Genomic DNA, 98,825 nt, shown 5'->3' on the forward strand with positions numbered 1-98,825 from the left:
AGTCTGCGGATCGAAGATATTGACGAGGTTATAAAGGCCATGGCCCAGGCCATTGAAGAACTCGGCGACCAAACGCTGGCAAACCGGGTCGCCGGCGTCGTAGCGGTCAAAAATCATTTCACCAGTGACGCTATCCAGCGGCGCGCCAATATGTTCCGCATAGCGATGGCGAAGCACCCGCAGGGTGCAGTTTTCATTCATCGAGTAGCGACGGGGATCGCGTCCGCCAGGACGATCGGTAAGCATATAGCCGAACTCACCGGCGCGAAAACGCGCCCCGTGGATCAACTGATGTTGGCAAAAAATCGCTCCACCGATGCCAGTGCCGATAGTGAGCACCATAAAATTGGCCATTTCCTCCGCTTTGCCCTGCCAGCGCTCAGCCAGCAGCACACAGTTGGCGTCGTTTTCCACCGAGACCGGCAGCCCGGTTCGCGTCTCGAGCCACGATTTCATGGCGAAGTTGTCAAATCGACGGATAGCGCCGCCCATGGTGATAAAGCCGCTGTGCGGATCGACATAGCCCGGCGCGCTGATGGCTATACCTTCGCACGACGGGTGGGCCGCCAGCCACGACAGGATGGTCTGTAAGATATGATCGCCATCGCTGTCATTGATTGACTGCTTCGCGGTTTCCAGCAGCCTGCCGTCGCGGGTCATGACGCCCATCTTTAGCGCGGTGCCGCCGATATCAAATGCCGCAATCTTCATTCATCCCTCCCCTGTCGAGCATAATGCACCGGTGATCCACACGGCGGCCAACCACAGAAACCGGTTTCATTCGTATGATGAGGATTCCCTGGCACTGAGGCAAGCACAAGGCTGTACCCGGTTTCATTTTCGTGAGCAGTATCAAATTTGACCATCCGCCAACGGTTTTACGCCGACTGTAAAGCAGGCTCGCAAACGTTTGCTTTCCCTGTTAGAATTGCGCCGATTTTTCTTGCTTACCGCAAACGCGTGGAGACTTCGCAGTGACCGACAAAACCTCTCTCAGCTATAAAGATGCCGGCGTGGATATTGATGCAGGCAACGCTCTCGTCGACCGTATTAAGGGCGTGGTGAAGAAAACCCGTCGCCCGGAAGTGATGGGTGGACTGGGCGGATTCGGCGCGCTGTGCGCACTGCCGCAGAAATACCGCGAGCCGGTACTGGTCTCCGGCACCGACGGCGTCGGTACCAAGCTGCGTCTGGCAATGGATCTGAAGCGTCACGACACCATCGGCATCGACCTGGTCGCCATGTGCGTGAACGACCTGGTGGTTCAGGGCGCTGAGCCGCTGTTTTTCCTTGATTATTACGCCACCGGTAAACTGGACGTCGATACCGCAGCCAGCGTCATCAACGGCATCGCCGAAGGCTGCCTGCAGTCCGGTTGCGCGCTGGTGGGCGGTGAGACCGCAGAGATGCCGGGGATGTACCACGGCGAAGATTACGACGTGGCGGGTTTTTGCGTCGGGGTGGTGGAAAAATCAGAAATCATCGACGGAAGTAAAGTCGCTGACGGCGACGTGCTGGTGGCGCTGGCCTCCAGTGGCCCGCACTCTAACGGCTATTCGCTGGTGCGTAAGATTATTGAAGTTAGCGGCGTTGACCCGCAGACTACCGACCTTGACGGCAAACCGCTGGCCGACCATCTGCTGGCGCCGACCCGCATCTATGTGAAATCGGTTCTCGACCTGATTGCCAGCGTTGACGTTCACGCCATCGCCCATCTGACCGGCGGCGGCTTCTGGGAAAATATTCCGCGCGTGCTGCCGGACAACACCCAGGCGGTGATTGATGAGTCTTCCTGGCAGTGGCCGTCCGTCTTCAACTGGCTGCAAACCGCCGGTAACGTCAGCCAGCATGAGATGTACCGTACCTTTAACTGCGGCGTGGGGATGGTCATCGCCCTGCCGGCTGCAGAAGCAGACAAGGCCATTGCCCTGCTGAACGAGAAAGGTGAAAACGCGTGGAAAATCGGGTATATCAAAGCCTCCGATTCCGAACAGCGTGTGGTCATTGCATGAAAAACATTGTGGTGCTGATTTCCGGTAGCGGCAGTAATTTGCAGGCGATCATCGACGCCTGCGGCCGGAAACAGATCAACGGCACCCTGCGTGCGGTATTCAGTAACAAGGCCGATGCGTTCGGCCTTGAGCGCGCGCGCGCGGCCGGGATCCCGGCCCACGCGCTGGCGCAAAGTCAGTTTGCCGACCGGGAAGCGTTCGATCGTCAGCTGATGCATGAAATTGACGCCTACGCCCCGGATCTGGTGGTGCTGGCGGGCTATATGCGTATCCTGAGCCCCGCCTTCGTCAGCCACTATCAGGGACGTCTGCTGAACATCCACCCTTCGTTACTGCCGAAGTATCCTGGCCTGCATACCCATCGCCAGGTGCTGGAAAACGGTGACGAGGAGCATGGGACCTCAGTGCACTTCGTCACCGACGAGCTGGACGGCGGTCCGGTTATCCTGCAGGCCAAAGTGCCGGTCTTTGCTGGCGACAGCGAAGAAGAGGTCACGGCGCGGGTTCAGACCCAGGAACATGCCATTTATCCGCTGGTGATAAGCTGGTTCGTCGAGGGACGTCTGCGCATGGAGGGCAACCACGCCTGGCTGGATGAACGACAGCTTCCCCCCCAGGGCTATGCCGCTGAAGAATGAACAACAGCCCCGCCTTTCGCCATCGCGGGGCTTTTTTTTAATTAAAATTGTTTATTAATCAAACATCTCACAGAAATAATTCTTCTTACTGTCATATAGTTGTGACACAGTAAATCGCTATGCAGAAAAATTCGTCATAATAGTCTACGTCCTGTGAGTAAAACGGAGTGTGAGCGGTAATGGGCCAGGAAAAGCTATACATCGAAAAAGAACTCAGCTGGTTGTCTTTTAACGAGCGCGTGCTGCAGGAAGCGGCGGACAAGAGTAACCCACTGATTGAGCGCATGCGCTTCTTAGGGATCTACTCCAACAACCTTGATGAGTTTTACAAAGTGCGCTTCGCTGAGCTTAAGCGCCGGATTATTATCAGTGAAGAACAAGGCAGTACCGCCCATTCTCGCCACCTGTTAGGCAAAATCCAGGCCCGCGTGCTGAAGGCCGATCAGGAATTCGATAGTCTGTATAACGAACTGCTGCTGGAGATGGCGCGCAACCAGATCTTCCTGATCAATGAGCGTCAGCTGTCCGTCAATCAGCAGGCCTGGCTGCGCAACTACTTTAAACAGTATTTGCGCCAGCATATCTCGCCGATCCTGATTAACCGCGAAACGGACCTCGTGCAGTTTCTGAAAGATGATTACACCTATCTGGCGGTGGAGATTATCCGCGGGGAAAACATCAATTATGCCCTGCTGGAAATTCCCTCGGATAAGGTCCCGCGCTTCGTAAACCTGCCGCCGGAAGCGCCTCGTCGCCGTAAGCCAATGATCCTGTTGGATAACATTCTGCGCTATTGCCTGGACGACATCTTTAAAGGCTTCTTTGATTACGATGCGCTGAACGCCTACTCGATGAAAATGACCCGTGACGCCGAGTACGATCTGGTGCATGAGATGGAGTCGAGCCTGATGGAGCTGATGTCCTCCAGCCTGAAACAGCGCCTGACCGCCGAGCCGGTTCGCTTCGTCTACCAGCGCGATATGCCGGACGCGATGGTCGAAATGCTGCGCGATAAGCTCTCCATCTCCAACTATGACTCAATGCTGCCGGGCGGCCGCTATCACAACTTTAAAGACTTTATCGGCTTCCCGAACGTGGGTAAGGCCAATCTGGTCAATAAACCTATGCCGCGCCTGCGTCATCTGTGGTTTGATAAATTCCGCAACGGCTTCGACGCCATTCGCGAACGCGATGTGCTGCTCTACTACCCCTATCATACTTTTGAGCATGTGCTGGAGCTGCTTCGCCAGGCCTCGTTCGACCCCAGCGTACTGGCGATCAAAATCAACATCTACCGCGTGGCCAAGGATTCGCGCATCATCGACGCGATGATCCACGCCGCCCACAACGGTAAAAAAGTCACCGTGGTGGTGGAGCTGCAGGCGCGTTTTGACGAAGAGGCCAACATTCACTGGGCGAAACGCCTGACGGAAGCGGGCGTTCACGTGATCTTCTCCGCGCCGGGCCTGAAGATCCACGCCAAGCTGTTCCTTATCTCGCGTAAAGAAGGCGATGAGGTGGTGCGCTACGCCCACATCGGCACCGGTAACTTCAACGAGAAGACCGCGCGGATCTATACCGACTATTCGCTGTTAACCGCCGATGCGCGCATTACCAATGAAGTCCGCCGGGTGTTTAACTTTATTGAAAACCCCTACCGCCCGGTCAGCTTCGATTACCTGCTGGTGTCGCCGCAGAACTCGCGTCGTCTGCTGTATGAGATGATCGACCGCGAGATCGCCAATGCGCAGAACGGGCAGCCGTCCGGTATTACCCTGAAGCTGAACAACCTGGTGGACAAAGGGCTGGTGGACAGACTGTATGCCGCCTCCAGCTCCGGCGTGCCGGTCAACCTGTTGATCCGCGGCATGTGCTCGCTGATCCCCGGTCTGGAAGGCATCAGCGAAAATATTCGCGTCATCAGCATTGTGGACCGTTTCCTCGAGCACGACCGGGTCTACTGTTTTGAAAACGGTGGCGATAAGCAGGTCTGGCTCTCCTCTGCCGACTGGATGACGCGTAATATCGATTATCGTATCGAAGTTGCCGCCCCGCTGCTCGACCCGCGCCTGAAAGAGCGGGTGCTGGATATTTTTGATATCCTGTTCAACGATACGGTAAAAGCGCGCTATCTTGATAAAGAACTGAGTAATCGCTATGTGCCGCGCGGCAATCGCCGTAAAGTGCGCGCTCAGATGGCGATTTACGATTATCTCAAATCACTCGAACAACCCGACTAACCTATGCCAATAAACGAAAAAACCCCTCGACCGCAGGAGTTCGCTGCGGTTGACCTTGGTTCGAACAGTTTTCATATGGTGATCGCCCGTGTCGTCGACGGCGCCATGCAGATCATCGGACGCCTGAAACAGCGCGTACATCTGGCCGATGGCCTCGATGAAAACTCGGTGTTGAGCGAAGAAGCCATGACCCGCGGGCTGAACTGCCTGTCGCTGTTTGCCGAACGCCTGCAGGGATTTTCTCCCTCCAGCGTCTGCATCGTCGGGACGCATACGCTGCGTCAGGCGACCAATGCGGCGGAGTTTCTTAAACGCGCGGAAAAAGTGATCCCCTACCCGATCGAGATCATCTCCGGTAATGAAGAAGCGCGCCTGATATTTATGGGCGTGGAGCACACGCAGCCGGAGCGCGGCCGTAAGCTGGTGATTGATATCGGCGGCGGTTCGACTGAGCTGGTCATCGGTGAAGATTTTGAGCCCCGCCTGGTGGAAAGCCGCCGCATGGGGTGCGTGAGTTTCTCCCAGGCCTACTTCCCGGGCGGGACGATCAATAAGGAAAATTTTCAGCGCGCTCGCCTGGCGGCGGTGCAAAAGCTGGAAACCCTGGCCTGGCAGTTCCGTATTCAGGGCTGGACCGTGGCGCTGGGCGCCTCCGGCACCATTAAAGCCGCCCAGGAAGTGCTGGTGGCGATGGGCGAGAAGGACGGGTTTATTACGCCGGAACGCCTCGAAATGCTGGTCAGTGAGCTGCTGAAACATAAAAACTTCGACGCGCTCAGCCTGCCCGGCCTCTCGGAAGACCGTAAAGCGGTCTTTGCCCCGGGGCTGGCGATTCTGTGCGGTGTGTTTGACGCGTTAGCCATTAAAGAGCTTCGTCTGTCTGATGGCGCGCTGCGTGAAGGCGTGCTGTACGAAATGGAAGGCCGTTTCCGCCACCAGGATATTCGTAGCCGCACGGCGCAGAGTCTGGCGAATCAGTACAACATCGATCGCGAACAGGCGCGCCGGGTGCTGGAAACCACCACCCTTATGCTGGAGCAGTGGCAGGAGCAGAATCCGAAGCTGGCCAATCCACACCTCGCGGCGCTGTTGAAGTGGGCGGTGATGCTCCATGAGGTGGGCCTGAATATTAACCACAGCGGCATGCACCGCCACTCGGCCTACATTCTGCAGAACAGCGACCTGCCGGGCTTCAACCAGGAGCAGCAGATGCTGATGGCCACGCTGGTGCGCTATCATCGCAAAGCGATAAAACTCGACGACCTGCCGCGCTTTACGCTGTTCAGGAAAAAGCAGTTTCTGCCGCTGATCCAGCTGCTGCGCCTCGGCGTGCTGCTGAATAACCAGCGTCAGGCCACCACCACGCCGCCGACGCTACGGCTGCAGACGGAAGCTCACCACTGGACGCTGACCTTCCCGCACAACTGGTTTAGCCAGAATGCGCTGGTGCTGCTGGATCTGGAAAAAGAGCAGCAGTACTGGGAAGGTGTGCCGGAGTGGCTGCTGAAGATTGCGGAAGAAGAGCCAGACGCCTGATCGCCTCTGTGGATAGCATTCGAGCCGGGCCATCGCGCCCGGCTTTTTACCGCTTCAGGCGCTCATCCCCTCCGCCAGCTGCGCCAGAGGTACCGGAACGCCAATATCATAGCCCTGCATATAATCTATCCCCAGCGCGATGACCGCCTGGCGTATCTCCGGCGACTCGACATATTCGGCCACCACTTGCATGTTCTTCATCCGCGCCAGACGACAGATAGAGTCCACCACCTGGTAATCAAGACTGCTGGCGAGCAGATTGCGAATAAAGCTGCCGTCGATTTTAAGAATATCGACGTCCATCGTTTTTAACCGCGCATAGCTGGCGTAGCCGGTACCAAAATCATCGATCGCCACCCGGCAGCCCAGCGCCCGCAGACGCTCTAATGTCTGGCAAACCAGCTCGGGGTTGCTGAGCGCATAGTTTTCGGTCAGCTCGAAGATAATCTGCCATGGCTCAATGTTATAGGCCTGCAGCAGGTTTTCCACCTCCTCGGGAAACTGACTGCGGCTCAGCGAGACCGGAGAGAGGTTGATCGCCAGCCGCAGACCGGGCAGCGACCGCCGGTTGGCATCCATAAAGGCCAGGGTGTGCTCAATGACCCACTGATCCACGCGCGTGGACAGCCCAAACTCGTGCGCCACCGGCAGGAACTCGTTTGGCCCCGTCAGCTCCCCCGACTCCCCTTTCATCCTCAACAACACTTCATGGTAGTTGTCGCCGCGAATGCCCTGGATAGGTTGTGCCATCAGGACAAAATGGTCTTGCTCCAGCGCCTTGAGGATGCGGTTCATCATCACCACTTTGTCTTTCAGATCCTGCTGGACATGCCCGGCGCCGCGGCGCTGCAAATTCTCCGGATGGCCGCTGGCCAGCGACATGTCGGCAATCGTGTTCAGCTCGCCAAGCAGCAAATACAGATGCTTCACCGGCGAGCGGACGTTGCAATAGCTCATGCCGATCCTCGGCTGCAGGGGGACCCCGTCCCAGTGAAAACGGAACTGTCGCAGGGAGCGCTCAATTAAGTGAATGCGCGCCTGGTGCCCTTCGCTGTTGAGACGAAACACTAAATCGTGACCGGCAAGATGATATACCGCTTCGTTCGGCTGCAGCAGCGCACGCAGGTGATTCGCCAGCATTTGCTTATACTGAATGCGCAACAGCACCCCATAGTGGCGGCCCAGCAGCTCAAGCTCAGGAATACGCAAAAAACAGAGCGTCGACCAGCTCGCGCCGTTCAGCGCCCGGCTCAGCGCCCGCAGATTCGGCATATGTACCACCGGGTCGAGAAAGGCCATCTGTCGGACGCGGGCGTAGATCAGCCGCTGCTGTGTCGCCAGCATCGCCGTATAGGCGACAATAAACGAGAACACCAGATAGCTTGACGAGGTGATCGCCAGCTGAGTGTTATAACTTGGATAAATGGGTAAATAACGGTAATGAAAATGGATCACGGCGATCAGTACCGGCGTCCAGATCAGCGAGATAAAGCGATAGCCAAAACGCATCGCCCCCCACAGCATCACCGGCATCAGTAAGGATAATGTATAATTTGTACTGAATATAGTGCTGCTATCATTAAGCGGCATCAATAATAGCCCCAGCAGCAGGATTAATATCGCCACCCAGCTGATGATTTCAATTTTTTTTATTTTTGGATCAATTTGTAAGCGAACCTGAGAAATAAATCCGCGTAAATAAAAAGGGTTACGAATTACCCGCAGCAGTAAATAACATAAGGGCACGCCGGTCAGGCACCCTACCATCAGCGCCTGAAAGGTGATTAACGACCGTAAACTAAACGGCGAGACGCCGGTCATCTCCGTTGTGCGCGGATGCAGCCCCAGAAACTCGGCGATCTGCGACAGAATCAGAAAAATGACCGATGGGAGCAGCATTTGCCAGAACAAACGATGCGGCATCAGTTTGACGTTACCGTGCGATACCTGTTGCCGTTGAGGAACAAAGATGCGGTATCCGCCCCAGCAGAGTACGCAGGGGATCAGAAAATGGAACAGTACGCCAAAGGCCTGTTCCGGCGTCATGCCCCGGGCCAGCGTAAGCAGCAGGCCAACGATAATACCGGGGATCGCCGCCCAGCCGAAAAACATCATCAGGCTGAGCACCAGCGCCAGGGGAAGATAATAAAGATAAACCATGTGACCATTCAGCACGGTATATGTATTCATCCCTCTGGCAAGGGGTAATAACAGCACAGGCAGGAGAAGCGGTAAGGCCCACCATTTGTCGCGATATTGTTGATAGTATTTTAATAAATTCATAGGTGCTCTACAGAGAGCCTCTGCTCCTGCGAGGCATATTCAGGCAGGCATCCAACCACCCCATGCTGACCGCATAAGTAATTACGATACGGTAACGTCCGCTGATTTTAGTGGCCAAGAGAATGAGGCTGTTGATATAAATCAACAAATGCTGACACCAACATTAATAAAACTTATTTTTTCACCTTTCCCTGGCTAATAAAGTGAGCATGTAAATACGCCGATTATCTTATATAACATTAATTAATGTTTTCACTGCCGCACTTTTACATCTGCATCAATTGACCCCACCTCGTTCCTGTGCCTTAATACCCCCATCGCCCATCTTCGGGTATACTTCAAGGAACCTTTTGTGAGTCAGGCACCCAGTATGCGTAAACGACATCGATTTAACCGTCGCATGACCCGTATCGTACTGCTTATCAGCTTTCTCTTCTTCTTTGGACGCTTTGTCTACTCCTCCATTGGCGCCTGGTACCATCACCAGGATAAAAAAGCGTCGCAGGAGTCAACGCTCACCGTCGAGCCTTCCGCCCGCGAGTAACCCGTTGAGCCCGATGCCGGGTGCGCCCCCAACCGCTGTCAGAGACGCCCGTTTTCGAGACTCTATCCCTGACGAGGCATATGTTGCTGCTGGCGATTTATAAGCGCACGGCCTGTAGCAGACGCAGCATTTCCGCCAGTCCTTTGGTAATCACTTTATCCTGACGCATGACAACCGCCAGTTGACGGTACAGCGACGGGGCCAGAGAATGTACCGTTAAGCCACAGCGATCCTCCGCCTGCTCCACCGCCATGCGGGGCACAATACTGTAGCCCAGCCCGGCCCGCACCATGCGTTTGATCGCCTCGATGCTTCCCAGCTGCATCACCGGCGTAACCGCCAGGCCCGCCGAACGGAACCAGCGGTCAATCAGATTCCGCGTGCCGCTGCCCGCCTCGAAGGCAATGAGCGGCAGCGCCTGCAGCGCTTCAGGGGTGCACACCGCCGGGATCCCCGCCTCGTGGCTGGGATGAATGACCACGAACTCCTCGTCAACCACTGCGGTCACTGCCAGACTGCGCCCCTGCACGGGCAGGGTAACCAGTCCAAGATCGAGCCGGTTTTCCTCCACCGCCCGGACGATATCCAGCGTGTTGCCGGTGGTCACCCCCACCGTCAGCAGCGGGTGCTGCTGACGAAGATGCTGCAGCAGCGGCGGAAGAAGATGAATGCAGGCCGTCGCGCCGGTCCCCAGCGTCAACGAGCCATTAACTTCCTGGCTAAATGCGCTGACCGACTGCACCGCGCTATTCACCGCCCGATCGATCTGCTCGCTGTGGGACAGCAGCGCCATTCCCGCCGCCGTCGCCTTGATCCCACGCCCGGTGCGCTCCAGCAGCCGAGTCTGTAAAAATTGCTCCAGCTGACGCACCTGCAGGCTAACGGCAGGCTGGGAGATCCCCAGCGCGTCGGCGGCGGCGGAGAAGCTGCCGCGCTGTACGACCAGCCGGAAGGTCGCCAGGTTTCCCAGGTTCAGTGTTGTCATGCAAAGTTTCTCTTATACCGCGCATAAGGTGGCCGCTCTGCCAGAACAATAGCCTGCCGGGTATGCTCAGGACAACTGTCTTAACGGAATGAAAAACCATGGAAACACCGGCTATTCCCCGACGCCTCGCCTTCACGGCGGGCGCTCAGCAACTGATCAACTGGGGTATCTCTTTTTATATGCCCGGCACCTTTGCCGGGGCGATGTCGGCAGATACCGGCTGGTCATCCCTACAAATCTACTCAGGCCTGACGCTCGCCATGCTGGTGATGGCCACCCTCTCGCCGTTTGTCGCCCGGCTGCTGTCGCGTGCTGGCGGGCAACGCGTGGTGATGGCAGGCTCCCTGCTGCTCGCCGTCGGTTGTCTGCTTATGGCTGACGCACACTCGCTTGTCGCCTGGTACAGCGCCTGGCTGTTGACCGGCATCGGCATGCGTTTGTCGCTGTATGACGCGCTGTTTGCCGCGCTGGTTAATCTCTACGGCAAGCAGGCGCGACGGACGATCTCCCGCATAACCCTGACGGGTGGGCTGGCCTCGGTGGTGTTCTGGCCGCTGGGGGAGGCTCTGCTCGCGGCCATGAGCTGGCGGGAAGCACTGCTGATCTATGCCCTGTTCGGCTTGCTAAGCGCCGCGTTAACCCTGTCGCTACCCAATAAAACAGGCTTTATCGTCAATAAACCCGCCGCCCCTGCCGCGGTACGGGATCGGCGAAACGGCTGGCTGTACGCCGCGTTTATCGCGCTGATCACCTTTGTCTCTAATGGCACTTCCACCCATCTGCCGGAATTTATCATAAGCGTCGGTCTGCCGGTTGCCGTCGGCATGTTATGGGGCGTTGGACAGACTGGTGCACGGTTTCTGGAGGTGGTGGCCGGGGCGGGGCTCACCCCGCTTCGCCTGACGCTGCTTACCGCGCTGGCTATGCCGGTGTGCTTTATGCTCGGCCTGAGTAGCTCGCTTTTTCTCTGGTCAGCCGCCGGTTTTGTGCTGGGCTACGGGGCGATTAACGGGCTGGTGACCATCGTCAAAGCCACGCTGCCGCTGCAGTTGTTTGCCCCTGAAGCGTACGCCAGACGCACCGGGGTGCTGCTGATCCCGGCCCAGCTGATGGCGGCGGCCTCCCCGCTGGCCTATGCGTGGCTGAACCGGGCTTTAGGGACGATCGGGGCGATGTGGCTGTCGTGGGGGTTAACGCTGCTGATTGCCGTACTGGCGGTGGCTATCGTCAAGGGACAGGCATCGCACCAGGCTGAGGGTATCCCTGCCCTTAGCGACTAGAGCACAAAGCCGCCGTCGATGGTCAGGCTTGTACCCGTCATGTAGCCGGACGATTCACCGGCAAGCCAGGCCGCCAGCGAGGCGATTTCGTCCGGTTCGCCCATACGCTGCAAGGGAATGCGCCCGACGATCTGCTCCGCCATTCCGGCAGTCATATCGGTGGCGATGGGCCCCGGCTGGATGTTGTTAATCGTGATGCGCCGTGGCGCCAGATCCAGCGCAAGGTTCTGCACCATTGAGGCGACAGCCGCTTTACTCATGGCATACACGCTACTGCCCACATGGCCGGTACGCACCGCGGTATTACTGCCGATGGTGATCACACGCCCCCCTTCCGCCATCGGCTTAACCGCCGCCTGAATGGCAAGGAAGACACCACGCACGTTGACGGCCAGGGTGGTATCCAGATCGTCCAGCGAATAGGACTCAAGGGTACCGAGACGCAGCACGCCCGCATTTACCACCGCGACATCCAGCCTGCCGTAGTGCCGTAATGTCTTATCCACCGCGGCCTGGATAGCCCTGGGGTCTGCGCTGTCGGCTTCAATGGCTATCGCCTGACCGCCCCGTTGCTCAATCGTTGAGACCAGCGCCTGCGCCCGATCCGGGCGTGATACCCAGGTGATGGCAACCCGATAGCCCTCGTGCGCCAGTCGCGCCGCAATGGCCGCCCCGATACCGCGCGCGCCGCCGAAAATCAACGCTACCTTTTCGTGATTCATGATGGTCATTCTCCTGTTTGCTGTAGCACCCACCCGGGTGCCTCTGCAGACACCATGCCAGCAGATACAGCCCTTCGCATGCGCGGAATGTATCGCACTGTATCCACGCCGCCCTGCTTACGCAGCCATACAAAAAAGCCGCCCACAGCAAACAGACCCGATACATAAAAATGGTTTTATGAGGCTGTCGCCATTGATGACCCGATGAGGAGATACCCAGATGATACGTCCACATTTACTCTTCACGCTGTTCGCGCTGACATCAGGCTGCGCCTGGGCTGCACCGCTTAGCGGACTCAGCGCCGCGGATGTTAACGGCCCCGCCGCCGTTGCACCGCCCGAACAGCCCCAGCCACCGGCAACACTGATTGTGGATCCGCCGCTGGCGGGCCCGCTGAGTAAAGGTGCGGTCTTTATTCAATACCGCGCCGAGAACATGCGTATTGAACCGGTGTTCGGGCCCGAGGCGCTGAAAGTGGCGCCGCGCATCGGCCATATCCACGTCATCGTGGATGACAACCCCTGGCACTGGGCCGACGCCAGCGGCGAGCCGGTTATTCTGGTGGGCCTGCCTGCCGGTCATCACAAGGTGACCCTTATTCTCGCCGATCCAACCCATAAACCTGTTGATCGCAAGACCGTCGAATTCATCGTACCGCCGCATGCTGCGGTTATGCACTGAACGCCACCAGTCACTTATTTTTGAGGATCTTAACCATGAAAGCATTACTGATTGCTGTTCTGACCTTCTCCGCCGCAATGGCGTCTTCCGCTTTCGCTGCCCGGGAAATTAACCAGCCTCAGGGGCTGCAAAAAATTGGCACCGTTTCCGACAGCAGCGGCGCAACGTCGCTGGCGGATCTGGAGGCGAAACTGCAGGCCAAAGCCGTTAAAGCGGGCGCCGGTGCGTTTCGCATTACCTCCGCCGGGGGGAACAACACCCTGTCGGGCACCGCAGATATTTACCGTTGAGGCGTCACCATGAAAAAACAGTCTCTTCATACCTTCGCGGTGGGCCTGCTGCTGGCCGCCGCCAGCGGTACCGCACTGGCGAGTAGCAATAAAACCGTGGTGCTGGTGCACGGCGCTTTTGCCGACGGCAGCAGCTGGAACCAGGTGATCGACAGACTGCAACGCCAGCATACCGAGGTCATTGCCGTTCAGCTGCCGCTCAACTCGCTGAAAGAGGATGTCGCCGCAACCCAGCGCGCCATCGCCCGGGCCCACGGGGATGTGGTGCTGGTAGGCCACTCCTGGGGCGGGACGGTGATCAGCGAGGCGGGTAACGCTGCGCGGGTCAAATCGCTGGTTTACGTGGCGGCGTTTGCCCCGGACTCGGGCCAGTCGACGGCGGATCTGGCGGGGAGCTACCCTGCCCCACCGGGCAGCGCAGGTATTGCTAAAACCGCAGAGGGTTTTCTCTGGTTACCTGAAAAATCGGTACGCCAGGACTTTGCGCCAGATATTAAGGCTGCTGAGCAAAACAGGCTGATCGCCACCCAGGGCCCGATCCGCGCGGAGGCCTTTACCGAAAAGGTCACGCATGCGGCCTGGCATGATAAGCCGAGCTGGTATGTGGTCAGCAAGAATGACCGGATGATCAATCCGGATCTGGAGCGTTCGATGGCGAAGGCGATTGATGCGAAAACCACTGAGGTGGCGGCAAGCCATGTGTCGATGGTGAGCCAACCGGAGGAGATTGCCCGGGTGATTGAGCAAGCGGTGAAATGAGACAGGCAATAAAAAGCCCGCAGGATGCGGGCTTAAATCAAAAACGATTAACGGGCGGGCGTTATTCCCACTCGATCGTCGCCGGTGGCTTACCGCTGATGTCATACACCACGCGGGAAATACCGTTCACTTCATTGATGATGCGGTTGGAGACGCGGCCGAGGAAATCATACGGCAGGTGCGCCCAGTGCGCGGTCATGAAATCGATGGTTTCCACCGCACGCAGGGAAACAACCCAGTCGTACTTACGGCCATCGCCCATCACGCCGACGGAGCGAACCGGCAGGAACACGGTGAACGCCTGGCTCACTTTGTTGTACAGATCGGCTTTGTGCAGCTCTTCGATGAAGATAGCGTCGGCGCGACGCAGCAGGTCGCAGTACTCTTTCTTCACTTCGCCCAGCACGCGCACGCCGAGGCCCGGACCCGGGAACGGATGACGGTAGAGCATATCGTACGGCAGACCCAGCTCCAGACCGATCTTACGCACTTCGTCTTTGAACAGCTCGCGCAGCGGCTCAACCAGCCCCATCTTCATCTCTTTCGGCAGGCCGCCCACGTTGTGGTGAGATTTGATGACGTGCGCTTTACCGGTAGTGGAAGCGGCAGATTCGATAACGTCAGGGTAGATGGTGCCCTGCGCCAGCCATTTGACGTCGTCCAGCTTCAGCGCTTCTTCGTCGAACACTTCCACGAAGACGCGGCCGATAATCTTACGTTTCGCTTCCGGATCGTTCTCGCCTTTCAGCGCGTCGAGGAAGCGCTGCTCGCCTTCGACGTGAACAATGTTCAGGCCAAAGTGGTCGCCGAACATGTCCATCACCTGCTGGGCTTCGTTCAGACGCAGGAGACCGTTATCCACGAATACGCAGGTCAGGTTTTTGCCGATGGCGCGGTGCAGCAGCATCGCGGTCACCGAAGAGTCCACGCCGCCGGAGAGGCCGAGGATCACTTTGTCATCGCCAACCTGCTGGCGGATACGCTCAACGGCGTCGTCGATGATTTTCGCCGGGGTCCACAGGGCTTCGCACTGGCAGATGTCGCGCACAAAGCGCTCCAGCATACGCATCCCCTGACGGGTATGGGTCACTTCCGGGTGGAACTGCACGCCGTAGAAGCGTTTTTCTTCGTTGGCCATAATGGCGAACGGGCAGTTGTCGGTGCTGGCGACGGTGACGAAGTCAGACGGGATGGCGGTGACTTTGTCGCCGTGGCTCATCCACACGTCCAGCAACGGTTTGCCGTCCGCGGTCAGAGAGTCCTCGATACCGCGCACCAGCGCGCTGTCGTTAACCACTTCAACCTGCGCGTAGCCAAACTCACGCTCGTTAGAGCCTTCTACATGGCCGCCCAACTGCATCGCCATGGTCTGCATACCGTAGCAGACGCCAAATACCGGCACGCCGGCTTCGAACACATACTGCGGCGCGCGCGGGCTGTTCTCTTCGGTGGTGCTTTCCGGGCCGCCGGAAAGAATGATGCCGCTTGGATTAAATTCGCGGATCTGTGCTTCCGTGACATCCCATGCCCACAGCTCACAGTAGACGCCCAGCTCACGCACGCGACGCGCCACCAGCTGAGTATACTGTGACCCGAAGTCGAGAATGAGAATGCGATGTTTATGAATGTTTTCCGTCATTGACGCTAATTCCGAGGCAAGTGAAACAGAGTAAATAAATCGCCCGACGCAAGGTCGGGCGAAGAAATCAGGAGCCCAGACGGTAGTTCGGGGACTCTTTGGTGATGGTCACGTCGTGAACGTGGCTTTCCTGAATGCCCGCACCGCTGATGCGTACGAATTCAGCTTTGGTACGCAGCAGGTCAATGGTACCACAGCCGGTCAGACCCATACAGGAGCGCAGGCCGCCCATCTGCTGGTGAATGATCTCTTTCAGGCGGCCTTTATAGGCCACGCGGCCTTCGATACCTTCCGGCACCAGTTTGTCAGCGGCGTTATCGCTCTGGAAGTAGCGGTCAGAGGAGCCTTTCGACATCGCGCCGAGGGAGCCCATCCCGCGATAGGATTTGTAAGAGCGCCCCTGGTAGAGTTCGATTTCGCCCGGGGATTCTTCGGTACCGGCCAGCATGGAGCCGACCATCACTGCCGCCGCACCGGCCGCGATCGCTTTAGCGATGTCGCCGGAGAAACGGATACCGCCGTCGGCGATAACCGGAATACCGGTGCCTTCCAGCGCTTCCACCGCGTCGGAAACCGCGGTGATCTGCGGCACGCCTACGCCGGTCACGATACGGGTAGTACAGATGGAGCCCGGGCCGATGCCCACTTTCACCGCGCTGCAGCCGGCTTCCGCCAGCGCGCGCGCGCCGGCGCCAGTGGCGACGTTGCCGCCGATGATCTGCAGGTCCGGGTATTTCGCGCGCGTTTCACGAATACGTTGCAGAACGCCTTCGGAGTGGCCGTGAGAGGAGTCGATCAGCAGGACGTCAACGCCCGCAGCCACCAGCGCGTCAACGCGCTCTTCGTTGCCCGCGCCGGCGCCGACCGCAGCGCCTACGCGCAGACGGCCCTGCTCATCTTTACAGGCATTCGGTTTACGTTCCGCTTTCTGGAAGTCTTTTACGGTGATCATCCCGCGCAGGTGGAAGCTCTCATCCACAACCAGCGCCTTCTCAACGCGTTTTTCGTGCATCTTCGCAAAGACTACTTCACGGCTTTCGCCTTCACGAACGGTAACCAGACGCTCTTTCGGGGTCATGTAGACACTGACCGGCTGGTTCAGATCGGTGACGAAACGCACGTCGCGGCCAGTGATGATGCCGACCAGCTCGTTCTCTTCGGTAACCACCGGGTAGCCGGCGAAGCCGTTACGCTCGGTCAGCTCTTTCACTTCACGCAGGGTGGTGGTCGGCAGAACGGTCTGCGGGTCGGTGACCACGCCGGACTCATGTTTCTTCACGCGGCGAACTTCTTCCGCCTGGCGCTCGATGGACATGTTTTTGTGAATAAAGCCGATGCCGCCTTCCTGTGCCAGGGCAATAGCCAGACGCGCTTCCGTTACGGTATCCATGGCTGCGGAGAGCATAGGAATATTCAGACGAATGGTTTTCGTCAGCTGAGTGCTGAGATCGGCTGTATTCGGCAGAACGGTAGAATGAGCGGGAACGAGGAGGACGTCGTCAAACGTCAGGGCTTCTTTAGCGATACGTAGCATGGGCAATATCTCGACCAGGGTGGATAAATATTGCCGTGGCATTATACAGAGCGTAACCGATTGCATCTACCCTTTTTTGCAAATAATACTTGCCATCCCCTCTGAGCGCGTTACTATCGACTGAATAACCTGCTGATTTAAAGTTTGATCTTGCTCACATGTTACCCTCTCAATCCCCCGCAATTTTTACCGTTAGCCGCCTCAATCAGACGGTGCGTCTGCTGCTTGAGCGCGAAATGGGCCAGGTCTGGATCAGCGGCGAGATCTCTAACTTCAGCCAGCCTTCTTCCGGCCACTGGTACTTCACCTTAAAAGACGATAACGCCCAGGTGCGCTGCGCGATGTTCCGCAACAGCAACCGTCGGGTCACGTTTCGCCCGCAGCATGGGCAACAGGTGCTGGTTCGCGCCAACATCACCCTGTATGAGCCGCGCGGCGACTACCAGATTATCGTCGAAAGCATGCAGCCCGCCGGCGAAGGGTTGCTGCAGCAGAAGTATGAGCAGCTGAAAGCGCAGTTAACCGCGGAAGGGCTGTTCGATCAAAAACATAAGCAGGCGCTCCCCTCCCCCGCCCGCTGCGTCGGGGTCATCACCTCGAAAACCGGCGCCGCGCTGCACGATATTCTTCATGTCCTCAGACGCCGCGACCCCGGGCTGCCGGTGATCGTCTACCCGACCGCGGTCCAGGGTGACGATGCCCCCGGGCAGATTGTGCGCGCCATCGCGCTGGCGAACGCGCGTCAGGAGTGTGACGTGCTGATTGTCGGACGCGGCGGCGGTTCGCTGGAGGATCTGTGGAGTTTTAACGATGAGCGGGTGGCGCGCGCTATCTTCGCCAGCCAGATCCCTATCGTCAGCGCCGTCGGCCATGAAACCGACGTCACTATCGCTGATTTTGTTGCCGACCTGCGAGCGCCGACCCCTTCTGCCGCCGCGGAGATCGTCAGCCGTAATCAGCAGGAGCTGCTGCGCCAGCTGCAGGCCGGGCAGCAGCGGCTGGAGATGGCGATGGACTATTTCCTCGCCAGTCGCCAGCGCCGTTTTACCCAGTTGTTCCATCGTCTGCAGCAGCAGCACCCGCAGCTGCGGCTGGCCCGCCAGCAGACCGCACTGGAACGCCTGCGCCAGCGGATGCGCATCGCCATGGAATCGCAGCTTAAACGCGCCGAGCAGCGGCAAAAGCGCACTGTTCAGCGCCTGAATCACTATAACCCGCAGCCGCGTATCCACCGGACGCAATCGCGCGTCCAGCAGCTGGAATACCGGCTGGCGGAAACGATGCGTAGCCGCCTCAGCGAGCGGCGTGAACGGTTTGGTCACGCGGTGACCCATCTGGAGGCGGTGAGTCCCTTAGCCACCCTGGCGCGCGGCTATAGCGTCACTTCGGTGAGCGACGGCACGGTGTTGAAGCAGACAAAACAGGTCAAAACCGGCGATCTGCTCACCACCCGCCTGAAAGACGGCTGGGTCGAAAGCGAAGTGAGGCAGATTGCGCCGGTGAAAAAAACGCGGGCCAGAAAGCCATCGCCGCCTAAACCAGCGGAATAAACTCCACCCGTTTTTTCGAGATCAGGCCGTGCCCGTGCTGGCAAAAGTAATCCACCGCGCCGCACGCCTTCAGCACCTCCAGCGGCTGGTGGCATTCCGGGCAGCGCGCCTCAAGGGCAAATACCCTTTCGCACTGAGCGCAATGCGCGCTGCTGCCTTTGACATCTAACGGCGCGTGGCACAGAGGGCAATCAAGTTCCATAACCATTCCTTTCAACGTTTATCTGCACCTATTTTATCATGTTCCGGGTTTAATGAGGGCCGCGTAATTGCTGCTGCAACCTGAGCAGCCATTCCACTTCCTCAAGCCGACGCCGCGTCAGCCCGGCCACGCTTTCGGGCGCCCGGGTAAACACATTCTCCGCGCCAAGGATCTGCTCATCGAGACAGTGCGCATAGATCGCTCCGGGTCGGGTCCAGCGCTGGATCCGCTCGCCGTCCTGTAGCGTCGCCACCTCGCCATCAGGGGCGCGATCGAGGGCAAGCAGTCGCCCGTCCCGCAGCCCTATCCGCATTCCCTTTTGCCCGCCCGCGGGACCGGCATATTTGTTAAGCCAGATATTCAGCGGGATATCGCCCAGGCGTCCCTGCAGATGCGCCTCTCCCTCGGCAGTGACCGTATCCCCATGAGCAATATCTCGGCCGAGACGGTCTTTCGCCGCCCGAACGGCGAGGTCCAGCGTCACATCGCCTCCGCAGCCGAGCAGCGTTTCCCGCAGCATCGCCAGGACATGGGTACCGATATCGAGGATCACGCCGTCAGGATGACGCAGCCGCCGGGTATCCAGTTCGCCGGTGGCAAAGTTAAGCGCGACCGGTTCTCCGACAGCGTTAAAGCCGCTTGGCTCCTGCAAATAGCCTTCTATCCAGGCGATATCCTGCGCTGAAAGGTGCGGTGGCGGTAGACCGCTGGCCTCCTCTTCCGCCTGCCACGGCGGAGCAAGAGCGTTCAGGGCTAACCCACGCGCCATCCAGTGGTCGAGGGCCAGCACCCGACCGGCCTCCCCCGCCGGCGCCAGCAGCGCCCGCAGCCGCGCGGCCTGCTCAAGGTTGGCGACAATCGGTTTCTCCACCACGATGCGGGGAATGGCGCTGGCTAACGCCCCCTCCAGCACGGGCAGGTGCTGGAGGGATGACGTGGTGATGAAGAGCGTATCCAGGGGTTTGGCCAGCAGCGCCGACAGCGAACTGCAGCGCTGGATCCCCGGCAGCGCTCTGCTGCTGTCCAGGTCATAGCCCTGGCAGCTGTCAATACGGTATCCCAGGCGACGCAGCGCGGGTAAATAGGCGGTTTCCACCACCGCGCCGAGACCGATAAATCCAATTTGCATGTTTAGTCCACCCCTGAGCCGATCTGTTCCCGGCGAAGTATCGCGGGATTATGGCGGATGGTTTTGACATTTACCGGCATGGCGGCCACAAAAAAACCCGCCGAAGCGGGTTTAATGATTATTTGCTTTTCTTGATGTGCTTGATCAGGCGTTTACGTTTCCGCATCTGGTTCGGCGTCAGGGTGTTGCGCTTGTTGGCGAACGGGTTTTCCCCTTCCTTGAACTGGATACGGATTGGCGTACCCATCACGTCCAGGGATTTACGGAAATAGTTCATCAGATAGCGCTTGTAGGAATCCGGCAGATCCTTCACCTGGTTACCGTGGATCACCACGATAGGCGGGTTGTAGCCCCCGGCGTGGGCATATTTCAGCTTCACGCGACGGCCGCGAACCAGCGGTGGCTGATGATCTTCCGCCGCCATGTTCATGATCCGGGTGAGCATCGCGGTGCTTACGCGGCGGGTTGCGCTATCGTAGGCTTCACGTACCGATTCAAACAGGTTGCCGACGCCGCTGCCGTGCAGGGCGGAGATGAAGTGCACCCGGGCAAAGTCGATAAAGCCCAGACGATAGTCGAGGGTCTCTTTCACCTGCTCCTTCACTTCCTGGCTCAGGCCGTCCCATTTGTTGACGACGATCACCAGGGAGCGGCCGCTGTTGAGGATAAAGCCCAGCAGCGACAGATCCTGATCGGAGATGCCTTCGCGGGCATCAATCACCAGCAGCACGACGTTGGCGTCTTCAATCGCCTGCAGCGTCTTGATGACCGAGAATTTCTCCACCACGTCAGTAATTTTGCCGCGCTTGCGCACCCCGGCGGTATCGATGAGCACGTATTCGCGCTCGTCACGCTGCATCGGGATGTAAATGCTGTCGCGGGTGGTGCCCGGCATATCGTAGACCACCACGCGATCTTCGCCGAGGATGCGGTTGGTGAGCGTCGATTTACCGACGTTAGGACGTCCGACAATCGCCAGCTTGATCGGCAGATCCTGCGGATTGAAATCGTCTTCCGGTTCTTCTTCCGCTTCACCATTCTGCTCAGCTTCGAATTTTGCCCAGTATTCGGCGTCTTCATCCACTTCTTCCTGAGGATTAACCTCATCGACCCATGGCAGCAGGGCCTGCTCAAGCAGGCTGGTCACGCCGCGGCCGTGCGAAGCGGCAATAGGATAGATATCGCCCAGGCCGAGCGACCAGAAGTCCGCCATCGCCTGGTCGACGTCGATGCCGTCGGTTTTGTTAGCCACCAGGAAGGTGGGCTTTTCACGAGAGCGCAGGTGTTTAGCGATCGCGATGTCCGCCGGCATCAGGCCCGCGCGCGCATCGACCATAAACAGCACCACATCGGCCTCTTCGATTGCCAGCAGCGACTGCTCCGCCATCCGGGTTTCCACGCCCTCTTCCGTACCATCAATACCACCGGTATCGATACAGATGAATTCGCGGCCTTCGACTTCGGCCCGACCGTACTTACGGTCACGAGTCAGCCCCGGGAAATCCGCAACCAGCGCATCACGAGTGCGCGTCAGGCGGTTAAAGAGCGTGGATTTTCCAACGTTAGGGCGCCCGACAAGCGCGACCACAGGTATCATGTTAAATGCCTCATACAATCACTAAGCAACATCGTCATAACGACGTTTTTAAAAAAGTCAAAACGGCCCCTGTCTGCCAGGGGCCGTTTCTTAATCACTCACGACAGCGGTAATTAACGCGTAATCGCGTACAGCGTACCGTCTTTCGCCTGGATCAGCAGTCGACCATCGGCCACAACCGGGTCGGTCAGGAAACCGGAGCTGTCCACTTTCTGCTGCGCCACAAAATGGCCATCTTCCGGGTTCACCCAGTGCATATAGCCTTCGCTATCGCCGACCACCAGATTGCCATTATACAACACCGGCGCGGTCAGCAAACGGTGCAGCAGATCGCTTTGTGTCCACAGGGTCACGCCGCCATCGGTAGTCAGCGCCAGCAGGCGGTCATTCTGGTCAACCAGATAGATACGGTTGCCATCGACGATGAAATCATTCACCGAACCCAGCTCGCGTTTCCACATAATCTGGCCGCTGCGCAGATCCAGCGCGGTCAGGTTACCGTTGTAAGCCAGCGCATAGACAACGCCGTTGACGATAATCGGCGTGGTGTCGACGTCGCTCAGACGGTCGATTTCCGTCGGCCCGGTGGCCGTGGAAATACGCTGCTGCCAAATCATCTGCCCCTGCTGCATCAATACCGCGCTGACGCGGCCATTGTCGCCGCCCACGATCGCCGCGCCGTAGGCGGTGGCCGGAGCGGATTCGCCGCGCAGGGAGAGCGCAGGCATATCCAGGTTAACCGTCCACTTCACGGCGCCATCGGTCTCATTCAGCGCCTGCAGCTGGCCGTTACTGGTGTGGACCAGCACCATGCCATCGCTCACAACCGGGCGCGACAGCGCTTCGCCGGCGACGCGGGTTTGCCAGGCCACGGTACCATCGCTGGTATTCAGCGCATACAGCTGCGCTTTCTCACTGCCGATATAAACATGGCCGCCCGAGACGGTCACACCGCCGGAAAGCAGCGCCGGGGTGCGCGAGAACCAGCCATCTTTCTCCGCCAGATTCACCGACCACACCTCTTTGCCGTCGTCAGCGCTCAGCGCTTTGACGGTGCCTTTACGGTCAGCGGCATAGACTACGCCGTCGGCGAAGGCCGGATGAAGGTTAGAGTAAAATTCGCCGATACCATCGCCAACCGAGGTGCTCCAGGACGTGGACGGCGTAAACTGGTTTTCTACCGTCGGCAGCGGTGACATTTTCACCACATCTTCTTCGCTATTAAACAGCGAACACCCGCTCAGCAAGGTAACGGAAAGCAGCCCTGGCAAAAGTAATTTACGCAATTGCATCGAGTCCCTCTCAGATGGACAAATTATTCATTTTCATACGCATCATTTCGCTGAGCGCAGGAGAAGCATCGCTTTTCACGCCAGCTTCCCACGCCGCACGGGCCCCTTGCTTATCGCCTTTGCTCAACAGAATTTCGCCGCGCAAATCAGCCACAATCGCGGTCCAACCTTCGCCTTTAATGCTGTCGAGGGTTTTCAGCGCCGCATCAGCCTGCTTCATCTGCAGCTGAACGCGGGCAAGACGCATACTGATAACTGATTTCAGGTTATCATCAGACGCGGCCGCCAGCCCCTGCTGAAGCTGCTTTTCGGCGTTCGGCAGATCGTTCTGTTCAACAAAATGCTGTGCCAGCTCGAGAGAGGCGAAGGCGCCGTAGGTATTTTTATTGTCAGCCGCGAACTTCTCCGCCCCTGACAGCACGTCTGGCGTATTTGATTTCAGCGCGGAAGTCGCCTTTTCGTAAGCCAGCGACGCGTCTCTGGCGGTATCCTGCTGATGGGAGGTCCAGTAGCGCCAGCCAACCAGCGCGCCAATCCCTAAAATCACCCCGACCGCCAGCGCTTTGCCGTTTTCGGCAAAGAAGCGCTTCAGCGCATCGACCTGATCGTTCTCGTTGTTAAAAGTTTCCACGCAGTCCTTCTCCTGACTAATAATTCCCGGGAGATTAACCCAGAAGTGTGCGCAAATGCGCGGCAACGCTCTCCTGCGTTACGGTAGTTTGCTCACCTGAGCGTAAATCCTTCACTACCACGTTTCCGTCAGCGATCTCTGACTCACCCACCACCAGGGCGATACGTGCGCCCCATTTATCGGCACGGGCGAACTGCTTCTTAAAGTTGCCGCCGCCGTGGTTGGTCATCAGTTTCACGCCGGGCAGCGCATCGCGAACCTGCTCAGCCAGACGCATGGCGGCGGACTGAGTATCGGTCCCGGAGGCTACCAGGTATATATCGACAACAGGATCGGCTTTAAATTCCGGATTCACTGCCTGGACCAGTAAAACAAGACGTTCCAGACCCATGGCGAAGCCCACGCCCGGGGTGGCACGACCGCCAAGCTGCTCAACCAGGCCGTCGTAACGGCCGCCGGCGCAGACGGTGCCCTGAGAACCGAGACTGGTGGTCACCCACTCAAACACGGTGCGGTTATAGTAGTCGAGGCCGCGCACCAGGCGCTGGTTGACGGTATAGCGGATCCCGGCATCGTCAAGCAACGCGCACAGGCCGGCAAAGTGGGCTTTCGACTCTTCGTCGAGATAATCGCCGAGCGCCGGCGCGTCGTTCAGCAGCGCCTGCACGTCCGGGTTTTTGGAGTCCAGCACCCGCAGCGGATTGGTATACATCCGGCGTTTGCTGTCTTCATCAAGCTTATCGGTAAACTGCTCGAGATAAGCCACCAGCGCGTCGCGGTAGTTGGCGCGGGCTTCCAGAGAACCGATGGAGTTCAGCTCAAGGCTGACATGATCGGAGATGCCCAGCTCACGCCACCAGCGCGCGGTCAGCATGATCAGCTCCGCATCGATGTCCGGCCCCTGCAGGCCGAAAACTTCGGCGCCGATCTGATGGAACTGGCGGTAACGGCCTTTCTGCGGACGCTCGTGGCGGAACATCGGCCCGACGTACCACAGGCGCTGTTCTTGATTGTACAGCAGACCATGTTCGATGCCGGCTCGTACGCAGCCCGCCGTCCCTTCCGGACGCAGCGTCAGGCTGTCGCCGTTGCGGTCCTCAAAGGTGTACATCTCTTTTTCAACCACGTCGGTCACTTCGCCGATCGCGCGTTTGAATAACGGGGTCTGCTCTACAATCGGCAAACGGATTTCGCTGTAACCGTAGCTACCGAGCACCTGCTTCAGTGAGCCTTCAATGCGCTGCCAGAGAGCGGTTTCGCCCGGCAGATAATCGTTCATGCCACGGATGGCTTGAATGTTCTTTGCCACGTTTATTCTCTTTATATATACAAAAATGAACCCCGGCGCCTCGCGCCCGCAGGTTCAATCATACACGGGAAGCGTATCGCTTCCCAACACGTTATTTTGCTTCAAGCTGTTGAACGTCAATCCGACGGGCTTCATCGAGCATCGAGGCTTTGGCGCGGATCCGCGCTTCCAGCTGGTCGATCATGTCGTTGTTGTCCAGGCGATCTTTACGCACGCCGTCTTCATACAGGCCGCTTTTCTTGTTGCCGCCGGTCACGCCGAGGGTGGAAACCAGCGCTTCGCCCGGGCCGTTCACCACGCAGCCGATGATCGAAACATCCATCGGAGTGATGATATCTTCCAGACGTTGCTCCAGGGCGTTCACCGTCCCGATAACGTCAAACTCCTGACGCGAACAGGTCGGGCAGGCGATGAAGTTAATACCGCGGGAACGAATACGCAGCGATTTGAGGATATCGAAGCCGACCTTGATCTCCTCCACCGGATCCGCCGCCAGCGAGACGCGCAGCGTATCGCCGATCCCTTCGGACAACAGCAGCCCAAGACCGATCGCCGATTTCACCGCGCCGCTGCGCGCGCCGCCCGCTTCGGTGATCCCGAGGTGCAGCGGTTGATCGATCTGTTTCGCCAGCAGGCGATAAGACTCTACCGCCAGGAAGACGTCGGAGGCTTTAACGCTGACTTTAAACTGATCGAAATTGAGGCGATCGAGATGATCGACGTGGCGCATGGCGGATTCGAGCAGCGCCTGCGGCGTCGGCTCGCCATATTTTTCCTGCAGATCCTTTTCCAGCGAGCCGGCGTTAACGCCGATGCGGATCGGGATATTTTTATCGCGCGCGCAATCTACGACCATGCGGATGCGCTCTTCGTTGCCGATGTTGCCCGGGTTGATACGCAGGCAGTCGACGCCGTATTCCGCGACTTTCAGCGCAATACGGTAGTCAAAGTGGATATCGGCGACCAGCGGGACGTTGACCTGCTGTTTGATCAGTTTGAACGCCTCGGCGGCGTCCATCGTCGGAACAGAGACGCGGACAATATCCGCGCCCACGCGCTCTAACGCTTTGATTTGATTTACGGTTGCCGCCACATCAGTGGTGCGCGTATTAGTCATTGACTGAACGGCGATGGGAGCCCCATCGCCAATTGGCACATTACCAACGTAAATACGTTTAGATTTTCTACGTTGAATCGGAGCCTGGTTATGCATGAAAAATCTCCCGCGTTACCCGTCTGTTACTGCGCCGGTGATGATTCGGCATTAAGGGTCAGACGCGCAACCTGGTTAGTTCTGATAAAACGACTTAAATCGACAGGCTTGCCCAGATACTGGATCTCTACCGCAGCCGGGGCGCCAATTTTCAGCTTATACGGCGCCTGACCGCTCAGGTTCAGGTTGCCGCCTTTACGCTGCAGGCCGCTGAACAGTTTTTTGCCGGTGGCATCGCTCACTTCCAGCCAGCAATCGGCGGAAAAGTTCATCACCAGATCCTGCGCCGCCGCCGCCGGGTTCGTCACGTTCGCCTGATCGGTCGGCAATGGCGAGGCCGGGGTAGCCGGCGCCGTCGGCGCCGCGCCTGCGGTATCGACATTGGCCTGGGAAGGCGCGACAACGGCGTTATTGTCCGCCGGCGTCTGGGCCGGGGCGCTGGTGGTCGGGGCGCTGGCGGTATCGGTTGGCGCGCTGTTCGCAGCGCTATCGGCGGTCGGGGCTGCCGGGGCGCTGGTATCCAGCGGCACGCTCTGGCTGCTGGTGTCGCCGCTGTTCAGCTCAGCGGAAGACTGATCGGCCATGGTGGAGATCTCTTCCTGCTGCGCCTTATGGTCTTGCCACCACCAGGCGCCGCTCAGGCCGATAACCACAAACAGCACCAGCCAGGTGAAGCTCATCAGCCAGCCGTCGCGTTTTTTGCGACGTTTACCTAAAGAGAAGCTCTGCATTGGCGCGACTTTCGCCGCGCGGATGGGCGCTTGCTTGGCCATCATCGGCAGCAGCTCGTCTTCCGGGATATGTACGAGGCGAGCATAGGAGCGGATGTACCCGCGCAGGAAGGTGGAAGCGAGGTCGGCAGGCGCCTTATCGTCTTCAATATCACGAACCGTGGACACCTTCAGGCATAAGCGTTCTGCCACCGCTTGCTGGCTAAGTCCGAGTTGTTCGCGGGCGTGACGCAGACGCGCGCCCGTGGTGTTTGCTTCTTGATGATCTTGAGTGGCTTCAGTATTCATTCGCTACAACTACTGGTACGTGAAATTTAAAGTTCAGCGCGGGAAAAAGCCGGCGCCGCGAGACATCTGTGGTACGTCAGCCTCACAGTATAGGACTGTCAGCCTCGCGATCACAGAGACGAATCAAAATTGAATGCTAAGCGGTTGTTGTGCCGCTACATACTGCCTCAAAGTCGACAAAAACGCACCGTAATTATTAACCGAATCAGCGTATTTCGCCTGGCTATTGGTCATAAATATGACCCGTGCCGCCTGCGCTGCACGGGCCATCATTTGTCAGACCGCTTTTACGTCAATCGCTTCGCCCTGCATCCGCTTACGCAGCGTGCGCTTGGTACGGTCGATGACGTCGCCCGCCAGCTGACCGCAGGCGGCATCGATATCGTCGCCGCGCGTTTTACGCACGATGGTCGTAAAGCCGTACTCCATCAGGACTTTGGAGAAACGGTCGATGCGGCTGTTGGAGCTGCGGCCATACGGCGCGCCCGGGAACGGGTTCCATGGGATCAGGTTGATCTTGCACGGCGTATCCTTCAGCAGCGCCGCCAGTTCGTGGGCGTGCTCGGTGCCGTCGTTGACATGATCCAGCATCACGTACTCGATGGTCACCCGGCCCTGGTTGGCGTTGGACTTCGAAATATAGCCGCGCACCGAGTTGAGGAAGGTCTCGATGTTATACTTTTTGTTGATCGGGACGATTTCGTCACGAATGGTGTCGTTCGGCGCGTGCAGGGAGATGGCCAGCGCGACGTCGATCATATCGCCGAGTTTATCCAGCGCCGGCACCACGCCGGAAGTCGACAGGGTGACGCGACGTTTGGAGAGGCCAAAGCCGAAATCGTCGAGCATGATTTCCATTGCCGGAACGACATTGTTGAGGTTCAGCAGCGGCTCGCCCATGCCCATCATCACCACGTTGGTAATCGGACGTACGCCGGTGGTCTTCACCGCGCCGACGATTTTCGCCGCGCGCCAGACCTGGCCGATAATTTCGGAAACCCGCAGGTTGCGGTTAAAGCCCTGCTGGGCGGTGGAGCAGAATTTACACTCCAGCGCGCAGCCTACCTGGGAGGAGACGCACAGGGTGGCGCGGTCTTCTTCCGGGATATAGACGGTCTCGACGCGTTGATCGCCAACGGCAATCGCCCATTTAATGGTCCCGTCGGTTGAGCGTTGCTCTTCAACCACTTCCGGGGCGCGGATCTCCGCCACTTCTTTCAGTTTACTGCGCAGGACTTTGTTGATGTCAGTCATCTCATCAAAGTCGTCGCAGCAGTAGTGATACATCCATTTCATCACCTGATCGGCGCGGAAAGGCTTCTCGCCCATGTTTTTGAAAAACTCGCGCATCTGCTGACGGTTTAAATCCAGCAGGTTGATTTTGGCATCTTTGTTCGGCACCGTCAGAGCGGCGGTATCAGGCGTGACAATTTGTTCAGACATAATGTTTTCCGGCCTCGTTATTACACGTTATGGCCCCAGGTGGGTTGAAAAAGAAACGCCCCGGAGAGCGACAGCTCGTCCAGGGGCGCTATATTCTACAAATTCTGGCGCATGGAAGCCATGCCTGCACGTAGTCAATGATAAAAAAATCGTAACCGTGTGCTTAATCCTCTATGGCTTTTCGATTGTCGCAAGGCGGCAAGCAAGTGAATCCCCGGAAGCATAGATAACTATGTGACCGGGGTGAACGCGCGTGGCCAACGCCGCGACGGTCGAAAAGACGAGGTTCGTATCTCCAAAGTATTTCAGGTCACAGCGAGGCGGCGAGTTCGCTAATCCCCGGGAGCATAGATAACTATGTGACCGGGGTGCGCGAAGGAAGCCAACAATGCTGTGGCGTGAAAGACGCAGGAGATTAGCGAGTGCGCGGGCAAACCTCGCCTTCAGCAAAGAAGAACGCGATTTCGCGTGCAGCGGATTCTACAGAGTCGGAACCGTGGGTGCCGTTCTCGGTGAAGCTGTCAGCGTAGTCAGCGCGCAGGGTACCCGCCAGGGCGTTTGCCGGGTTGGTGGCGCCCAGCAGGTCACGGTGACGCTGAACGGCGTTTTCGCCTTCCAGGACGGAAACCACGATCGGGCCGGAGGTCATGAACTCAACCAGACCGTCGAAGAACGGGCGACCTTCGTGCTCAGCATAGAAACCACGAGCCTGCTCTACGGTCAGGTGCAGCATTTTGGTGCCGACGATTTTGAACCCTGCAGCTTCAAAGCGGGAAAAGATGCTGCCAATAACGTTTTTTGCCACCGCGTTTGGTTTGATGATGGAAAAAGTACGTTCAATAGCCATGATTACCTCTAATTAAATGTTCTGTTGTTGCGCATACGATCGTATGGCCTGGCGCGCATTATAATGAGCATCCCCGCCCCTGCCTACGGCTGAAGGTAACATTTTGTTAAAATAAGATGAGTATTGAAAACACAAACCGCCAACAACAAATTTACCCTGGTTATTGCAGGGTAAAACGCGCGGCCGCCGTTTGTCCTGCCTCATCCATCACCACCAGCTGCCACTCGCCGGGCTTATCCAGAGTTAGCGTGGTTCTCGCGCCGGCGGCATCTATCGGCTGGCCGTTGATAAACCACCAGCGCCGCCCTTCACCACCGCTGGTTTGCAGGGGCAACATCACCCGCGCCTCCCCCGGCAGACGTTTAATCACCGCCCCCTCGCGGACCCCGGAGAGCACCAGCTGCGCGGCATCCTGAGTTTGCAACGGCGGGCATGCCTTCGATGCCGGCCCCAGACGCGCGGAGCGACGTTCCCCCGGCGGTAGCCAGGGATCCAGCGGCAGCGGCCAGACCTCCACCACACTTTCGCGCGCCCCGGGACAATCCGCCGCCACCCGTTCGCCGTGTTCATTGCGCCACACCGGGAAGCGGATCCCGCGCACGCCCTCCTGCCCCGGCAGCAGCAGGGTCGGCGGCTGGCTATCTTCCAGCAGCCAGCTGGCCAGGCGACGACGGCAGTTGCTGTCGCCCGCCGGCAGCGCCTGGCCGCCGGGCCAGCAGAGCGTCCCGCGGCTAACCGTTGCCGGTCGCGGATCGATCGGCAGGCCGCCGCGGCTCATCGCCGGGCGGGCGAGCAGCAGATTATTGACCTGATTGAGCAACGGCACCGCGCTGGCGAAGCCAAACTGCCCCACCACCGGCGTACCGTCCGGACGCCCGGTCCAGATGCCAATCAGATAACGCGCATTGAGGCCCACCGCCCACGCATCGCGATACCCGTAGCTGGTGCCGGTCTTCCAGGCCAGCGGCACCACTTGCGGGAGTGAGGCATCGGGAACCGGCTGCGCTTCGCCGGCCAGGATGCGCCGGACGATCCACGCCGCCCCCGGGGATATCAGCGCCCTTTCCACCAACGGGTCTCCGGGCGTCATGCGCAGCCGCGCCGCCTTCCCGTGGCGGGCAAAGACGCTGTACGCCGCGACGATATCTTCCAGCCTCGCTCCGGCGCCGCCGAGGATCAACGACAGATTCGGCTCGGCGCCGGCGGGCAGCATCAGGGGCAACCCGGCATTGCGCAAATTCGCCGCGAAACGTTTGGGCCCGTAGGCTTCGAGCACCTGGACCGCCGGCAGATTCAGGGAGCGCACCAGCGCGTCGCTGGCGCTCACCGGGCCGTGAAAGCCGCTGTCAAAGTTACCGGGGCGATAATCGCTAAAGCGCCGCGGCACATCCTGCAATAACGACGCCGGATGGATCAGCCCTTCATCCATCGCCAGCGCATAAATAAAGGGTTTCAGCACCGACCCAGGCGAACGGACCGCCGACGCCATATCAATGTGGCCAAAGCGACTGTCGTCCGTAATATCCGCCGACCCCACCCAGCCGCGGACTTTCATATCCGTGTGGTCGACGACAACCATCGCCAGCGAACTGCGCGGCGGCAGGCGCGACTTCCAGTTCAGCGCCAGATCCTCGAGCTGCCGCTGCAGTCCGGCATCGAGGGTCGTCACCACTTTTTCCTCACGACTGGTCGCCAGCGCCCGGCGGGCGAAGAGCGGCGCCAGCTGCGGCATCTGCCGCGGAAACAGCCACACCGGCTCCTCCATCGCCTCCTTTACCGCCAGTCTCGGCCAGACGCCCTGGCTGACCATGCGCGCAAGGACTTTATCCCGCGCCGCCTGGGCCCGCTGCGGCCAGCGGTCCGGACGTAAACGGCTGGGCGCCTGGGGCAGCACCGCCAGCAGCGCCGCCTCGCCGTAGCTGAGCTGCGCGGGCGGCTTGCCGAGATAAGCCCAGCTGGCCGCGCCGATCCCCTGCAGGGTGCCGCCAAAGGGCGCACGATTCAGATACAGGGTCAGGATTTCGCTCTTTGACAGATGCCACTCCAGCTGCAGCGCCCGCCACAGCTGGCGCAGCTTGCCGCCGAAAGTGCGGGGGTGGGGATCGAGCAGGCGCGCCACCTGCATGGTGAGGGTACTGCCGCCGGAAATGACCCGCCCGGAGGTGAGATCCTGCCAGGCGGCGCGCACTACAGCGAAGGGATTGACCCCCGGATGGCGCCAGAACCAGCGGTCCTCATACTGAATAAGCGCCTGCAGATAGCGCGGCGACACGTCGGCGAGAGTCACCGGATAACGCCAGACGCCCTGCGCGTCGGCAAACCGCCACAGGGGGGTCCCGTCCTCCGCCACGACCACCCGGGCAGGCGTGACGTCATGCAGCGGCAGCGGCCACAGGCGATCGGCGGTCAGAACCGCCAGCCACAGCAGAAAAATAAACGCCGCCAGCCAGCGCCAGCGGCGTTTTACCCGATGCACTACGCGCATTTACGGCGTCACGGTGAGCGGACCGCTGGCGGTCCCGGTCGCCCGCCACTGCGGCACATACATCGATTCCACCTGCGGCTGCGGGACCTGGTAGGTGCCCGGCGTGACCGCCCGCGCCAGGTAGACCAGCGTCACCGGCTGACCTTCATTGACCGCGACAGCGGCGACGAAGCGGTCGTCGCGGAACTCGATATGCTGAATATCGGCCTGCTGCATCTGGTTAAGAAGGTTTTGCACCGCTTCGCCATTCTCCTGCAGGCTGGCGCTGCTGTTGGCCAGATTCTGGTTTTCCAGCTCGAGTCCCGCCGGCAGCAGGTCAACCACCAGCGCGTCAGGCACGTTGCGTCTGGCGGTCACCTCCAGCTTGACCAGCACCAGTTCGCCGCTGCGCAGCGACGACAGCGACTTTTGCCGCCCCTGGGTATCGAAAACGGCGCGTTCAATTCCCAGGACGTTGCCGCCCGGCTGCGGCGCGCTTTGCGGATAGCCGCTGCTGTCCAGACGCAGCCACAGCGGTTGACTGCCGGTGTTGCTCACCTGCAACGTCGCCAGCCGATCGCCGTCGAGGTTACGGGTTTGCGCTTTATCGCCGGCCAGCGGCTCGGCCTGCAGCGAGGTTTGCGCCTGCCAGTTGCCCGGCAGGTCGGCCAGCGTGCGCCCGGCAAGGAACAGAGCGTTGGTTTCCTGGGTCGACAGCCAGCGCTGGCCGTAGGCCTCTTCCGACAGCGTGCTCAACAGCGTGTTTTGCGCCTCCGGCAGCAGCTTGTTCTCTTCCAGCAGCGCCAGCTTCAGCGCGTCATCGCGAAGCGGGCTACCGTAATCGCCCAGCCAGCGATTCTCATCATGGCGCGGCGTGGCAACCGCCAGCTTCATGGCCTCATCGCCGCGCGGCGCATCGCCCATGGTTTTCAGCGCAATGCCGAGCTGCAGCAGCGGCAGGCCGGAGCGCGCCTGGTCGTGACGGCTCCAGATTTCACGCAATGCGCCGAGCGGGGCTTTTTGCTGACGCGCCAGCACCAGTGCGGCGTATGCCTGAGCGGCAAAGCGGCTGGCCTGGGCGTCGTCGCTGTAGCGCACGGTCATCAGCCCCGGCTCCTGAAGATAGCGCAGCAGGCGTTCGTTACCTTTATTAATGGCGTTGACCGGTACGCTATAGCCCTGCTCGCCCGCGCGAACAAGGAAATCCATGGCGTAAGCGGTCAGCCAGTACTCTTCCGGCCCCTCTTTATCCCATAGCGCAAAGCCGCCGTTTTCCAGTTGCATCTGCAGCAGGCGCGAGATCCCGACATCGATTGCCGCGCGACGTTTTTCGTCGCTGTCCCCGCTGATGCCCAGCGCTTTTAGCTGCGCCGCGCTGGTATACAGGGACGGGAACAGGCCGCTGGCGGTCTGCTCAAGGCAGCCGTAAGGATAGGCTTTCAGGTCGCGGATATAGCGCGCGAGATTCAGCGGCGGCTTGCCGCTGAGCAGCAGCTGGCCCTGCAGCGTCTGCGGGGCGAAACCTGCCGATTGCGCCGCCGGCGCCTGCCAGCTTTCGCCGGGCTGCAACACGGCGCCGCTGTTGACGGTCTGCGCCGGGAACGCCGGACGAACGCCGATTTTCCACTGCTTCTGCAGCGGGGCGAAGGTTTCCCCCGGCAGGCTCAGGCCGCTGATAGTGGCGCTCACCTGGCCATCGCCAAAGCCCGGCAGCGCGCTCACCGGCACAAACAGCGTGCTGCGCGCCCCCGGCGCCAGCTGCACCGACGGCAGTTGACCCTCGGTCAAGGTCACCAGTCCGCTGGCGGCAAGATGTACCTGCAGAGTTTGCGGTTTATCGGTCAGGTTGCTGAGATCCAGCGCCAGACGGGTGGTGTCGCCGCTGGCGAGGAAGCGCGGGGTATTCAGCTCGGCGATGACCGGGGCGGCCACCACCACTTTGTCTTCGCTGCTGCCGAAGTCATCCGCCGTCCAGGCCTGAGCCATCACCCGCAGCTCGCCGTTAAAATCACCGATCGGCAGCGTCACCGTCCCTTCGCCCTGATCGTTCAGCACCACCGGCTGCGCCTGCTGGGCGATGATGGTCACATGGTTAACCGGCGGTTTACCGCCACGTTTTAACTCGTCGCCATCGCCGCCGAAGCGCAGACTGGCCACACGCCCCTGCCCTTCAATCACCTGGCCGTAAATATCATAAATATCCGCCCCATAACGTTTCTGGCCAAAGAAGGCGTTCCACGGATCCGGGGTGGCGTAATCGGTAATATTCAGCACCCCGCTATCGACAGCAGAGAGCAGAACGTTAACCTGCTTCGGCGCCTCTCCCTCTTTGACGCTGGCTTTCACTTTCACCGTCAGCGGCTGGTTGGGGCGCATTTTATCCGGGGCCTCCAGCGCCAGCGTCAGGCGACGGTTTTCATCGCCCAGCGGCAGATGCAGCAGGCCCACCGCGCGTTTCGGCGTCGCCGAGCGGGATTTATCGCCGGGGCGAACCACCAGCGTGCTGAGGTAGAGGTCGTGGCGATTCCAGGCGTTATCCACCGGGATCGACAGGTCCATCCCCTCGGCGGGTACGTCAATCTCCTGCCACCACAGCGGCCCTTCGCTGGATTCCACCATCGCGTAGCCTTTACCCGCCGCCGGGGCGGCGATGTGCAGCCTGATGGTGTCGCCCGGCTTATAGCTCGGTTTATCCAGCTTCATGGTGACCCGGTCCGGGCGCGCTGCGCCGGTGCCTTCGCTGTTATCCTGCCAGCTGTAGCCCGCCCAGAAGCGCACGCTGCTGACGACATCGTCCGGTCCTTTCACCTCCAGGCGATAGGAGCCCCACTCTACCGGAAAGCTCACTTTACCGATCTGGCCGGCCTGCAGATCCAGCGACTCCTCGCCCTCCTGCAGATCTTTTTGATCGAACTGCGACTGCCAGCCTTCGCTATCGGACCAGTTCCAGTAATAATCCCGGCGCTCGCGGATCAGCCGTACCTGCAGGCCGGAAACGGCTTTTTTCTCGCCTTTGGCGTCGGCATAGACGATATCGAACGCGGCGTTGCTGTTTTCATCCACCACCGGCTGCTTCACCGTGGTGTCGGTGCGGTAGTCGTAAACGTCCTTCAGGGTAAATTGCGGGCGGATCCCCGGCAGCGCCTCGGCAGGCCAGATCGGCTGCTTAACCGTACGGGTGACCGGACGCCCACCGGACTCCAGCAGGCTCGCCTGCAACACCACCTGCAGCGGCGAATGGCTATCCTGCCACTGGCTGGAGGTGGTCACTTCGCCATGGCCTTTTTCATCCAGCGTCAGCTGGACTTCATCAAGGCTGCGGGAGAGATTTTCTTCTGCGATATCGCCGAACTCAAAGCCCGGCAGCGCGGCGACGGCGTCGCGAAGCGGGCGCAGGAACAGTTTGCCCTGCAGCATGTTGCCGCTGGCCGGCGCGCCGTAGAGATAAGCGCCGCTGACATCAAAGGCGACATCGGCATTCGGCGCGACAGGCGCCGCCTGCGGCGTCAGCTTCAGGGCCATGCGTTCCGGCATAAAGTCTTCGACGTGGAAATCCCACTCGCGGGGCTGGTTGTCGCCGGTGCTGGCGCGAATGTGCCACATGCCGGTGGCCGCGCCGCTGTCGAGCGGATAAGTAAACTGGTACAGGCCGTTAACCGGTTTGCTCATCACCGAGCGGATCACCTGGCCGTCCGGCTGGACAACCTCCAGCTTCACCGGCTGTTCCGCCAGCGGCTTGCCATCGCTATCGCGCAGCAGCGCATTGAGGATCACCGTTTCGCCCGGACGATAGAGATCCCGTGGGCCAAACATAAAGAACTGTTTGCTGAAGCCTGGCGCGCCGGCAATGGAGAACTCCGCCAGATCCAGCGCCGGCAGTTTGAGGTCGAGCAGCGTGGTCTGTCCCTCTTTGCGCGCCAGCAGCAGCGCGGCTTCTTTATCGGTTTGCAGGGTGACGTGGCCCTGGCTATCGCTTTTCGCCTGCGCCAGGGTCTGCCCTTTGGCGTTGAGCAGCTGGACATCGATACCAGACTGGGCGGCGCCGTTTTCCAGGCTCTGGGTAAAGACGTCCAGCCGGTTGTGGTAGCGATGCGCCGACACGCCGATGTCGCTAAGGGTAAACAGCGTCGCCGCGTTGCTGTAGCTATAATGACCCGCCGGGTTCATGACCGCCACGTAGACGCCAGGCTGCTGGAGCGGCTTGATGTCGCTCAGCGGCAGCAGCAGCTTTTCGCGGGTATTGCGCGCCGGATTGAGGTCAAAGCGGCCGCTGTATACCAGATCGGCCATCTTCAGCAGCTCGTCGGATTCCCAGTTGCTTAATGAATTGCGGTATTCCCACTGGCTGACGAAGGCCGAGAGCGATTCCGGCTTAATGCGGAAGAAGTTCACGTCGACGTTATCGACGTTCAGCGCCATCACCGGCAGACCGGCGATCACGTTGCCCGGCAGCAGCGAGCCGCGGCTGGCAAATCCGACGCTTGGCGCGATATCGCGGGTAGTCAGGATCTTCTCGAACGGTTTATCGAGCGTCGCCTTGTTCAGGGCGGTCAGCGTCGGGTCGACCGAGACAATCAGCTCGCGCTTTGGCTCAAGATGACGCAGACGCAGCTCTTTCAGGTTCGGCGCCAGCTCCCACGCGCCATCTACCTTACCGCTCTTCTTATCCACCAGGTGCACGCTGCGGGAGAAATCCTGGTCCGGCTGCAGCGGTACGGAAAAGGTCAGCACCAGGGTCGCGGCGCCATCCAGCTGCACCTCCGAGGCGTCGAGCAGCGTCAGCGCTTTGCCCTGGCTTTTTTCCGCCAGCGCCGCCAGCTGGGCGCTGTCCGGTTTTGCCGCCGCGCCAGGGCCGCTATCGGCGGCCGGCGTCGGGGCTGTAGCCTGCGGTGTACCGCTGTCATCACACCCGGTTAATGAAAATGCGGTAAGGAGCGCCAGTGACAGCGCCGCTAAACGAAATGGTTTCATCCTTCTAACCCCTCGGCCGGTGGGCCTGATGCAAATTATCACTTTTTATTATGCGTTAAGGCAGCGCTTCTCAACAGTGATGACGCGGGTTTCTGCCGATTAATCAGAAAAGTGCCGTGACGTCGTCCCCACTCTGGCGTCCTTAACTTGTCAGCACCCGATAAAACGCCGACAATTCAGTCATGAATAGTAAAACGGAGGCACCTATGTCCACCTCGTTTTTTGTCGCCGCCGACTGGCTGGCGGAACATATTGATGATCCGGAGATCCAGATTATCGACGCTCGCATGGCGCCCGCCGGGCAGGAGGCCCTGCGCGATATGGCCGCGGAGTACCGCGCCGGCCACGTGCCGAACGCGCTGTTTTTCGATATCGAGGCGCTGTCCGATCACACCAGCCCGCTGCCGCATATGATGCCGCGCGCCGAGGCGTTTGCCGTGGCCATGCGCGAACTGGGCGTCTGCAGCGATAAGCACCTGGTCGTCTATGACGAAGGCAATCTGTTTTCCGCCCCGCGCGCCTGGTGGATGCTGCGCGCCTTTGGCGTGGAGAAAGTGTCGATTCTGGCCGGTGGACTGGAGGGCTGGCGTCGCGACGAGCTGCCGCTGGAACAAGGGGTGCCGGAGGTGGCCGAAGGAGAATTCGACGTGCGGTTCGATCCTCAGCAAATTAAGCGCCTGACCGACGTGCTGCTGGTCAGCCATGAAGGATCGGCGCAGATTGTCGATGCGCGTCCGGCGGCCCGGTTTAACGGCCAGGCTGACGAACCGCGCCCCGGCCTGCGGCGAGGGCATATCCCCGGCGCGCTGAACGTCCCGTGGACGGAGCTGGTGATTAACGGCGAGCTGAAGACCGTCGACGAGCTGAACGACATCTTTTTGCGTCAGGGCGTCGATTTTGATCGGCCCATTATCGCCAGCTGTGGGTCCGGCGTGACGGCGGCGGTGGTCGTGCTGGCGCTCACCACGCTTGGCGTGAACGGCGTCTGCCTGTACGACGGCTCATGGAGCGAATGGGGGGCGCGCAGCGATCTGCCGATTGAACCGGCTCCTGCCGCTCAGTAAACGCCGCATGGCCGCGGACATCCCGTCCCGCGGCCACTAAATAATTTCTGATTTTCTCCGCCTCATTCTCCTGCAAGTCGCTAAACCAGCTACTCTGTGCGGCCGCAGGGCTTGCGCCTGCCGTGTTGGCTTTATTGCCGCCCACTCTATAAGGAAATTGAATGATGGCTTTTTCATTAGCGGATCTCATGGATGTCGTACACAAGCACAACCGCAATCCCACCCCGAAACCGATGCCCGTAGACGAAGTGGATCGCCTGCGCGTCCGGAAATACCGTGATCCGCAAAATAGCGAAACCGTGGCGCTTCCGGAGAGTCTGAAAGCGCTGCTGGCCTACGATTGCCAGCTGACAAGCCCCTACGGTCAACGGGTGCTGGAATCGGTTCTGAACGCCATTGATGAACATGGCGTCCTGCTTTCCGACTCGCTGGATGAAGAGGCTTATTATATTAATGGCCTTGATATGATCGGGCTGGATTTTGAAGAGCTAATGCCCGTCTGGAACGACGATCCGCGTCTTCCTGCCCTGATTCGCCTCTGCCATCCCGGGGATCAGCAGGTATTTATCTACGTCACCGAGCGTGATGAACAGGGTGAATATCCTGTCGTCCGCTTCGAGGGTAAAGAAAATGAGCTTTGGCTGGCAGAATCGTCGCTGATTGAATATTTGCAGGGGATTTTTACCGGTGGAAAGGAGAGCCACGACGAATGGCAGCATCAACAAGCCCTCAACGAGTCACGCGATGGCGCCTTGCTGGAGCTGGAATATATTCATGAGGATCTTTACGCCAGGCTCGAAGGTTGTCCTGACTAATTCACCATCTCCCACCGATAGCGCGATTACCGCGCGCCGTCGGGGCCAGCGCCAGGATTGAGCGTTTAATCTATAACCTGATGGCACCACAAGGAGTGAAAATGGCATTAGTCTCCAACCCACATTCTGCTTATTCCCCGCGCCTTCCCTGGCTGGGAGGCATAGCTGGCCTGCTGGTCGGCGGCGCAATCCTCTATTTTTGGCCGCAATGGAACCGGACATGGTTAAGCCTGGTTCCTGCGCCCGTTTCCGTTTATACCCGCTTTCTCGGCGTCACTTTGGAAGACGTCCCGCTGATCACCTATGGTCATCAAGCGCTGCTGGGTTTTCTGATGGTGCTGGTCGCCGGGCTGGTAGCAGCGCTACGCTATCTGCTGGGAGAGGAAAGGTGCCGTGCCTTGCGCGGGGATATGGCGCTCTTCAACGGCGTCGTCACGCTGTGCGTGACGGGATTTCTGCTCTATAACATGGCGTCAGCCTATCCGCGGATCGTTGCCGCCCTGCATTAACCTTTGCAATTCCGCTTTTGCATCGAGCTGAAAGCATACCGAAACCGGGGGCAGCCGCCCCCGCTGTCAGATAATGCGGTTTTGTTTGAAATCTCGCAGGAAGCTGCCCCAGCGCTTTTCATAGAACGGCGTGATATGGGCAATCATAAAGTGGCTGATGCCCTTCTCGCCTTCCACCACCTGGCAAATATCGATCGGCTCATCGCCGGGCAGGGTATCGGTGGCCACGCTGCCGGTGGTCTGAATGATGGACTCGATATCCCCTTCCGCTTCAATGCCGATCAGCAGATTAGCGGGCGCGTCGGCGTGCTCTTTGATCGAGCACAGGAACGCCCGCTTGACGGTTTTCAGCGTTTTGAACAGCGTGGTCAGCGAATCCACCATCTGCGCCGGCGGCTCGGCGACTTCAGACAGCAGCAGCGCTTCCCCCCCTTCCAGCACCGTCTGGGTGCTGAGCGGGCTGCCCTCTTCCCCGAGCAGATGGCTGATTTCGCGCGGGGTGAACGCTTTACCGTTCGGCAGCTTCGGGTTGAGGAACAGCGATTCACCGAGAGTCATCGCCATCAGCGTGCGGGCCGGCATCATCACGAAAGCCTGTTCGTCTTCCACCGCCTGCTGCAGGGCCTCAAGCGAAGTGAAGAACGGAATGACCGACGTACCGTCATCTTTTTCCCAGTGCTGCAGATCCAGCGCGCTATCTTCGACAATCTGCTCGCCATCGGCTGCGCGGCCTGGTACCCAGACGGTGGCCTCAAGCAGCGCGCTGAAAAATGCCGGACGATGAGCGGGCTCGGTAGCCGCTTTTTCCAGCAGGGTTTCTAATTCGTTTTTGGTTTCGGACATAGTTTGGCTACTTCAAAAATCGCCCGGCGGCGCTACGTCCGCACGGGCCTGCGGATTTTCCAGGCCGGGTAAGCGTCGCGCCACCCGGCAAGGCCATTACTCAGCCGTCAGCAGATTGGCGATAGTACGTACGCCAAGCCCCGTCGCGCCCGCCGACCACTGCTCAACGGCAGATTTGCGGTAGGTTGCCGAACAGTCGATATGCAGCCAGCCCTGGTGGTAGTTTTCCACGAAATGGGACAGGAAGCCCGCCGCGGTGCTGGCGCCGGCCGGATAGGCGGCGCTGCCGGTATTGTTCAGTTCCGCGAAATTAGACGGCAGCTGATGACGGTGGAATTCGGCCAGCGGCAGACGCCAGAACGCTTCATTTTCCGCCTGAGCGCTCGCCAGCAGGCGATTCGCCAGCGCATCGTCAAAGCTGAACAGCGCGTGGTAGTCGTTGCCGAGCGCGGTTTTCGCCGCGCCGGTCAGGGTGGCGGCATCGATGATCAGCTCCGGCTTCTGCGCCGAAGCGTCAATCAGGCCATCCGCCAGCACCAGACGACCTTCGGCGTCGGTGTTCATGACTTCGACGGTTTTGCCGTTGCGATAATGAATAATATCGCCCAGTTTGAAAGCGTTGCCGCTGATCAGGTTGTCGGCACAGCACAGATAGAGCTTCACGCGCTTGTTCAGCCCGCGGGTAATAGCGAAGGCCAGGGCGCCGGTGATAGTCGCCGCGCCGCCCATATCGGATTTCATTGAATCCATAAAGGCGCTCTGTTTGATGCTGTAGCCGCCGGAATCAAAGGTGATGCCTTTACCTACCAGACAGGCATATACCGGGGCTTCTTTATCGCCGGTCGGGTTATAGTCCAGCGCCAGCAAAACCGGCGGGCGCTCGGAGCCGCGGCCCACCGTGTGCAGGCCGAGATAGCCCTGCTCACGCAGATCTTCGCCTTTGGTGATGCGATAGCTCATCTTCTCGCCCGCCACGCTGCACAGCAGGTCGACGGCGCGCTGCGCCAGCTGTTCCGGGCCCAGCTCTTCCGCCGGCGCATTGATGGTGTCGCGCACCCAGTCAATAATGGTCAGACGGTTATCCAGCTCGCTTTTCTGCGCATCGTCCAGCGTCGGCCATTCAACTTTACGGGTGCCTTTCGGGCCTTTATAACCCGCCCAGAACGCCCACGCGCGGTCGGTGTTCCAGCCTTCGCCGCTTAACGCGACATGTTTGATCCCCATGCCGTCAATTTTACGCGCCGCGCGCTGAATCAAGCCCAGGTCGTCTTTGCCGTTGAGATGCAGGGCGATGCCGTCATGATTAATGCTGTAAGACGCCTTTTCTCCCCAGCGCGCATCGGCTGGCTGAGTGGAAAGCGTAATCTTCATGGCTTCGGTCATTATCATTATCCTTCTTAGCAAACGGGCCACCGTATGGCAGCCCGTAACGTTCTCTCGCTCAATGATTCATCCGACTTTATACCGCCGCATAAATCATGATGCGAAAATTATTCGGCTTCGTCTAACCAGACTAACAGAATCGCCTCGAGAATTTTTTCATTGGATGCGTTCGGGTCATCATCAAACTCTTCCAGATCGCAAATCCACTGATGCATGTCGGTAAAGCGAACGGTTTTTGGGTCGAGGTCAGGGTAAGCGTCATACAGCGCTTCGCCGATTTCACGACTGTCGGTCCATTTCAGTGCCATATTAGTGCTCGCGTGCGTGGTTGATGGTGTAACGCGGGATCTCAACGACCAGATCTTCGTCGGTGACGCGCGCCTGGCAGCTCAGGCGGCTGTCAGGCTCCAGTCCCCAGGCTTTATCCAGCATATCGTCTTCATCTTCGGTACTTTCCGCCAGCGAGTCAAAGCCTTCACGCACGATGCAGTGGCAGGTGGTGCAGGCACAGGATTTTTCGCAGGCGTGTTCAATCTCGATGCCGCTACGCAGCGCCGCATCCAGAATAGTTTCACCGGTCTCAGCTTCCACAACGATGCCATCCGGACACAGGTCCTGGTGGGGCAGAAATACAATTTTTGGCATTTTAAACCTCGTCCACGGATTGGCCTTTCAGCGCGATACGGACCGACTGATCCATACGGCGGGCGGCGAATTCCTGGGTTTGTGTGTCGATATTTTTAATCGCTTCTTTAATGGCGTCGGCGTCGTCGCCTGCCGCGGCGGCGCGTACCTGCTCCGCAGCGGCATCGATAGCCTGACGCTCCGCGGCGCTTAACAGCGTGGCGTCGGCGGCCAGCGCGCTTGTCAGGCTCTCCAGGACGCGTGCGGCTTCCACTTTCTGTTCAGCCAGCATGCGCGCCTGAATATCCTGTTCGGCGTAGCTCATCGAATCTTTAATCATGGTGGCGATTTCGCCATCGGTCAGACCGTAAGACGGTTTCACCTGAATAGAGGCTTCCACGCCGGTCGACTTTTCCATCGCCGTGACGCTCAGCAGGCCATCGGCGTCCACCTGGAAGGTGACGCGAATATGCGCCCCGCCCGCCGGCAGCGCCGGGATACCGCGCAGCGCAAAGCGCGCCAGGGAGCGGCAATCCTGCACCAGCTCACGCTCGCCCTGCATCACATGAATGGACATCGCCGTTTGGCCATCTTTGAAGGTGGTGAACTCCTGGGCGCGGGCCACCGGAATGGTGGTATTACGCGGGATCACTTTCTCCACCAGGCCGCCCATGGTTTCCAGCCCTAACGACAGCGGGATAACGTCGAGCAGCAACAGTTCGCTGTCCGGCTTGTTGCCGACCAGAATATCGGCCTGGATCGCCGCGCCAATGGCGACGACTTTGTCAGGGTCGATGGTGGTCAGCGGGGTGCGACCGAAGAAGTCGCCGACGCGCTCGCGCACCAGCGGCACGCGGGTGGAACCGCCAACCATCACCACTTCCAGCACCTCTTGCGCCTCAACGCCAGCGTCTTTCAGCGCCCGGCGGCAGGCCATTAACGTGCGTTTTACCAGCGGGGCGATGAGATCGTTAAACTGGCTGCGAGTGATATCGCCCTGCCAGCCGCCGACCTCAACGTGCGCCACCTCGGCATCGCTAAGGGCGATTTTCGCCGCGATGGCGGCATCCAGCAGCTCACGCTGCAGGCGGTTGTCGCTACGGTCGCTGAAGCCCGCCTGCTCGCGCAGGTAGTCCGCCAGCAGATGATCGAAATCATCGCCGCCGAGGGCCGAGTCGCCGCCGGTGGCCAGCACTTCAAACACCCCGCGGCTTAAGCGCAGAATAGAAATATCAAAGGTGCCGCCGCCGAGATCGTAGACCGCAATCACCCCTTCCTGGCCGGAATCAAGGCCATAGGCGATAGCCGCCGCGGTCGGTTCATTAAGCAGGCGCAGCACGTGCAGACCCGCCAGGCGCGCCGCGTCTTTGGTCCCCTGACGCTGGGCGTCATCAAAGTAAGCGGGGACGGTGATGACCACGCCGTCGAGCTCGCCGGCCAGCGCTTCAGTGGCCCGGGCGGCCAGCGCTTTCAGGATATCGGCGGAGACGCGAATCGGGTTCAGCAGGCCGCCGGCGGTCTGGATCATCGGCAGGCCGTTTTCACTGGCCTGCAGCTGATACGGCAGATGCGGATAGCGATGTTGGATATCGGCGAGGGAGCGCCCCATCATCCGTTTCACGGAGCTGATGGTATTGGCGGGATCCTGGGCGGCGTTCAGCCGGGCGTCATAGCCGACGGTCAGCCCCGATGCGTGGTAATTCACCACCGACGGCAGCAGATAGCGGCCTTGATGATCGGGCAGAGTCTCGGCCTGGCCGCTACGCACGGTAGCCACCAGAGAATTGGTGGTGCCCAGGTCGATACCGGCCGCCAGACGACGCTGGTGCGGCGCGGCGCTCAGGCCGGGCTCACTAATTTGTAATAAGGCCATAATTGCTTCCGAAAATTAAAAATCGAGCAGTTTTTCTTCGAGTTCTTCAGCACTGCTGCGCAGTTTATCGAGGAAACGGAGCTTACGAACCGTGTCCGCCGCCGCCTCCCAGCTCTCATTATGCAATTGGTCAACCATCAGCTGATGGCGGGTATCAAACAGCGCTTTCACTCGTTTGATAAAGCCTTCCAGCCGCGCTTCGTCTTTCGCCTGGCCGATCTCATCCAGCTCTTCGCGCAGTTCCAGCTGTTCCATCAGGAACGCGGTATCGCGAACGGTATGCTGCTCGCTGGCCAGATCGAAGCCATGCAGCGAGAGGAGGTATTCTGCGCGGGTCAGGGGATGGCGCAGCGTCTGCCAGGCCTGGTTAATGGTGGCGGAATACTGAACCGCCGCAAGCTGTTCCGCAGCGGGCGCGCTGGCAAATTTATCCGGATGGTACTGGCGCTGCAGATCCTGATACCGGACAGCCAGTTGTTCAAGCGAGAGGGTATAGCTGGCTGGTAACCCGAAGAGGGTGAAATAGTCCATAGTAACCTCAGGGTCATGCATCTAAACGAAAACCCCACGCGCGGCGTGACCGCGGTGGGGTTGGGGAGTACCGATTATACGTTAAAGCTTTCGCCGCAGCCGCACTCATCTTTGACGTTAGGGTTAGTGAACTTGAACCCTTCGTTAAGGCCTTCTTTGACGAAGTCCAGCTGCGTGCCGTCGAGGAATTGCAGACTTTTGCCGTCGATCACGACCTTCACGCCTTTGTCTTCAAACACGGTGTCTTCAGCCGCCGGCTCGTCAACAAACTCCAGTACATAGGCCATACCTGAGCAGCCGGAGGTTCTCACGCCCAGGCGCAGACCAAACCCTTTTCCGCGGTTTGCCAGGAAGGCATTGACTCGCGCTGCTGCACTGTCGCTAAGAGTAATCGACATAACAAAACCTCAACTAATTATTTTGCTTCACGTTTGCTTTTGTAATCCGCAATCGCGGCTTTAATCGCGTCTTCCGCCAGAATAGAGCAGTGAATTTTCACCGGCGGCAGCTCCAGTTCATCGGCGATATCGGTGTTCTTGATCGCCTGCGCTTCGTCCAGGGATTTGCCCTTCACCCACTCGGTAACCAGAGAGCTGGAAGCGATAGCGGAACCGCAGCCGTAGGTCTTGAAGCGCGCGTCTTCAATGATACCTTCATTGTTGACTTTAATCTGCAACTTCATCACGTCGCCGCAGGCCGGCGCGCCGACCATGCCGCTGCCGACGTTCTCGTCGCTGTTGTCAAAAGAGCCGACGTTGCGCGGGTTCTCGTAATGATCGATAACTTTTTCGCTGTAAGCCATGATGAATTCTCCTTATTGGTGCCGAATTAGTGATGTGACCATTCAATACTGTTCAGATCCACGCCCTGTTTGAACATTTCCCACAGTGGAGAAAGCTCGCGCAGACGGCCAATGGATTTACGAATCAGGTTGATGGCGTAGTCAATCTCTTCTTCGGTAGTGAAACGACCTAAAGAGAAACGAATAGAACTGTGCGCCAGTTCATCAGTCATGCCTAACGCGCGCAGCACGTAGGATGGCTCAAGGCTCGCGGAAGTACAGGCTGAACCGGAGGAAACCGCCAGGTCTTTCAGCGCCATAATCAGCGACTCGCCTTCAACATAGTTGAAGCTGACGTTAAGAATGTTCGGCGCGCCCTGCTCGAGGTCGCCGTTGAGGTACACTTCTTCCATATCCTTCACGCCGTTCCACAGACGGTTGCGCAGCGTGCGCAGACGCGCCATCTCGCTTTCCATCTCTTCTTTGGCGATACGGTAAGCTTCACCCATGCCGACGATCTGGTGAACAGGCAGAGTACCGGAACGCATACCGCGCTCGTGGCCGCCGCCGTGGATTTGCGCTTCGATACGAATACGCGGCTTACGACGCACGTACAGCGCGCCGATGCCTTTCGGACCGTAGATTTTGTGACCGGAGAAGGACATCAGGTCAACTTTCAGCTGGCTCAGATCGATAGGCAGCTTGCCCACGCTCTGGGTGGCGTCTACGTGGTAAATGATACCGCGGGCGCGACACATCTCGCCGATGGTAGCGATATCCTGCACCACGCCGATTTCGTTATTCACATGCATGATGGAAACCAGGATGGTGTCGTCACGCATCGCCGCTTCCAGCTCTTTCAGATCGATAATCCCGTTGCTCTGCGGCGCCAGGTAGGTCACTTCGAAGCCTTCGCGCTCCAGCTGACGGCAGGTATCCAGAACCGCTTTATGCTCGGTTTTGCTGGTGATGATGTGCTTGCCTTTTTTCTGATAAAAGTTGGCTGCACCCTTGATCGCCAGGTTGTCGGATTCAGTCGCACCAGAGGTAAAGACGATTTCGCGCGGGTCGGCACCGACCAGCTCGGCAATCTGATTGCGGGCGATATCAACCGCCTCTTCAGCCTGCCAGCCAAAACGGTGGGAACGGGAGGCCGGGTTACCAAAGGTCCCGTCCATGGTCAGGAACTGCATCATTTTCTCGGCAACACGCGGGTCCACCGGCGTGGTTGCGGAGTAATCGAGGTAAATCGGTAATTTCATTGCTCTTAAACTCCGTACATCACTCAATGCAAGGAATCAGGCAACCGGCTTGATGTACGACCGAGTACACGGAATGTCGGAGCATCCCGGCCTGATTCTGAAAGCTCTTTATAATCGTTGTCCCGCCGTTTCGCGCTGCCTCGCCCTGTCAGCCGCAGCCCGAAACGGGACGGGTCACTCAGGCGCGCAGCTTAACGTCGATCGCGTCCTGGGTGCGCGCATTGCGCTGGGTTTCGTGCTGATGCTGACGACCGGAAACATCGAGGATCTCCTGGTTATTCACCAGTTCCCCGAGGGTGATATTGTTCAGGAAGCCGGTCAGGCGTTCGCTCAGATCGCGCCACAGCGCGTGAGTCAGGCATTTATCGCCGCCCTGACAGCCGCCCTTGCCCTGGCAACGGGTGGCGTCAACGGATTCGTCCACGGCGCTAATGACTTCGCCGACGGCGATACTGCCGGCATCTTTACCTAACAGATAACCGCCGCCTGGGCCACGAACGCTGGAAACCAGGCCATTTTTACGCAGGCGAGAGAACAGCTGTTCCAGATAGGAAAGCGAAATTCCCTGACGCTCTGAAATATCTGCCAACGGCACCGGGCCCGTTTCAGAGTTGAGCGCAACGTCAAGCATCGCGGTCACGGCATAACGCCCTTTAGATGTCAGTCTCATGTCTTACTTAACCTCAAACTCGCCCCTGGCCGGGCTTTTTATTAATATGGGTATTGCATAGCAGGGCCAAGTCTGACATTCCCGAGTAATTTGGTCAACTATTTACTTGACTGTTTTAGTCAGGTATTTGGCTTTCCGTGCCGTTTTCCTTCCGCGTTGCCGGGCGCCCTCACCCCGGCCCTCTCCCACCAGGAGATAGCAAGGGCCGCGTGATTTGCATGCCGGATAAGCGCAGCGCCATCCGGCATCAACGCGGTTACTTGCCTTTATTCTGCTGGTCAATCGAGGCCAGCATGCCGCGCAGGATGTTCAGCTCCTGGCTTTCCGGGCGCGCACGAGTGAACAGACGACGCAGTTTGTTCATCACCTGCCCCGGATGATTCGGGCGGATAAAGCCCGTCGCCAGCAGCGTCTGCTCAAGATGACCGTAGAAACGCTCCAGGTCATCCACCAGCGGGTACGGCGCTTCTTCGTGCTCAACCCCCGGCTGCGCTTGCTCCTGCGCCGCCAGCCAGGCCATCCGCACTTCGTAGGCGATAACCTGCACCGCCATCGCCAGGTTCAGCGAGCTGTACTCCGGGTTGGCGGCGATGGCCACATGGTAGTGACACTTCTGCAGTTCGTCGTTGGTCAGGCCAACGCGCTCGCGGCCAAACACCAACGCCACCGGCGCATGCTGGCCTTCGGCGATGCTTTTCAGGCCGCATTCGCGGGGATCGAGCATCGGCCACGGCAGCGTGCGGGAGCGCGCGCTGGTGCCAACCACCAGGCTACAGCCCGCCAGCGCTTCATCAAGGGTATCGACGATCTGCGCGTTGCCAATGACGTCGCTGGCGCCCGCGGCCAGCGCAATGGCCTGGGAATCAGGTTTCACCAGCGGATTGACCAGCCACAGGTTGGTTAAGCCCATGGTTTTCATCGCGCGGGCAACGGAGCCCATATTGCCGGTGTGGGAGGTTTCTACCAGTACGATTCGAATATTTTGCAGCATTATGGTTCTTCGGCTAAAGATTATTCGGGCATGCTACCATAAAACGGAGACATAAGCAGAATTCGCTGTTATTATATGCGCCGTTTTTTCCCGTTCTTTAACATCCAGTGAGAGAGACCGATGCATCCGATGCTGAACATCGCCGTGCGCGCCGCGCGCAAGGCGGGTAATTTAATTGCCAAACACTACGAAACGCCAGACACCGTAGAAACCAGCCAGAAAGGCAGCAATGATTTTGTGACCAACGTCGATAAAGCCGCCGAAGCGATTATTATCGAAACCATTCGCAAATCTTACCCGCAGCACACCATTATCACCGAAGAAAGCGGTGAACACGCTGGTGAAGAGCAGGATGTTCAATGGGTTATCGATCCACTGGATGGCACCACCAACTTCGTTAAACGTCTGCCGCACTTCTCTGTTTCCATCGCCGTACGCATCAAAGGCCGTACTGAAGTCGCGGTGGTTTACGATCCGATGCGTAACGAACTGTTCACCGCGACCCGCGGCCAGGGAGCGCAACTGAACGGCTACCGTCTGCGCGGCAGCAACGCTCGCGACCTCGACGGCACCATCATCGCGACCGGTTTCCCGTTCAAGGCGAAGCAGCACGCCACCACTTACATGAATATTCTCGGCAACATGTTCACCGAATGCGCCGATTTCCGCCGCACCGGCTCCGCCGCGCTGGATCTGGCCTACGTTGCCGCCGGCCGCGTTGACGGTTACTTTGAAATTGCCCTGAAACCATGGGATTTCGCCGCAGGCGAGCTGATCGCCCGTGAAGCAGGCGCTATCGTTTGCGACTTCACCGGCGGTCATAACTATATGCTGACGGGCAACATCGTTGCCGGTAACCCGCGTGTGGTGAAAGCGATGCTGGCGAATATGCGCGAGCAGCTGAGCGACGCGCTGAAGCGTTAATCTCTTGCAGATGTAAAAAGGAAGCCGCGGCTTCCTTTTTTTATGTTCTAAAACGGCCGCAAACCGCCACCTGGCGCGATCGCGCTACTCCACATCACGACAGCGGCCACCAGCAGCGCCACGCCGCCGGCCAGCGCCAGCGTCAGCCAGCCCACCTGGCGCCACAGCGGCGGCGCCTGATGCCGACCCAGCTTCACCGCCAGCTGGCGAAAACTATGCACCAGCAGCGCCAGCGCCGTGATAGTCAATGAGGTCCCTGCCGCCATCGCCAGCGCCGCCGCCATCCCCCAGTTGAACACCCCGATCACCTTGCTGAACAGCAGAACCATGATCGCCCCCGAGCAGGGACGCATGCCCATCGACAGGACAATCACGGACCGAGCCCGCCAGTCGTCGCCGGCCTGCAGCTGCTCCGGGGCCGGGAGATGCTGATGCCCGCAGCCGCAATGTTCGTTATGAACATGATGCGGGGTAAACGCGGTAAACGTTGGCCGGCTCAGCAGCAGACGCAGCTTTTTCAGCGCCCGCCAGCAGAGCAGCAGACCTAACGCGCCCACCAGCAAATAGCTCCCCTTCTCCAGCCAGAAACTACTGAGATGCAGCTGGCGCGCCGGCAGCTGCAGCAGCGCCAGCACCACTACCACCAGCGCGATAGCCACCAGCCCCTGCAATAAAGAGGCGGCCAGCGTCAGGTTAATACTCGATTTCAACTTCGAAGGATGGGTGGCAAGCCAGGTGGTAATGACAATTTTGCCGTGGCCGGGCCCTAAGGCATGGAGCACCCCGTAAACGAAGCTGAACCCAAGCAGCGACAGCCCCGCCGCCGCCGGGTTCTCCGCCACCGCCTGCAGCAGGCGGCTGAGCTCCAGATTGAGCGCGCGCTGCCAGACCGCGCTCTGCATCAGCACCTGCGGCCAGGCCTGCCACAGCCAGAAGCCGCCCGTGACGCTCACGGCCAGCAGTAGCGCCAACGGCCACAGCGCTTTCCAGCGCGACGCGCGCGTGCGCGGGGTAAAAATTACTGACATGTCAGGGTCACCTTCTGGGCAAAATAGCTGCCCAGCGCCATATCCTCCGGCGGCGCATCCGCTTTATCCAGCGACTGGGCGTATGAGAGCATTTTGTCATTCGGTTTTGGCGTCATTACCGTTGCCTTACAGTCGGCCTGCAGCCCTGCGGGCAGGGAAAAATCGCTATCTTTGTCATAAAACATGTCGACATAGTAGGTTGGGTCGAAAGTGGAAAAGGTAAATGTCTGTCCGGCAACGGGTTGCGGCGTCGCCAGCGGCAGGGTGAAGGTCAGTACCGCCTGCAGGCCGTCGCGCTCAAGACCGTAGCCGTCGGGGCGATTTTCAAATTTCACCCGCTGGCCGTTGTGCCACAGCTCGCTGAAATAGTGCTGGCCGAGCACGTTGGCCATCACCTCCGCCGCCAGTTTTTTCCATATTTCGCTGCCCGGTTTCGCGTTTCCGGCGTCGTAGAGCAGATCCGATGAGGTGATTTCATCCATCGTCCAGCGCATTTTAAACCCGCTCAGCAGGCCGTCTTTGACCACCGGCTCGCTCTGCAAACTGATGAAGCTATGCGGATGCGCGGCGGCTGTCCATGATAAAACCATGAAAAACGCCGCGCTGGTGCATTGTTTCACTCTGTTCATCTGTTCCTCACGTGAAAAATTCTGTGAACTTCGCCAGCAATCCTGAGCTAAAGCGGGCGCACTTCCCTGCCCCCGCCGCTGTCATTGTCTATTCTTAGCGGAAACCCTAACTGGAACTTACCAGATGATGACCGTCATTGAACCACCATCTGCGCTTTCCAGTCCACAGCGCCGTAGCCAGGTGCTCCTGATGTTTTATCTGCCCGGACAGTCGGTAACGACTGAACGGCTTGGCAGAATCAACCTCGTTGATGAGACCACGGCCCGGCAGGATATTGAGGAGACCGGACGCGAAATTCAGCGTTACCACCGCCTGACCCTTCGGTCGCAGGTGGACGGCAGCTATCGGATTGAAGGCGCCGCGCTCGACCAACGTTTATGCCTGCTGCATGCGCTGCGGCGGGGCCTGCGCCTGTGCCCGCAGTTCGTTAACCATCATTTTACCCCGGCGCTGAAAACGCAGCTTAAACAGGAAGGCATCGCCCGTACTCTGTACGATGATACTAACCTGCAGGCGCTGGTGAACCGCTGCGCGCGAGCGCTCAATCGCCAGTTCGACTGCCGGGACGTTCAGTTTCTGCGCCTGTACCTGCAGTACTGTCTGCTTGAGCATCACCGGGGATATTCACCCGACTTCAATGATGAACAGCAACGCTGGGCGCAGACCGCCGCCGAGTTCACGCTGGCGCAGGAGATTGTCCGCCACTGGCAGCGTCGGGTCGGCGCGACGCCGCATGTCGGAGAGCCTTTTTTCCTCTCGCTGCTGTTTATGATGCTCAAAACCCCCGATCCGCTTCGCGATGGTCACCCGCAGGATCGACGCCTGCGGCTGGCTATTTCCGGCCTGATCCACCGCTTCCAGATGCTCGCCGGCAGGTCGTTCAGTGACGAGCAGGGGCTGAGCGATCAGCTTTATATTCACTTGTCGCAGGCGTTGATCCGCAGCGTGTTTGCTATCGGCATCGATAACACGCTCACAGAGGAAGTGAGTCGGCTCTATCCTCGCTTACTGCGTACCACCCAGGCGGCATTGAGCGAATTCGAAGAGGCCTGGCACGTCCGTTTTAATGAGGAAGAGACCGGCTTAATTGCGGTGATCTTTGGCGCCTGGCTGATGCAGAAAAGCGACCTGCATGAGAAGCAGGTCCTGCTGCTGACCGATGATAATCCGGATATGGAGGCGGCCCTGGAGCAGCAGTTGCGCGAACTGACGCTGCTGCCGCTGAACATCAAATACCAGAGCGTAGAGCGCTTTCAGAAAGAGGGGGCGCCCAAAGGGGTGACGCTTATCGTCACCCCCTATGCGACGGCGCTGCCGCTGTTTTCACCGCCGCTGATCCACGCGGAGAACTGCTTCACTGAACGCCAGCAGCAGCATATCTGCGCGATGCTCGAAGACTAGGCCGCCACCGTTTTTGGCCGGATAGCCAGCGCCGGGATGGTCAGCAGCGCCATCACCCAGAACACGCCCTGGTGCAGGTGCTGGTAGAGGAAGCCGGCGAAGACGGTCATGATGGCAATACTGCCGCCCATCGCCACCGCGGAGTAGACGGCCTGCAGGCGGATCACTTCGCTGCCCTGGCGGGCGGCGATATAGCGCATCGCCGCCAGATGACACACCGTAAAGGTGCCGCAGTGAAGGATCTGCGCGAGGATAAGCCCCGGCAGCGCCGTGGTCCAGCCCATCAGCGTCCAGCGGACCAGCCCGCACAGGGCAGAGAGCAGCAGCAGATCCCGCGCGCTGAAGCGGCGGAACACCTTTTTACTCAGCGCGAAGATCACCACTTCCGCCACCACGCCTAGCGACCACAAATAGCCCACCGCCGAGGCCGAATAGCCTGCCTGCTGCCAGTAAATGGCGCTAAAGCCGTAGTAGGCGGCGTGCGCCCCCTGCAGCAGGCAAACGCAGGCGAGAAAGCGCCAGCTCTGGCGCACCAGCGTCAGCCAGGCCGCCAGCCCGGCCCCCTGCTGCTGGCGCGACGCCCCCTCGGGCATCACCGACGGTTTCAGCAGCATGCCGAGCAGCATCGAGGCGACGCCCAGGCTGAGCATCAGCAGGATCGCCCGGTAATCAAACAGGCTCACCAGCTTGCCGGTCAGCGCCGAACCAATCACAAAGGCGATGGAGCCCCATAGCCGCACCCGGCCATAGTCCATGGTGATTTGCTTTTGCCAGGTATTGGCCAGGGCATCCGTCAGCGGCACCAGCGGCGAAAAGAACAGATTGAAGCCCACAATGATCGCCAGCAGCCATGCGACATGGCTGCCGGCCCAGAAGGCCAGCGCGAAGAGCAAGGTTAACAGCGCCAGCACGCGCAGCGCGGCGATCAGCCGGGAGGGGTCGCTCACCCGCGGGGCGATCAGCAGGCTGCCGAGAAAACGGGCTACCAGACCGGCGCCGAGCAAGATGCCGATGGTTTCCGGGGTCAGTCCGTTACCGGCCAGCCAGACGCTCCAGAAGGGCAGAAAAATACCGTAGCTAAAAAAGTAGGTGAAGTAACTGAGCGCCAGCCAGCGCGTGGAGTGCAAGACCATGATTTCCTCCCGAATGGTGGCGACAGTCTGGCGATAAACCCCGGCGGACGCAAGTCAGGCAGAAAGCGGAAAAAGGCGGTTTATTCACCACGGTGCCTCGTTCTCCGGGCGATGCCCCTGGCGGAAAAAATGGCATTCCGGCGGATACCGCGGCTGAAACGCAGTGCCCGAGGCGTTGGAGTTAGCCATGGCGTAGGATGACAGGCCAGACAGGCTGACAGACATAACCCTGAAAGTTTGCGTTAAAATCGTGAAGTTCATCACAGCTCACGACCGACGTTCAGGCGCCGCCGCCCGTCAGCGGTCCGCTAAAGACAGGAGATTATCCTGCAGCCGCATGCTCTCTGGCCGTGGCGATAAAATCGGCCAGCGCCGGCTTGATGGTGCCTTTTTTCCATGCCATCAGCAGCGCAATGGTCGGGGCATTGCCGGCGATAGGACGAAAAACCACCCGGCCAGTATTAAAATGATTCATATAACCGGGTATCAAAGTCACCCCGAGCCCCATCCCCACCAGATTCATGGTCACCAGAATATTGGTCGCCACCTGGACAATACGCGGCTGGCTTTTTTGCTGTTCGAACCACGCCTGGACGATCGGCGCCAGCGCCCCAGAGTACGCCGGGTCAGTGCTGACAAAATCAACGCCGTCCAGCTGGCTGGCGCTCACCTTCTCTGCTTTCGCCAGCGGATGATCTACCGGCAGCACCACCACCAGCGGTTCGTGGAGCAACTCAAGATAGTCAATTTCCGGACTGTAGATCGGTTGGCGCATCAGTCCGATATCCAGTTCACCGCTGCGAATTTTATCTTCCTGCTCGGTGGTGATAAGACTGACCAGCTCAACCCGGGTATTCGGTTGTTTGCGGCGAAACAAGGGCAGAACGCCGGGCAGCAAATTGACTTCGGCCGACGGAACAAAACCAATCGCCAGGTGGTTATCGTGCTGGACGATTTTTCGCGCGCGCATTTTGGCACTCTCTGCCTGGTCGAGTATCGCCTTCGCATCCTGCAGAAAACACTCCCCCGCCGCCGTCAGCGTCACCTTGCGTTTGTCGCGCTCAAGCAACGACACGCCGACGCACTGTTCCAGATCGCGAATTTGACTGCTCAGCGAAGGCTGCGAGGTATGCAGTTTTTCTGCCGCGCGGGTGAAGTTTAGTTCCTGCGCCACCGCGACGAAATAGCGCAGGTGCCTCAATTCCATCAACCCCTCCTTGTTATCGATAAAACATCTCAGCTGGTAGAAATTAACTATTTCACACATTGATAACCCACAAGCAACATAAGGATGACACAAAAAAGAGAAGGTCAATACCTCTTACCCCACAGGATGAAAAAAATGACCATCAAAATGAAAACCGATGTCTACCAACTGGTCGACCCGCAAAACGGTCGCGTCACCCCACGGATCTATACCGACCCTGAGATCTATCAGCTTGAGCTGGAGCGGATCTTTGGCCGCTGCTGGCTGTTTCTGGCCCATGAAAGCCAGATCCCGCGGGCAGGGGATTTCTTTAACACGTACATGGGTGAAGATGCCGTGGTGGTGGTCCGCCAAAAGGACGGCAGCATTAAAGCCTTTTTAAATCAATGTCGTCACCGCGCGATGCGCGTGAGCTACGCCGACTGCGGCAATACCCGAGCCTTCACCTGCCCCTATCACGGCTGGTCTTATGGCATCGACGGCGAGCTGATCGACGTCCCGCTCGAGCCGCGCGCCTACCCGCAGGGGCTGTGCAAGTCCCACTGGGGGCTCAATGAAGTCCCGTGTGTGGAAAGTTACAAAGGCCTTATTTTCGCCAACTGGGATCCTACAGCCCCCACGCTGCGTGACTATCTGGGCGATATGGCCTGGTATCTTGACGGCGTCCTCGACCGTCGTGAAGGCGGGACCGAGATCGTTGGCGGCGTACAGAAGTGGACCATCGACTGCAACTGGAAATTCCCCGCCGAGCAGTTCGCCAGCGACCAGTATCACGCGCTGTTCAGCCACGCCTCGGCGGTGCAGGTGCTGGGCGCGAAAGATGATGGCAGTGAAAAGCGCCTGGGCGAAGGACAGACCGCCCGTCCGGTGTGGGAGACTGCCAAAGACGCGCTGCAGTTTGGTAAGGAGGGGCACGGCAGCGGCTTTTTCTTCACCGAACAGCCGGACGCTAACGTCTGGGTCGACGGCGAGGTCTCCCGCTATTACCGCGATACCTTTGCCGAAGCCGAGCAGCGGCTGGGCACCGTCCGCGCCCTGCGCCTCGCAGGTCACAATAACATCTTCCCGACCCTCTCGTGGCTAAACGGTACCGCCACGCTGCGCGTCTGGCACCCGCGAGGACCGGATCGGGTTGAGGTCTGGGCATTCTGTCTCACCGATAAAGCCGCCTCCGATGAGGTCAAAGCGGCGTTCGAAAACAGCGCCACGCGCGCCTTTGGTCCGGCTGGTTTCCTCGAGCAGGATGACTCGGAAAACTGGTGTGAAATTCAAAAACTGCTGAAAGGACACCGGGCGCGTCACACCAGCCTGTGCCTGGAGATGGGATTAGGCGAGGAAAAACGCCGCACAGACGGCATTCCCGGGATAACCAACTATATCTTTTCCGAAACTGCCGCCCGCGGTATGTACCAGCGCTGGGCCGATCTGTTAAGCAGCGAAACGTGGCAGGAAGTGCAGGAAAAAACCGCCGCTTACCAGCAGGAGGTGATGAAATGAGCGCCTTAGTCTCTGCTGAACTGCACTACCGCATCAGCCAGTTCCTCTACGAGGAGGCGCGTCTGCTGGACGACTGGCAGTTTCGCGACTGGCTGACGCAGCTGGACGACGAGATCCGCTACACCATGCGCACGACCGTCAACGCCCAGACCCGCGACCGTCGCAAAGGGGTCCAGCCACCGACCACCTGGATCTTTAATGACAACAAAGACCAGCTTGAGCGCCGGATTGCTCGCCTGGAGACCGGCATGGCATGGGCAGAGGAGCCGCCATCCCGCACCCGCCATCTGATTAACAACCTGCAGATCAGCGAAACCGGACAACCGGATCGCTTCGCCGTGCGCCTTAACTATCTGCTATATCGCGCACAAAAGGAGCGTGACGAGACCTGCTACGTCGGCACGCGGAGGGACACCGTCCGCCGTCTGCCTGGCGGCGAGTGGCGCCTGACGGCAAGAGAGATCGTGCTCGATCAGGCAGTGATCGCGTCCCACAACCTGAGCGTACTCTTCTGATGAATCGAATATTCGCCTGCTCCACCGTTGAGCTGCCGGAGGGGGAAGCCCTCCGCCTGGAGACCTCTCCCGTTATTGCCCTGTTCCATATTGGCGGAGCGTTTTATGCCGTTAACGATCGCTGCAGCCATGGCAACGCGTCGATGTCCGAAGGCTACCTGGAAGACGACGCGACGGTGGAATGTCCACTACACGCCGCCAGTTTCTGCCTGAAAACCGGCAAAGCGCTGTGTCTGCCCGCCACCGAGCCGCTGACCACCTATACGGTGCACGTGGAAGGCGGTGAGGTGTTTATTGATATTCCTGAGGAGGCCTGATGAGCGATTTACGCGATAACATGGTGTTGATTACCGGCGGCGGTTCCGGCCTGGGTCTGGCGCTGGTTGAGCGCTTTATTGACGAGGGGGCGAAGGTCGCGACCCTCGAACTGTCCGGCGCGAAAGTCGCCAGCCTGCGCCAGCGCTTTGGCGATCGGGTGCTGGCGGTGGAAGGCAGCGTAACCCGCTACGGTGATTATCAGCGCGCAGTGGATCAGATCCTCACCACCTATGGCCGTCTGGACTGTTTTATCGGCAACGCCGGTATCTGGGATCATAACGCCTCCCTGATGGACACCCCGGCGGAGGCGCTGGAGAATGGCTTCCATGAGCTGTTCAACGTCAACGTGCTGGGCTATCTGCTCGGCGCCAAGGCCTGCGCCCCGGCATTAATCGCCAGCGAAGGCAGCATTATTCTGACCCTCTCCAACGCGGCCTGGTATCCGGGCGGCGGCGGCCCGCTCTACACCGCCAGCAAACATGCGGCGACCGGCTTAATTCGCCAGCTGGCCTACGAGCTGGCGCCGAAGGTGCGGGTCAACGGCGTTGGCCCCTGCGGGATGGCGACCGATCTGCGCGGCCCGCAGGCGCTGGGGCAAAGCGACACCACGATAATGCACTCCCTAACGGCGGAGAAGATCGCCGCCATCCTGCCACTGCAGTTTTTCCCCGAACCGGTCGATTTCACCGGCCCGTACGTCATGCTGGCTTCCCGACGTAATAATCGGACGCTGAGCGGGGTGATGATCAATGCCGATGGCGGGCTGGGGATCCGCGGGATCCGCCATGTCGCCGCCGGACTAAACCTGTAAGGAGTGATGATGAGCGAACCGATGATTGCCATTATCGGCGGTGGACAGGCCGGGGCGATGGCCGCCGCGGCCCTCCGCCAGCAGGGTTACCAGGGTCCCCTGCACCTGTTTTCTGATGAACCCCATTTACCCTATGAGCGCCCGCCGCTGTCGAAAGCGATGCTGCTGGATGCAGATCCACAGCGACAGCCGGTGCTCCCCGCCAGCTGGTGGCAGGACAACAACGTCCAGCTGCATCTCGGTGTGACGCTGCGCGATATCGATCGTCAGGCGCAGAGCCTGACGCTGGCAGACAATCGCGTCTTTCACTGGCGACAACTGCTGCTGGCGACCGGAGCCGCCGCCAGGCCGCTGCCGCTGCTCGACGCGCTGGGGGAACGTTGCCTGACCCTGCGACACGCCGGCGATGCTGCGCGTCTGCGCGCGGCGCTGCAGCCAGGGAGCGAGGTGGTTATCATCGGCGCAGGCACCATCGGCCTGGAGTTGGCCGCCAGCGCTATTCAGCGCGGCTGTCGCGTCACGGTGGTGGAGCAGGCATCGACGGTGATGGGTCGCAACGCCCCGCCGCCGGTCCGCGATTACCTGCTGGCCCGCCATCGCCAGGCCGGGGTACGGGTGCTGTTGAACAGCGCCATCGAACAGGCGGAACAGGGAACCCACCTCTCCCTCACTTTACAGAGTGGCGAAACCCTGCGCGCCGGGACGGTCGTATATGGCATTGGCATCGTGGCTAACGATGCTCTCGCGCGCCGCGCCGGGCTGGAGACCGACAATGGCATCGTCGTGGATGCCGACGGCAGGACCTCGGACCCGGCTATTTTTGCCGCCGGCGACGTCACGCTGACGCGGCAATCAGATGGTTCGCTGTCGCGTGTCGAGAGCTGGGAAAATGCTAATATCCAGGCGCAGATTGCCGCTGCGGCCATGCTTGGCAAACCACGCCCCGCCAGGGCGCCAGGCTGGTTCTGGACCGATCAGTACGAAGATAACCTGCAGTTTATTGGCGATATGCAGGGCGAAAAGTGGTGGTGTCGGGGAGCGCCCGCCGATCGCAAAGCGATCTGGTTCCAGCTGCGCGACGGCGTGTTAACCGGCGCGGTCACCCTCAATCACGGTCGCGAGATCCGCACGCTACGCAAGCTCATCCAGAGTGGTCAAGCGGTGAATGCCGAAACGCTATGCGATGAAAACGTCCCGTTAAAAATGCGGTAATTTCGTTGTTCAGCGGACCGGGGATGTTGCCAGGACTAACGTGGCGGGAAGCAAAAACGTGTATTACGTTTAAAGGACACTTCTCTCATAACGAGCTGATTATGAACACACTCCGCTATTTTGATTTTGGCGCATCCCGCTCTCTGCTACTGCTTATCGCCCGCATCGCCGTGGTAGTTCTGTTTATTCTTTTTGGCTACCCCAAACTGCTGGGCTTTGACGGTACGGTGCAGTACATGGCCGCCTCCGGCGCGCCGATGCCGACCCTGGCGGCGATTATCGCCGTCATTATGGAAGTGCCTGCCGCCATTTTAATTGTGCTGGGCTTTTTCACCCGCCCGCTGGCGGTCATCTTTATCTTCTACACCCTGGGCACCGCGGTGATTGGCCATCACTACTGGGATATGACTGGCGATGCGGTATTGCCGAACATGATTAACTTCTGGAAAAACGTCAGCATCGCCGGCGCTTTCCTGCTGCTGGCGGTAACCGGCCCCGGAGCGATTTCGCTCGACCGCCGCTAATCTCCAGACGCAAAAAAGGCCGCAAACGCGGCCTTTTTGATGTCAACGCTAACGCTTACGCATAAACCGGGAAGCGGGCGCAGATATCCAGGACTTTGCCTTTCACGCGCTCAATGACCGCGTCGTCATTGATATTGTCCAGCACATCACACATCCAGCCAGCCAGCTCTTTGACTTCCGCTTCTTTAAAGCCGCGGCGAGTCACTGCCGGAGAACCGATACGGATACCGGAGGTTACGAACGGGCTCTTCGGATCGTTCGGCACGCTGTTTTTGTTGACGGTGATGTTGGCGCGGCCCAGGGCAGCGTCAGCTTCTTTACCGGTCAGGTTTTTATCCACCAGGTCCAGCAGGAACAGATGGTTCTCAGTACCGCCAGACACCACTTTGTAGCCGCGGTTCAGGAACACTTCCACCATTGCTTTGGCGTTTTTCGCAACCTGCTGCTGGTAAACTTTAAACTCTGGCTCCATCGCTTCTTTCAGCGCCACCGCTTTCGCTGCGATAACGTGCATCAGCGGGCCGCCCTGCGCGCTTGGGAATACCGCAGAGTTCAGTTTCTTGTACAGCTCTTCGCTACCGCCTTTCGCCAGGATCAGGCCGCCGCGCGGACCGGCCAGGGTTTTGTGGGTGGTGGTGGTCACGACGTGAGCATGCGGAACCGGGTTCGGATACACGCCAGCGGCAATCAGGCCTGCCACGTGCGCCATATCGACAAACAGGTATGCGCCGATGCTGTCAGCGATTTCACGCATTTTTGCCCAGTCAACGATACCGGAGTAAGCGGAGAAACCACCGATGATCATCTTCGGTTTATGTTCCTGAGCCTGCTTCGCCATGTCGTCATAGTCAATTTTGCCGGACTCATCAATACCGTAAGGGATGATGTTGTACAGTTTGCCGGAGAAGTTAACCGGAGAGCCGTGAGTCAGGTGGCCGCCCTGCGCCAGGTTCATCCCCAGCACGGTATCGCCCGGCTGCAGCAGCGCGGTGTAAACGGCAAAGTTAGCCTGGGAGCCGGAGTGCGGCTGGACGTTAGCATAGTCAGCGCCGAACAGCTCTTTCGCGCGGTCGATAGCCAGCTGCTCAACCACGTCGAAATATTCGCAGCCGCCGTAGTAACGCTTGCCCGGATATCCTTCAGCATATTTGTTGGTCAGCTGAGAGCCCTGCGCTTGCATCACGCGCGGACTGGTGTAGTTTTCGGAGGCGATCAGTTCGATGTGCTCTTCCTGACGTACTTTTTCCTGCTCCATAGCCTGCCACAGTTCGGCATCATAATCGGCAATGTTCATTTCACGCTTTAACATCCGCATCTCCTGACTCAGCTAACAATAAAATTTCGGCCTAAAAAGGCGGTCCGATTGGACAACGGCCCACAGTATAACCGAATCATTCTGTGATAACAGGTCTTGACAAAGGATTTTACGCAAACGTTTGGCTCCGCATGACACAAGGCTTTGAGCAATAACGCCTCTCTCAGTATCAACGGATTTCTTTTCAGGATTGTGATGCAAATTCTTCATGTTGTAACTGCAACGGCGGAAAGTGTTAAAGAACCATTTACAACGCAGGGTTATTTCCTTAAGATGCATTTAAAATACATCATTAAAGTAACACACAAGGAAGCACGCTATGCTCGACGCTCAAACCATCGCTACGGTCAAAGCCACCATCCCCCTGCTGGTAGAGACTGGACCAAAATTAACCGCCCATTTCTACGATCGTATGTTTGCGCATAACCCGGAGCTCAAAGAGATCTTCAATATGAGCAACCAGCGCAACGGCGACCAGCGAGAAGCGTTGTTCAACGCCATTGCTGCCTACGCCAGCAATATCGATAACCTGCCCGCCCTGCTGCCGGCGGTGGAAAAAATCGCCCAGAAACACACCAGTTTCCAGATCAAACCGGAGCAGTACAACATCGTGGGCAGCCATCTGCTGGCGACCCTCGATGAAATGTTCAGCCCGGGTCAGGAAGTCCTTGATGCCTGGGGGAAAGCTTACGGCGTGCTGGCGAACGTCTTTATCGGCCGCGAAGCCGAGATCTATCAGCAAAACGCCAGTAAAACCGGCGGCTGGGAAGGGACCCGCGCGTTCCGCATCGTGAAGAAAACCCCGCGCAGCCAGCTTATCACCAGCTTTGAGCTCGAGCCGGTCGACGGCCAGCCGGTCGCCGATTACCAGCCTGGCCAGTATCTGGCCATCTGGCTGAAGCCGGAAGATTTCGAATATCAGGAAATTCGCCAGTACTCCCTGACCCGCAAAGCGGACGGCAAGGGCTACCGCATCGCGGTTAAACGCGAAGAAGGCGGCCAGGTTTCCAGCTGGCTGCATAACCATGCCAGCGAAGGCGATGTGGTCTATCTCGCGGCGCCGGCCGGGGACTTCTTCCTTACCGTTGAACCGCAGACGCCGGTCACTCTGCTCTCCGGCGGCGTCGGGCAAACGCCGATGCTGGCGATGCTGGATGCGCTGGCGAAAAGCCGCCATCAGGGTCAGGTGAACTGGTTCCATGCGGCGGAAAATGGCGAAGTCCATGCCTTTGCGGATGAAGTACAGGCGCTCGGCGCGGCGCTGCCGGCGTTTACCGCTCACGTCTGGTATCGCAACCCGAGCGAGGCCGACCGTCAGGCAGGACGTTTTGATAGCGAAGGTTTGATGGATTTAGCGGCGGTGGCGGAAACCCTTCGCGACCCGGAGATGCAGTTCTATCTCTGCGGCCCGGTGGCGTTTATGCAGTTTGCCGCGAAGCAGCTGGTAGATCTGGGCGTGAGCAGCGGCAACATTCATTACGAATGCTTCGGGCCGCATAAGGTGCTGTAAGCCCCGACGACGCGGGGATTTGTAGGCCGGGTAAGCGCAGCGCCACCCGGCAATACTGCAGCGAGCGGCGAGCGTTAAATCGCCGCGTCGTCTTCTTCGCCGGTACGGATACGAATCACGCGCGCGACATCAAAGACAAAGATTTTACCGTCACCGATTTTGCCGGTCTGCGCGGTACGGATGATGGTATCCACACAGGTATCGACGATATCGTCGGTCACCACGATTTCAATTTTCACTTTCGGCAGAAAATCGACCATATACTCCGCGCCGCGGTAGAGTTCGGTGTGCCCTTTCTGGCGGCCAAAGCCTTTCACTTCCGTTACCGTCATCCCGGTGATGCCGACTTCGGCCAGCGCTTCACGCACGTCATCCAGTTTGAAAGGTTTAATAATCGCATCAATCTTTTTCATGGTGTTCCTGTCTTAGTCGCGTAACCGGTTGCTTACCGTATCATAACTTGCGCTATGTTGCGGAGCTACTCTTTAAAGTCGTTGGCGTCGAGCTCATGGCGCGACAGCAGCTTATAGAATTCAGTGCGGTTGCGTCCAGCCATCCGCGCGGCGTGGGTAACGTTGCCCCTGGTAATCTGCAGCAGCTTGCGCAGGTAGTTCAGCTCAAACTGATTGCGCGCCTCCACGAAGGTCGGCAGGGCGGTGTTCTCGCCCTCCAGCGCCTGCTCCACCAGCGCATCGCCGATCACCGGCGACGAGGTCAGGGCCACGCACTGCTCAATCACGTTCACCAGCTGGCGCACATTGCCCGGCCAGTTGGCGGCCATCAGCCGCTTCATCGCATCGCTGGAAAACGCCCGCACGAACGGCTTATGGCGATCGGCGGACTGACGCAGCAGATGATTGGCCAACAGCGGAATATCTTCCGTGCGTTCGGAGAGCGGCGGGATCTTCAGGTTAACCACATTGAGGCGATAGAACAGATCTTCGCGAAACTCGCCGCGAGCCATCGCCTTCGGCAGGTCGCGGTGGGTGGCGGAGATGATCCGCACGTTGATCTCGATATCGCGGTTGCTGCCGAGCGGGCGTACCTTACGCTCCTGCAGGACGCGCAGCAGCTTCACCTGCAGGGCGACCGGCATATCGCCAATCTCATCGAGAAACAGCGTACCGCCTTCGGCGGCCTGGAATAACCCTTCTCGGTTGCTGACCGCGCCGGTAAAGGCGCCCCGCGCATGGCCGAACAGTTCGGACTCGAGCAGCTGTTCCGGCAACGCGCCGCAGTTAATCGCCACGAACGGCTTGTCATGACGCGGGCTGGCGTTGTGGATCGCCTGGGCGACTATCTCCTTCCCGGTCCCGCTCTGGCCGTTAATCAGCACGCTAACGTCGGATTGCGCCACCATCCCGGCCTGCTCGAGCAGGCGCAGCATCAGCGGGCTGCGGGTGACAATGGCCTGACGCCAGGCTTCGTCGGTGGCTGGCGAGCGCTGCTCCAGCGCCTCATCAATGGCTTGATACAAGGCGTCTTTATCAACCGGCTTAGTCAGGAAGCTGAAGACGCCCTGCTGGGTGGCCGCCACCGCGTCGGGGATCGAGCCATGGGCGGTGAGAATGATCACCGGCATGCCGGGCTGCCCCTTCTGGATCTCACTGAACAGCTGCAGACCGTCCATTTCATCCATCCGCAGATCGCTAATCACCAGATCCACCTTCTCACGCCCCAGCACGCGCAGCGCTTCCGGGCCGCTCTCGGCGGTGGCCACGCTATAGCCTTCGCTGACCAGGCGCATGCCCAGCAGCTTCAGCAGCCCCGGATCGTCATCCACCAGCAGCAAACGCGCCGGTTTACGGATCGTCATGGATCACCTCCGGCACTTTTTCGCTGCCGAAATTGCCGCCCGGCTTGCGGCTGGAGAGCTGGCGTTCAATATCCGTCAGATTCTCCAGCTTACGGGTGGTCAGCTCCAGCTGTTCGCGCAGCGACTGCTCCTGCTGGCGCAACGTCTCCAGCTCGCTATCGCTGGACTGCTGAAGCTTCGCGTAGCGGGCTCGCTCCTCCACCAGCTGCAGCTGACGGGCCTGCCCGTCGCGCCAGAGCTGATACAGCGGGCGGACCTGAACGGCGATTTGCGGGCTGAAGGTGTCGAGACGCGCCACCAGCTCGCGGCGCTCGTCAGGGGTAATTTTGGCATCGGCAAGCAGAATGCCGCGGCGGAACGCGTCCTGCCAGCTGTCGTCGGTATGGCGTTTCGCCTCCGCTCGCGCCTGCGCCGGCGCGAGACGATCGGCGCAGTCAATGCCCCGCAGCCAGTAGAGGGGGTTTTTGTCGCTGGCATCGCTGCTGTGCGCCCAGATATCGGCGCAGTCCACCGCGACAAAATCGGCCACCTGATGCTGCGCCTGCCCGGGGGCGGCGGCACCTTCCGCACTATGCGGCGAAAAGCCGGCGGAACACCCCGCCAGCGTCAGACAAGCAATGCCTGAGAGCAGCCATCCGCTAAGGGAACGGCGCCAGGCCAGGAATTGGGACATAGTTCCCCGATATCGATTCATTAGTTGGATTATTCCGGCGCTGAGGGAAGCGTAATGCGAAAACAGACCTGCCCGGCGGGGGCGTCAACCAGACTGAGCTCCCCTTGCATCTGACGGACGCAGTCGCGGGCGATGCTTAACCCCAGCCCACTGCCTTTCACGGCCCCTTTACGCTGGTGACTCCCCTGGTAAAAGGGCTCAAAAATCATATTCTTTTCCGCGGCCGGGATCGGTTCGCCGCTATTGGCGACATCAATACGCACCTGCTCTCCGTGCCGGTAGCTATGGATACGAATGTTACCGGATTCAGCGCCATAGTGCACCGCATTGGAGTAGAGATTATCCATTACGCTTATCAATAGCGCAGGCTCTGCCAGACAATGCCGCGCCCGCAGCGCCAGCTCGGTATGCATCAGTTTAGCCCGCGCGGGCAAACTGTGCGCCGCCACGACGTTTTCCACCAGCTCCACCAGGTCCACTTCTTCCCGGGCTACCGGGCCGTCGGCCTGTTTGCGGTTGTAGTCCAGCAGCTGTTCAATCAGCTTTTGCAGGTTGCGGCTGCTGCTGTCGAGGATCTCGACGATCTCCTGCTGCTCCGGCGTCAGCGGCCCGGCGACACGGTCGGCCAACAGCTCGGTGCCTTCACGCATACTGGCCAGCGGGGTTTTCAGCTCATGCGACAGATGGCGAAGAAACTGATGCCGCTGCGACTCCAGCCATGCCAGGCGCTCGCTGAGCCAGATAATGCGCTTGCCCACCGAGCGCAGCTCGCGCGGGCCGGTAAACAATGCCGCGTCGTCCGGCGACTTCCCTGCCCCCAGCTGGTTGATCATTCTTTCGATGCCTTTCACCGGGCCGATGATCATGCGGGTAAAAAGCAGCACCAGCGCCAGGCTCAGCAGAAACAGCACCAGCGCCTGCCAGCCGAAAAACTGGCCGCGCTCGGCAATCTCCTGCTGCAGCTGCTGGCCGCGGGAATAGACCACCGCCCGGGTCGCCTGGACCATGTCGCTGTTATTACTGGCGAACACTTCCAGTCTGGCGGCGGCCTGGGCGTCGGGACCGCTGTTGTTACACTGCAGCTGCGCCAGATCGCTGACATCCTGGCGCAGCGCCTGCCAGAGCTTCTCGTCCGGCAGCACGCCGGCGTGCGCGTCCAGCATCTGGCTGTAGCGCTGCCGCTGGTTTTGATAGACGCGCGCCAGCGTCGGATCGTCCAGCACGCAGTACTGGCGATAGCTGCGCTCCATCTCCAGCGCGGCATTGATCATCGCCTCGCTGCGGCGGGCATCGACCAGCGTAGTGCGGTTGATATGCGCCGCCTGGGCGCTGAGGGCATTGAGGCTCTGCCAGGCCTGCCAGGCCAGCACCAGCAACGGCAGCAGGATCAGCACAAAGGAGAGCGTCACCAGCTGACGCAGCGAACGGGGAAAAAGAGAGAGTCGCTTCAAGGGTGTGGTCTCAATCATTAGCTCTGGTCGATGCTAACTGAGGAGCGCGGCGGAGAAAAGCGATACCCGTCGCCACGGCGCCGCAGAAACAACAAAGCCAGGCGCAAGGCCTGGCTTTGTTGAGAAATGAGGCGGTGCCTTACTCGACGTTTCGCCCGATGTCTGATAAAGCCAGGCTGTTATCAGGAGTTGGACGGCAGGCACCTGTTTGTGCGTCATTCGAAGTTTATGTAGCGCGTCCCGAAGGGGCTGACATAAGAAGGTGAATGAGCCACTGGTTAATATTATGCATGAACTATGCCATCTTTCAAAACATTTTATTAACACGTTGATATATATGACTTTCACCATAAAACCCAACCATTCCAGCGCTGTATACTTTTCATCCATGATGTCGCCGATTAACGACACTAAATATGCCCCAGGTTACTTATCATTTAAATCAATAACTTAAGTGTCGCCTTTTGGCGACACCGCAATATGCCAGTTGTCGGTGATTCCCGACACCCTGGCGTGCCGGCCGTCACAGATAAAAAAAAGCCCCCTGCCTGAGCAGGGGGCCGATACGTTCGCGAGACACGCTTCGGGAAGATTAACCCAGCTGTTTACGCGCGTTGCGGAAGATACGCATCCACGGGCTGTCTTCGCCCCAGTTTTCCGGGTGCCAGGAGTTGCTTACGGTGCGGAAGACGCGTTCCGGGTGCGGCATCATGATGGTCGCGCGCCCGCTTTCGCTGGTCACCGCGGTGATACCGTTCGGGGAACCGTTCGGGTTCGCCGGATAGGTTTCGGTCACTTTGCCGAAGTTGTCCACGAAGCGCAGCGCTACCAGACCTTTGCTCTCCAGCTGGGCCAGATGCGCGCTGTCGCGCACTTCCACCTGCCCTTCGCCGTGGGAGACCGCAATCGGCATCTGTGAGCCAACCATGCCTTCCAGCAGCAGAGACGGGCTTTGCGTCACTTCCACCAGGCTGAAGCGCGCTTCAAAGCGGTCAGACTGGTTGCGCACAAAGCGCGGCCACAGGTCGCTGCCCGGGATCAGCTCGCGCAGGTTGGACATCATCTGACAGCCGTTGCACACGCCGAGCGCCAGGGTCTGCGGACGATGGAAGAAGGTCGCGAACTCATCGCGCACGCGCTCGTTGAACAGAATCGACTTCGCCCAGCCTTCGCCTGCCCCCAGCACGTCGCCGTAGGAGAAGCCGCCGCAGGCCACCAGGGCATGGAAATCGCCCAGACCGGTGCGGCCCGCCAGCAGGTCGCTCATATGCACGTCGATGGCGTCAAAGCCGGCGCGATGGAAGGCTGCCGCCATTTCAACGTGAGAGTTCACCCCCTGCTCGCGCAGGACGGCCACTTTCGGACGCGCGCCGGTGGCAATGTAAGGCGCGGCGACGTCGTCATTAATATCAAACGAGAGCTTCACATTAAGGCCCGGATCGGCGTCGTTGGCTTTCGCCTCGTGCTCCTGATCGGCGCAGGCCGGGTTGTCGCGCAGACGCTGCATCTGCCAGGTGGTTTCCGCCCACCACATGCGCAGGGTGGTGCGGCTTTCGCTAAACACCGTCTGACCGCTGGCGGTCAGCACGAAGCGATCGCCCTCGACCGCTTTACCGAGGTAATGCACGCAGTCCGCCAGGCCGTTAACCGCCAGAATGGCTTCCACTGCCTCACGGTCTGCGGCGCGGACCTGAATCACCGCCCCCAGCTCTTCGTTGAACAGCGCCGCCAGACGGTCGTCGCCCAGCGCGGCGATATCCGCTTCCAGTCCACAGTGGCCGGTAAAGGCCATTTCCGCCAGGGTGACCAGCAGGCCGCCGTCGGAGCGGTCGTGGTAGGCCAGCAGTTTACGCTGCGCCACCAGGGCCTGAATCGCCTCCCAGAAGCCTTTCAGCTGCGCGACATCGCGCACGTCAGCCGGCTTGTCGCCGAGCTGGCGATAGACCTGCGCCAGCGCCGTCGCGCCCAGCGCGTTGTGCCCTTTACCGAGGTCGATCAGCAGCAGGGCGTTATCTTCCGTCGAGAGCTGCGGCGTGACGGTATGACGAACATCTTCGACACGAGCGAAGGCGGAGATCACCAGCGACAGCGGAGAGGTCATCTCACGCTGCTCGCTGCCTTCCTGCCAGCGGGTTTTCATCGACATTGAGTCTTTGCCGACCGGAATGGTCAGGCCCAGCGCCGGGCACAGCTCTTCGCCCACCGCTTTCACCGCCTCATACAGACCCGCGTCTTCGCCCGGGTGGCCGGCGGCGGCCATCCAGTTAGCCGACAGCTTCACGCGGTTCAGCTCGCCAATCTGCGTGGCGGCGATATTGGTCAGCGCTTCGCCAACCGCCAGACGGCCGGAGGCGGCGAAGTCCAGCAGAGCAACCGGGGCGCGCTCGCCCATCGCCATCGCTTCGCCGTAGTAGCTGTCGAGGCTGGCGGTGGTGACCGCGCAGTTGGCCACCGGGATCTGCCACGGGCCGACCATCTGGTCGCGGGCGACCATGCCGGTCACGGTGCGGTCGCCGATGGTCACGAGGAAGGTTTTCTCGGCCACCGTCGGCAGGTGCAGAACGCGATTAACCGCATCGGCGATGGTAATCGGTTGGCGATCCAGCGCGCTGCCCTGGGCTTTCAGGGTCTGCACGTCGCGGGTCATTTTCGGCGTTTTGCCAAGCAGGACGTCCAGCGGCAGATCGATCGGCTGATCGTTAAAGTGGCTGTCGCTCAGGCTCAGGTGCTGCTCGGCGGTGGCTTCGCCGATAACCGCATAAGGCGCGCGCTCGCGGCGGCACAGCTCGTCGAACAGCGGCAGTTGCTCCGGGGCGACCGCCAGGACATAACGTTCCTGCGATTCGTTACACCAGATCTCCAGCGGGCTCATGCCTGGCTCATCGCTCAGGATATCGCGCAGCTGGAATTTACCGCCGCGGCCGCCGTCGCTTACCAGCTCCGGCATGGCGTTGGAGAGACCGCCGGCGCCGACGTCGTGGATAAACAGGATCGGGTTGGCGTCGCCCAGCTGCCAGCAGCGGTCGATCACTTCCTGACAGCGACGCTCCATTTCCGGGTTGTCACGCTGGACGGAGGCGAAATCGAGGTCGGCATCGGACTGGCCGGAGGCCATGGAAGACGCCGCGCCGCCGCCGAGGCCGATGTTCATCGCCGGACCGCCCAGCACGATCAGCTTCGCGCCGACGGTAATCTCGCCCTTCTGCACGTGCTCGCCGCGGATGTTGCCGATACCGCCGGCCAGCATGATTGGTTTGTGGTAGCCGCGCAGCTCTTCACCGTTATGGCTGGTGACTTTCTCTTCATAGGTGCGGAAGTAGCCGTTCAGCGCCGGGCGACCAAATTCGTTGTTAAACGCCGCGCCGCCCAGCGGGCCTTCGGTCATGATGTCCAGGGCGGTGACGATGCGATCCGGCTTGCCGAAATCTTCTTCCCACGGCTGTTCGAAGCCCGGGATGCGCAGGTTGGAAACCGAGAAGCCCACCAGGCCCGCTTTCGGCTTCGCGCCGCGGCCGGTGGCGCCTTCATCGCGGATTTCGCCGCCGGAGCCGGTTGCCGCGCCCGGCCATGGGGAGATGGCCGTCGGGTGGTTATGGGTTTCCACCTTCATCAGAATGTGCGCCGGCTCCTGATGGAAGTCATAGCGTCCGGTCTGGTGGTCGGCAAAATAGCGCCCCACTTCAGACCCTTCCATCACCGCGGCGTTGTCTTTATAGGCCGACAGGACGTAGTCCGGCGTTTTTTCGAAGGTGTTTTTGATCATTTTGAACAGCGACTTCGGCTGCTGTTCGCCGTCGATGATCCAGTCGGCGTTGAAAATTTTGTGACGACAGTGCTCTGAGTTCGCCTGGGCGAACATATACAGCTCGATATCGTTCGGATTGCGTCCCAGACGGGTAAAGGCGTCCTGCAGGTAGTCAATTTCGTCATCTGCCAGCGCCAGCCCCAAACGGAGGTTGGCGTCAATCAGCGCCTGACGCCCTTCGCCCAAAAGGTCAACGCTGGTCACCGGCGTCGGCTGATGGTGAGCGAACAGCTTTTCGCCCGCTTCCAGCGCGTCGAAGACGCTCTCCATCATGCGGTCGTGCAGTTCCGCCGCCACCGCGGCCCACTGTGCTTCGGTCAGAGTCGAGGCTTCAACATAATACGCCACGCCGCGCTCCAGACGCACAACCTGAGCCAGGCCGCAGTTATGGGCGATATCGGTAGCTTTAGAAGACCAGGGAGAGATGGTGCCAGGGCGAGGGGTCACGAGCAGTAATTTACCGGTCGGGGTATGGCTGTTTAAGCTCGGGCCATACTTAAGCAGTCGCGCCAGGCGCTCGCGATCGTCAGCGCTCAGCGGGGCGTTCAGATCGGCAAAATGAATATACTCGGCATATATGGCGCTTACCGGAAGGTTGGCCGCCTGAAATCGTGCCAGCAGTTTATTAATACGGAATGCCGACAGTGCAGGTGAACCACGCAAAATTTCCATCATAAGTCTCTCGTCTTCGAAGCTTTCAGGGTGAGCCAGGGGGGGAAACGGGCGTCATTATAGTGAATCCTGCGCCCCGACGAAACCGTTTGCGTAGAAATAAAATCATTGATGCTGTTTATCAATAAATGTGACGTCCATCGCGAATAAGTTGCCAACTGGCGCATTCTTAAGCAGAATGCCGCTCATTCGACGACAACCTTGCGTTTTTTCCGGACATCGCCTGCTGAGGAACCTGAAGCTGCAGAAGATTAACGCGCTGAAAAAATTAAAGATTAATTATCTGCTTATCGGCATTGTCACCCTTTTGCTGGCGGCTGCCCTGTGGCCGTCGATCCCCTGGTCCGGTAAACCGGAGAACCGGGTGGCGGGCATTATCGCTCGCGGCGAGTTACGCATCAGCACCATCAACTCGCCGATGACCTTCGCCACCATGAACAATAAAACCTTCGGCCTGGACTACGAACTGGCGAAGCAGTTTGCCGACTACCTCGGCGTGACGCTTAAGATAACCGTCCGCCAGAACATCAGCCAGCTGTTTGACGACCTCGACGACGGTCAGGCCGATATGCTGGCCGCCGGGCTGGTCTATAACCAGGAGCGGGTGAAAAACTACCAGGCCGGCCCTGGCTACTACTCCGTTTCCCAACAGCTGGTCTATCGCGTCGGCAATACCCGGCCGCGCAGCCTCGCGGCGCTGACCGCCGAGCAGCTCGCCATCGCCCCGGGTCACGTGGCGATCAACGATCTCCAGGTACTGAAAGCGGAGAAATACCCGGATCTTGCCTGGCGCGTGGACGAAAAGCGCGGCACCACCGCGCTGATGCAGGCGGTGATTGACGGCAAACTCGATTACACCATCGCCGACTCGGTGGCCGTCAGCTTGTTTCAGCGCGTCCATCCGGAGCTGGCGGTAGCCCTTGATATCACCGACGAACAGCCGGTCACCTGGTTCAGCGCTCGGGACGACGATAATTCGCTGTCGGCGGCGATGCTTGATTTCTTCAACAATATTAATGAAGACGGCACCCTGGCGCGCCTGGAAGAGAAGTACCTCGGCCACGGCAACGATTTCGATTATGTCGATACCCGCACCTTCCTGCGCGCGGTGGAAAACATTCTTCCGGAGGTGCAGCCGCTGTTTGAAAAGTACGCCCGCGAGATCGACTGGCGCCTGCTGGCCGCCATCGCCTGGCAGGAATCCCACTGGGATCCGCAGGCCACCTCGCCTACCGGCGTGCGCGGCATGATGATGCTTACGCGTAATACGGCGCAGAGTCTGGGGCTGACTGACCGGACCGATGCGGCGCAGAGTATCGACGGCGGTATGCGCTATCTCCAGGATATGATGGATAAAGTGCCGGATTCGATCCCGAAAGATGAACGCATCTGGTTTGCGCTGGCCGCTTACAATATGGGCTATGCCCATATGCTGGACGCCATGGCGCTCACCCGCAAACAGAAAGGCAATCCCAACAGCTGGGCAGACGTTAAGCTGCGTTTACCCCTGCTGAGCCAGAAACCCTATTACAGCAAACTTAAATACGGCTATGCCCGCGGCCATGAGGCCTACGCCTATGTGGAAAACATCCGCAAATATCAGATAAGCCTTGTCGGCTATTTGTCAGAAAAGGAGCGCCAGCAGCAGCAAACGCTGGCCCTGGCGGAGGATTACCCGGCGGTGCTCCCCAATGAGCTCGAACAGCCGCAGGAGACCACCCTACCCTTTTTCAAGTTTCGCGCCGATAAACAGATGGATAATGCCCGGATGAAACTCCCCGGCCACCTGTATTAACTTTCCCCGTTCTGCTCCCGGGCTTTCTTCAGCGCTTTTTTCTCTTCCCGCCGCCAGCGGAAGAAGTCACTCAGCATGGCAGAGCAGGATCCCGCCAGCACGCCTTCGCTAATCTCAACCCGATGGTTCATTCCCGGGTGGTGCAGAACATCCATCAGTGAGCCGGCGGCGCCGGTCTTGGCATCCCTGGCGCCAAACACCAGGCGGGCGATACGGCTGTGCACCATCGCGCCCGCGCACATCACGCAGGGCTCGAGGGTCACGTACAGCGTGGCGTCGATCAGGCGATAGTTTTGCAGCACCAGCCCGCCCTGGCGTAAGGCCATAATTTCCGCATGGGCTGTGGGGTCGTGACGGCCTATCGGCCGGTTCCAGCCCTCGCCGATGACCTGATTGTTATGCACCAGCACCGCGCCCACCGGCACCTCGCCCTCTTCCCAGGCGCGCTTCGCCAGCGTCAGGGCATGACGCATCCAGTATTCATCATTGAGTTCGAGGTCAGACACAGCGGCCACTCCAGCAGAAAAAGCGGGGCGCATTATACATGGGAGCTATCAATTACACACTATTACTCCAGTTGCTGCAGCTCTCCCTGCGGGGTGACCCGCCAGCGATGCTGGCAAAAGCCGAGCAACGGGTTATCCTGCTCGCTATCGCTATAGCCGCTATACAGCTGCAGCGGAGCGCCAATCTTTTTCTCCAGCTGCACCACCTTTTCATGGCCCAGGCAGCGCAGGGTCAATACCCAGCCGCCCCAGCGGCGCGCGGTGCGGCTGGCTATCAGATTCACCCGCGGCAGCCAGAGGGTATCGCGATAGACCTGTTCCACCAGCGACTGCGGCGAGCCGGTGATCAACCAGACGTCGGCATCGGTACTGGTCAGGTAGGCCGTCAGCCGCGCATGAACCACCGGAAACGCCGTCACATGATGACGAAACCAGCCGACAAACTCCGCTTCCAGCCGCTTCAGTACCGCCTCGCGACGGCCAAAGGTTGACGCCCACAGCAGCAGGCTCATCGGCCAGCGCGCCGCCCGCCCGCACACCGCCAGCCCGGCAAGGATCGCCGGCCCCATCGCCACCACCAGCAGCAGGTTCAGCGGCAGATGGCGCAGCAGGTAGCGCAGAAAACTGCCGAACATATCCTGTTGATGCAAGGTTCCGTCCAGATCGAAAAACACCACTCTCCGTTCACTGTGCTGCAAACTGCCTCCTTCGCTCAGGATTCGCTTCTCGTTAGGGTAAGCTTAACAGTCTTATGCCATGAAGAGGGAAAACATCCCTGCCGTTAAGGAAGAATTAAATTAGCAGGCGAAGGAAAAATTGTGGCTTATGAATTTTTAATTCGTGGTATACCCCTTATAATCGAATAAAAATTCTGTCAGTCACGAGCCGGACGGCTCCAGCGGAGCTCCAATGAACTGTTTAACGCGTATTCGTCAGCGCTATCCCACCCTGGCGGCGAGCGACAAAAAGTTGGCCGATTTTATTCTGAGCCAACCCGATGACACCCGGCACCTCAGCTCGCAGCAGCTGGCGGTGGAAGCCGGTGTGAGTCAGTCCAGCGTGGTTAAATTTGCCCAGAAACTGGGGTTCAAAGGCTTTCCGGCGCTGAAGCTGGCGCTGAGTGAAGCGCTGGCCAGCAGCCCGGATCCGCACTCCGTTCCGGTACATAACCACATTCGCGGTGACGACCCGCTGCGTCTGGTGGGCGAGAAACTCATTAAAGACAATGTCGCCGCCATGCATGCCTCGCTGGACGTCAACACTGAAGAGACGCTGCGGGAAGCTGTCACGCTGCTGCGCAACGCCCGGCGGGTGATCGTCACCGGGATTGGCGCGTCCGGCCTGGTGGCGCGTAACTTTAGCTGGAAGCTGATGAAGATCGGCGTTAATGCTGTTTCGGAGCAGGATATGCACGCCCTGCTGGCGACGGTGCAGGCCATGTCCAGCGACGATCTGCTGCTGGCGATCTCTTACTCCGGCGAGCGTCGGGAGATCAATATGGCGGCCGGTGAAGCGCTGCGCGTGGGCTCCAGGATCCTGGCGATCACCGGCTTTAGCCCTAACGCCCTGCAGCAGCAGGCGACCCACTGCCTGTACACCATCGCCGAAGAGCAGGCGACGCGCAGCGCGGCCATCTCTTCCACCAGCGCGCAAATGATGCTCACCGACCTGCTGTTTATGGGGCTGGTGCAGCAGGATCTGGAGCGGGCGCCGGAGCGCATTCGCCATAGCGAAGCGCTGGTGAAAAAGCTGGTCTGAGCAGAAAATGGGCGTATAATGCCCGCCCTGTTTGTGTTGTTTCTGAGATTTTCCTGATGGCGCTGTTAATTACCAAAAAATGCATCAACTGCGATATGTGCGAGCCGGAGTGCCCTAATGAGGCCATTTCGATGGGTGACAGCATTTATGAAATTAACAGCGACCGCTGCACCGAATGCGTGGGCCATTACGACACGCCCACCTGCCAGAAGGTGTGCCCGATCCCAAATACCATTCTGAAAGATCCGGCACACGTCGAGAATGAAGAGCAGCTGTGGGATAAATTCGTCCTGATGCACCACGCGGATAAAATTTAACCGCTTCCCGGCTTAGCTTTCGACAATCACCGTGGCGCAGGCGTAATGGCGCTCATCGGCGAGCGTGACATGAATATGGCTCACCCCCTGTCGTTCCGCCAGCCGTTGCGCCTCACCCCATAGCCGCAGCTTCGGCTTGCCCAGCTCATCGTTGTAAACTTCGAACTGATTAAAGGCCAACCCGTTGCGGATCCCGGTCCCCAGCGCTTTCGCCGCTGCTTCCTTGACCGCAAAGCGTTTCGCCAGAAAACGCACCGGCTGCTGGTGCTGCTCCCAGATGCTCCATTCATGGTCGCTCAGCACCCGGCGGGCAAGGCGATCGCCGCTGCGGGCGATCACCGCCTCGATGCGGGCGATCTCGACGATGTCGGTACCCAGCCCGAGGATGGCCATTAGCCGCGCGCTTCCAGCATCAGACGTTTCATTTCCGCCACCGCCTCTTTCAGGCCGCTCATTACCGCCCGGCCAATAATCGCGTGGCCGATATTCAGCTCATGCATTTCCGGCAGCGCAGCAATCGCCTTCACGTTGTGATAGGTCAGACCGTGACCCGCATTGACCTTCAGGCCGAGGCTGGCGGCGTAGGTGGCCGCTTTGGCAATACGTTCCAGCTCCTTCGCCTGCTCAGCGTCGGTTTTAGCATCGGCATAGCAGCCGGTGTGGATTTCGATATAGGGCGCGCCAACGTCCGCTGCCGCTTTGATCTGCGCTTCATCCGCATCGATAAACAGGGAGACCAGGATGCCGGCATCCGCCAGGCGTTGACAGGCATCACGCATCTTGTCGCGCTGGCCGGCCACGTCCAGTCCGCCTTCGGTGGTCACTTCCTGACGCTTCTCCGGCACCAGGCAGCAGAAATGCGGTTTGGTTTCGCAGGCGATCGTCAGCATCTCTTCGGTGACCGCCATTTCAAGATTCATGCGGGTGTGCAGCGTCTGGCGCAGGATACGCACATCGCGATCGGTGATATGGCGGCGGTCTTCGCGCAGATGCACGGTTATGCCGTCGGCGCCGGCCTGTTCGGCAATGAAAGCCGCCTGAACCGGATCCGGGTAAGCGGTGCCGCGGGCGTTACGCAAGGTCGCGATATGGTCAATATTGACCCCTAACAGTAATTCAGCCATGACAATCCTCGTTAATCATTATTCGTATTATCCGCTCGCGCCTTTCGCGCGGGCATAAACTGGCGAAACAATTCCCGGCTCTTGAGCGGTTTGCCGCCGAGATAGGGCTTCAGGGCGATACGGGTAAAGCGCTTCGCGGCGCGTAACGTATCAACATCAGGAAACTCGCGACTCGCCAACGCTTTCAAATGGTGCCCGGTAAACGTGTTGTTATCAATCACCAGGCTGGCAATAAAGCCTTTTTCTTCGCGATAGCGGTAGGTCATGGTGTCGTCCACCGGCTCGCCGCTCCCGGCACAGTGGAGAAAATCCACGCCATAGCCCAGATGCCCGAGCAGCGCCAGCTCAAAGCGCCGCAGCGCAGGCTCCGGCGAACCGCTGGCCCCGGCGAGCGCCTGAATGCAGTGCAGGTAGTCAAAAAAGAGTTCGGAGAAGCGCGTTTCGTGCTCAAGCACGCGGGAGATAAGCTCGTTAACGTAAAGACCGCTGTAGAGGGTGATGCCGCTGAGTGGCAGCGCCAGCGAGACAGCTTCCGCGCTGCGCAGGGTTTTGACTTCGCCGCGGCCGCCGAAGCGAACCAGCAAGGGGGTAAAGGGCTGTAAAGCGCCTTTAAGATTCGAGCGTTTGGAGCGTGCGCCCTTGGCAACCAGGCGCACGCGACCGGATTCTTCCGTGAAGACGTCCAGCATCAGGCTGGTTTCGCTCCACGGTCGGCTATGCAGGACAAAGGCGCGCTGCCATCCATCCACGTTGCGTTAACTCAGAGGTCGTCAACATAACCGAGACTGCGCAGGGCGCGCTCGTCATCGGCCCAGCCGGATTTCACTTTGACCCACAGCTCGAGGTGGACCGGCGCTTCAAACATCTCCTGCATGTCCTTACGCGCTTCGATGCCGATGGTTTTGATTTTGGCGCCTTTGTTGCCAATCACCATCTTCTTCTGCCCTTCACGCTCGACAAGGATCAGGCCGTTGATGTCGTAACCGCCACGCTCGTTGGTCACGAAACGTTCGATTTCCACGGTGACGGAGTACGGTAGCTCAGCGCCGAGGAAACGCATCAGTTTTTCACGGATGATTTCGGAGGCCATAAAGCGCTGGGAACGGTCGGTAATATAATCTTCCGGGAAGTGGTGGATCGCTTCCGGCAGATGCTTACGCACGATCGACGCAATGGTGTCGACGTTGGTCCCCGTTTCCGCCGACATCGGCACGATATCAAGGAAGTTCATCTGGCTGGCGAGGAACTGCAGATGCGGTAACAGATCCGCTTTTTCCTGCACGTTATCCACTTTGTTGACCGCGAGGATCACCGGCGCTTTGGCGTCGCGCAGCTTGTTGAGCACCATCTCGTCGTCCTGAGTCCAGCGGGTGCCTTCCACCACGAAGATGACCAGCTCAACATCGCCAATAGAGCTGCTGGCCGCTTTGTTCATTAAGCGGTTAATGGCGCGCTTTTCTTCCATATGCAGGCCCGGGGTATCGACGTAAATCGCCTGATACGGCCCTTCGGTATGGATGCCGACGATGCGGTGACGGGTGGTCTGCGCTTTACGGGAGGTGATCGAGATCTTCTGCCCAAGCAGCTTATTCAACAGCGTGGATTTGCCAACGTTTGGACGACCCACGATGGCGACAAACCCACAATAACTTTTTTCTTCGCTCATTCCAGCTCCAGCTTTTTCAGCGCCTGTTCGGCGGCAGCCTGCTCCGCCTTACGACGGCTGGAACCTGTGCCAACCACCGGTTCACTCAGGCCACTGACCTGGCAGTGGATAGTAAATTCCTGATCGTGCGCTTCGCCGCGCACCTGGACTACCAGGTAGGACGGCAGCGGCAGATGACGACCCTGCAGATACTCCTGCAGACGCGTCTTCGGATCCTTTTGCTTATCGCCCGGGCTGATTTCGTCCAGACGAGTCTGGTACCAGGAGAGGATTAAGCGTTCAACGTTCTGAATATCACTGTCGAGGAAAACCCCGCCAATTAACGCTTCAACGGTGTCCGCGAGAATCGATTCGCGACGGAAACCGCCGCTTTTCAGTTCACCCGGCCCGAGGCGCAAGCATTCGCCCAGTTCAAACTCGCGGGCGATTTCCGCCAGCGTGTTGCCGCGCACCAGCGTCGCGCGCATACGGCTCATGTCGCCTTCATCCACGCGAGGAAAGCGATGATACAGCGCATTAGCGATCACGAAACTTAAAATGGAGTCGCCTAAAAATTCCAGGCGCTCATTATGTTTGCTGCTGGCACTGCGGTGAGTTAATGCCTGTTGCAACAGCTCCTGATGATGAAAAGTGTAGCCCAGCTTTCGTTGAAGCCGATTAATTACGATGGGGTTCATGCGTTACCAATAAATGAATGCGTCAAAGATGCAGCACACGAAACCGACCTGAGCATACGCTTCAAACAGTAAGTTGAAACAGATCAATACGCTTTCGTGTGCAGTGTCACCCGGCAGAGCGACAACCAAAAACTTCGGGGGGATATTCTATACGCAACGACACGGGATGTCGTTAGTTTGAATGGATTTAAATACTAAATAATTCGCGCCGCTGCGATAACAGCAGCGGCGTGAATTCAGCAGATGAAATTAATGAATTCCACCAATGCGCGATAACCGCACGCCGGTCGGCCATTCACCTTCCTGCTTTTCAAAACTCATCCAGATAGCGGTGGCCTTCCCGACCAGGTTTGCTTCCGGCACAAAGCCCCAGTAACGGCTGTCGGCGCTGTTATCCCGGTTGTCGCCCATCATGAAGTACTGACCCGGCGGCACAATCCAGGTGGCCAGCGGCAGACCACTCTGATGGTAATACATGCCAGCCTGATCCTGAGCAATCGGCACCATCAGAATACGATGCGTGACGTCGCCCAGCGTCTCCTGACGCTCGGTGAGGCGAATGCCGTCGGCTTTGGTTTCGCCCTTCGGCAGCTGCCAGAAACCGCTGCTCGCTTCGCCGCCGTTGCTGCGGGAGAAGGTCTGAACGAAATCGCTCGGCTCCACGTTGGAGTAAGTCACCGGCAGCGCGTTGCCGCAGGCCTGTCCGGAGCTGCAGCCCGGCTGAATGGTGACCTGCTTGGCAATCGGATCGTAGGTGACTTTATCCCCCGGGAGCCCCACCGCGCGCTTGATGTAGTCCAGGCGCGGGTCTTCCGGATATTTAAACACCACGATGTCGCCGCGCTTCGGATGACCCGTCTCGATCAGCGTTTTCTGGTAGATAGGATCTTTAATGCCGTAGGCAAATTTCTCCACCAGGATGAAATCGCCAATCAGCAGAGTCGGCATCATCGAACCTGACGGGATCTGGAACGGCTCATAAATGAATGAACGTACCACCAGAACGATCGCCAGCACCGGGAAAACCGATGCGCCGGTTTCCAGCCAGCCCGGTTTCGGGCCGACTTTCTTCAACGTCTTTTTGTCCAGCTGCTCGCCGGTCGCTGCCTGAGCAGCGGCCTGACGCTCACGACGTTTCGGTGCAAAAATGAACTTGTCCAGGCACCATAAAACGCCCGTCACCAGGGTTGCAATCACCAGGATCAGGGCAAACATGTTCGCCATGCCAACTCCTTAGGGTTATTTGCCGTCTTTACCAACGTGCAGAATGGCGAGGAACGCTTCCTGCGGCAGTTCAACGTTACCGACCTGCTTCATACGCTTCTTACCTTCTTTCTGCTTCTGCAGCAGCTTTTTCTTACGGCTGACGTCACCGCCGTAGCATTTCGCCAGCACGTTTTTACGCAGCTGTTTCACGGTAGAACGCGCAATGATGTGGTTGCCGATGGCCGCCTGAATCGCGATGTCGAACTGCTGACGCGGAATAAGATCTTTCATCTTTTCCACCAGCTCGCGACCGCGATACGGCGCGTTATCGTTGTGGGTGATCAGCGCCAGCGCATCGACGCGCTCGCCGTTGATCAGAACATCGACGCGTACCATGTTCGACGCCTGGAAGCGTTTGAAGTTGTAGTCCAGCGACGCATAGCCGCGGGAGGTAGACTTCAGACGGTCGAAGAAGTCGAGCACCACTTCCGCCATCGGGATTTCGTAGGTCAGCGCCACCTGTTTACCGTGGTAAACCATGTTGGTCTGCACGCCACGCTTCTCCACGCACAGGGTGATCACGTTGCCGAGGAACTCCTGCGGCAGCAGCATGTGACACTCGGCGATCGGCTCACGCAGCTCCTGAATATTATTCAGCGGCGGCAGCTTGGACGGGCTGTCGACGTAGATAACTTCTTTGGAGGTGGTCTCCACTTCGTAAACTACCGTCGGCGCGGTGGTGATCAGGTCAAGATCGTATTCACGCTCCAGACGCTCCTGAATGATCTCCATGTGCAGCAGGCCGAGGAAGCCGCAGCGGAAGCCGAAGCCCAGCGCGGTAGAACTTTCCGGCTCGTAGAACAGAGAGGCGTCGTTGAGGCTCAGTTTGCCCAGCGCGTCGCGGAAAGCTTCATAATCATCGGAGCTCACCGGGAACAGGCCGGCATACACCTGCGGTTTCACCTTCTTAAAGCCAGGCAGCGCTTTGTCTGCCGGGTTGCGGGCGGCGGTCAGGGTATCGCCCACCGGCGCGCCAAGGATGTCTTTGATCGCGCAGACCAGCCAGCCTACCTCGCCGCATTTCAGCTCGGTACGGTCAACCTGTTTCGGCGTGAAGATGCCCAGACGGTCGGCGTTATAGACCTGGCCGGTACTCATGACCTTGATCTTGTCGCCCTTGCGCATGGTGCCGTTTTTAATTCGTACCAGCGACACTACGCCGAGGTAGTTATCGAACCAGGAGTCGATAATCAGCGCCTGCAGCGGCGCGTCCGGATCGCCTTCCGGCGGCGGAATATCGCGCACCAGACGCTCCAGCACCTCGGTCACGCCGACGCCGGTTTTCGCCGAGCAGCGCACCGCGTCGTGGGCGTCGATCCCGACGATATCTTCAATTTCGTCCGCTACGCGCTCAGGGTCGGCCGCAGGCAGGTCGATCTTGTTGAGTACCGGAACGACCTCCAGGTCCATCTCCATCGCGGTGTAGCAGTTGGCCAGGGTCTGGGCTTCTACGCCCTGCCCGGCGTCAACCACCAGCAGCGCGCCTTCGCACGCGGCGAGGGAACGGGAAACTTCATAAGAGAAGTCCACGTGGCCCGGGGTGTCGATAAAGTTCAGCTGATAGGTCTCACCGTCGTTGGCCTTATAGTCCAGGGTGACGCTCTGCGCCTTGATGGTGATCCCGCGTTCGCGCTCAAGATCCATGGAGTCCAGAACCTGGGCTTCCATTTCACGATCAGAAAGGCCACCGCAAATCTGGATGATACGGTCAGACAGCGTCGACTTACCGTGGTCGATGTGAGCGATGATCGAAAAGTTACGTATATTCTTCATATTTAGAGTTAATTATGCCTTACGAGTATCATGAGGCCGCTGTACTGTGCCTGACGTTTTTTAATCCGAAAACGCCGCATTCTACACTACATCCTTGAAACCAGGAAATGCTGTTAGATCCAGCATAACCGCAGAAATTGTGGCGTTGTAACAGGAAGGGTAAATAAAGATAAGGGCCAGTGAAATCACTGACCCATGTCGGAGGAAGGCGTTTCGATACGCACCAGATCCGGCGGCAACGCGACGCTCAGAATCACCGGCTGCCACGACTGGCGCGCTGCCAGCTGCGGCGACAGACCGCGCGCCACCAGAAACCCGCCGACGCCGCCCAGCAGCGCGCCGCACAGCGAAGCGATATCGCTGGCAAACAGCACCTGGAAAATCGACGCCATCACAAACAGACCCACCAGCGGCGCCATGTAGACCAACAGCGCCGAACCCAGCAGACTGCTCTCGGCGATCCCCAGCTCCACTTTTTGCCCCGCCGTCAACGGCTGCTCGCAGGGCACGCTGATGGTATGGCTGGTCTGCGGCCCCAGCTTGTTTAATACCCGGCTGCCGCAGCCGGCGCGGGAGGCGCAACTGCTGCAGGAGGCTTTAACGTCGCAGTGCACCTGCGCCACGCCGTTATGCCAGGAAACCACGGTGGCCCACTCTTTGATCATTGTACTGCCTTGAATTTAATGCTGTCTGAGATACGCTTCGCCGTCTGCGGCGGCAGTTCGCCCACCACGGTGATCTCCGCGTTATCGCGTACCGTCGTGCTGACGGTGCGTCGGCCGGTGCGCAACAGCTGGTCGCTGCTGGCCGCGGTGGCGCGGTTGATATTGATCGAGAAGCTGAACAAGCCGTCGGAATAGAGACGTGATTCTACCGGACCATCAAAGGTGGGCAGACGACGCTGGCTGCTGGAGACCTCAGTCATGCCCTGCGGGAGCCACGTTGGCGCCCAGTTGAAGTTGGCTTTGTCGCCCCCTTCAGGCACCGACAGCTGCGGCGGCAAATTCGCTTTCGCCAGCGTCTCCATGCTGGCGCTGACGTTATCGCCAACGTTGAAAGAGACGACCCGGAACTGCTCCAGCGTTTCACCGTCGCGGTCGAGCAAATCGACGCGCAGCGGCAGCTTGGTCTCAGCGTCCAGCCAGGCGATAAAGCTATAGCGCGTGCCGTCGCGAGCCACGACGCGGATCACGTCGCAGAGACGGTCGGCGATACGGGTACGGCCCACGGAGATAAAATCATAGGCTGCGCTGAGACGTTTGAAATCGCTGTAAACCAACGACGGCAGCGAATCGACGATATAGTCGCCGTTCAGGGTGAACGGATCGAGGCCGGGTTCAAAATAGCTGATTTCCGTACCGCGCAGGACCACTTCCCGGCGCGGACCGTCCAGCTGCAGAAGCTGCGCCAGCGGTTGATTGTTCAGTCGCGCATGACGATAGCGCAGCGACTCAACGCCTTGTTTGCTGATGCTGACGAAAGACAGCTCATAATTGAGGGACTGGCTGGCCAGGTTCATCTGCTGCAACAACGCCCCGGACGATGTATCAGCCGAGGCGTTGACAGAGAACAACAGACTGCCTGCCATGAGCGACATGGCACACCAAAGTTGCTTCATTACTGCGATTGCGTTCCTAAAGTTTGATAACCCGGCACCTGGACTGCGGCCTGCTGAGTCTGGGCCTGGCCAAACTGAAGCTGCTCAGCGTGCAGGCGGCGCTGCAGTTCGTAGTCCTGCAGCATGGCGTTAATCCGCCGACGCTGTTCCTGGACCTGAGCCTGCTGGCCGCTACCTGCTGATACGTCAGCCGGTACGCCAAGGCTTACCGGGCTCGCTTTACCCATCATCGGCAGCGTATTGAACACCGGCGCCTCTGGCTGCTGAGCGGCATCAGACTGCCCATTATAGTGCTGGACGCCGACGATAACCGCAAGCGATACGCAGGCGGCAACGCCCATCTGGGTCAGTGAGCTGGCCCACGGACGCACTTTGTTCCAGAACGGCATCTGCCGCCACTGGTGCGGTGCGGGCTGAGATTCAGGAATAAGCGGCGCCGTCTGACGAACGGGCTCATTTTCAATGGCGGCCATCACCCGGGCGGAGATATCAAATTGCAGCACCTCTGCGGTATCGCCACGCAGCGTATCGCGGATAAGGTGATAACTCTCCCAGGTTTTTTGCATCTCAGAAGAACGACTCAGCTCGTTGAGCAGTTCGTTATCCAGCGTTTCACCATCCATTAAAGCCGAAAGTTTTTCTTTCTGCATGCCTGATACCCTTTTCCAGTATTCCGCTATCGTCAACGCCTGATAAGCGGTTGAACTTTATTATCAATAGCTTCTCGCGCCCGGAAGATACGCGAACGCACCGTCCCAACCGGACAATCCATGATAGCGGCTATCTCTTCATAGCTTAGGCCATCCAGCTCCCGTAACGTAATTGCCATGCGTAAATCTTCCGGAAGCGATTCAATGGTACGAAAAACTATTTGTCTCAGTTCTTCTGACAACATTAAGTTCTCAGGGTTCGAAATTTCTTTCAACGCCCCGCCGCTTTCGAAGTTTTCCGCCTCGTTGGCGTCAACATCGCTGGACGGCGGACGGCGTCCCTGAGCAACCAGATAATTCTTCGCCGTATTGACGGCGATACGGTATAACCAGGTGTAAAAAGCGCTATCTCCCCGGAAAGAGTCCAGCGCACGCCATGCCTTAACGAACGATTCCTGAACGACGTCAGCGATATCGCCCGGCGGTACATAGCGGGAAACCAGGCTCGCGACCTTATGCTGATAGCGCACTACCAGCAAATTAAACGCTTTCTGATCTCCTTTCTGGACCCGTTCAACAAGGACCTGATCCGTTAACTGCTCGCTCATCCGAGGTAATGTCTCCCCAAACCCAATTCCCATGCGTCTTCAAAACACCACCCAAAATCTGCATTATGAGCAAGCTGACTCTTGGAGTGTATGAAAACAATAAAGTTCCGTTACGCTTTTGTTTTTTGTCTGGCAACGGCGGCAGATCGTTATCAATCATTATATGCCCAGGTTGCTAAACGATAGGTTAGTCAATAAGAAAAAGCGCAGGCCCGTCTGAAGGGTATCGTAACACGGCGTTTATTTCACTATAAAATCCAATGCTATCAACCTGCCACGCGTCTCATTTTCGCCGTGCTCCAGACCGTTTCCGCTCGCCTGCTGTTTAGCCGTCACAACGCCAGTTAAAAAAAATTGTACGATTCCTCACGAGCTGGTGCTATTGTGAGCTAAATGTGTTTAGTAAATTAAACAAAGACGATGAATACCACTCCTGACTTCTCTTGTGATGTGTTGATTATCGGCAGCGGCGCTGCCGGCCTCTCTCTTGCGCTGCGCCTGGCAGAGCACAGTTCGGTGACGGTGTTGAGCAAAGGGCCGATCAGCGAAGGTTCGACGTTCTATGCGCAGGGCGGGATTGCCGCCGTCTTCGACGAGACCGACAGTATTGAATCCCATGTCGAAGATACCCTGATCGCCGGCGCAGGGTTATGCGATCGCCATGCGGTCACCTTCGTCGCCAGCAACGCCAGACCATGCGTCCAGTGGCTTATCGATCAGGGCGTATTGTTTGACACCCAGGTCCAGGCCAATGGCGAAGAGAGCTATCATCTCACGCGCGAAGGGGGCCACAGCCATCGGCGCATTCTTCACGCCGCCGACGCTACCGGCAAAGCGGTGGAGACGACGCTGGTCGATAAAGCCCTCGCCCATCCCAATATCCGCATCCTTGAGCGCAGCAATGCCGTCGACTTGATCGTATCGGATAAGATTGGCCTGCCGGGCACGCGCCGGGTGGTCGGGGCATGGATCTGGAACCGCAATAAAGAGCGCGTGGAAACCTGCAGCGCGAAGGCGGTGGTACTCGCCACCGGCGGAGCCGCCAAGGTTTATCAATACACCACTAACCCCGACGTCTCTTCCGGAGACGGTATCGCGATGGCCTGGCGGGCGGGCTGCCGGGTGGCGAATCTGGAATTCAACCAGTTTCACCCCACCGCGCTGTATCATCCGCAGGCGCGCAATTTCCTGCTGACCGAAGCGCTGCGCGGCGAAGGCGCCCACCTTAAACGCCCGGACGGCACCCGCTTTATGCCGGACTTTGACGAACGCGGCGAGTTGGCCCCACGCGATATCGTCGCCCGCGCCATCGATCATGAGATGAAGCGCCTTGGCGTTGACTGTATGTTCCTTGATATCAGCCATAAACCCGAGGCGTTTGTTCGCCAGCACTTCCCGATGATTTACGAAAAGCTGCTCGGTCTGGGAATTGATTTAACCAAAGATCCGGTGCCGGTCGTCCCTGCCGCGCATTACACCTGCGGCGGCGTGATGGTGGATGATAATGGCCGCACCGACGTCGATGGGTTATACGCCATCGGCGAAGTCAGCTATACCGGGCTGCACGGCGCGAACCGTATGGCCTCGAACTCGCTGCTGGAGTGTCTGGTTTACGGCTGGTCCGCCGCAGAAGATATTGCCCGTCGCCTGCCGCTGGCCCAGAAGGTCAGCACCCTGCCGGCGTGGGATGAAAGTCAGGTGGAGATCCCGGATGAACTGGTGGTTATCCAGCATAACTGGCACGAGCTGCGCCTGCTGATGTGGGACTACGTGGGGATTGTGCGCACCACCCGCAGGCTGGAGCGCGCCCTGCGGCGCATTACCATGCTGCAGCAGGAGCTGGATGAGTATTACGCCCGCTTCCGCGTCTCGAATAATCTGCTGGAGCTGCGCAATCTGGTGCAGGTGGCGGAACTTATCGTACGCTGCGCGATGTTGCGCAAAGAGAGCCGGGGACTGCATTACACCCTCGACTATCCGCAGCCGCTGCCGAACAGCGGTCCGTCGATATTGTCGCCCCTGGCTCACATAAAGAGATAAAAATCCTCGGTCAGAGCGGTAAAGCCTTCTGAATACTGCTGCTCTGGCCCGCGGATCGCCAGCCTGTCGCTGAAACACTCCCCCGCCGTCGGGGAGAAAGCCAGCAGCACCCGATGCGGCGGCCGCATCTCGGTCTCCGCCACGTCAGTGCGCAGTCGCAGGTGCCAGCCCATCGCGGTTGCCCGTTCGATAAACGCATTTCCGATATCTACCGGCAGCACCACGCAAAAAAAGCCTTCTTCGGTGATATGCTCAGCGGCACAGGTCAGCAGAGAAGCGTGATCGAGCGTCGTGGTATACCGCGCCTGCTCCCGCTGCGAGGTGGCGCAAGGCACCCCTTCCGCAAAAAAGGGCGGGTTACTGATTATCAGTTGATAGCGTCGGGTCTGCGGCGGCTGCCACTGATGAATATCGGCCTGACAGACCTCAACCCGCGAAGCCCATGGCGACGCAAGGGCATTTTCCTGCGCCTGGGCGGCGGCCTCCTCATCCAGTTCGACCGCATCGACACGCACATCATCGCCGGTACGCTGCGCGAGCATTAGCGCCAGCAGGCCGCTGCCGGCGCCAATATCCAGCACATGTTTCACCCCGGCAATCGGCGCCCAGGCGCCGAGCAAAATGCCGTCGGTACCCACCTTCATCGCGCAACGATCGTGAGCGACAAAAAACTGTTTGAAGGTAAAACCATTGCGCGGCAGCGCAAACTTCGACTGAGACATCCTCAATAACCTTGCCGACAAAAAACTCCTGAACGTAAGGCTATGCACAATACCGGAGAACAGATAGCCTTACAAACAGATGAACATTACGTCAGTAACGTCTATAATCGGCGGCCCACTCAGAGGTAGAACATGACTGTAACGACTTTTTCCGAACTTGAACTCGACGAAAACCTGCTGGAAGCCCTCCAGGATAAAGGTTTCACTCGCCCGACAGCCATTCAGGCCGCCGCTATTCCGCCTGCGCTCGATGGCCGTGACATTCTCGGTTCAGCGCCGACCGGCACCGGTAAAACGGCGGCGTATCTGCTGCCAGCGTTGCAGCACCTGCTCGATTTCCCGCGTAAGAAATCCGGCCCGCCGCGTATTCTTATCCTGACGCCGACCCGTGAGCTGGCGATGCAGGTGGCTGACCACGCCCGCGAGCTGGCGAAGCATACCCATCTGGATATCGCCACCATTACCGGCGGCGTAGCCTACATGAACCACGCGGAAGTGTTCAGCGAAAACCAGGACATCGTGGTCGCCACCACTGGTCGCCTGCTGCAGTATATAAAAGAAGAGAACTTCGACTGCCGCGCCGTCGAGACCCTGATCCTCGATGAAGCCGACCGCATGCTGGACATGGGCTTTGCGCAGGATATCGAAACCATCGCCGGTGAAACCCGCTGGCGCAAGCAGACCATGCTGTTCTCCGCGACGCTGGAAGGCGATGCGATCAAAGACTTCGCTGAGCGCCTGCTGGAAGAGCCGGTTGAAGTTTCCGCTACCCCGTCGACTCGCGAGCGTAAGAAAATCCATCAATGGTACTATCGCGCGGACGATATCGAACATAAGACCAGGCTGCTGGTGAATCTGCTGCAACAGCCGGAAGCTACCCGCGCTATCGTCTTTGTGCGCAAGCGCGAGCGCGTGCATGAGCTGGCCAACTGGCTGCGTGAAGCGGGGATTAACACCTGCTGGCTGGAGGGCGAGATGGTGCAGGCCAAGCGTAACGAAGCCATTAAGCGTCTGACCGACGGCCGCGTAAACGTGCTGATCGCCACCGACGTCGCCGCCCGCGGTATCGATATTCCGGACGTCAGCCACGTCTTTAACTTCGATATGCCGCGCACCGCCGACATCTATCTGCACCGTATCGGTCGTACCGGCCGTGCAGGTAAGAAAGGCACCGCGATTTCGCTGGTTGAAGCGCACGATCACCTGCTGCTGGGCAAGATCGGCCGCTACGTTGAAGAACCGCTGAAAGCTCGCGTGATTGATGAATTGCGACCAAAAACCCGCGCGCCAAGCGAGAAGTTGACCGGTAAGCCATCGAAGAAAGTGCTGGCGAAACGCGCCGAGAAAAAAGAGAAAGAAAAAGAGAAGCCGCGGGTGAAGAAGCGCCACCGCGATACGAAAAATATCGGTAAGCGCCGGAAGCCAAGCGCGACCGGGACGCCATCAGCGTCGAGCGAAGAGTAAAAAAAACGCCGGGATATCCCGGCGTTTTCACATCTGGCGTTAGCCTTACAGGCTTTCGGTAAAGGTACGAGCGATAACGTCGCGCTGCTGTTCCGGGGTCAGGGAGTTGAAGCGTACCGCGTAGCCGGAAACACGAATGGTCAGCTGCGGGTATTTTTCCGGATGCTCAACCGCGTCCAGCAGGGTTTCGCGACGCAGCACGTTAACGTTCAGGTGCTGACCGCCTTCCACGCGAACTTCTGGTTTCACGTCTACCGGGATTTCACGGTATTCGATTTCACCCAGTTTGCTGACTTCCACCACGTCATCTTCCGCAAAACCACCTTTGGCGCACAGGCAACGCGCTTCGCCTTTTTCGCTATCCAGCAGCCAGAAAGAGTTCAGCAGGTCGTCGTTTGCCGCTTTAGTAATTTGGATACCAGTAATCATTTGATGCCTCCCAGGCAGTGTTTATTCGATTTTGGCCTCTTCGCGGCCAATTGGTAAAACCATTGTTGTATGAGTGTATATATATCAGCCGCACCCTCGGCATTCTTTGATATAAATCAACAAAAACCACTCACTCTAAGTGGGTATGCAAGGATTTTATTGTTTTACATCAAGTTACGCCATAAGCCGCTATAAATAATTTTGTAAATTTTCAATTTTTTTTGCATAAAGGCCCGCGTCAAGCCGTGTCGATTTTGTTCTGTAGAAAGAAGCCGTTAAGCTATAGCGATGACCCTTTGCAGGAGAGCAAGATGACCACCCCTTTAACCTGGCATGACGTGCTGGCGGATGAAAAGCAACAACCCTATTTTCTCAATACTCTGAAGACCGTCGCCGAAGAGCGCCAGTCCGGGATCACCATCTATCCACCGCAAAAAGATGTCTTTAATGCGTTTCGCTTTACCGAACTGGGCGATGTCAAAGTCGTCATTCTCGGTCAGGACCCCTATCACGGCCCGGGGCAAGCCCACGGTCTGGCGTTCTCGGTTCGCCCCGGCGTCGCAATCCCGCCCTCGCTGCTGAATATGTACAAAGAGCTGGAGGCCACTATCCCTGGCTTTACCCGCCCTACCCATGGTTACCTGGAAAGCTGGGCGCGCCAGGGGGTGCTCCTGCTTAATACGGTCCTGACCGTCCGCGCCGGGCAGGCGCACTCGCACGCCAGCCTCGGCTGGGAGACGTTTACCGATAAGGTAATCGCGTTAATCAATGAGCACTGCGAGGGGGTGGTCTTTCTGCTGTGGGGCTCCCATGCGCAGAAGAAAGGCGCGATTATCGATCGCCAGCGCCACTGCGTACTGAAGGCGCCGCACCCTTCACCGCTCTCCGCACATCGCGGCTTCTTTGGCAGCAACCATTTCGTGCAGACCAATCAGTGGCTGGCCGATCGCGGCGAAGCGCCGATTGACTGGATGCCGGTCCTTCCCGCCGAAAGCGAGTGATCGACAGCCATAAAAAAAGCCAGCATCAGCTGGCTTTTGTATTCATGGACAGGTATTACGCCTTGTTCTGACGCCACCATTCCGCCAGCAGGACGCCGGTCGCCACAGATACGTTCAGGCTTTCGACATTGCCGGTACCATCGATGGCGACGCTGAGGTCCGCGCTGGAGATGGCTGCATCCGACAGGCCATCGCGCTCCTGGCCTAACACCAGCACCATTTTCTTCGGCAGCTCGGCTTTAAACAGCGGGGTACCATTATGGCTGGAGGTCGAGACAATCGCGTAGCCCGCCTGACGGAACTGATCCAGAGTATCGATGAAGCTGTCGCCGGTGATCGGTTCAACATGTTCCGCACCGCCTTCCGCCGTACGGATCGCCGCGCCGGACTCCAGCACGCCGGCATCCTGAACCACAACCCCCTTCACGCCGAAGTGCGCGCAGCTGCGCATGATCGCCCCGAGATTATGTGGGTTACCCACGTCCTCCAGCGCCAGAACGCAATCTTCTTCTGCGGCCTTCGCGACCCACTGGGCAACAGAGGTACCGTGGCGTTTTTTGATCAGGAAGCAGACGCCGCCGTGGTGATCGGTCCCGGAGGCTTTTGCCAGCTCGGCTTCATCAACCACATGGTAAGCTTTACGGTTAGCCGCCATCCAGCGCAGCGCCTCTTTAAAGCGCGGCGTCACGCTCTGGATAAACCAGGCGCGGACAATGGCTTCCGGGCGGCTCTGGAACAGGGCCTGACAGGCGTTTTCACCATACACGCGGGTCTCTTCCGCACGCTGGCGACGCAGTACTTCCGGATCGATAAAGCTCTTCCCGCTGATCCCGCCGTGATCCTCTTTTACCGGCGTCTCATCGCCAGGAGCGCGAGAAACGGTACGCCACGGGGATGCATCGTCACGATTAAAATCATCGCGCTTGCGCTCATCACGCTTGCGGTCATCGCGTTTACGATCGTCACCGCGGCTGTTTCGTTCGTCACGCGCAGGGCGGCTGCGGCCGTCAACACGAGATTTTCCTGGACGACCTCCCCCTTTCCCGGTACGTGGGTTATGGGTGCGTTTGTCAGAATCATCATCACTGCGGACATACATCACTTTGACCTTGCCGCTTTTATTTTTCAGTTCGTCGCTCATCAATTTTCTCCACCTGCGCTGCGCGAAGCGCGCAGATTACCCGATGTGTCATCGCTTCGCCATGATTTCGTTTAAAAGACGGCCTCTATTGCACTCATCGAACAAAACGCATTGTCCTTAAATAACACTTAATCGATAATATGTAACATCACAGAAACATATTGGCCACGTGCCACGTTGCAACCCATCACCAGAGGTTAGTTATGAATACCGTTTGTGCCAGTTGTCAGGCTCTGAACCGCCTCCCGGACGATCGTAGCGCGGATGGCGCAAAGTGCGGACGCTGCGGTCACGATCTTTTTGATGGCGACGTCATCAACGCGACCGGGGCAACGCTGGATAAACTCTTAAAGGACGATCTGCCGGTCGTTGTCGATTTCTGGGCGCCATGGTGCGGTCCCTGCCGCAGCTTCGCGCCGATCTTTGAAGACGTCGCGGAAGAGCGTAGCGGGAAGATGCGTTTTGTGAAAGTTAACACCGAAGCGGAACGTGAGCTTAGCGCACGGTTTCGTATCCGCAGCATCCCGACCATTATGATGTTCAAAAATGGCGAAGTGATCGACATGCTCAATGGCGCGGTGCCAAAAGCGCCATTTGATAGCTGGCTAAACGAAGCCGGACAGCAGTAATCCTTCCGGGGCACCGCTTGTGCCCCGTTTTCGCCTCTGCGACAATAGCGTTTTTCACTAGCGACTCCCATGACTGATAACGCTGTCCTTCGCCTGCGCGCCGAACGTCTCGCGCGAGCCACCCGCCCTTTCCTTGCTCGCGGCAACCGCATCCGCCGCTGCCAACGCTGTCTGCTGCCGCTCAAGCAGTGCCTGTGCGCCACGTTAACGCCGGCGCAGGCCACCAGCCGTTTCTGCCTGGTGATGTTTGATACGGAGCCGATGAAGCCCAGCAACACCGGCCGGCTCATCGCCGATATTCTGCCGAATACCGAGGCTTATCAATGGTCGAGAACCGAGCCGCCGCAGGGGCTGCTCGATCTGGTCGCCCATCCCGATTACCAGCCGATGGTGGTGTTTCCCGCCTCCTACGCCGCACCGGAGCGCCAGGTCCTGAGCGCGCCGCCGTCCGGCAAACCGCCGCTGTTTATCATGCTCGACGGCACCTGGACCGAAGCGCGTAAAATGTTCCGTAAGAGCCCTTATCTGGACGCGCTGCCGATCATCTCCGTCGATCTGTCGCGCATCTCAGCCTACCATCTGCGCGAGGCGCACGCCGACGGACAATATTGTACCGCGGAAGTGGCTATCGCCCTGCTGGATCTGGCGGGCGATGCGCCGGCCGCCGCCGCGCTTGGCGAACACTTCACCCGCTTTCGGACCCGCTACCTGGCGGGAAAAACCCAGCATAAGGGCAGTATCACAGCGGGCCAGGTGGAAAACGTTTAAAATCATTCGGTCACTGGGATGAAAGGAGACCGGTATGAGCCAACGAGGCCTGGAAGCGCTGCTGCGACCAAAATCCATCGCCGTTATTGGCGCATCAATGAAGCCGCAGCGCGCTGGCTATCTCATGATGCGCAACCTGCTAGCCGGCGGCTTCAATGGCCCGGTACTGCCGGTGACCCCCGCCTGGAAGGCGGTGCTTGGGGTGCTGGCGTGGCCCACCATCGAGAAGCTGCCGTTTACGCCGGATCTGGCGGTGCTTTGTACCAACGCGCGACGTAATCTCGAGTTGCTCGAAGCCCTGGGGCAGAAAGGCTGCAAGACCTGCATCATTCTCTCTTCGCAGCCGGAACAGTATCCGGCGCTGCTCGAATGCGCTGCGCGCTACCAGATGCGCCTGCTCGGCCCAAACAGCCTGGGACTGCTGGCGCCGTGGCAAGGCCTGAACGCCAGCTTTTCGCCGGTCGCGATCCACCGCGGTAAACTGGCCTTTATCTCGCAGTCGGCCGCCGTCTCCAACACCATCCTTGACTGGGCGCAACAGCGCGAGATGGGGTTTTCCTACTTCATCGCGCTGGGCGATAGCCTGGATATAGATGTCGATGACCTGTTGGACTTTCTGGCCCGCGACAGCAAAACCAGCGCCATTTTGCTTTACCTTGAGCACCTCAGCGACGCGCGCCGGTTTGTCTCCGCCGCGCGCAGCGCCTCGCGAAACAAGCCAATCCTGGTGATCAAAAGCGGCCGTAGTCCCGCGGCGCAGAAACTGTTGCACGTCAATTCAGGGATGGATCCGGCATGGGACGCGGCCATCCAGCGTGCTGGTCTGCTGCGAGTCCAGGATACCCATGAGCTGTTCTCCGCCGTAGAAACCCTGAGCCATATGCGCCCGCTGCGCGGTGAAAAACTGATGATCGTCAGCAACGGCGCGGCGCCGGCGGCGCTGGCGCTGGATGAGCTTTGGTTGCGTAACGGTAAGCTGGCGACCCTCAGCGAGGAGACGCGCGACGCCCTGCGCCAGGCGCTGCCGGGCGGCGTTGAGATCGCCAACCCACTGGATCTACGCGATGACGCCAGCAGCGAACACTATCAGCGGGCGGTGAACATTCTGCTTAACAGTCAGGACTACGACGCGCTGCTGGTGATCCACTCGCCCAGCGCCGCCGCGCCGGGCACCGAGAGCGCCCTGGCGCTGATAGACGCCCTGAAGCACCATCCGCGTGGCAAATATGTCACCGTGCTGACCAACTGGTGCGGCGAATTCTCTTCCCAGGAGGCGCGACGGCTGTTCAGCGATGCCGGCCTTCCCACCTACCGTACGCCGGAGGGCACCATCACCGCCTTTATGCATATGGTTGAGTACCGCCGTAACCAGAAACAGCTGCGCGAGACTCCAGTGCTGCCGGACTCGTTAACCGCCAATACCAGCGAAGCGCATGCTCTGCTCCAGCAAGCGATAGATGACGGCGCCACCACGCTGGATACCCACGAGGTCAGCCCGGTGCTCCGGGCCTACGGTATCCACACACTGCCAACCTGGATCGCCGCTGACAGCGCGGAAGCGGTGCATATCGCTGAGCAGATAGGCTATCCGGTTGCGTTGAAGCTGCGTTCCCCGGATATTCCGCACAAATCAGAAGTACAGGGGGTCATGTTGTATCTGCGTACCGCGGCAGAAGTACAGCAGGCAGCGGATGCGATGATCGATCGCGTCAGGCTGGCCTGGCCCCAGGCGCGCATTCATGGCCTGCTGGTGCAGAGTATGGCCAATCGCGCCGGCGCCCAGGAGCTGAGAGTGGTGGTTGAGCACGATCCCCTCTTCGGCCCGTTGATTATGTTGGGCGAAGGCGGCGTGGAGTGGCGGGCCGAGGACCAGGCCGCTGTGGCGCTGCCGCCGCTGAATATGAACCTGGCGCGTTATCTGGTGATCCAGGCGATCAAAAATAAGAAGATCCGCGGCCGCAGCGCATTGCGACCGCTGGATATCGCAGGCTTAAGCCAGCTGCTGGTTCAGGTCTCGAACCTGATCGTCGACTGCCCTGAGATCCAGCGGCTGGATATTCATCCCTTGCTCGCCTCCGGCAACGAGTTTACGGCGCTGGACGTTACCCTGGGGCTTGCTCCCTTTAGCGGCGACAGTGAAAGCCGTCTCGCTATTCGTCCCTATCCGCACCAGCTGGAGGAGTGGGTGGTGATGAAAAATGGCGATCGCTGTCTGTTCCGGCCGATCCTTCCGGAAGATGAACCGCAGTTGCTCGCGTTTATCGCTCAGGTCACCAAAGAAGATCTCTATTATCGCTATTTTAGTGAGATCAACGAATTTACCCATGACGACTTAGCCAATATGACCCAGATCGACTACGATCGAGAAATGGCGTTCGTCGCCGTCAGGACCACCGCGGAACAGAGCGAGATCCTCGGCGTGACGCGGGCGATCTCCGACCCTGACAATATTGATGCCGAGTTTGCTGTGCTGGTCCGTTCAGATTTGAAAGGGTTAGGCCTGGGGCGAAGGCTGCTGGAAAAGCTGATCGCCTATACGCAAAGCCATGGCCTGCAACGGCTGAATGGGATTACGATGCCGAATAACCGAGGCATGATCGGCCTCGCCAGAAAGCTGGGATTCACCGTTGATATTCAGCTGGAAGATGGGATTGTCAGTCTGTCGCTGCCCCTGAATCAGGGATAATCGCGCGACGCTGACCGCAATTGTTGACCACATTAGCGGGTAGTAATGGTATTATTGCCCGCTTACGTCGTCTGCATGGTACAGAAGACCCTTCAATAAACAGAGAAGAAACGCACTGTGATGTTGTCAAAATTTAAGCGTAATAAACATCAACAACACCTTGCCCAACTCCCTAAGCTTTCTCAGTCAGTTGATGATGTAGAGTTCTTTTACGCCCCTGCGGATTTCAGGGAAGCGTTACTGACCCGGATTGCCAACGCCACTCAGCGTATATGCATTATTGCGCTCTACCTGGAGCAAGATGATGGCGGAAAAGGAATTTTGCAGGCCCTTTATGACGCCAAACGTCAGCGTCCGCAACTGGATGTTCGCGTCCTCGTTGACTGGCACCGCGCTCAACGTGGCCGTATCGGCGCCGCCGCCTCCAACACCAATGCTGACTGGTATTGTCGGATGGCCAATGAAAATCCGGGCGTAGAGATCCCCGTTTACGGCGTGCCGATTAACACCCGGGAGGCGCTCGGCGTTCTCCATTTCAAAGGCTTTATTATCGATGACTGCGTCCTCTACAGCGGCGCCAGCCTGAACGATGTTTATCTGCATCAGCATGATAAGTACCGCTATGACCGCTATCAGTGCATCCGTAACGGCAAAATGGCGGACGTCATGTTCGACTGGGTCGACAATAATCTGGTTCAGGGACGCGGCGTGAATCGTCTCGACAGACCGGATCGGCCAAAAAGTCCGGAAATCAAAAACGATATTCGCCAGTACCGTCAGGAGCTGCGCGACCGCAGCTACCATTTTGTCGGCACCGCCGGTGACGAAGAACTCTCCGTCACCCCGCTGGTAGGCCTGGGGAAATCCAGCCTGCTGAACAAAACTATCTTTCACCTGATGCCCTGTGCCGAGCACAAGTTAACGATCTGCACCCCCTACTTCAACCTTCCTGCCGTGCTGGTAAGAAATATCATCCAGCTGCTGCGCGACGGTAAACAGGTGGAGATTATTGTCGGCGATAAAACCGCTAACGATTTCTATATTCCGGAAGATCAGCCGTTTAAAATCATCGGCGCGCTTCCTTATCTGTATGAGATCAACCTGCGGCGTTTCCTCAGCCGGCTGCAGTATTATGTGAATACCGATCAGCTGATCGTCCGCCTGTGGAAGGATGACGATAACAGCTACCACCTGAAGGGCATGTGGGTTGACGACGAGTGGATGCTGCTCACCGGCAACAACCTTAACCCGCGCGCCTGGCGACTCGATCTGGAAAATGCCATTCTGATCCACGATCCAAAGCAGCAGCTGGGAGCCATGCGGGAGAAAGAGCTGAAGCTCATCCGCACCCACACCACGGTGGTGAAACATTATCGGGATCTGCAAAGTATTGCCGACTATCCGGTGAAAGTGCGTAAACTGATCCGCCGACTGCGGCGGATCCGCATTGACCGGCTGATCAGCCGTATTCTCTGACAATCAGCCCCGCCTCGACGGGGCTTTTTTCTGGAAGCGCTATGCGTACGATAATCGTGATTGCTTCGCTGATGTTAACGGGCTGCAGCCACATGGCAAATGATGCATGGTCCGGTCAGGACAAAGCCCAGCATTTTCTGGCCTCGGCGATGCTGTCTGCCGCCGGCAATGAATATGCGCAACATCAGGGTTACAGCCGGGACCGCAGCGCTGCTATCGGCCTGATGTTTTCCGTCAGCCTCGGCGCCTCAAAAGAGCTTTGGGACAGCCGCCCGGCAGGCAGCGGCTGGAGCTGGAAGGATTTCGCCTGGGATGTAGCCGGCGCGACCACCGGCTACGCTGTTTGGCAACTGGCGCACCAGTAACGGCTAAAGACGCAGGCCTTTGCCTTTGCGATGCAGCATCAGGGAGACCAGGAAGGCGATGGCCGCCATCACCGTCACGTACCAGTAGAACGCGTGCTCTATCCCCGCCGATTTCAGCGACAGCGCGACATATTCCGCCGAGCCGCCAAACAGGGCATTCGCGACGGCATAGGACAGCCCTACCCCAAGCGCGCGAACCTGCGCCGGGAACATCTCGGCCTTCAGGATGCCGCTGATCGAGGTATAGAAACTGACAATCAGCAAGGCGCAGATCACCAGGCCGAAGGCAGCATAGGGTGAGCTCACTTTTTGCAAGGCGCTCAGGATAGGCACGGTAAATAATGTCGCCAGCACGCCAAAGCACAGCATGGAGGTACGGCGGCCAACTTTATCCGAAAAGGCGCCGAACAGCGGTTGAACCAGCATATAAACGAACAGCGCCGCGGTCATGATCACGCTGGCGGTGCTGGCCGTCATGCCCGCCGTGTTGACCAGATACTTTTGCATATAGGTAGTAAAGGTATAGAAGGTCAGCGATCCGGCGGCAGTAAAGCCCAACACCATCACGAAAGCCCGGCGATTACGCCACAACCCTTTAAATGAGCCAGCCTCTTTCAGCGCCCGGGTCTCCTGCTTTGAGGTTTCGTCCAGCTGGCGACGCAGCCACAGCGCGACGATAGCCAGTACTGCCCCGAGAGCAAAAGGAATACGCCATCCCCAGGCATGCAAATCTTCGTCGCTCAGCACCTGCTGGAGCGCCACGACCACTAATACCGCCAGCAGTTGACCGCCAATTAACGTGACGTACTGGAAAGAAGCATAGAAGCCTTTCTTTCCTTCAATCGCCACTTCACTCATATAGGTCGCGCTGGTGCCATATTCTCCACCGACCGACAGCCCCTGAAACAGACGGGCCAACAGCAGCAGCGCCGGAGCCCAGGTGCCGATGACCGCGTAGCCCGGCAGGCAGGCAATCACCAGTGAACCAAAGCACATCATACAGACCGAAATAAGCATGGAAGCTTTACGTCCGCGGCGGTCGGCGATCCGGCCAAACAGCCACCCACCGATAGGACGCATCAGAAATCCGGCGGCGAATACGCCTGCCGTTTGTAAAAGTTGAGTGGTGGTATTTCCGGATGGAAAGAAGATATGGGCAAAATAGAGCGAGCAGAATGAGTAGACGTAAAAATCAAACCACTCAACCAGATTTCCCGAGGAAGCGCCAACAATTGCCCAAATACGACGACGGGTATCGGCCTGCTCCGGCGCGGCCCGTTCGGTAATGCTACTCTCTGTCATTGTTATATTGCTCCAGCAAAGACTGCAGTCTGTCTTGTCGGGCGTACCACGTCACGCAGACAAATTAGTTAGTAAACTAAATGTTATATAATTGTTATATCTTTATATGTGATTACATTCACATTTTTTTTCGCAAGCGCGGTTTTCGCGATCAACGCCAGCGCAGAGGCAAGGAAAAAGTGGATTATGGCGAAGGGTTTGCCATGACGGGGTTTTATGTTGCTTTGAATGAAGATAATGGTGCGGGTATGGCGGGATTTTCTCCGGAGGCGGTGCTGCGCACCTTGTCCGGGCTACGGATCAGTAGCCCCGGTAAGCGCAGCGCCACCGGGGGAGGCATACACCACACAGCAAAAAACCCCGCACCTTTCGGGACGGGGTTCTTTTTAAACGCAAAAACAAAAAGCTCAGTCTTTCGACTGAGCTTTCTGCTTTATTTGATGCC

At 58.9% G+C, this 98,825-nt stretch carries 89 protein-coding genes and 1 pseudogene (1 of these 90 cut by a window edge); 34 read left to right on the forward strand and 56 right to left on the reverse strand.

All coding sequences use genetic code 11. The features are described from left to right. Positions 1-711: the 5' portion of a beta-glucoside kinase BglK gene (gene bglK, locus ABLX76_RS11360; RefSeq protein ID WP_348874529.1), read on the reverse strand. Its footprint begins 183 nt before the window's first position; the window shows 711 of its 894 coding nt (coding positions 1-711); its start codon is at positions 709-711; the stop codon falls past the left edge of the window. A 263-nt stretch (positions 712-974) separates the two neighbouring features. Here bglK and purM point away from each other — a divergent pair, with 263 nt between their 5' ends. From purM to ppx, 4 genes are all read left to right on the forward strand, one after another. Further along, a complete protein-coding gene (gene purM, locus ABLX76_RS11365; RefSeq protein ID WP_004201922.1) occupies positions 975-2,012 on the forward strand; it encodes a phosphoribosylformylglycinamidine cyclo-ligase in 1,038 nt (345 codons plus the stop codon). Next, a complete protein-coding gene (gene purN / locus ABLX76_RS11370) occupies positions 2,009-2,650 on the forward strand; it encodes a phosphoribosylglycinamide formyltransferase (RefSeq protein WP_023290625.1) in 642 nt (213 codons plus the stop codon). Before purM ends, purN begins: the two co-directional genes overlap by 4 nt. Positions 2,651-2,829: 179 nt before the next feature. Beyond that, positions 2,830-4,890: a polyphosphate kinase 1 gene (gene ppk1 / locus ABLX76_RS11375; RefSeq protein WP_348874530.1), complete on the forward strand. Its 2,061-nt coding sequence runs from the start codon at positions 2,830-2,832 to the stop codon at positions 4,888-4,890. 3 nt (positions 4,891-4,893) lie between these two features. After that, a complete protein-coding gene (gene ppx / locus ABLX76_RS11380) occupies positions 4,894-6,426 on the forward strand; it encodes an exopolyphosphatase (protein WP_004201914.1) in 1,533 nt (510 codons plus the stop codon). A 54-nt stretch (positions 6,427-6,480) separates the two neighbouring features. On the opposite strand, the gene ABLX76_RS11385 is transcribed toward ppx, so the two are convergent. Then, entirely contained in the window at positions 6,481-8,709 is a 2,229-nt protein-coding gene (locus ABLX76_RS11385) for an EAL domain-containing protein (protein WP_289552705.1), read from the reverse strand. 370 nt (positions 8,710-9,079) lie between these two features. Here ABLX76_RS11385 and ABLX76_RS11390 point away from each other — a divergent pair, with 370 nt between their 5' ends. Further along, positions 9,080-9,253: a YfgG family protein gene (locus ABLX76_RS11390; protein ID WP_017900441.1), complete on the forward strand. Its 174-nt coding sequence runs from the start codon at positions 9,080-9,082 to the stop codon at positions 9,251-9,253. A gap of 97 nt (positions 9,254-9,350) precedes the next feature. Here ABLX76_RS11390 and ABLX76_RS11395 read toward each other — a convergent pair. After that, positions 9,351-10,263, reverse strand: a pseudogene (locus tag ABLX76_RS11395) (LysR family transcriptional regulator). Positions 10,264-10,336: 73 nt separating this feature from the next. Here ABLX76_RS11395 and ABLX76_RS11400 point away from each other — a divergent pair. Next, complete coding sequence (locus ABLX76_RS11400) at positions 10,337-11,518, forward strand: MFS transporter (RefSeq protein ID WP_101978390.1); 1,182 nt, start codon at positions 10,337-10,339, stop codon at positions 11,516-11,518. Here ABLX76_RS11400 and ABLX76_RS11405 read toward each other — a convergent pair. Further along, entirely contained in the window at positions 11,515-12,240 is a 726-nt protein-coding gene (locus ABLX76_RS11405) for an SDR family oxidoreductase (RefSeq protein ID WP_348874531.1), read from the reverse strand. The genes ABLX76_RS11400 and ABLX76_RS11405 overlap by 4 nt on opposite strands. 220 nt (positions 12,241-12,460) lie before the next feature. Between ABLX76_RS11405 and ABLX76_RS11410 the strand changes: the two genes are divergently transcribed. From ABLX76_RS11410 to ABLX76_RS11420, 3 genes are read left to right on the forward strand one after another with little or no spacing between them, the layout of a single operon-like run. Beyond that, positions 12,461-12,922: a DUF6130 family protein gene (locus tag ABLX76_RS11410; RefSeq protein WP_032453709.1), complete on the forward strand. Its 462-nt coding sequence runs from the start codon at positions 12,461-12,463 to the stop codon at positions 12,920-12,922. 35 nt (positions 12,923-12,957) lie between these two features. Then, on the forward strand, positions 12,958-13,212 hold the full coding sequence (locus ABLX76_RS11415; RefSeq protein WP_044524334.1) for a YdgH/BhsA/McbA-like domain containing protein: 255 nt from the start codon (positions 12,958-12,960) through the stop codon (positions 13,210-13,212). 9 nt (positions 13,213-13,221) lie between these two features. After that, positions 13,222-13,971, forward strand: a complete 750-nt coding sequence (locus ABLX76_RS11420; protein WP_032453711.1) for an alpha/beta hydrolase — start codon at positions 13,222-13,224, stop codon at positions 13,969-13,971. Positions 13,972-14,032: 61 nt separating this feature from the next. Here ABLX76_RS11420 and guaA read toward each other — a convergent pair whose 3' ends face one another. Further along, entirely contained in the window at positions 14,033-15,610 is a 1,578-nt protein-coding gene (gene guaA / locus ABLX76_RS11425; protein ID WP_023290629.1) for a glutamine-hydrolyzing GMP synthase, read from the reverse strand. A gap of 67 nt (positions 15,611-15,677) precedes the next feature. After that, complete coding sequence (guaB, locus tag ABLX76_RS11430) at positions 15,678-17,144, reverse strand: IMP dehydrogenase (protein WP_004151980.1); 1,467 nt, start codon at positions 17,142-17,144, stop codon at positions 15,678-15,680. 158 nt (positions 17,145-17,302) lie between these two features. Here guaB and xseA point away from each other — a divergent pair, with 158 nt between their 5' ends. Further along, positions 17,303-18,694, forward strand: coding sequence for an exodeoxyribonuclease VII large subunit (xseA, locus tag ABLX76_RS11435; RefSeq protein WP_080901529.1), 1,392 nt, complete (start codon positions 17,303-17,305; stop codon positions 18,692-18,694). On the opposite strand, the gene ABLX76_RS11440 is transcribed toward xseA, so the two are convergent. From ABLX76_RS11440 to ABLX76_RS11495, 12 genes are all read right to left on the reverse strand, one after another. Then, positions 18,678-18,896: a zinc ribbon domain-containing protein gene (locus ABLX76_RS11440; protein ID WP_004201901.1), complete on the reverse strand. Its 219-nt coding sequence runs from the start codon at positions 18,894-18,896 to the stop codon at positions 18,678-18,680. The two genes, xseA and ABLX76_RS11440, sit on opposite strands and share 17 nt — an antisense overlap. A gap of 49 nt (positions 18,897-18,945) precedes the next feature. Continuing rightward, positions 18,946-20,025, reverse strand: a complete 1,080-nt coding sequence (locus tag ABLX76_RS11445; RefSeq protein ID WP_080901528.1) for a Gfo/Idh/MocA family oxidoreductase — start codon at positions 20,023-20,025, stop codon at positions 18,946-18,948. Between the two features lie 118 nt (positions 20,026-20,143). Further along, positions 20,144-21,622 (reverse strand): ribosome biogenesis GTPase Der, encoded by a 1,479-nt coding sequence (gene der / locus ABLX76_RS11450; RefSeq protein WP_004144309.1) that lies wholly within the window; start codon positions 21,620-21,622, stop codon positions 20,144-20,146. Between the two features lie 113 nt (positions 21,623-21,735). Further along, positions 21,736-22,914: an outer membrane protein assembly factor BamB gene (bamB, locus tag ABLX76_RS11455; RefSeq protein WP_023290632.1), complete on the reverse strand. Its 1,179-nt coding sequence runs from the start codon at positions 22,912-22,914 to the stop codon at positions 21,736-21,738. Positions 22,915-22,924: 10 nt separating this feature from the next. Next, positions 22,925-23,545: a YfgM family protein gene (locus ABLX76_RS11460; protein ID WP_023290633.1), complete on the reverse strand. Its 621-nt coding sequence runs from the start codon at positions 23,543-23,545 to the stop codon at positions 22,925-22,927. A gap of 34 nt (positions 23,546-23,579) precedes the next feature. After that, positions 23,580-24,854, reverse strand: a complete 1,275-nt coding sequence (gene hisS, locus ABLX76_RS11465) for a histidine--tRNA ligase (RefSeq protein ID WP_012540880.1) — start codon at positions 24,852-24,854, stop codon at positions 23,580-23,582. A gap of 91 nt (positions 24,855-24,945) precedes the next feature. Further along, positions 24,946-26,067, reverse strand: coding sequence for a flavodoxin-dependent (E)-4-hydroxy-3-methylbut-2-enyl-diphosphate synthase (ispG, locus tag ABLX76_RS11470; RefSeq protein WP_004201890.1), 1,122 nt, complete (start codon positions 26,065-26,067; stop codon positions 24,946-24,948). A 26-nt stretch (positions 26,068-26,093) separates the two neighbouring features. Beyond that, positions 26,094-27,086 carry a cytoskeleton protein RodZ gene (rodZ, locus tag ABLX76_RS11475; RefSeq protein ID WP_023290635.1) on the reverse strand — a complete coding sequence of 331 codons (993 nt, stop codon included), beginning with the start codon at positions 27,084-27,086 and terminating at the stop codon, positions 26,094-26,096. Between the two features lie 276 nt (positions 27,087-27,362). After that, entirely contained in the window at positions 27,363-28,529 is a 1,167-nt protein-coding gene (locus ABLX76_RS11480; RefSeq protein WP_002913894.1) for a bifunctional tRNA (adenosine(37)-C2)-methyltransferase TrmG/ribosomal RNA large subunit methyltransferase RlmN, read from the reverse strand. A 415-nt stretch (positions 28,530-28,944) separates the two neighbouring features. Continuing rightward, positions 28,945-29,376, reverse strand: a complete 432-nt coding sequence (ndk, locus tag ABLX76_RS11485) for a nucleoside-diphosphate kinase (protein ID WP_004144312.1) — start codon at positions 29,374-29,376, stop codon at positions 28,945-28,947. A 160-nt stretch (positions 29,377-29,536) separates the two neighbouring features. Continuing rightward, complete coding sequence (pbpC, locus tag ABLX76_RS11490; RefSeq protein WP_348874532.1) at positions 29,537-31,861, reverse strand: peptidoglycan glycosyltransferase PbpC; 2,325 nt, start codon at positions 31,859-31,861, stop codon at positions 29,537-29,539. Beyond that, entirely contained in the window at positions 31,862-36,811 is a 4,950-nt protein-coding gene (locus ABLX76_RS11495; protein ID WP_348874533.1) for an alpha-2-macroglobulin, read from the reverse strand. It lies immediately after the preceding gene. Between the two features lie 206 nt (positions 36,812-37,017). Between ABLX76_RS11495 and sseA the strand changes: the two genes are divergently transcribed. The 3 genes from sseA to ABLX76_RS11510 all read left to right on the forward strand — a co-directional run bounded on the left by sseA (position 37,018) and on the right by ABLX76_RS11510 (position 39,199). Beyond that, positions 37,018-37,875: a 3-mercaptopyruvate sulfurtransferase gene (gene sseA, locus ABLX76_RS11500; protein WP_023290638.1), complete on the forward strand. Its 858-nt coding sequence runs from the start codon at positions 37,018-37,020 to the stop codon at positions 37,873-37,875. Between the two features lie 164 nt (positions 37,876-38,039). Continuing rightward, positions 38,040-38,690 (forward strand): DUF5066 family protein, encoded by a 651-nt coding sequence (locus ABLX76_RS11505; RefSeq protein WP_232689651.1) that lies wholly within the window; start codon positions 38,040-38,042, stop codon positions 38,688-38,690. 101 nt (positions 38,691-38,791) lie between these two features. Continuing rightward, positions 38,792-39,199 (forward strand): hypothetical protein, encoded by a 408-nt coding sequence (locus tag ABLX76_RS11510; RefSeq protein ID WP_335892565.1) that lies wholly within the window; start codon positions 38,792-38,794, stop codon positions 39,197-39,199. A gap of 66 nt (positions 39,200-39,265) precedes the next feature. Here ABLX76_RS11510 and sseB read toward each other — a convergent pair whose 3' ends face one another. From sseB to trmJ, 11 genes are all read right to left on the reverse strand, one after another. Next, positions 39,266-40,042 carry an enhanced serine sensitivity protein SseB gene (gene sseB, locus ABLX76_RS11515; RefSeq protein WP_023290641.1) on the reverse strand — a complete coding sequence of 259 codons (777 nt, stop codon included), beginning with the start codon at positions 40,040-40,042 and terminating at the stop codon, positions 39,266-39,268. 96 nt (positions 40,043-40,138) lie between these two features. Next, complete coding sequence (gene pepB / locus ABLX76_RS11520; RefSeq protein WP_023290642.1) at positions 40,139-41,425, reverse strand: aminopeptidase PepB; 1,287 nt, start codon at positions 41,423-41,425, stop codon at positions 40,139-40,141. 107 nt (positions 41,426-41,532) lie between these two features. Next, positions 41,533-41,733, reverse strand: coding sequence for a Fe-S cluster assembly protein IscX (gene iscX, locus ABLX76_RS11525; RefSeq protein WP_002913954.1), 201 nt, complete (start codon positions 41,731-41,733; stop codon positions 41,533-41,535). Between the two features lies 1 nt (position 41,734). After that, complete coding sequence (gene fdx, locus ABLX76_RS11530; RefSeq protein ID WP_004201872.1) at positions 41,735-42,070, reverse strand: ISC system 2Fe-2S type ferredoxin; 336 nt, start codon at positions 42,068-42,070, stop codon at positions 41,735-41,737. Position 42,071: 1 nt separating this feature from the next. After that, complete coding sequence (hscA, locus tag ABLX76_RS11535; protein WP_348874534.1) at positions 42,072-43,922, reverse strand: Fe-S protein assembly chaperone HscA; 1,851 nt, start codon at positions 43,920-43,922, stop codon at positions 42,072-42,074. Between the two features lie 15 nt (positions 43,923-43,937). Further along, positions 43,938-44,453 carry a co-chaperone HscB gene (hscB, locus tag ABLX76_RS11540; RefSeq protein ID WP_023290644.1) on the reverse strand — a complete coding sequence of 172 codons (516 nt, stop codon included), beginning with the start codon at positions 44,451-44,453 and terminating at the stop codon, positions 43,938-43,940. 74 nt (positions 44,454-44,527) lie between these two features. Continuing rightward, on the reverse strand, positions 44,528-44,851 hold the full coding sequence (gene iscA, locus ABLX76_RS11545) for an iron-sulfur cluster assembly protein IscA (RefSeq protein ID WP_002913979.1): 324 nt from the start codon (positions 44,849-44,851) through the stop codon (positions 44,528-44,530). A gap of 17 nt (positions 44,852-44,868) precedes the next feature. After that, positions 44,869-45,255 carry a Fe-S cluster assembly scaffold IscU gene (gene iscU / locus ABLX76_RS11550; RefSeq protein ID WP_002913991.1) on the reverse strand — a complete coding sequence of 129 codons (387 nt, stop codon included), beginning with the start codon at positions 45,253-45,255 and terminating at the stop codon, positions 44,869-44,871. Between the two features lie 26 nt (positions 45,256-45,281). Beyond that, positions 45,282-46,496, reverse strand: a complete 1,215-nt coding sequence (iscS, locus tag ABLX76_RS11555; protein WP_017900428.1) for a cysteine desulfurase — start codon at positions 46,494-46,496, stop codon at positions 45,282-45,284. 178 nt (positions 46,497-46,674) lie between these two features. Further along, positions 46,675-47,166 carry a Fe-S cluster assembly transcriptional regulator IscR gene (iscR, locus tag ABLX76_RS11560; protein ID WP_002913993.1) on the reverse strand — a complete coding sequence of 164 codons (492 nt, stop codon included), beginning with the start codon at positions 47,164-47,166 and terminating at the stop codon, positions 46,675-46,677. Positions 47,167-47,422: 256 nt separating this feature from the next. After that, positions 47,423-48,157 carry a tRNA (cytosine(32)/uridine(32)-2'-O)-methyltransferase TrmJ gene (gene trmJ, locus ABLX76_RS11565; RefSeq protein ID WP_348874535.1) on the reverse strand — a complete coding sequence of 245 codons (735 nt, stop codon included), beginning with the start codon at positions 48,155-48,157 and terminating at the stop codon, positions 47,423-47,425. Between the two features lie 120 nt (positions 48,158-48,277). On the opposite strand from trmJ, the gene suhB reads away from it, so the two are divergent. Continuing rightward, a complete protein-coding gene (suhB, locus tag ABLX76_RS11570) occupies positions 48,278-49,081 on the forward strand; it encodes an inositol-1-monophosphatase (protein WP_002913995.1) in 804 nt (267 codons plus the stop codon). A gap of 47 nt (positions 49,082-49,128) precedes the next feature. Here suhB and ABLX76_RS11575 read toward each other — a convergent pair whose 3' ends face one another. Both ABLX76_RS11575 and ABLX76_RS11580 read right to left on the reverse strand, forming a co-directional pair. After that, positions 49,129-50,109, reverse strand: coding sequence for a nickel/cobalt transporter (locus ABLX76_RS11575; RefSeq protein ID WP_060590176.1), 981 nt, complete (start codon positions 50,107-50,109; stop codon positions 49,129-49,131). After that, a complete protein-coding gene (locus ABLX76_RS11580; protein WP_101978397.1) occupies positions 50,100-50,738 on the reverse strand; it encodes a DUF1007 family protein in 639 nt (212 codons plus the stop codon). Before ABLX76_RS11580 ends, ABLX76_RS11575 begins: the two co-directional genes overlap by 10 nt. 124 nt (positions 50,739-50,862) lie before the next feature. On the opposite strand from ABLX76_RS11580, the gene csiE reads away from it, so the two are divergent. After that, on the forward strand, positions 50,863-52,140 hold the full coding sequence (gene csiE, locus ABLX76_RS11585; RefSeq protein ID WP_023290648.1) for a stationary phase inducible protein CsiE: 1,278 nt from the start codon (positions 50,863-50,865) through the stop codon (positions 52,138-52,140). Here the strand turns inward: csiE and ABLX76_RS11590 are convergent. Together ABLX76_RS11590 and hcaR are read right to left on the reverse strand one after the other, a co-directional pair. After that, positions 52,137-53,273: a 3-phenylpropionate MFS transporter gene (locus tag ABLX76_RS11590; RefSeq protein ID WP_048336304.1), complete on the reverse strand. Its 1,137-nt coding sequence runs from the start codon at positions 53,271-53,273 to the stop codon at positions 52,137-52,139. The genes csiE and ABLX76_RS11590 overlap by 4 nt on opposite strands. A gap of 322 nt (positions 53,274-53,595) precedes the next feature. Further along, positions 53,596-54,480: a DNA-binding transcriptional regulator HcaR gene (hcaR, locus tag ABLX76_RS11595; RefSeq protein WP_086075126.1), complete on the reverse strand. Its 885-nt coding sequence runs from the start codon at positions 54,478-54,480 to the stop codon at positions 53,596-53,598. 135 nt (positions 54,481-54,615) lie between these two features. Between hcaR and hcaE the strand changes: the two genes are divergently transcribed. The 6 genes from hcaE (at position 54,616) to ABLX76_RS11625 (ending at position 59,357) form a co-directional block, all read left to right on the forward strand. Continuing rightward, on the forward strand, positions 54,616-55,977 hold the full coding sequence (hcaE, locus tag ABLX76_RS11600; RefSeq protein WP_348874536.1) for a 3-phenylpropionate/cinnamic acid dioxygenase subunit alpha: 1,362 nt from the start codon (positions 54,616-54,618) through the stop codon (positions 55,975-55,977). Then, complete coding sequence (gene hcaF / locus ABLX76_RS11605; RefSeq protein WP_023290652.1) at positions 55,974-56,492, forward strand: 3-phenylpropionate/cinnamic acid dioxygenase subunit beta; 519 nt, start codon at positions 55,974-55,976, stop codon at positions 56,490-56,492. The genes hcaE and hcaF overlap by 4 nt, the downstream gene beginning before the upstream one ends. Continuing rightward, positions 56,492-56,809 carry a 3-phenylpropionate/cinnamic acid dioxygenase ferredoxin subunit gene (gene hcaC / locus ABLX76_RS11610; RefSeq protein WP_044524356.1) on the forward strand — a complete coding sequence of 106 codons (318 nt, stop codon included), beginning with the start codon at positions 56,492-56,494 and terminating at the stop codon, positions 56,807-56,809. Before hcaF ends, hcaC begins: the two co-directional genes overlap by 1 nt. Next, complete coding sequence (hcaB, locus tag ABLX76_RS11615; RefSeq protein ID WP_080901520.1) at positions 56,809-57,621, forward strand: 3-phenylpropionate-dihydrodiol/cinnamic acid-dihydrodiol dehydrogenase; 813 nt, start codon at positions 56,809-56,811, stop codon at positions 57,619-57,621. Before hcaC ends, hcaB begins: the two co-directional genes overlap by 1 nt. Positions 57,622-57,630: 9 nt before the next feature. Next, positions 57,631-58,833 carry a phenylpropionate dioxygenase ferredoxin reductase subunit gene (gene hcaD / locus ABLX76_RS11620; protein WP_243806664.1) on the forward strand — a complete coding sequence of 401 codons (1,203 nt, stop codon included), beginning with the start codon at positions 57,631-57,633 and terminating at the stop codon, positions 58,831-58,833. 101 nt (positions 58,834-58,934) lie between these two features. After that, positions 58,935-59,357 (forward strand): DoxX family protein, encoded by a 423-nt coding sequence (locus ABLX76_RS11625; RefSeq protein ID WP_023290656.1) that lies wholly within the window; start codon positions 58,935-58,937, stop codon positions 59,355-59,357. A 55-nt stretch (positions 59,358-59,412) separates the two neighbouring features. Here the strand turns inward: ABLX76_RS11625 and glyA are convergent, their stop codons facing one another. Further along, the gene (gene glyA / locus ABLX76_RS11630) at positions 59,413-60,666 is read right to left on the reverse strand and encodes a serine hydroxymethyltransferase (protein WP_348874537.1); all 1,254 of its coding nucleotides are present in this window, start codon (positions 60,664-60,666) and stop codon (positions 59,413-59,415) included. 325 nt (positions 60,667-60,991) lie between these two features. Between glyA and hmpA the strand changes: the two genes are divergently transcribed. Continuing rightward, positions 60,992-62,182, forward strand: coding sequence for an NO-inducible flavohemoprotein (gene hmpA, locus ABLX76_RS11635; protein ID WP_348874538.1), 1,191 nt, complete (start codon positions 60,992-60,994; stop codon positions 62,180-62,182). Between the two features lie 74 nt (positions 62,183-62,256). On the opposite strand, the gene glnB is transcribed toward hmpA, so the two are convergent. The 5 genes from glnB to purL all read right to left on the reverse strand — a co-directional run bounded on the left by glnB (position 62,257) and on the right by purL (position 70,602). After that, positions 62,257-62,595 carry a nitrogen regulatory protein P-II gene (glnB, locus tag ABLX76_RS11640; protein WP_002914032.1) on the reverse strand — a complete coding sequence of 113 codons (339 nt, stop codon included), beginning with the start codon at positions 62,593-62,595 and terminating at the stop codon, positions 62,257-62,259. 65 nt (positions 62,596-62,660) lie between these two features. After that, a complete protein-coding gene (gene glrR / locus ABLX76_RS11645; protein WP_232689648.1) occupies positions 62,661-63,998 on the reverse strand; it encodes a two-component system response regulator GlrR in 1,338 nt (445 codons plus the stop codon). Beyond that, positions 63,985-64,671 carry a two-component system QseEF-associated lipoprotein QseG gene (qseG, locus tag ABLX76_RS11650; RefSeq protein ID WP_023290659.1) on the reverse strand — a complete coding sequence of 229 codons (687 nt, stop codon included), beginning with the start codon at positions 64,669-64,671 and terminating at the stop codon, positions 63,985-63,987. The genes glrR and qseG overlap by 14 nt, the downstream gene beginning before the upstream one ends. A 29-nt stretch (positions 64,672-64,700) precedes the next feature. Next, positions 64,701-66,122 (reverse strand): HAMP domain-containing sensor histidine kinase, encoded by a 1,422-nt coding sequence (locus ABLX76_RS11655; RefSeq protein WP_087776076.1) that lies wholly within the window; start codon positions 66,120-66,122, stop codon positions 64,701-64,703. A gap of 592 nt (positions 66,123-66,714) precedes the next feature. Beyond that, complete coding sequence (purL, locus tag ABLX76_RS11660) at positions 66,715-70,602, reverse strand: phosphoribosylformylglycinamidine synthase (RefSeq protein WP_289552732.1); 3,888 nt, start codon at positions 70,600-70,602, stop codon at positions 66,715-66,717. Positions 70,603-70,777: 175 nt separating this feature from the next. Here purL and mltF point away from each other — a divergent pair, with 175 nt between their 5' ends. Further along, positions 70,778-72,394 carry a membrane-bound lytic murein transglycosylase MltF gene (gene mltF, locus ABLX76_RS11665; RefSeq protein ID WP_032453733.1) on the forward strand — a complete coding sequence of 539 codons (1,617 nt, stop codon included), beginning with the start codon at positions 70,778-70,780 and terminating at the stop codon, positions 72,392-72,394. On the opposite strand, the gene tadA is transcribed toward mltF, so the two are convergent. Next, on the reverse strand, positions 72,391-72,900 hold the full coding sequence (tadA, locus tag ABLX76_RS11670) for a tRNA adenosine(34) deaminase TadA (protein ID WP_023290663.1): 510 nt from the start codon (positions 72,898-72,900) through the stop codon (positions 72,391-72,393). The two genes, mltF and tadA, sit on opposite strands and share 4 nt — an antisense overlap. Before the next feature lie 62 nt (positions 72,901-72,962). Then, complete coding sequence (gene yfhb, locus ABLX76_RS11675) at positions 72,963-73,598, reverse strand: phosphatidylglycerophosphatase C (RefSeq protein WP_017900418.1); 636 nt, start codon at positions 73,596-73,598, stop codon at positions 72,963-72,965. 211 nt (positions 73,599-73,809) lie between these two features. On the opposite strand from yfhb, the gene ABLX76_RS11680 reads away from it, so the two are divergent. Both ABLX76_RS11680 and ABLX76_RS11685 read left to right on the forward strand, forming a co-directional pair. Next, on the forward strand, positions 73,810-74,658 hold the full coding sequence (locus ABLX76_RS11680; RefSeq protein WP_023290664.1) for a MurR/RpiR family transcriptional regulator: 849 nt from the start codon (positions 73,810-73,812) through the stop codon (positions 74,656-74,658). A gap of 56 nt (positions 74,659-74,714) precedes the next feature. Next, positions 74,715-74,975 carry a YfhL family 4Fe-4S dicluster ferredoxin gene (locus tag ABLX76_RS11685; RefSeq protein WP_023290665.1) on the forward strand — a complete coding sequence of 87 codons (261 nt, stop codon included), beginning with the start codon at positions 74,715-74,717 and terminating at the stop codon, positions 74,973-74,975. A 12-nt stretch (positions 74,976-74,987) separates the two neighbouring features. Here ABLX76_RS11685 and acpS read toward each other — a convergent pair whose 3' ends face one another. The 11 genes from acpS to rpoE form a co-directional block, all read right to left on the reverse strand. Next, a complete protein-coding gene (acpS, locus tag ABLX76_RS11690; RefSeq protein ID WP_262963120.1) occupies positions 74,988-75,368 on the reverse strand; it encodes a holo-ACP synthase in 381 nt (126 codons plus the stop codon). Next, a complete protein-coding gene (gene pdxJ / locus ABLX76_RS11695) occupies positions 75,368-76,099 on the reverse strand; it encodes a pyridoxine 5'-phosphate synthase (protein ID WP_004201834.1) in 732 nt (243 codons plus the stop codon). Before pdxJ ends, acpS begins: the two co-directional genes overlap by 1 nt. Before the next feature lie 11 nt (positions 76,100-76,110). Next, positions 76,111-76,848, reverse strand: coding sequence for a DNA repair protein RecO (recO, locus tag ABLX76_RS11700; RefSeq protein WP_002914062.1), 738 nt, complete (start codon positions 76,846-76,848; stop codon positions 76,111-76,113). An 11-nt stretch (positions 76,849-76,859) separates the two neighbouring features. Beyond that, complete coding sequence (era, locus tag ABLX76_RS11705; protein ID WP_023290667.1) at positions 76,860-77,765, reverse strand: GTPase Era; 906 nt, start codon at positions 77,763-77,765, stop codon at positions 76,860-76,862. Continuing rightward, the gene (gene rnc / locus ABLX76_RS11710) at positions 77,762-78,442 is read right to left on the reverse strand and encodes a ribonuclease III (protein ID WP_002914065.1); all 681 of its coding nucleotides are present in this window, start codon (positions 78,440-78,442) and stop codon (positions 77,762-77,764) included. The genes era and rnc overlap by 4 nt, the downstream gene beginning before the upstream one ends. A 249-nt stretch (positions 78,443-78,691) precedes the next feature. Further along, complete coding sequence (gene lepB, locus ABLX76_RS11715) at positions 78,692-79,666, reverse strand: signal peptidase I (RefSeq protein WP_004201827.1); 975 nt, start codon at positions 79,664-79,666, stop codon at positions 78,692-78,694. Positions 79,667-79,681: 15 nt separating this feature from the next. Then, positions 79,682-81,481 carry a translation elongation factor 4 gene (lepA, locus tag ABLX76_RS11720; RefSeq protein ID WP_023290668.1) on the reverse strand — a complete coding sequence of 600 codons (1,800 nt, stop codon included), beginning with the start codon at positions 81,479-81,481 and terminating at the stop codon, positions 79,682-79,684. Positions 81,482-81,666: 185 nt separating this feature from the next. After that, entirely contained in the window at positions 81,667-82,146 is a 480-nt protein-coding gene (gene rseC, locus ABLX76_RS11725; RefSeq protein ID WP_004201822.1) for a SoxR-reducing system protein RseC, read from the reverse strand. Further along, complete coding sequence (gene rseB / locus ABLX76_RS11730; protein WP_004201821.1) at positions 82,143-83,099, reverse strand: sigma-E factor regulatory protein RseB; 957 nt, start codon at positions 83,097-83,099, stop codon at positions 82,143-82,145. The genes rseC and rseB overlap by 4 nt, the downstream gene beginning before the upstream one ends. Then, a complete protein-coding gene (gene rseA / locus ABLX76_RS11735; protein ID WP_032453736.1) occupies positions 83,099-83,749 on the reverse strand; it encodes an anti-sigma-E factor RseA in 651 nt (216 codons plus the stop codon). The genes rseB and rseA overlap by 1 nt, the downstream gene beginning before the upstream one ends. 32 nt (positions 83,750-83,781) lie before the next feature. Next, positions 83,782-84,357, reverse strand: coding sequence for an RNA polymerase sigma factor RpoE (rpoE, locus tag ABLX76_RS11740; protein WP_002914074.1), 576 nt, complete (start codon positions 84,355-84,357; stop codon positions 83,782-83,784). 420 nt (positions 84,358-84,777) lie between these two features. Here rpoE and nadB point away from each other — a divergent pair, with 420 nt between their 5' ends. After that, positions 84,778-86,397, forward strand: coding sequence for an L-aspartate oxidase (nadB, locus tag ABLX76_RS11745; RefSeq protein WP_023290670.1), 1,620 nt, complete (start codon positions 84,778-84,780; stop codon positions 86,395-86,397). On the opposite strand, the gene ABLX76_RS11750 is transcribed toward nadB, so the two are convergent. Beyond that, a complete protein-coding gene (locus ABLX76_RS11750; RefSeq protein ID WP_048298029.1) occupies positions 86,382-87,119 on the reverse strand; it encodes a tRNA1(Val) (adenine(37)-N6)-methyltransferase in 738 nt (245 codons plus the stop codon). The genes nadB and ABLX76_RS11750 overlap by 16 nt on opposite strands. A 132-nt stretch (positions 87,120-87,251) precedes the next feature. On the opposite strand from ABLX76_RS11750, the gene srmB reads away from it, so the two are divergent. Then, positions 87,252-88,583, forward strand: coding sequence for an ATP-dependent RNA helicase SrmB (gene srmB / locus ABLX76_RS11755; protein ID WP_032453738.1), 1,332 nt, complete (start codon positions 87,252-87,254; stop codon positions 88,581-88,583). Positions 88,584-88,628: 45 nt separating this feature from the next. Here the strand turns inward: srmB and grcA are convergent, their stop codons facing one another. Then, on the reverse strand, positions 88,629-89,012 hold the full coding sequence (gene grcA, locus ABLX76_RS11760; RefSeq protein WP_080901514.1) for an autonomous glycyl radical cofactor GrcA: 384 nt from the start codon (positions 89,010-89,012) through the stop codon (positions 88,629-88,631). 311 nt (positions 89,013-89,323) lie between these two features. Between grcA and ung the strand changes: the two genes are divergently transcribed. After that, on the forward strand, positions 89,324-90,013 hold the full coding sequence (gene ung, locus ABLX76_RS11765; RefSeq protein WP_023290673.1) for a uracil-DNA glycosylase: 690 nt from the start codon (positions 89,324-89,326) through the stop codon (positions 90,011-90,013). Between the two features lie 55 nt (positions 90,014-90,068). Here ung and ABLX76_RS11770 read toward each other — a convergent pair whose 3' ends face one another. Then, a complete protein-coding gene (locus ABLX76_RS11770) occupies positions 90,069-91,154 on the reverse strand; it encodes a tRNA/rRNA methyltransferase (protein ID WP_023290674.1) in 1,086 nt (361 codons plus the stop codon). A 203-nt stretch (positions 91,155-91,357) separates the two neighbouring features. On the opposite strand from ABLX76_RS11770, the gene trxC reads away from it, so the two are divergent. The 5 genes from trxC (at position 91,358) to ABLX76_RS11795 (ending at position 97,078) form a co-directional block, all read left to right on the forward strand. Beyond that, positions 91,358-91,783: a thioredoxin TrxC gene (gene trxC, locus ABLX76_RS11775; protein WP_002914091.1), complete on the forward strand. Its 426-nt coding sequence runs from the start codon at positions 91,358-91,360 to the stop codon at positions 91,781-91,783. A gap of 69 nt (positions 91,784-91,852) precedes the next feature. Continuing rightward, positions 91,853-92,551, forward strand: coding sequence for a tRNA-uridine aminocarboxypropyltransferase (gene tapT, locus ABLX76_RS11780; RefSeq protein WP_032453740.1), 699 nt, complete (start codon positions 91,853-91,855; stop codon positions 92,549-92,551). A gap of 34 nt (positions 92,552-92,585) precedes the next feature. After that, positions 92,586-95,237, forward strand: a complete 2,652-nt coding sequence (gene pat / locus ABLX76_RS11785; RefSeq protein ID WP_049013875.1) for a protein lysine acetyltransferase — start codon at positions 92,586-92,588, stop codon at positions 95,235-95,237. A 120-nt stretch (positions 95,238-95,357) separates the two neighbouring features. Further along, on the forward strand, positions 95,358-96,713 hold the full coding sequence (pssA, locus tag ABLX76_RS11790; RefSeq protein WP_023290677.1) for a CDP-diacylglycerol--serine O-phosphatidyltransferase: 1,356 nt from the start codon (positions 95,358-95,360) through the stop codon (positions 96,711-96,713). A gap of 41 nt (positions 96,714-96,754) precedes the next feature. After that, positions 96,755-97,078 carry a YfiM family lipoprotein gene (locus ABLX76_RS11795; protein ID WP_004201811.1) on the forward strand — a complete coding sequence of 108 codons (324 nt, stop codon included), beginning with the start codon at positions 96,755-96,757 and terminating at the stop codon, positions 97,076-97,078. Between the two features lie 3 nt (positions 97,079-97,081). Here ABLX76_RS11795 and ABLX76_RS11800 read toward each other — a convergent pair whose 3' ends face one another. Further along, complete coding sequence (locus tag ABLX76_RS11800) at positions 97,082-98,380, reverse strand: MFS transporter (RefSeq protein ID WP_023290679.1); 1,299 nt, start codon at positions 98,378-98,380, stop codon at positions 97,082-97,084. Positions 98,381-98,460: 80 nt separating this feature from the next. Between ABLX76_RS11800 and ABLX76_RS11805 the strand changes: the two genes are divergently transcribed. Further along, a partial coding sequence (locus ABLX76_RS11805; RefSeq protein ID WP_348874539.1) for a hypothetical protein occupies positions 98,461-98,825 on the forward strand: 365 nt, incomplete at its 3' end.

It is taken from the genome of Klebsiella sp. JB_Kp004 (assembly GCF_040065795.1).
Classification (GTDB): Bacteria; Pseudomonadota; Gammaproteobacteria; order Enterobacterales; family Enterobacteriaceae; genus Klebsiella; species Klebsiella quasipneumoniae.

Excerpts from the sequence above, each read along its gene's own strand:
- ABLX76_RS11505 (WP_232689651.1), top strand. The coding sequence starts at position 38,040 with ATGGCTTTTTCATTAGCGGATCTCATGGATGTCGTACACAAGCACAAC.
- bamB (WP_023290632.1), bottom strand. The coding sequence starts at position 22,914 with ATGCAATTGCGTAAATTACTTTTGCCAGGGCTGCTTTCCGTTACCTTG.
- rseB (WP_004201821.1), bottom strand. The coding sequence starts at position 83,099 with ATGAAGCAACTTTGGTGTGCCATGTCGCTCATGGCAGGCAGTCTGTTG.
- rnc (WP_002914065.1), bottom strand. The coding sequence starts at position 78,442 with ATGAACCCCATCGTAATTAATCGGCTTCAACGAAAGCTGGGCTACACT.
- hcaE (WP_348874536.1), top strand. The coding sequence starts at position 54,616 with ATGACCATCAAAATGAAAACCGATGTCTACCAACTGGTCGACCCGCAA.
- rodZ (WP_023290635.1), bottom strand. The coding sequence starts at position 27,086 with ATGAATACTGAAGCCACTCAAGATCATCAAGAAGCAAACACCACGGGC.
- suhB (WP_002913995.1), top strand. The coding sequence starts at position 48,278 with ATGCATCCGATGCTGAACATCGCCGTGCGCGCCGCGCGCAAGGCGGGT.
- iscA (WP_002913979.1), bottom strand. The coding sequence starts at position 44,851 with ATGTCGATTACTCTTAGCGACAGTGCAGCAGCGCGAGTCAATGCCTTC.
- ABLX76_RS11510 (WP_335892565.1), top strand. The coding sequence starts at position 38,792 with ATGGCATTAGTCTCCAACCCACATTCTGCTTATTCCCCGCGCCTTCCC.
- ABLX76_RS11415 (WP_044524334.1), top strand. The coding sequence starts at position 12,958 with ATGAAAGCATTACTGATTGCTGTTCTGACCTTCTCCGCCGCAATGGCG.
- lepB (WP_004201827.1), bottom strand. The coding sequence starts at position 79,666 with ATGGCGAACATGTTTGCCCTGATCCTGGTGATTGCAACCCTGGTGACG.
- hscB (WP_023290644.1), bottom strand. The coding sequence starts at position 44,453 with ATGGACTATTTCACCCTCTTCGGGTTACCAGCCAGCTATACCCTCTCG.
- rseA (WP_032453736.1), bottom strand. The coding sequence starts at position 83,749 with ATGCAGAAAGAAAAACTTTCGGCTTTAATGGATGGTGAAACGCTGGAT.
- hscA (WP_348874534.1), bottom strand. The coding sequence starts at position 43,922 with ATGGCCTTATTACAAATTAGTGAGCCCGGCCTGAGCGCCGCGCCGCAC.
- hcaF (WP_023290652.1), top strand. The coding sequence starts at position 55,974 with ATGAGCGCCTTAGTCTCTGCTGAACTGCACTACCGCATCAGCCAGTTC.
- pdxJ (WP_004201834.1), bottom strand. The coding sequence starts at position 76,099 with ATGGCTGAATTACTGTTAGGGGTCAATATTGACCATATCGCGACCTTG.
- ABLX76_RS11410 (WP_032453709.1), top strand. The coding sequence starts at position 12,461 with ATGATACGTCCACATTTACTCTTCACGCTGTTCGCGCTGACATCAGGC.
- ABLX76_RS11400 (WP_101978390.1), top strand. The coding sequence starts at position 10,337 with ATGGAAACACCGGCTATTCCCCGACGCCTCGCCTTCACGGCGGGCGCT.
- guaA (WP_023290629.1), bottom strand. The coding sequence starts at position 15,610 with ATGACGGAAAACATTCATAAACATCGCATTCTCATTCTCGACTTCGGG.
- grcA (WP_080901514.1), bottom strand. The coding sequence starts at position 89,012 with ATGATTACTGGTATCCAAATTACTAAAGCGGCAAACGACGACCTGCTG.
- ABLX76_RS11385 (WP_289552705.1), bottom strand. The coding sequence starts at position 8,709 with ATGAATTTATTAAAATACTATCAACAATATCGCGACAAATGGTGGGCC.
- rpoE (WP_002914074.1), bottom strand. The coding sequence starts at position 84,357 with ATGAGCGAGCAGTTAACGGATCAGGTCCTTGTTGAACGGGTCCAGAAA.
- tapT (WP_032453740.1), top strand. The coding sequence starts at position 91,853 with ATGACTGATAACGCTGTCCTTCGCCTGCGCGCCGAACGTCTCGCGCGA.
- ABLX76_RS11680 (WP_023290664.1), top strand. The coding sequence starts at position 73,810 with ATGAACTGTTTAACGCGTATTCGTCAGCGCTATCCCACCCTGGCGGCG.
- purN (WP_023290625.1), top strand. The coding sequence starts at position 2,009 with ATGAAAAACATTGTGGTGCTGATTTCCGGTAGCGGCAGTAATTTGCAG.
- ABLX76_RS11440 (WP_004201901.1), bottom strand. The coding sequence starts at position 18,896 with ATGGAACTTGATTGCCCTCTGTGCCACGCGCCGTTAGATGTCAAAGGC.
- glnB (WP_002914032.1), bottom strand. The coding sequence starts at position 62,595 with ATGAAAAAGATTGATGCGATTATTAAACCTTTCAAACTGGATGACGTG.
- xseA (WP_080901529.1), top strand. The coding sequence starts at position 17,303 with ATGTTACCCTCTCAATCCCCCGCAATTTTTACCGTTAGCCGCCTCAAT.
- era (WP_023290667.1), bottom strand. The coding sequence starts at position 77,765 with ATGAGCGAAGAAAAAAGTTATTGTGGGTTTGTCGCCATCGTGGGTCGT.
- qseG (WP_023290659.1), bottom strand. The coding sequence starts at position 64,671 with ATGTCCCAATTCCTGGCCTGGCGCCGTTCCCTTAGCGGATGGCTGCTC.
- ppk1 (WP_348874530.1), top strand. The coding sequence starts at position 2,830 with ATGGGCCAGGAAAAGCTATACATCGAAAAAGAACTCAGCTGGTTGTCT.
- ung (WP_023290673.1), top strand. The coding sequence starts at position 89,324 with ATGACCACCCCTTTAACCTGGCATGACGTGCTGGCGGATGAAAAGCAA.
- srmB (WP_032453738.1), top strand. The coding sequence starts at position 87,252 with ATGACTGTAACGACTTTTTCCGAACTTGAACTCGACGAAAACCTGCTG.
- acpS (WP_262963120.1), bottom strand. The coding sequence starts at position 75,368 with ATGGCCATCCTCGGGCTGGGTACCGACATCGTCGAGATCGCCCGCATC.
- rseC (WP_004201822.1), bottom strand. The coding sequence starts at position 82,146 with ATGATCAAAGAGTGGGCCACCGTGGTTTCCTGGCATAACGGCGTGGCG.
- trxC (WP_002914091.1), top strand. The coding sequence starts at position 91,358 with ATGAATACCGTTTGTGCCAGTTGTCAGGCTCTGAACCGCCTCCCGGAC.
- hcaC (WP_044524356.1), top strand. The coding sequence starts at position 56,492 with ATGAATCGAATATTCGCCTGCTCCACCGTTGAGCTGCCGGAGGGGGAA.
- ABLX76_RS11495 (WP_348874533.1), bottom strand. The coding sequence starts at position 36,811 with ATGAAACCATTTCGTTTAGCGGCGCTGTCACTGGCGCTCCTTACCGCA.
- ABLX76_RS11575 (WP_060590176.1), bottom strand. The coding sequence starts at position 50,109 with ATGTCAGTAATTTTTACCCCGCGCACGCGCGCGTCGCGCTGGAAAGCG.
- iscX (WP_002913954.1), bottom strand. The coding sequence starts at position 41,733 with ATGGCACTGAAATGGACCGACAGTCGTGAAATCGGCGAAGCGCTGTAT.
- ABLX76_RS11590 (WP_048336304.1), bottom strand. The coding sequence starts at position 53,273 with ATGGTCTTGCACTCCACGCGCTGGCTGGCGCTCAGTTACTTCACCTAC.
- ppx (WP_004201914.1), top strand. The coding sequence starts at position 4,894 with ATGCCAATAAACGAAAAAACCCCTCGACCGCAGGAGTTCGCTGCGGTT.
- purL (WP_289552732.1), bottom strand. The coding sequence starts at position 70,602 with ATGATGGAAATTTTGCGTGGTTCACCTGCACTGTCGGCATTCCGTATT.
- fdx (WP_004201872.1), bottom strand. The coding sequence starts at position 42,070 with ATGCCAAAAATTGTATTTCTGCCCCACCAGGACCTGTGTCCGGATGGC.
- iscU (WP_002913991.1), bottom strand. The coding sequence starts at position 45,255 with ATGGCTTACAGCGAAAAAGTTATCGATCATTACGAGAACCCGCGCAAC.
- sseB (WP_023290641.1), bottom strand. The coding sequence starts at position 40,042 with ATGTCCGAAACCAAAAACGAATTAGAAACCCTGCTGGAAAAAGCGGCT.
- ABLX76_RS11390 (WP_017900441.1), top strand. The coding sequence starts at position 9,080 with ATGCGTAAACGACATCGATTTAACCGTCGCATGACCCGTATCGTACTG.
- glyA (WP_348874537.1), bottom strand. The coding sequence starts at position 60,666 with ATGTTAAAGCGTGAAATGAACATTGCCGATTATGATGCCGAACTGTGG.
- ABLX76_RS11750 (WP_048298029.1), bottom strand. The coding sequence starts at position 87,119 with ATGTCTCAGTCGAAGTTTGCGCTGCCGCGCAATGGTTTTACCTTCAAA.
- pat (WP_049013875.1), top strand. The coding sequence starts at position 92,586 with ATGAGCCAACGAGGCCTGGAAGCGCTGCTGCGACCAAAATCCATCGCC.
- lepA (WP_023290668.1), bottom strand. The coding sequence starts at position 81,481 with ATGAAGAATATACGTAACTTTTCGATCATCGCTCACATCGACCACGGT.
- glrR (WP_232689648.1), bottom strand. The coding sequence starts at position 63,998 with ATGACGATCCGTAAACCGGCGCGTTTGCTGCTGGTGGATGACGATCCG.
- ABLX76_RS11445 (WP_080901528.1), bottom strand. The coding sequence starts at position 20,025 with ATGCAAATTGGATTTATCGGTCTCGGCGCGGTGGTGGAAACCGCCTAT.
- iscS (WP_017900428.1), bottom strand. The coding sequence starts at position 46,496 with ATGAAATTACCGATTTACCTCGATTACTCCGCAACCACGCCGGTGGAC.
- pssA (WP_023290677.1), top strand. The coding sequence starts at position 95,358 with ATGTTGTCAAAATTTAAGCGTAATAAACATCAACAACACCTTGCCCAA.
- ABLX76_RS11770 (WP_023290674.1), bottom strand. The coding sequence starts at position 91,154 with ATGAGCGACGAACTGAAAAATAAAAGCGGCAAGGTCAAAGTGATGTAT.
- ABLX76_RS11420 (WP_032453711.1), top strand. The coding sequence starts at position 13,222 with ATGAAAAAACAGTCTCTTCATACCTTCGCGGTGGGCCTGCTGCTGGCC.
- ABLX76_RS11480 (WP_002913894.1), bottom strand. The coding sequence starts at position 28,529 with ATGTCTGAACAAATTGTCACGCCTGATACCGCCGCTCTGACGGTGCCG.
- ABLX76_RS11795 (WP_004201811.1), top strand. The coding sequence starts at position 96,755 with ATGCGTACGATAATCGTGATTGCTTCGCTGATGTTAACGGGCTGCAGC.
- pbpC (WP_348874532.1), bottom strand. The coding sequence starts at position 31,861 with ATGCGCGTAGTGCATCGGGTAAAACGCCGCTGGCGCTGGCTGGCGGCG.
- ispG (WP_004201890.1), bottom strand. The coding sequence starts at position 26,067 with ATGCATAACCAGGCTCCGATTCAACGTAGAAAATCTAAACGTATTTAC.
- hcaR (WP_086075126.1), bottom strand. The coding sequence starts at position 54,480 with ATGGAATTGAGGCACCTGCGCTATTTCGTCGCGGTGGCGCAGGAACTA.
- sseA (WP_023290638.1), top strand. The coding sequence starts at position 37,018 with ATGTCCACCTCGTTTTTTGTCGCCGCCGACTGGCTGGCGGAACATATT.
- hcaD (WP_243806664.1), top strand. The coding sequence starts at position 57,631 with ATGAGCGAACCGATGATTGCCATTATCGGCGGTGGACAGGCCGGGGCG.
- der (WP_004144309.1), bottom strand. The coding sequence starts at position 21,622 with ATGATACCTGTGGTCGCGCTTGTCGGGCGCCCTAACGTTGGAAAATCC.
- ndk (WP_004144312.1), bottom strand. The coding sequence starts at position 29,376 with ATGGCTATTGAACGTACTTTTTCCATCATCAAACCAAACGCGGTGGCA.
- hcaB (WP_080901520.1), top strand. The coding sequence starts at position 56,809 with ATGAGCGATTTACGCGATAACATGGTGTTGATTACCGGCGGCGGTTCC.
- nadB (WP_023290670.1), top strand. The coding sequence starts at position 84,778 with ATGAATACCACTCCTGACTTCTCTTGTGATGTGTTGATTATCGGCAGC.
- ABLX76_RS11800 (WP_023290679.1), bottom strand. The coding sequence starts at position 98,380 with ATGACAGAGAGTAGCATTACCGAACGGGCCGCGCCGGAGCAGGCCGAT.
- ABLX76_RS11405 (WP_348874531.1), bottom strand. The coding sequence starts at position 12,240 with ATGAATCACGAAAAGGTAGCGTTGATTTTCGGCGGCGCGCGCGGTATC.
- ABLX76_RS11580 (WP_101978397.1), bottom strand. The coding sequence starts at position 50,738 with ATGAACAGAGTGAAACAATGCACCAGCGCGGCGTTTTTCATGGTTTTA.
- iscR (WP_002913993.1), bottom strand. The coding sequence starts at position 47,166 with ATGAGACTGACATCTAAAGGGCGTTATGCCGTGACCGCGATGCTTGAC.
- ABLX76_RS11685 (WP_023290665.1), top strand. The coding sequence starts at position 74,715 with ATGGCGCTGTTAATTACCAAAAAATGCATCAACTGCGATATGTGCGAG.
- pepB (WP_023290642.1), bottom strand. The coding sequence starts at position 41,425 with ATGACCGAAGCCATGAAGATTACGCTTTCCACTCAGCCAGCCGATGCG.
- csiE (WP_023290648.1), top strand. The coding sequence starts at position 50,863 with ATGATGACCGTCATTGAACCACCATCTGCGCTTTCCAGTCCACAGCGC.
- guaB (WP_004151980.1), bottom strand. The coding sequence starts at position 17,144 with ATGCTACGTATCGCTAAAGAAGCCCTGACGTTTGACGACGTCCTCCTC.
- ABLX76_RS11625 (WP_023290656.1), top strand. The coding sequence starts at position 58,935 with ATGAACACACTCCGCTATTTTGATTTTGGCGCATCCCGCTCTCTGCTA.
- hmpA (WP_348874538.1), top strand. The coding sequence starts at position 60,992 with ATGCTCGACGCTCAAACCATCGCTACGGTCAAAGCCACCATCCCCCTG.
- trmJ (WP_348874535.1), bottom strand. The coding sequence starts at position 48,157 with ATGCTGCAAAATATTCGAATCGTACTGGTAGAAACCTCCCACACCGGC.
- mltF (WP_032453733.1), top strand. The coding sequence starts at position 70,778 with ATGCCGCTCATTCGACGACAACCTTGCGTTTTTTCCGGACATCGCCTG.